Origin of the sequence: Halogeometricum sp. S1BR25-6 (assembly GCF_031624495.1) — an archaeon.
GTDB classification, from domain to species: domain Archaea; phylum Halobacteriota; class Halobacteria; order Halobacteriales; family Haloferacaceae; genus Halogeometricum; species Halogeometricum salsisoli.
The window spans coordinates 1-113,521 of record NZ_JAMQOP010000004.1 but is presented as its reverse complement, the minus strand read 5'-3'; the positions used below and the strand labels follow the sequence as shown (position 1 = coordinate 113,521).

General features: G+C 66.6%; 105 protein-coding genes and 2 pseudogenes (1 of these 107 cut by a window edge). 62 read left to right on the top strand and 45 right to left on the bottom strand.

Annotation, left to right across the window (positions count from 1 at the left end; all coding sequences use genetic code 11):
• On the top strand, nt 1–353 hold the 3' portion of the coding sequence (locus tag NDI76_RS17930) for an LUD domain-containing protein (protein WP_310925528.1). Its footprint begins 1,879 nt before the window's first position; 353 of the gene's 2,232 nt are visible here — the last part of the coding sequence; the start codon falls outside the window, past its left edge; its stop codon occupies nt 351–353.
• 26 nt (nt 354–379) lie between these two features.
• Here NDI76_RS17930 and rhcC read toward each other — a convergent pair whose 3' ends face one another.
• Nucleotides 380–1,249, bottom strand: coding sequence for an L-rhamnono-1,4-lactonase (gene rhcC, locus NDI76_RS17925; RefSeq protein ID WP_310925527.1), 870 nt, complete (start codon nt 1,247–1,249; stop codon nt 380–382).
• A 76-nt stretch (nt 1,250–1,325) separates the two neighbouring features.
• On the opposite strand from rhcC, the gene NDI76_RS17920 reads away from it, so the two are divergent.
• Nucleotides 1,326–1,628, top strand: coding sequence for an L-rhamnose mutarotase (locus NDI76_RS17920; RefSeq protein ID WP_310925525.1), 303 nt, complete (start codon nt 1,326–1,328; stop codon nt 1,626–1,628).
• An 815-nt stretch (nt 1,629–2,443) separates the two neighbouring features.
• Nucleotides 2,444–3,466: a pectinesterase family protein gene (locus NDI76_RS17915; protein WP_425498384.1), complete on the top strand. Its 1,023-nt coding sequence runs from the start codon at nt 2,444–2,446 to the stop codon at nt 3,464–3,466.
• Between the two features lie 50 nt (nt 3,467–3,516).
• Here NDI76_RS17915 and NDI76_RS17910 read toward each other — a convergent pair whose 3' ends face one another.
• A complete protein-coding gene (locus NDI76_RS17910; RefSeq protein ID WP_310925523.1) occupies nt 3,517–4,239 on the bottom strand; it encodes a ThuA domain-containing protein in 723 nt (240 codons plus the stop codon).
• A gap of 469 nt (nt 4,240–4,708) precedes the next feature.
• Between NDI76_RS17910 and NDI76_RS17905 the strand changes: the two genes are divergently transcribed.
• Entirely contained in the window at nt 4,709–5,479 is a 771-nt protein-coding gene (locus tag NDI76_RS17905; RefSeq protein ID WP_310925522.1) for an IclR family transcriptional regulator, read from the top strand.
• Between the two features lie 7 nt (nt 5,480–5,486).
• Here NDI76_RS17905 and NDI76_RS17900 read toward each other — a convergent pair whose 3' ends face one another.
• Nucleotides 5,487–7,415 (bottom strand): DUF8034 domain-containing protein, encoded by a 1,929-nt coding sequence (locus NDI76_RS17900; RefSeq protein ID WP_310925521.1) that lies wholly within the window; start codon nt 7,413–7,415, stop codon nt 5,487–5,489.
• Between the two features lie 177 nt (nt 7,416–7,592).
• Nucleotides 7,593–8,531, bottom strand: a complete 939-nt coding sequence (locus NDI76_RS17895; protein WP_310925520.1) for a dihydrodipicolinate synthase family protein — start codon at nt 8,529–8,531, stop codon at nt 7,593–7,595.
• Nucleotides 8,532–8,658: 127 nt separating this feature from the next.
• Here NDI76_RS17895 and NDI76_RS17890 point away from each other — a divergent pair, with 127 nt between their 5' ends.
• Nucleotides 8,659–9,711 (top strand): Gfo/Idh/MocA family protein, encoded by a 1,053-nt coding sequence (locus NDI76_RS17890; protein WP_310925518.1) that lies wholly within the window; start codon nt 8,659–8,661, stop codon nt 9,709–9,711.
• A gap of 108 nt (nt 9,712–9,819) precedes the next feature.
• Nucleotides 9,820–11,067 (top strand): mandelate racemase/muconate lactonizing enzyme family protein, encoded by a 1,248-nt coding sequence (locus tag NDI76_RS17885; RefSeq protein WP_310925517.1) that lies wholly within the window; start codon nt 9,820–9,822, stop codon nt 11,065–11,067.
• A 63-nt stretch (nt 11,068–11,130) separates the two neighbouring features.
• On the opposite strand, the gene NDI76_RS17880 is transcribed toward NDI76_RS17885, so the two are convergent.
• Nucleotides 11,131–12,339 (bottom strand): hypothetical protein, encoded by a 1,209-nt coding sequence (locus NDI76_RS17880; RefSeq protein ID WP_310925516.1) that lies wholly within the window; start codon nt 12,337–12,339, stop codon nt 11,131–11,133.
• Between the two features lie 215 nt (nt 12,340–12,554).
• On the opposite strand from NDI76_RS17880, the gene NDI76_RS17875 reads away from it, so the two are divergent.
• The 5 genes from NDI76_RS17875 (at nt 12,555) to NDI76_RS17855 (ending at nt 17,874) form a co-directional block, all read left to right on the top strand.
• Nucleotides 12,555–13,691 (top strand): mandelate racemase/muconate lactonizing enzyme family protein, encoded by a 1,137-nt coding sequence (locus NDI76_RS17875; RefSeq protein WP_310925515.1) that lies wholly within the window; start codon nt 12,555–12,557, stop codon nt 13,689–13,691.
• Nucleotides 13,692–13,783: 92 nt separating this feature from the next.
• A complete protein-coding gene (locus tag NDI76_RS17870) occupies nt 13,784–14,248 on the top strand; it encodes a universal stress protein (RefSeq protein ID WP_310925514.1) in 465 nt (154 codons plus the stop codon).
• Nucleotides 14,249–14,345: 97 nt separating this feature from the next.
• Nucleotides 14,346–15,185, top strand: a complete 840-nt coding sequence (locus NDI76_RS17865) for an NAD-dependent epimerase/dehydratase family protein (RefSeq protein ID WP_310925513.1) — start codon at nt 14,346–14,348, stop codon at nt 15,183–15,185.
• A 76-nt stretch (nt 15,186–15,261) separates the two neighbouring features.
• A complete protein-coding gene (locus NDI76_RS17860) occupies nt 15,262–16,695 on the top strand; it encodes a family 4 glycosyl hydrolase (protein WP_310925512.1) in 1,434 nt (477 codons plus the stop codon).
• Nucleotides 16,696–16,791: 96 nt separating this feature from the next.
• Nucleotides 16,792–17,874 carry an LLM class flavin-dependent oxidoreductase gene (locus NDI76_RS17855; protein WP_310925511.1) on the top strand — a complete coding sequence of 361 codons (1,083 nt, stop codon included), beginning with the start codon at nt 16,792–16,794 and terminating at the stop codon, nt 17,872–17,874.
• A gap of 16 nt (nt 17,875–17,890) precedes the next feature.
• Here NDI76_RS17855 and NDI76_RS17850 read toward each other — a convergent pair whose 3' ends face one another.
• The 4 genes from NDI76_RS17850 to NDI76_RS17835 form a co-directional block, all read right to left on the bottom strand.
• Entirely contained in the window at nt 17,891–18,157 is a 267-nt protein-coding gene (locus tag NDI76_RS17850) for a DUF8074 family membrane protein (RefSeq protein ID WP_310925510.1), read from the bottom strand.
• A 55-nt stretch (nt 18,158–18,212) separates the two neighbouring features.
• Entirely contained in the window at nt 18,213–18,866 is a 654-nt protein-coding gene (locus NDI76_RS17845; protein WP_310925509.1) for a ThuA domain-containing protein, read from the bottom strand.
• Nucleotides 18,867–18,947: 81 nt separating this feature from the next.
• Nucleotides 18,948–19,193 (bottom strand): hypothetical protein, encoded by a 246-nt coding sequence (locus tag NDI76_RS17840; protein ID WP_310925508.1) that lies wholly within the window; start codon nt 19,191–19,193, stop codon nt 18,948–18,950.
• A gap of 150 nt (nt 19,194–19,343) precedes the next feature.
• Nucleotides 19,344–20,027 carry a carbohydrate-binding family 9-like protein gene (locus tag NDI76_RS17835; protein ID WP_310925507.1) on the bottom strand — a complete coding sequence of 228 codons (684 nt, stop codon included), beginning with the start codon at nt 20,025–20,027 and terminating at the stop codon, nt 19,344–19,346.
• A 115-nt stretch (nt 20,028–20,142) separates the two neighbouring features.
• On the opposite strand from NDI76_RS17835, the gene NDI76_RS17830 reads away from it, so the two are divergent.
• From NDI76_RS17830 to NDI76_RS17810, 5 genes are all read left to right on the top strand, one after another.
• On the top strand, nt 20,143–21,336 hold the full coding sequence (locus tag NDI76_RS17830; protein ID WP_310925506.1) for a UxaA family hydrolase: 1,194 nt from the start codon (nt 20,143–20,145) through the stop codon (nt 21,334–21,336).
• Nucleotides 21,333–21,641 carry a UxaA family hydrolase gene (locus NDI76_RS17825; protein ID WP_310925505.1) on the top strand — a complete coding sequence of 103 codons (309 nt, stop codon included), beginning with the start codon at nt 21,333–21,335 and terminating at the stop codon, nt 21,639–21,641. Before NDI76_RS17830 ends, NDI76_RS17825 begins: the two co-directional genes overlap by 4 nt.
• The gene (locus tag NDI76_RS17820) at nt 21,638–22,774 is read left to right on the top strand and encodes a UxaA family hydrolase (protein WP_310925504.1); all 1,137 of its coding nucleotides are present in this window, start codon (nt 21,638–21,640) and stop codon (nt 22,772–22,774) included. The genes NDI76_RS17825 and NDI76_RS17820 overlap by 4 nt, the downstream gene beginning before the upstream one ends.
• 172 nt (nt 22,775–22,946) lie before the next feature.
• The gene (locus NDI76_RS17815) at nt 22,947–23,954 is read left to right on the top strand and encodes a Gfo/Idh/MocA family protein (protein WP_310925503.1); all 1,008 of its coding nucleotides are present in this window, start codon (nt 22,947–22,949) and stop codon (nt 23,952–23,954) included.
• Between the two features lie 82 nt (nt 23,955–24,036).
• Nucleotides 24,037–25,170, top strand: a complete 1,134-nt coding sequence (locus NDI76_RS17810; protein ID WP_310925502.1) for a Gfo/Idh/MocA family protein — start codon at nt 24,037–24,039, stop codon at nt 25,168–25,170.
• 15 nt (nt 25,171–25,185) lie between these two features.
• On the opposite strand, the gene NDI76_RS17805 is transcribed toward NDI76_RS17810, so the two are convergent.
• Together NDI76_RS17805 and NDI76_RS17800 are read right to left on the bottom strand one after the other, a co-directional pair.
• The gene (locus NDI76_RS17805) at nt 25,186–26,301 is read right to left on the bottom strand and encodes an ABC transporter ATP-binding protein (RefSeq protein WP_310925501.1); all 1,116 of its coding nucleotides are present in this window, start codon (nt 26,299–26,301) and stop codon (nt 25,186–25,188) included.
• Nucleotides 26,298–27,359, bottom strand: a complete 1,062-nt coding sequence (locus tag NDI76_RS17800) for an ABC transporter ATP-binding protein (RefSeq protein ID WP_310925500.1) — start codon at nt 27,357–27,359, stop codon at nt 26,298–26,300. The genes NDI76_RS17805 and NDI76_RS17800 overlap by 4 nt, the downstream gene beginning before the upstream one ends.
• A 211-nt stretch (nt 27,360–27,570) precedes the next feature.
• Here NDI76_RS17800 and NDI76_RS17795 point away from each other — a divergent pair, with 211 nt between their 5' ends.
• A complete protein-coding gene (locus NDI76_RS17795; protein ID WP_310925499.1) occupies nt 27,571–27,792 on the top strand; it encodes a hypothetical protein in 222 nt (73 codons plus the stop codon).
• A gap of 317 nt (nt 27,793–28,109) precedes the next feature.
• Here NDI76_RS17795 and NDI76_RS17790 read toward each other — a convergent pair whose 3' ends face one another.
• Nucleotides 28,110–30,224: an ABC transporter permease subunit gene (locus NDI76_RS17790; protein ID WP_310925498.1), complete on the bottom strand. Its 2,115-nt coding sequence runs from the start codon at nt 30,222–30,224 to the stop codon at nt 28,110–28,112.
• Nucleotides 30,225–30,412: 188 nt separating this feature from the next.
• A complete protein-coding gene (locus tag NDI76_RS17785) occupies nt 30,413–32,512 on the bottom strand; it encodes an ABC transporter substrate-binding protein (protein ID WP_310925497.1) in 2,100 nt (699 codons plus the stop codon).
• Between the two features lie 142 nt (nt 32,513–32,654).
• Between NDI76_RS17785 and NDI76_RS17780 the strand changes: the two genes are divergently transcribed.
• The 4 genes from NDI76_RS17780 to NDI76_RS17765 all read left to right on the top strand — a co-directional run bounded on the left by NDI76_RS17780 (nt 32,655) and on the right by NDI76_RS17765 (nt 37,738).
• Nucleotides 32,655–32,897 (top strand): hypothetical protein, encoded by a 243-nt coding sequence (locus NDI76_RS17780; protein WP_310925495.1) that lies wholly within the window; start codon nt 32,655–32,657, stop codon nt 32,895–32,897.
• Between the two features lie 499 nt (nt 32,898–33,396).
• Nucleotides 33,397–34,641 carry an MFS transporter gene (locus NDI76_RS17775; protein WP_310925494.1) on the top strand — a complete coding sequence of 415 codons (1,245 nt, stop codon included), beginning with the start codon at nt 33,397–33,399 and terminating at the stop codon, nt 34,639–34,641.
• An 86-nt stretch (nt 34,642–34,727) separates the two neighbouring features.
• Nucleotides 34,728–35,783: an alpha/beta hydrolase gene (locus tag NDI76_RS17770; protein ID WP_310925493.1), complete on the top strand. Its 1,056-nt coding sequence runs from the start codon at nt 34,728–34,730 to the stop codon at nt 35,781–35,783.
• Nucleotides 35,784–36,199: 416 nt separating this feature from the next.
• On the top strand, nt 36,200–37,738 hold the full coding sequence (locus tag NDI76_RS17765) for a glycoside hydrolase family 28 protein (RefSeq protein WP_310925492.1): 1,539 nt from the start codon (nt 36,200–36,202) through the stop codon (nt 37,736–37,738).
• Between the two features lie 4 nt (nt 37,739–37,742).
• On the opposite strand, the gene NDI76_RS17760 is transcribed toward NDI76_RS17765, so the two are convergent.
• The 4 genes from NDI76_RS17760 to NDI76_RS17745 form a co-directional block, all read right to left on the bottom strand.
• Nucleotides 37,743–38,762 carry an SGNH/GDSL hydrolase family protein gene (locus NDI76_RS17760; protein WP_310925491.1) on the bottom strand — a complete coding sequence of 340 codons (1,020 nt, stop codon included), beginning with the start codon at nt 38,760–38,762 and terminating at the stop codon, nt 37,743–37,745.
• An 81-nt stretch (nt 38,763–38,843) separates the two neighbouring features.
• Nucleotides 38,844–40,190 (bottom strand): nickel pincer cofactor-dependent isomerase, group 22, encoded by a 1,347-nt coding sequence (locus NDI76_RS17755; RefSeq protein WP_484494590.1) that lies wholly within the window; start codon nt 40,188–40,190, stop codon nt 38,844–38,846.
• A gap of 96 nt (nt 40,191–40,286) precedes the next feature.
• The gene (locus NDI76_RS17750) at nt 40,287–40,697 is read right to left on the bottom strand and encodes a PPC domain-containing DNA-binding protein (RefSeq protein ID WP_310925489.1); all 411 of its coding nucleotides are present in this window, start codon (nt 40,695–40,697) and stop codon (nt 40,287–40,289) included.
• Between the two features lie 120 nt (nt 40,698–40,817).
• On the bottom strand, nt 40,818–41,966 hold the full coding sequence (locus tag NDI76_RS17745) for a Gfo/Idh/MocA family protein (RefSeq protein WP_310925488.1): 1,149 nt from the start codon (nt 41,964–41,966) through the stop codon (nt 40,818–40,820).
• A gap of 174 nt (nt 41,967–42,140) precedes the next feature.
• On the opposite strand from NDI76_RS17745, the gene NDI76_RS17740 reads away from it, so the two are divergent.
• From NDI76_RS17740 to solA, 4 genes are all read left to right on the top strand, one after another.
• A complete protein-coding gene (locus NDI76_RS17740; protein WP_310925487.1) occupies nt 42,141–44,237 on the top strand; it encodes a pectate lyase in 2,097 nt (698 codons plus the stop codon).
• Between the two features lie 92 nt (nt 44,238–44,329).
• Nucleotides 44,330–45,436, top strand: a complete 1,107-nt coding sequence (locus NDI76_RS17735; protein ID WP_310925485.1) for a Gfo/Idh/MocA family protein — start codon at nt 44,330–44,332, stop codon at nt 45,434–45,436.
• A gap of 134 nt (nt 45,437–45,570) precedes the next feature.
• Nucleotides 45,571–46,335, top strand: coding sequence for an IclR family transcriptional regulator (locus tag NDI76_RS17730; RefSeq protein ID WP_310925484.1), 765 nt, complete (start codon nt 45,571–45,573; stop codon nt 46,333–46,335).
• A 376-nt stretch (nt 46,336–46,711) separates the two neighbouring features.
• Nucleotides 46,712–47,848 (top strand): N-methyl-L-tryptophan oxidase, encoded by a 1,137-nt coding sequence (gene solA / locus NDI76_RS17725; RefSeq protein ID WP_310925483.1) that lies wholly within the window; start codon nt 46,712–46,714, stop codon nt 47,846–47,848.
• Between the two features lie 66 nt (nt 47,849–47,914).
• On the opposite strand, the gene NDI76_RS17720 is transcribed toward solA, so the two are convergent.
• Nucleotides 47,915–48,763: a DMT family transporter gene (locus NDI76_RS17720; RefSeq protein ID WP_310925803.1), complete on the bottom strand. Its 849-nt coding sequence runs from the start codon at nt 48,761–48,763 to the stop codon at nt 47,915–47,917.
• A 512-nt stretch (nt 48,764–49,275) separates the two neighbouring features.
• Here NDI76_RS17720 and NDI76_RS17715 point away from each other — a divergent pair.
• Entirely contained in the window at nt 49,276–49,929 is a 654-nt protein-coding gene (locus NDI76_RS17715) for a ribonuclease HI family protein (protein WP_310925482.1), read from the top strand.
• A 31-nt stretch (nt 49,930–49,960) separates the two neighbouring features.
• On the opposite strand, the gene NDI76_RS17710 is transcribed toward NDI76_RS17715, so the two are convergent.
• Nucleotides 49,961–50,653, bottom strand: a complete 693-nt coding sequence (locus NDI76_RS17710) for a rhamnogalacturonan acetylesterase (RefSeq protein WP_310925481.1) — start codon at nt 50,651–50,653, stop codon at nt 49,961–49,963.
• 181 nt (nt 50,654–50,834) lie between these two features.
• On the opposite strand from NDI76_RS17710, the gene NDI76_RS17705 reads away from it, so the two are divergent.
• The 7 genes and pseudogenes from NDI76_RS17705 to NDI76_RS17675 all read left to right on the top strand — a co-directional run bounded on the left by NDI76_RS17705 (nt 50,835) and on the right by NDI76_RS17675 (nt 58,012).
• On the top strand, nt 50,835–51,071 hold the full coding sequence (locus tag NDI76_RS17705) for a hypothetical protein (RefSeq protein WP_310925480.1): 237 nt from the start codon (nt 50,835–50,837) through the stop codon (nt 51,069–51,071).
• 103 nt (nt 51,072–51,174) lie between these two features.
• A complete protein-coding gene (locus NDI76_RS17700; protein WP_310925479.1) occupies nt 51,175–52,440 on the top strand; it encodes an MFS transporter in 1,266 nt (421 codons plus the stop codon).
• 523 nt (nt 52,441–52,963) lie between these two features.
• Nucleotides 52,964–53,764 (top strand): SDR family NAD(P)-dependent oxidoreductase, encoded by an 801-nt coding sequence (locus NDI76_RS17695; RefSeq protein ID WP_310925478.1) that lies wholly within the window; start codon nt 52,964–52,966, stop codon nt 53,762–53,764.
• Between the two features lie 19 nt (nt 53,765–53,783).
• A pseudogene (locus NDI76_RS17690) lies at nt 53,784–54,817 on the top strand (ABC transporter transmembrane domain-containing protein); the annotation flags it as partial.
• Between the two features lie 33 nt (nt 54,818–54,850).
• Complete coding sequence (locus tag NDI76_RS22665; RefSeq protein WP_425498383.1) at nt 54,851–55,216, top strand: ATP-binding cassette domain-containing protein; 366 nt, start codon at nt 54,851–54,853, stop codon at nt 55,214–55,216.
• A 330-nt stretch (nt 55,217–55,546) separates the two neighbouring features.
• On the top strand, nt 55,547–56,701 hold the full coding sequence (locus NDI76_RS17680; RefSeq protein WP_310925476.1) for a cobalamin-independent methionine synthase II family protein: 1,155 nt from the start codon (nt 55,547–55,549) through the stop codon (nt 56,699–56,701).
• 210 nt (nt 56,702–56,911) lie between these two features.
• A pseudogene (locus NDI76_RS17675) lies at nt 56,912–58,012 on the top strand (CNNM domain-containing protein).
• Nucleotides 58,013–58,060: 48 nt separating this feature from the next.
• Here NDI76_RS17675 and NDI76_RS17670 read toward each other — a convergent pair.
• The 10 genes from NDI76_RS17670 to NDI76_RS17625 form a co-directional block, all read right to left on the bottom strand.
• On the bottom strand, nt 58,061–58,765 hold the full coding sequence (locus NDI76_RS17670) for an ABC transporter ATP-binding protein (protein ID WP_310925475.1): 705 nt from the start codon (nt 58,763–58,765) through the stop codon (nt 58,061–58,063).
• A gap of 52 nt (nt 58,766–58,817) precedes the next feature.
• Nucleotides 58,818–59,573, bottom strand: a complete 756-nt coding sequence (locus tag NDI76_RS17665) for an ABC transporter ATP-binding protein (RefSeq protein WP_310925473.1) — start codon at nt 59,571–59,573, stop codon at nt 58,818–58,820.
• The gene (locus NDI76_RS17660; RefSeq protein ID WP_310925472.1) at nt 59,570–60,619 is read right to left on the bottom strand and encodes a branched-chain amino acid ABC transporter permease; all 1,050 of its coding nucleotides are present in this window, start codon (nt 60,617–60,619) and stop codon (nt 59,570–59,572) included. The genes NDI76_RS17665 and NDI76_RS17660 overlap by 4 nt, the downstream gene beginning before the upstream one ends.
• The gene (locus NDI76_RS17655) at nt 60,616–61,530 is read right to left on the bottom strand and encodes a branched-chain amino acid ABC transporter permease (RefSeq protein WP_310925470.1); all 915 of its coding nucleotides are present in this window, start codon (nt 61,528–61,530) and stop codon (nt 60,616–60,618) included. Before NDI76_RS17655 ends, NDI76_RS17660 begins: the two co-directional genes overlap by 4 nt.
• Before the next feature lie 3 nt (nt 61,531–61,533).
• A complete protein-coding gene (locus NDI76_RS17650) occupies nt 61,534–62,901 on the bottom strand; it encodes an ABC transporter substrate-binding protein (RefSeq protein WP_310925469.1) in 1,368 nt (455 codons plus the stop codon).
• A gap of 459 nt (nt 62,902–63,360) precedes the next feature.
• A complete protein-coding gene (locus tag NDI76_RS17645; protein ID WP_310925468.1) occupies nt 63,361–63,723 on the bottom strand; it encodes a hypothetical protein in 363 nt (120 codons plus the stop codon).
• Nucleotides 63,724–63,828: 105 nt separating this feature from the next.
• Nucleotides 63,829–64,152: a DUF1097 domain-containing protein gene (locus tag NDI76_RS17640; protein WP_310925467.1), complete on the bottom strand. Its 324-nt coding sequence runs from the start codon at nt 64,150–64,152 to the stop codon at nt 63,829–63,831.
• A 155-nt stretch (nt 64,153–64,307) separates the two neighbouring features.
• Nucleotides 64,308–64,637 carry a DUF8026 family protein gene (locus NDI76_RS17635; RefSeq protein WP_310925466.1) on the bottom strand — a complete coding sequence of 110 codons (330 nt, stop codon included), beginning with the start codon at nt 64,635–64,637 and terminating at the stop codon, nt 64,308–64,310.
• 1 nt (nt 64,638) lies between these two features.
• Nucleotides 64,639–66,102 carry a sodium-dependent transporter gene (locus tag NDI76_RS17630; RefSeq protein WP_310925465.1) on the bottom strand — a complete coding sequence of 488 codons (1,464 nt, stop codon included), beginning with the start codon at nt 66,100–66,102 and terminating at the stop codon, nt 64,639–64,641.
• Between the two features lie 210 nt (nt 66,103–66,312).
• Complete coding sequence (locus tag NDI76_RS17625; protein WP_310925464.1) at nt 66,313–67,305, bottom strand: proline racemase family protein; 993 nt, start codon at nt 67,303–67,305, stop codon at nt 66,313–66,315.
• A 149-nt stretch (nt 67,306–67,454) separates the two neighbouring features.
• Between NDI76_RS17625 and NDI76_RS17620 the strand changes: the two genes are divergently transcribed.
• Complete coding sequence (locus NDI76_RS17620; RefSeq protein ID WP_310925463.1) at nt 67,455–68,186, top strand: helix-turn-helix domain-containing protein; 732 nt, start codon at nt 67,455–67,457, stop codon at nt 68,184–68,186.
• A gap of 916 nt (nt 68,187–69,102) precedes the next feature.
• Nucleotides 69,103–69,510 (top strand): malectin domain-containing carbohydrate-binding protein, encoded by a 408-nt coding sequence (locus NDI76_RS17615; RefSeq protein WP_343218179.1) that lies wholly within the window; start codon nt 69,103–69,105, stop codon nt 69,508–69,510.
• A gap of 324 nt (nt 69,511–69,834) precedes the next feature.
• Here the strand turns inward: NDI76_RS17615 and NDI76_RS17610 are convergent, their stop codons facing one another.
• Nucleotides 69,835–71,187, bottom strand: coding sequence for a methyl-accepting chemotaxis protein (locus NDI76_RS17610; RefSeq protein ID WP_310925461.1), 1,353 nt, complete (start codon nt 71,185–71,187; stop codon nt 69,835–69,837).
• 675 nt (nt 71,188–71,862) lie between these two features.
• Between NDI76_RS17610 and NDI76_RS17605 the strand changes: the two genes are divergently transcribed.
• Together NDI76_RS17605 and NDI76_RS17600 are read left to right on the top strand one after the other, a co-directional pair.
• Nucleotides 71,863–73,314, top strand: coding sequence for an aldehyde dehydrogenase family protein (locus NDI76_RS17605; protein WP_310925460.1), 1,452 nt, complete (start codon nt 71,863–71,865; stop codon nt 73,312–73,314).
• Nucleotides 73,315–73,390: 76 nt separating this feature from the next.
• Complete coding sequence (locus tag NDI76_RS17600; RefSeq protein WP_310925459.1) at nt 73,391–74,155, top strand: enoyl-CoA hydratase/isomerase family protein; 765 nt, start codon at nt 73,391–73,393, stop codon at nt 74,153–74,155.
• A gap of 19 nt (nt 74,156–74,174) precedes the next feature.
• On the opposite strand, the gene NDI76_RS17595 is transcribed toward NDI76_RS17600, so the two are convergent.
• The 4 genes from NDI76_RS17595 to NDI76_RS17580 form a co-directional block, all read right to left on the bottom strand.
• Complete coding sequence (locus NDI76_RS17595; RefSeq protein WP_310925458.1) at nt 74,175–74,972, bottom strand: enoyl-CoA hydratase/isomerase family protein; 798 nt, start codon at nt 74,970–74,972, stop codon at nt 74,175–74,177.
• Nucleotides 74,972–75,859 carry a 3-hydroxyacyl-CoA dehydrogenase family protein gene (locus NDI76_RS17590; protein WP_310925457.1) on the bottom strand — a complete coding sequence of 296 codons (888 nt, stop codon included), beginning with the start codon at nt 75,857–75,859 and terminating at the stop codon, nt 74,972–74,974. The genes NDI76_RS17595 and NDI76_RS17590 overlap by 1 nt, the downstream gene beginning before the upstream one ends.
• 68 nt (nt 75,860–75,927) lie before the next feature.
• Nucleotides 75,928–77,349 (bottom strand): 3-hydroxy-3-methylglutaryl CoA synthase, encoded by a 1,422-nt coding sequence (locus tag NDI76_RS17585; RefSeq protein ID WP_310925456.1) that lies wholly within the window; start codon nt 77,347–77,349, stop codon nt 75,928–75,930.
• Entirely contained in the window at nt 77,346–78,521 is a 1,176-nt protein-coding gene (locus NDI76_RS17580) for a thiolase domain-containing protein (RefSeq protein WP_310925455.1), read from the bottom strand. Before NDI76_RS17580 ends, NDI76_RS17585 begins: the two co-directional genes overlap by 4 nt.
• A gap of 140 nt (nt 78,522–78,661) precedes the next feature.
• Here NDI76_RS17580 and NDI76_RS17575 point away from each other — a divergent pair, with 140 nt between their 5' ends.
• The 3 genes from NDI76_RS17575 to NDI76_RS17565 all read left to right on the top strand — a co-directional run bounded on the left by NDI76_RS17575 (nt 78,662) and on the right by NDI76_RS17565 (nt 81,293).
• Nucleotides 78,662–79,774: an NAD(P)-dependent alcohol dehydrogenase gene (locus NDI76_RS17575; protein WP_310925454.1), complete on the top strand. Its 1,113-nt coding sequence runs from the start codon at nt 78,662–78,664 to the stop codon at nt 79,772–79,774.
• Between the two features lie 104 nt (nt 79,775–79,878).
• A complete protein-coding gene (locus tag NDI76_RS17570) occupies nt 79,879–80,604 on the top strand; it encodes an ABC transporter ATP-binding protein (protein WP_310925452.1) in 726 nt (241 codons plus the stop codon).
• Nucleotides 80,601–81,293 (top strand): ABC transporter ATP-binding protein, encoded by a 693-nt coding sequence (locus NDI76_RS17565; RefSeq protein WP_310925451.1) that lies wholly within the window; start codon nt 80,601–80,603, stop codon nt 81,291–81,293. Before NDI76_RS17570 ends, NDI76_RS17565 begins: the two co-directional genes overlap by 4 nt.
• 104 nt (nt 81,294–81,397) lie before the next feature.
• On the opposite strand, the gene NDI76_RS17560 is transcribed toward NDI76_RS17565, so the two are convergent.
• The 3 genes from NDI76_RS17560 to NDI76_RS17550 all read right to left on the bottom strand — a co-directional run bounded on the left by NDI76_RS17560 (nt 81,398) and on the right by NDI76_RS17550 (nt 84,675).
• On the bottom strand, nt 81,398–82,438 hold the full coding sequence (locus NDI76_RS17560) for a branched-chain amino acid ABC transporter permease (protein WP_310925450.1): 1,041 nt from the start codon (nt 82,436–82,438) through the stop codon (nt 81,398–81,400).
• Nucleotides 82,435–83,295, bottom strand: coding sequence for a branched-chain amino acid ABC transporter permease (locus tag NDI76_RS17555; protein ID WP_310925449.1), 861 nt, complete (start codon nt 83,293–83,295; stop codon nt 82,435–82,437). Before NDI76_RS17555 ends, NDI76_RS17560 begins: the two co-directional genes overlap by 4 nt.
• A gap of 87 nt (nt 83,296–83,382) precedes the next feature.
• On the bottom strand, nt 83,383–84,675 hold the full coding sequence (locus NDI76_RS17550) for an ABC transporter substrate-binding protein (RefSeq protein WP_310925448.1): 1,293 nt from the start codon (nt 84,673–84,675) through the stop codon (nt 83,383–83,385).
• Between the two features lie 210 nt (nt 84,676–84,885).
• On the opposite strand from NDI76_RS17550, the gene NDI76_RS17545 reads away from it, so the two are divergent.
• The 8 genes from NDI76_RS17545 (at nt 84,886) to NDI76_RS17510 (ending at nt 93,541) form a co-directional block, all read left to right on the top strand.
• Nucleotides 84,886–85,779: a CoA transferase subunit A gene (locus NDI76_RS17545; protein WP_310925447.1), complete on the top strand. Its 894-nt coding sequence runs from the start codon at nt 84,886–84,888 to the stop codon at nt 85,777–85,779.
• Nucleotides 85,769–86,575: a CoA-transferase subunit beta gene (locus NDI76_RS17540; protein WP_310925446.1), complete on the top strand. Its 807-nt coding sequence runs from the start codon at nt 85,769–85,771 to the stop codon at nt 86,573–86,575. The genes NDI76_RS17545 and NDI76_RS17540 overlap by 11 nt, the downstream gene beginning before the upstream one ends.
• An 80-nt stretch (nt 86,576–86,655) precedes the next feature.
• Complete coding sequence (locus tag NDI76_RS17535; protein ID WP_310925445.1) at nt 86,656–88,326, top strand: acetate--CoA ligase; 1,671 nt, start codon at nt 86,656–86,658, stop codon at nt 88,324–88,326.
• Nucleotides 88,327–88,460: 134 nt separating this feature from the next.
• The gene (locus NDI76_RS17530) at nt 88,461–88,922 is read left to right on the top strand and encodes a MaoC family dehydratase (protein ID WP_310925444.1); all 462 of its coding nucleotides are present in this window, start codon (nt 88,461–88,463) and stop codon (nt 88,920–88,922) included.
• Between the two features lie 174 nt (nt 88,923–89,096).
• The gene (locus tag NDI76_RS17525) at nt 89,097–89,597 is read left to right on the top strand and encodes a hypothetical protein (RefSeq protein WP_310925443.1); all 501 of its coding nucleotides are present in this window, start codon (nt 89,097–89,099) and stop codon (nt 89,595–89,597) included.
• A complete protein-coding gene (locus NDI76_RS17520) occupies nt 89,594–91,156 on the top strand; it encodes a UbiD family decarboxylase (protein ID WP_310925442.1) in 1,563 nt (520 codons plus the stop codon). The genes NDI76_RS17525 and NDI76_RS17520 overlap by 4 nt, the downstream gene beginning before the upstream one ends.
• Entirely contained in the window at nt 91,156–92,589 is a 1,434-nt protein-coding gene (locus NDI76_RS17515) for a UbiD family decarboxylase domain-containing protein (RefSeq protein WP_310925441.1), read from the top strand. The genes NDI76_RS17520 and NDI76_RS17515 overlap by 1 nt, the downstream gene beginning before the upstream one ends.
• Entirely contained in the window at nt 92,582–93,541 is a 960-nt protein-coding gene (locus NDI76_RS17510) for an MBL fold metallo-hydrolase (protein WP_310925440.1), read from the top strand. Before NDI76_RS17515 ends, NDI76_RS17510 begins: the two co-directional genes overlap by 8 nt.
• 313 nt (nt 93,542–93,854) lie before the next feature.
• Here the strand turns inward: NDI76_RS17510 and NDI76_RS17505 are convergent, their stop codons facing one another.
• Together NDI76_RS17505 and NDI76_RS17500 are read right to left on the bottom strand one after the other, a co-directional pair.
• A complete protein-coding gene (locus NDI76_RS17505; protein WP_049917116.1) occupies nt 93,855–94,139 on the bottom strand; it encodes a 2Fe-2S iron-sulfur cluster-binding protein in 285 nt (94 codons plus the stop codon).
• Nucleotides 94,139–94,621 carry a GNAT family N-acetyltransferase gene (locus tag NDI76_RS17500; RefSeq protein ID WP_310925439.1) on the bottom strand — a complete coding sequence of 161 codons (483 nt, stop codon included), beginning with the start codon at nt 94,619–94,621 and terminating at the stop codon, nt 94,139–94,141. The genes NDI76_RS17505 and NDI76_RS17500 overlap by 1 nt, the downstream gene beginning before the upstream one ends.
• A gap of 121 nt (nt 94,622–94,742) precedes the next feature.
• Here NDI76_RS17500 and NDI76_RS17495 point away from each other — a divergent pair, with 121 nt between their 5' ends.
• The 6 genes from NDI76_RS17495 (at nt 94,743) to NDI76_RS17470 (ending at nt 98,139) form a co-directional block, all read left to right on the top strand.
• The gene (locus tag NDI76_RS17495; protein WP_310925438.1) at nt 94,743–95,666 is read left to right on the top strand and encodes a Phenylacetic acid catabolic protein; all 924 of its coding nucleotides are present in this window, start codon (nt 94,743–94,745) and stop codon (nt 95,664–95,666) included.
• Nucleotides 95,663–96,046 carry a metal-sulfur cluster assembly factor gene (locus NDI76_RS17490; RefSeq protein WP_310925437.1) on the top strand — a complete coding sequence of 128 codons (384 nt, stop codon included), beginning with the start codon at nt 95,663–95,665 and terminating at the stop codon, nt 96,044–96,046. The genes NDI76_RS17495 and NDI76_RS17490 overlap by 4 nt, the downstream gene beginning before the upstream one ends.
• On the top strand, nt 96,043–96,255 hold the full coding sequence (locus NDI76_RS17485; RefSeq protein WP_310925436.1) for a phenylacetic acid degradation PaaB family protein: 213 nt from the start codon (nt 96,043–96,045) through the stop codon (nt 96,253–96,255). Before NDI76_RS17490 ends, NDI76_RS17485 begins: the two co-directional genes overlap by 4 nt.
• Nucleotides 96,252–97,022 (top strand): Phenylacetic acid catabolic protein, encoded by a 771-nt coding sequence (locus NDI76_RS17480; protein ID WP_310925435.1) that lies wholly within the window; start codon nt 96,252–96,254, stop codon nt 97,020–97,022. Before NDI76_RS17485 ends, NDI76_RS17480 begins: the two co-directional genes overlap by 4 nt.
• 2 nt (nt 97,023–97,024) lie before the next feature.
• Complete coding sequence (locus NDI76_RS17475) at nt 97,025–97,189, top strand: PaaD-like zinc ribbon domain-containing protein (RefSeq protein ID WP_008388807.1); 165 nt, start codon at nt 97,025–97,027, stop codon at nt 97,187–97,189.
• A gap of 110 nt (nt 97,190–97,299) precedes the next feature.
• On the top strand, nt 97,300–98,139 hold the full coding sequence (locus tag NDI76_RS17470) for an enoyl-CoA hydratase/isomerase family protein (RefSeq protein WP_310925434.1): 840 nt from the start codon (nt 97,300–97,302) through the stop codon (nt 98,137–98,139).
• Nucleotides 98,140–98,273: 134 nt separating this feature from the next.
• Here NDI76_RS17470 and NDI76_RS17465 read toward each other — a convergent pair whose 3' ends face one another.
• Nucleotides 98,274–99,428 (bottom strand): acyl-CoA dehydrogenase family protein, encoded by a 1,155-nt coding sequence (locus NDI76_RS17465; protein WP_310925433.1) that lies wholly within the window; start codon nt 99,426–99,428, stop codon nt 98,274–98,276.
• 191 nt (nt 99,429–99,619) lie between these two features.
• Complete coding sequence (locus NDI76_RS17460) at nt 99,620–100,102, bottom strand: ester cyclase (protein ID WP_310925432.1); 483 nt, start codon at nt 100,100–100,102, stop codon at nt 99,620–99,622.
• 217 nt (nt 100,103–100,319) lie between these two features.
• Here NDI76_RS17460 and NDI76_RS17455 point away from each other — a divergent pair, with 217 nt between their 5' ends.
• Nucleotides 100,320–102,074, top strand: a complete 1,755-nt coding sequence (locus NDI76_RS17455; RefSeq protein WP_310925431.1) for a sensor histidine kinase — start codon at nt 100,320–100,322, stop codon at nt 102,072–102,074.
• 73 nt (nt 102,075–102,147) lie between these two features.
• Here NDI76_RS17455 and NDI76_RS17450 read toward each other — a convergent pair whose 3' ends face one another.
• A complete protein-coding gene (locus NDI76_RS17450; RefSeq protein WP_310925430.1) occupies nt 102,148–102,321 on the bottom strand; it encodes a hypothetical protein in 174 nt (57 codons plus the stop codon).
• A 251-nt stretch (nt 102,322–102,572) separates the two neighbouring features.
• Here NDI76_RS17450 and NDI76_RS17445 point away from each other — a divergent pair, with 251 nt between their 5' ends.
• Nucleotides 102,573–102,788, top strand: a complete 216-nt coding sequence (locus NDI76_RS17445) for a DUF7835 family putative zinc beta-ribbon protein (RefSeq protein ID WP_310925429.1) — start codon at nt 102,573–102,575, stop codon at nt 102,786–102,788.
• 164 nt (nt 102,789–102,952) lie between these two features.
• On the opposite strand, the gene NDI76_RS17440 is transcribed toward NDI76_RS17445, so the two are convergent.
• The 3 genes from NDI76_RS17440 to NDI76_RS17430 all read right to left on the bottom strand — a co-directional run bounded on the left by NDI76_RS17440 (nt 102,953) and on the right by NDI76_RS17430 (nt 107,061).
• Nucleotides 102,953–104,476: an amidase gene (locus NDI76_RS17440; RefSeq protein ID WP_310925428.1), complete on the bottom strand. Its 1,524-nt coding sequence runs from the start codon at nt 104,474–104,476 to the stop codon at nt 102,953–102,955.
• Between the two features lie 264 nt (nt 104,477–104,740).
• The gene (locus NDI76_RS17435) at nt 104,741–105,958 is read right to left on the bottom strand and encodes a mandelate racemase/muconate lactonizing enzyme family protein (RefSeq protein ID WP_310925427.1); all 1,218 of its coding nucleotides are present in this window, start codon (nt 105,956–105,958) and stop codon (nt 104,741–104,743) included.
• Nucleotides 105,955–107,061, bottom strand: coding sequence for a mandelate racemase/muconate lactonizing enzyme family protein (locus tag NDI76_RS17430; RefSeq protein WP_310925426.1), 1,107 nt, complete (start codon nt 107,059–107,061; stop codon nt 105,955–105,957). Before NDI76_RS17430 ends, NDI76_RS17435 begins: the two co-directional genes overlap by 4 nt.
• A gap of 98 nt (nt 107,062–107,159) precedes the next feature.
• Here NDI76_RS17430 and NDI76_RS17425 point away from each other — a divergent pair, with 98 nt between their 5' ends.
• From NDI76_RS17425 to NDI76_RS17400, 6 genes are all read left to right on the top strand, one after another.
• A complete protein-coding gene (locus NDI76_RS17425) occupies nt 107,160–108,458 on the top strand; it encodes a nickel pincer cofactor-dependent isomerase, group 22 (RefSeq protein ID WP_310925801.1) in 1,299 nt (432 codons plus the stop codon).
• Between the two features lie 65 nt (nt 108,459–108,523).
• Complete coding sequence (locus NDI76_RS17420; protein WP_310925425.1) at nt 108,524–109,312, top strand: SDR family oxidoreductase; 789 nt, start codon at nt 108,524–108,526, stop codon at nt 109,310–109,312.
• Complete coding sequence (locus tag NDI76_RS17415; protein WP_310925423.1) at nt 109,309–109,656, top strand: cupin domain-containing protein; 348 nt, start codon at nt 109,309–109,311, stop codon at nt 109,654–109,656. Before NDI76_RS17420 ends, NDI76_RS17415 begins: the two co-directional genes overlap by 4 nt.
• A 4-nt stretch (nt 109,657–109,660) precedes the next feature.
• A complete protein-coding gene (locus tag NDI76_RS17410; RefSeq protein WP_310925422.1) occupies nt 109,661–110,482 on the top strand; it encodes a fumarylacetoacetate hydrolase family protein in 822 nt (273 codons plus the stop codon).
• A gap of 174 nt (nt 110,483–110,656) precedes the next feature.
• Complete coding sequence (locus NDI76_RS17405; protein ID WP_310925421.1) at nt 110,657–111,793, top strand: TAXI family TRAP transporter solute-binding subunit; 1,137 nt, start codon at nt 110,657–110,659, stop codon at nt 111,791–111,793.
• Between the two features lie 72 nt (nt 111,794–111,865).
• Nucleotides 111,866–113,521 (top strand): TRAP transporter permease (locus tag NDI76_RS17400; RefSeq protein WP_310925420.1); only part of this gene is annotated, 1,656 nt, incomplete at its 3' end.

Sequence of the window (113,521 nt, the reverse complement as noted above, 5' to 3'; positions counted from 1 at the left end):
ACGGCGCGGACCCCGGGTCGCTCTCCGCCGGAGACGGGGAGGAAATCGCCTACCACAGCCACTGTCAGCAGCGGACGCTCGGCGGCGAGACGTACACCGTCGCGGTGCTCGAATCGCTCGGGTACGACGTGGTCACCTCCGAAGCCGAGTGCTGCGGGATGGCGGGGAGTTTCGGCTACAAGTCCGACTACTACGAACTCAGCATGGACGTCGGCGACCGCCTCAGAGACGAGTTGGAGGCCGACGGGGTCCGCGATAGGCGGGTGGTCGCCAGCGGCACCTCCTGTCTGGAGCAGATCGACTCGCTCCTGACGCGAAAGCCGCGGCACCCGGTCGAACTGCTCGTCGAGTGAACTGAGACCCGGCGCGCCGAGTCGCGTCAGTCGAGTCCGACGTGCCGTCTGAACGATTTTTCCGTCAGCCACTCCCTGTCCGCCTCCGACAGCGAATCCACGTGCCGGAGCCAGTTGAACGTCTCCGCGTAGGAGGCCACGTCGCTGACGTTCGGGTAGTCCGACCCCCAGACGACGCGTTCGCGGCCGAACGTGTCGAGGAACCACCGAACGTGGTCGTGCATGTCCTCGTAGGGGAACGTCGTCTCCGACATGTGCGGAATCTCCGAGACCTTCACCGCGACGGAGTCGAACTCGGCGAGGTCGGCAAATCGCGTGAACGTTCCCTCGTCGGTCGGCGTCTCCGGCCCGGCGTGCGCGAAGTGGTCGAACAGGTACGAGAGGTCGGGGTACGTCTCGACGAGTTCGAGCGCCTGGTCCAGTTGTGCGTGGTCGCAGAGTATCTGAACCGCCGCGTCCGTCTCGACGGCCGCCTCCCAGAACTCGGTTTCCTCGACGGCGTCTCGGAGCCACGTCACGCTCGGGTCGAACGTCTCCCACATCCGGTCGGACGGGCAGGCGGCGCCGAGTCGGAAGCCGAGAACTCCTTCGGTGTCCATGCAGCGGCGCAGTTGCTCGGCCGCGTCGTCGGCGAACGGGTCGAGCATCACGATGCCGTGCAGTCGGTCGTGCTCCGCGGCGGCTTCGAGGGTGTACCAGTTGTCCGTCCACTCGCAGATGGGGTAGCCGACGACCACCGCCTCGTCGACACCGTGCCGGTCCATGTCGGAGAGCAGTCGGTCGGCCGTGAAGACGGTGTGCACGTCGAAACCGTCCAGCACGTCCAGTAACGGCCCGTTCGTCCACGGATGCGCCTCGCTCGCGTGACCCCAGGCGTGCGTATGAGAGTCGAGCATGCGAGAGACCACGGCGGTTCCGGTAGTAAATCTTCCCCGACGAAGAACTAAACCCGGCGCCCGCGAACGACCGCGCATGGAGCGAATAGCGTTCCACCTCCGAATCGAGGACGGACGGGGCGAGGAGTACCGAGAGAAGCACGAGAACGTGTCCGAGGCGTTGGAGTCGGCGTACCTCGACTCCGACGCCGGATTGGAGACGTACAGCGTGTTCGAGAAGGGCGGACACGTCTTCGGCTACATGGAGGTCGAAGACCCCGAAGCCATCCGCGAGGTGATGGCCGAGAGCGACGCGCAGGCCGACTGGGACGAGGTGATGGACGGAATCCTGATGGAGGAGGACGACCAGTGGATGGACGAAGTCTACCGGATGACGTGAGGGACGGCCGCACCCGACGCGCGCGGGGTCGCTGAACCACCCGTGGTCGCGTACGGACCGGAGTCCGCCCGCTGGAGTCGGGGTTTCCGACGAGAGCGGACATCAGTAGAGAAACGCTCACGTGTCGGAACGCAACCTCGCGCGGGGTCTCCGGAACGCTTCAGTAGACTAGCGGAGGACCGAGACCGCATCAGCGTCGTAAGTCGGAGGCAGCGAAACGCGAAAGAACGGACGACAGAACCGAAAAGCAGGAGGTGCGGACTCCGGCATTCGAAGAATCGAGGTGGGAGCGGGCTTCGAGTCGGCGTGTCGGACTCGAAGCGTACCGGAACGCGGGCCCCGATACGAATCCGCCCGTCTCTCGGACGACGAAACGACGACGCCGTACGGTGTTCCGACGATGCCGGAAGATTCGGCGAACGGGTGGTCTCCGTTCGGAACTGCGGGGCGACCACCCACGTAGCACTCCGCCGACCATTGGTTTCGGTCGACCTGCGCTAAGAACATTTCTCAGTAAAGGTGAGTATATATCGGTGCGGGCCTCGGGGACGTTCCATGACATTCCTACTATCGTTCGTGCAAACAAAGAGAGCTCTGACATCGACCGTACGGGCGGACTGGTCGCTCCCGGTCCGGAGCTGTTCAAATGTATCTCTCTCGTCTCTCATCGTCCGGTATATGGCGGTGCGACGTAGTTTAGCCGAGTTTCCGGTGATACCGGATGAGAAATCGAAGCCGGGGCGCCGCCGTCCCGAACCGTCCGTATCCCCGATAAACATATGACGCGATGGGTTCACGTCCGTCTCGTGATGGTACTGATGACACTTTTGAAACGCGCGGTCGCGCGGTTGGGTATCCTGCTCGTCGTCCTCTTGGCGGTTCCGAGGGCCGGCGGTGGAGACGACTACGACTGCGTCGTGGACGCCGGCGGGGACGGGGACTACAGACGGATTCAGGTCGCCATCGACGACGCGAAGTCGTTCCCTCGGGAGCGGGTCACGATTTTCGTCAGGGACGGCGTGTACGACGAGAAAGTGTCGGTTCACGCGTGGAACCCGAGCGTCTCGCTGGTCGGTGAGAGCAGAGAAGGAACGGTCATCACGCACGACGACCACTTCGAGCGGGTCGACCGGGGTCGGAACAGCACATTCTTCACGTACACGCTGCGGGCGCGCGGGAACGACTTTCACCTCGAGAACGTGACCGTGGAGAACGCCGCCGGTCCCGTCGGCCAAGCGGTCGCACTCCACGTCGAGAGCGACCGAGCCACGTTCGAGAACTGCCGGTTTCTGGGGAATCAGGATACCGTGTACGCCGCCGGCGAGGGGTCTCGCCAGTATTTCCGGGACTGCTACGTCGAGGGGACGACGGATTTCGTCTTCGGGGGGGCTACCGCCGTCTTCGAGGACTGTCGAATCCACTCGAAGGACGATTCCTACGTCACGGCGGCGTCGACGCCCGAACGAGTCCCCTTCGGGTTCGTCTTCTCGGACTGCGCGCTGACCGCGGACCCGGAGGTCACCGACGTGTATCTGGGACGGCCGTGGCGCGACCACGCCCGGACCGCGTTCGTCCGGTGTCACATGGGTGCGCACGTTCGTCCCGAAGGGTGGCACAACTGGTCGCGGCCGGACGTCGAGGAGACGGTGCGCTACGCCGAGTACGACAGCGGGGGGCCGGGCGGTGCGCGGGCGGACCGGGTCCCCTGGTCGACCGAACTGACCGCGGCGGAGGCCGAAGACTACGCGCCCGAGAACGTCCTCGCCGGGCGCGGCGACCGACGACCCGCGACGGCGTGGTATCGGCGCGGCCGGAACGGTTCGGCGGACGGAGTCTGACCGCGGCGAGCGGAGAGATTTCGACGACGTCCGCGCGGACGTGTCTGCGCTCACTCGTCGACCGCTTCGAGGGGGTCGGTCTCCCCCCATCGGGCCGAGGCGCCTTCATTCGGGGCGGCCCACTCGACGGCGTTGGCTATCACCCGCTTGACCTCCGCCTGGTGGAAGATGGGGTACTCCTCGTGCCCCGGTCGGAACGCGAAGATGCGGCCGCGTCCGCGACGGTAGCAGACCCCCGAACGGAACACCTCGCCCCCCTCGAACCACGAGACGAGGACGGTCCGGTCGGGTTCCGGAATGTCGTACGGTTCGCCGTACGTCTCCGTCTCCGGGATGACGAACTGCTCGTCCAGGCCGTCCGCGATAGGATGACCGGGGTCGACGACCCACACGCGTTCGCGTTCGCCGCCGTGGCGGTACTTGATGTTGCAGGTCGTCCCCATCAGTCGCGTGAACGGCTTGGAGTTCTTCCCCGAGTGGAGGGGGACGAACCCCATCCCCTCGTGGACGCGGTCCACGACGCGGTCCGCGACGTCGTCGCGCACTTCGTCGTTGGCGCAGTGGGACCACCAGACAAGCACGTCGGTGTCGGCGAGGGTCTCTTCGTCCAATCCGTGTTCGGGGTCGCCGAGCGTCGCCGTCCCCGCGTCGTACCCCTCCGCGTCGAGGTGTTCGGCGACGGCGCCGTGGATTCCGTTCGGGTACCGGTCGGCCACGTCGGGTTCCTCCCGCTCGTGAACGTTCTCGTTCCAGACGGTGACTCGAATCGACATACGGAGTAGTCACCTCGGACCGACATAAACGCTGCCGTCGCCCCGTCCTCTCTCCCGAACGACCGACGACCGGCGCGCGTTCTCGATGCGGGAACCGGGTCCGTTCCCCGCGTGTGCGGTGCCGAGAGAGACAGAGAAGTTCTCTCTACGACTTCACTCGATTACCGATGACCACCGTCTGATACGACGGCGAGTTTCCGTTACAGAACTATATCAGTAACGGACAGCCGTTCCGAACCGTCTTCCGATGGATTCTCCTGTTCGAGTCTTCGCGAGCGCCGGAAAAAATTCCCACAGGGGGAACCGATTTGTCGGGGGACAGCGTACCGATTCCTGTCACGTCTGAGGCCGACCGGACCGCCGGGGCGGCGTAGGCGTTCGACTCCGGGAGGGATGCGCCGTTTGCTAGCACGAACCTCGTTCCCGGGACGGGAACAGATTTAAGCCGGTGCGTTCCAGTGTGTGCACTATGAGCACACCGGCGGAGGAAACGGGGCGGCGGATTCGGGGCGTAAAGATAGCGTTCTCCATCGTCGACCTTCTGCAGGACGAGAACAAGCGGACGCTGACCGATATCTCCGAGGAACTCGGCCACTCGAAGAGCACGGTGCACAGCCACCTGAAGACGCTGGTCGACGAGGAGATACTGGTGTCCGAGGAGGACGGCTACCGCCTGAGTCTCCGCATCCTCGACATGGCCAAGCACGTCCGCGACCAGGTCGGTAACTACGACGTCATCGAAAAGGAGGTCGACGAACTGGCCGCGGAGACGGGCGAGATAGCCCACTTCGGCATCGAGGAGTACGGGCGCGTCTCGTACCTCTGCAAAGCGAGGGGCTCCAGGGCAGTCGAGACGGCCTCCCGCGTCGGAACCCACCAGCCCATGTACTCCACGTCGCTCGGCAAGACCATCCTCGCGCACCTCCCCGAGGAGCGACAGGCCGAGATAATCGAGCAGTCCAGCTTCGAACAGCACACGCCGAACACGCTCTCGAACCCCGAGGAACTGTACGCGGAGTTGGAGGCCACGCTCGAACGCGGGTACGGCATCGACGACGAGGAGAACATCCAGGGACTCCGCTGCGTCGCCGCGCCGGTGAAGGACGGGCAGTCGGTGCTCGGCGCCATCAGCATCTCCGGTCCCACGAGCCGGTTCACGGAGGAGCGTCTCCACGGCGAACTCTCCGAACACGTCTGCCGCGCGGCGAACGTCATCGAACTCAACACCAAGTTCTCCTAGGGCGCTCTCACTCCGCCCACGGGAACTCGTAGCTCGGGTCGTTCGCGAAGCGCTCGACTTCCGCCGTCATCGAGAGTCGACTACCGGCCGGCAGGTGAACCCGTACCGCGTTCGCCTCGCCGGGTTCGTCCCTCTCTCGGGCGTCCCCCGCCTCGTCGCCGTTCGCGTCCCCGTTCGTCTCCACGGCGTCGAATCGGTGCTCGCCGTACGCGCCCGCCTGCACGATCGCCTCCTCCGACTCGGCGCCGACGTTGACCAGCGTCAGTTCGATGCCGTCGTCCGACACCGACTCCACGAGCGCTGCGACGCCCTCGGGGAGTCCCGGGCGCTCTCTGCGGGCGTCGAAGTGACGCACCTGCGCCATCAGGAGACCGCCGTAGTACACCGGTTGCGGCGCGCCCATCGTGAGTTGCAGCAGCGCCGCGTGGAAGGCGGGGTTTCGGTCCCGGAGGTAGTCCTCGTCGACGGTCGTCGGTTCGTTCCCTTCGGCGTCGAACAGGCGCAACCGCTCTCTGACGTGCTCGCGCGTCGCGTCGAGAACGCGCTCGGGATAGTCCGGGAACTCCCCGTCGAGGTACGCGAGCCACGCGTACTCGTGGCCGTCGCCGTGCTTCGTCTTCGCGCGGGGGTCGACCCGCCTCCAATCCTGCTTCCCCCAGTCGCGAAGCCGACGAATCCGCTCTCTGTCCGCTTCGTCCATCGAGACGGACCAGAGGTGGACGGCGTACGGGTCGTCCTGGTGGGGCTTGAACTCGTACCAGCCGTCCTTCCAGAGCACCTCGCCGTCGTCTTCGGTGAGAACGCCCGAGGCGTCGTAGTGGTAGTCGCCTTCCCCGCCGTACTTGTGCGGGATGTGAAGCGTACTGTGCACGTCGTCTTCGGACACCTCGATGCCGTTCTCGACGAGGCGGTCCAACTGCGAGCGGGGGAACTCCAGATACTCCTCGTCGCCCTCTAAGAGGACGGCGTTCTCCGCGGCGACGGTGGGGCCGATACCGACGTAGTGCCACCCGCCCCACGACCAACCGTAGTACCCCCCGTACCACGAGCCGTCGGTGCACTCGCCTATCTCGCCGGACCGCCCGACGTTGTCGGGGACGATTCCGCCGTTCGCCGCCGTCCGCTCGCGCCACGCGTCGAGGTAGTCGGTGACCCACTCCCGGTATTCGTCGTCGCCCGTGTGGAGGTAGGCGTTCGTCATCAGACTCGTGATGGCGAGGTTGAGCGGGATGTCGCCCGTCGCACACCGCTCGTTCAGCACCTCGAACAGTCGCTCCTCGTTCGCCGGGTCGAGGAGGTCCGCGGCCTCGTCGAACTCCAGGTCGCGCCACGGGAGGCCGTGCCGCGCCCAGCGGTAGTCCGCGCCGTACGGATGGTGTTCGTACGCGGCGAAGTCGCAGTACTCCGGCCCCATGCTCCCGTTCATCGGGCCGCGAACCAGTCGCTTCTCGGCGTCGTAGTTGTCGACCGCCGCGTCCCCGAGGTAGAGGTCGGCGAACCGCGTCGCGCGCGCTCTGACCGTCTCGTCGTCCGGAGCGGCCAGCCCCATGTTGTAGATGTAGCGGTTGCCCTCCCCGAGGTGAAACCAGTCGCGGCACTGCTCGAACTCGTCGACGACCATCGGGTGACCGAACGGCGTCTCCGTCGCCGCGCCGCGTTCGAGCGCCGACTCGTACACACGCCGGGCGTGGTCGAGGAGTCGTTCGTCGCCGCCCATCGCGTACAGTAACGGCCAGTTGCAGACCCCCTCGACCACGTCGTCGAAACCGTCGATGCCCACGTGGTCCGCGGGCGGCCAGAACGGGTCCCCGTCCGGTCCGGTGTAGTCCTCGACGAACCGGTCGACGGCGTCGGCCGTCACGTCGAACAACGCTCGCTGCCGGCGCGCCCACGTCGGCGGATGGGCCGACTCGGTGGTCGCCTCGAATTCGCGCATGTGCTCACAGACGCGGCCTCGGTCATGAATATTCGGGTCGTTCGGGTCTCTCGCGTTCGGACAGTCGTGAAGAAGCGTCTCGCGGACCTCGTCGGCCGAACGCGTCTACGTTAGCGAGGCCGGTCTCCTCGCCGTCGGTCGGTCCCGTTCTCGCGGTCGGTCGCAGTCGGGTCGCCCTCAGTCGAGGATGCGCGCGATGTCGTCGTCGAGTTGCGCGTACAGTTCTTCGGCGCGGCGTTCGTCGGTGGGCGAGAGCGGTTGAATCGGTTCTCTGACCGGGCCGCCGTGCATGCCGGCGAGTTCGAGTCCTTTCTTGACCGCCGAGATGCTTATCGCCCCCTGCAGGGTGTTGTCCTCGCCCGACTCGTCGCGGAAGTCCTGATAGGGGAGACAGATGTTACGGATGCGGCGCGCGCGGTCCCAGTCCCCATCGGTAAGGGCGTCGAACAGTTCGAGTCCGACCTCGGGGCGGAAGTTGCTAACGCCCGCGGAGAATCCCTCGATACCCTCGTTCCAGAACGAGACGGCGAACGGTTCGGCGAGTCCGTCGACCCACACGACGTCTTCGGGGGTGGAACTGGCCGCCGCGCCGAGTTTGACCGCGTCCTCGATGGCGTACTTCACGCCGACGACGCCGTCGACGCCCGCAAGGTCGCGGAGGTAGCCGACGGACGGGTCGAACCCCTTCACGTAGGGGACCAACGGCGCCTCCGACTCGGCGTCGAGTTTCTCGTAGTACCGGATGAGACCCCGTTCGTGGATGTAGGAGTGGTCCGGGGGCATGATCATCATCGCGTCGGCGCCGACTCGGTCGTACGCTCGGACGAGTTCCTGTGCGTCGGACGTGCTCCCGCCGACGCCCGCGAGGATGCAGGCGTCCGACGGGAGGGCGTCGACCGCCGTCTCCGTCACCGCGATTCGCTCCGTCTGCGACAGCGAGTGGTACTCGCTGATGTTCGCCGCCGCGAGGAACGTTCGTATCCCCGCGTCGTAGAGCGTATTCGCGTTCTCCTCTATCTTCTCGTGCTCGATGACGAGTTCGTCGTCGAACGGAGTGAGGAGACCGGCAGCGACGCCACGCAGGTGCTCGCGCACACCGCTCTCGGAAAGTGGCATACCCGAGACTACAGGTGCTCCAGCATAAAATCTTCGGACGAACGGGTCGGACGGAACTCCGAGGAGAGTCGTCGGAGCGCCCGGCAAAACAGTTATCCCGTGGATTTCTGTATACGTAGCCGTCATCATGGAACGACAGACCGACCCGTTCCCCCTCGCCGTCGGACTCGTCGGACTCGGGAGCCTCGGCCGCCGACTCGGTCGCCAGTTCGTCGAACTCCCGCGCTCGGAACTCGTCGCCGTCTCGGACGTCGACCCGGACGGACTCGAAGACGCCGGAGAGGAACTGGACGTGCCCGAGACCGCCAGATACGAGTCCTACGAGGAGATGCTCGACGCGGAACCGCTGGACGCCGTGGCCGTCGCGACGCCCAACGGCCTCCACTACGAGCAGACCTCCGCCGCCCTCGACCGGGACCTGCACGTCCTCTGCGAGAAACCGCTCGCGACCGACGTCGAGGACGCCTACGAAATCACGGAACGGGCGGAGTCCTCCGACCGGGTCGTGATGGTCGGCTACCAGCGTCACTTCAACCCCGCCTACCGGGAGGCCCGCGAGGAGTGGGCGCTCGGGAAGCGGACGCCGCGGTTCGTCACCGGCGAGATAACGCACGACTGGCGCTCCTACTACGAGGAGATGTCCGACTGGCGGATGGACCCCGACCTGAGCGGCGGCGGTCACCTCCTGAACGTGGGGACGCACGTGATAGACGCCATTCTCTGGACGACCGACCTCACGCCGACGCACGTTAACGCCTACGTCGACTTTCACGACGACGAGGAAGTGTTCGACCGACAGTCCTCCATCATCGTCGAGACCGCCGAAGATACGGTGGTGAACGTCTCCGACACGGGCGTCGTCGCCCGGACCCGCGAGCACGTCCACGTCTGGGACGAAGAGGGCGCGGTGTACCTCGAAGGCCACGAGTGGGACGACCGGACGGGGTACGTCATTGACGGCGACGGCACCGAACACCACCCGTATCGAGGCTACGACCGACGGCTGAGCAAGGGCACCGCGTTCCTCGACGCCATCGAGACGGGCGAGGAACCGCCAGCCACCGCCCGCGACGGACTCAAGGCGGTGCTCGTGACGATGGCCGCCTACGAGTCCGGTCGCCGGAACGAACGCGTCGCGCTCTCGGACCTGTACCCCTTCGCCGACGACGTCTTCGAGTAGTCGGGCGGCGCCGGCACCGTCGCCTCCGAGGGGAGCGGACGGCCCGACCCGAGGACGGCCGGGCCGCGAGTGACGGAGTTTTATCGTGGTGGACGGTTCAGTGGAAGTATGCGAATCACGAACGTCAGCGGATACGCTCTCTCCTCGCCCATCGACCCGCCGCAGGACCGACCGTTCCACGGCGGCGTGCGCCGACTGCGCAAGCGCGACGTGGTCCTCGTCGTCGTCGAATCGAGCGACGGGCGGTACGGCGCCGCGACGGCCGGCGCGAGCAGTTCCGCGATGCGGGAGTACTTCGAGGGCGACTCGCAGGGCACCTTCGCGGACGTGGTCGACGGCGCCGTCGCGGACGCCCTCGAAGGCGAGACCGTCGAGGAGGTGTCGGACGCGCACGACCTGCTCCGGGCGACGAACCTCCCCGACAACCTGCGGTACGAGGCGCGTTCGGCCGTCGACGTGGCGCTCTACGACCTCCGCGGGAAGGAGGTGGGCGCGCCGATATACGAACTTCTCGCCGACGAGTACGGGACGGACCCGACCCGGGAGATGCCGCTGTACGCCAGCGCCGGAATGTACATGGAACCGGAGGCGTACGCCGAACAGGCGGCGACCATCCGCGACCTCGGCTTCTTCGGCTACAAGTACCGGCCGGGAATCGGCCCCGACGGGGACCGCCGGACCGTCGAACTCGTCTCCGAGGCGGCCGGCGAGATGGAAGTGATGCTCGACGTGCACACGTGGTGGAAGGTGCGCGACGGCTACGACCGCGAGACGGTCCAGGACCTCGTCGCGTTCGCCGGCGACCGGGACTGTTACTGGGTGGAAGAACCCGTCGCGCCGGACGACCGCGCGGGGTACGTCGACCTCGCGGAGACGGGGACACCGCTGGCCGGCGGGGAGAGCGAACCGACGCCCGAGGGGTTGGTCGAACTCGGCGAGACGGGCGCGGTCGACTTCCTACAGGGGGACGTGCGCCACCACTGCGGCTACACCGGGTGCCGCGACGCCGTCGAGTACTGCGCCGGTCGCGACGTGGAGTTCGTCCCGCACAACTTCGGGACGTGGGTCGGCCTCCTCGCCAACGCGCACCTCGTCGCCGCCGCGCCCGACGTGTCGCTCCTCGAATACCCCGTCTTCGAGGACGACCCGGTGCTCGACGTCGGGTCGGGAGACGACCCCGGCATGTACCCGTTCGACCTCGCGTTCGACATCGTCGAGGGCGCGCCGGACGTCGAGGACGGCGTGCTGACGCTCTCGGACGACCCCGGACTCGGATTCGAGGTGGACTTCGACGTCCTGGAGGAGTACCCGTTCGAGGAGGGTCCGTGGACCGAATTCCGCTACGACGACGAGTGACGAGAGAATAGCCGGGGCGACGGACGCTCCGACGCCGCCGTCGATTCGCCGCCGTCGACCGAATCAGTGCGAACGAGCGCCGCCCTGTTCGACGCGAATCGCGTGCGATTCGAGCCAGCGGCGCAGGCCGCCGTTCGGAACGTGCAGGTCCCGACTGTTCTCGGCGAGGTCCGGGTAGCCGCCGACCGCAGACTGGCTATCGATGAACTCGCCGTCGAAGTTTCGGACGTCGCTGACGACACGCCGGTCGTGATACGTCCGGTCGGCGGGACGCGCCCCCGCGTACGCGAGGGCGTGTCGCTCCGCGTCGGCCGCCGAGAGCGGCGAGAGCCCGTCGGGCCACAGCGGCGTGTCGTCGAGGAGCGTCACGTCGGGGCCGTACATCGGCGTCTCCGGGTCGGTAGTGTTGTTCTCGCCGTACACCTCCCCGCCGCCTTCGACGTTGTAATCCCCTTCGTCGACCCGGAGGAAGGAGTTGCCGACGAGGCTCGCCACCGTCGAGTCGTCGAGGTTGACCGCCTCGTCGTAGTGGTACATCACGTTGTTCACGACCGCGCTCCGCGTCTCGGCTTTCAATCGCGGGTTGCGGCCGATGTTGTGGGCCCAGATGTTGCCGTACAGCGCGACTTTCTCGGAGCCGTCGCCGACGAGCGACCCGTAGGAGTGAGTCCCCTTCGGGTGCGTGGCGTCGGCTAACCCCTCCGCCATGATGCAGTTCGAGTACGTCGTCCGCCGCGAGTCGTACCCCGGTGAGCCGTTCTCGTCGACCGCCCAGGTGATCGAACAGTGGTCGACGACGTTGTTTTCCGTCCCGTCGGCCGTCCGCACGCCGTCGGGAATCCACCCATCGTCCTGTCCGGCGTCACCCGGGCGTACCCGAACGTGCCTGAGCAGGCAGTCGTCGGCGTCGACCCAGAGACCGCCCCGGATGAGCGTTATTCCCGGTGACGGCGCGGTCTGCCCAGCGAGGTAGAGTTCGTCTTCGTCGACGGTGAGTCGTTCCGCGCCCAGGTCGATGGTGCCGCTGGTCTCGAACACGACGACCCGCGGTCCGCTCCGGTTGACGGCGGCCTCGAACGCCTCGCGGGTTGGTTCGGTGACCGCGTACACGGGCGTGTCGTCGTCGAGCCACGACGCTGCGTTGGCGAACCCGTCGTCGGGGTCGAAGTACGACCCGGCGGCCGAATCACCGCGCTCGGAGCGGTCCGCCGTGGCTGTCCCGCTCGCGAGGAGGGACGCGCTCCCGATACTCCCTGCACCGATCGTTCGCATGAACGTACGTCTATCGTATGACATGGTGGGCGGCGACCATCCGTTCAGAACCTCGGCAAATAAATGTTAGGTACGCACGGCCGTGTCGGAAGTTGCGCACGGGCCGAAGACGGTCCGGAAGCGCCGACCCGAACGCGGTCCGCGGAATCCCGCGACGCGATACCGACGAATCGCTCGGCGGAAGCTATATTGGAGCGCTCCGCGGTGTATCGGTCATGCAGGTCACGGACGTCGAGGTGATTCCGATATCGCACAGGCTCGCCGAGGGGCGGGGACTCGGAGACGCGCGGGGGTTCGGGCACGACCGGGCGACGACGCTCCTCCGGGTCGAGACCGACGAGGGCGAGACCGGGTGGGGGGAGGCGTTCGCACCGGGGAGCGTCGTCGCGCCCGTCGTCGACGAGTTCTTTCGCGACGCCGTCGTCGGCATGGACCCCTTCGACGTGCGGCGTCTCGCCGACGAATCGTTCACCGACCCCTACCACTTCGGCGGGAGCGTCTTCGTCCAGAGCGCGCTGAGCGGCATCGACGTGGCACTGTGGGACCTCGTCGGGAAAGCCACCGGAAAATCGATACATCGACTCCTCGGCGGACAGTCCCGCGAGACGCTCGACGCCTATGCCTCGACGATGTACTTCACCGAGGAGGACCGCGACATCGCCGAACCGATGCACGAGGCGGTCGAGGAGGGGTTCTCCGCGGCGAAAATCAAAATCGGAGCCGGCACCGACTCCGACGTCGAACGGGTGCGGACCGCCCGGAAGGTGCTCGGCGACGACGCGCGCCTGATGGTCGACATCAACGGCAACTACCGACCGCGGCAGGCGATTCGGACCGCCAAAGCCATCGAAGAGTTCGACGTGACGTGGATGGAGGAACCGGTCCCGCCGGAGAACCTCTCGGGCTACCGCGAGGTGAAGAGTCGCGTCGACGTTCCCCTCGCGGCCGGCGAGGCGCACTACGGCCGCTTCGAGTTCAAACGCCTCGTCGACGACCGGACCGTCGACGTCGTCCAACCGAACCTCGGTCGCTGCGGCGGCCTCACCGAGGCGAGCCGAATCGCGGACCTGGCGACGACGGAGAACGTCGCCGTCCGCCCGCACGTCTGGAACAGCGCGGTCGGACTGGCGGCGGCGGTGCAGTTCGCCGCGAGCGTCTCGGAGTACCCCCACACGCGGAACGTGCCCGAACCGATGATGGTCGAGTTCGACCGGAGCGAGAACCCGCTCCGGGAGGAGATTCTGGAGACCCCGTTCGACCCGACGGGCGGCGAGGTGGCCGTCCCGCAGGAACCGGGATTGGGTATCGACGTCGACGAGGACGCCGTCGAACGCTACCGCGCCGACCGCTGAGAAGCGTCCTGAGAGGAAGAACGACGGGTGACGAGCGCCGTTCGCCCCGTCCGGCGGGATAGTTTTATGGGTGGAAGTATCGTGTCACCGGTATGCAGTCGTCGCTAGTCGTAGTCGATAGTACGGACTCGCACGAACGCCTCCTCGCCGAGGCCGGGCAGATAGCCGCCGGAACGGGCACTCCGCTCGTCCTGCTCACGCGCATCACGGAGGAGGAGATAGCCGAGAACGCCGAGACGCTGCAGGCGATGAGCGAGGCGGCCAACACCCCGCTCAACTCCGATTCGGCCCGAGAAGTCGCCGACCGGTTCGCCGAGGAGGCCGCCGACGAGGCGTTCGCGGGCCTCGACGGCACCGTCGAGTACGACGTCGTCAGCGTCGTCGCCGAGGAGGACGAGTTGGCGGACGAGGTGGTCCGCGTCGCCGGCGAACGCGGGTGCGACCACGTTTACGTCGCCGGGCGGCAGCGCTCGCCCACAGGGAAGGCGCTGTTCGGCGACACCGCCCAGCGCCTCGTGCTCAACTTCGACGGTCCCGTGACGGTTCTGACGGGGTGAGCCGCGGCCGCCGGAGGCGCGCGCGAGACGTGCGCGCGTCGCCGCGGTCGCTCGAAACAGACGGAATCGTTTTACCGCTGGTCCGCGGGTAGTCGATATGGACGTCCTCTTGACCGGGGTGTACGGACGCTGCGGCACCGCGCTCATTGACCACCTGCACGACCGACCGGAGTACGATTTCACCTACTACAACCGCTCGGACCGCCCCGACGACCATCCGTACGGCGGCTACGAGACGGTGGTCGGGAACGTCACGGACCGCGAGAAACTGGCCGAGACGGCCGCGGGGCACGACGCGCTCGTCCACCTCGCGGCGTATCCGAGCGCCGAGGGGTCGTGGGCGGACGTCTTCGAACCGAACATCGTCGGGATGTACAACGCGCTCGAAGCCGCGCGCGAGAACGAGGTGGAGACGTTCGTCTTCGGGTCGACGAACCACGTGATGGGCGAGTACGAGGAGGAGTTCGCACCCGAACTGTACACCGGCGAGACGGACCTGCTCCTGCGGCACGACGACCCCGTCCGTCCGGACTCCTACTACGGCGCCTCGAAGAGTTTCGGCGAGGACCTCGGCCGCTACTACGTCGAGAACCACGAGTACCCGAAGCGGTTCTACGCGCTCCGCATCTGCACCGTCAACGACGCCGAGTACGACCACCCCTACGGCGATGCCGAGCAGAAGGCCGAGGAGGGGGAAATCGAGCGCGACAGCGAGGAGTACGAGCGCTGGGCGGCCCGGATGAAGGCGATGTGGCAGTCGCGCCGCGACTTCGCGCATATGGTCGAATGCTGCCTCGACGACGACGACGTCGAGTTCGACATCTTCCACGGCGTCAGCGACAACCGAAACCGCTGGTTCGACATCGAACGCGCCCGCAACCGCATCGGGTACCGCCCGCGCGACGACGGCGACGAGTGGGACGGACCGCCGGCCTAGCTCGGCGTTCCGAACGGGACGGACGGTCTCCGAGAACGACAGTTATTTGCGTGCTCGTCGCGCCACCTGTTATCGTATGTATCAGCTCTCGGAGCGCGGAGAGCGCGCACCGTCGGGCCCGGCCCGGAATCTGAAGATCGGTTACGTCGGCGGCGGGAGTCGGGGGTGGGCGCACACGCTCATCAACGACCTCGCGCAGTGCCCCGACCTCGCCGGAACCGTCGCGCTGTACGACGTGAACTACGAGATGGCGGAGCAGAACGCCGAACTCGCGAACCAGGTGATGCGGCGCGAGGAGGCCGTCGGCGACTGGACGTTCGAGGCGACGCGGGAGATGGGCGACGCCCTCGACGGCGCCGACTTCGTCGTCTGCTCGATACAGGACGACCCCGAGGAGACGTTCGTCCACGACATCGACGTGCCGCAGGAGTACGGCGTCTACCAGACGGTCGCCGACACCGTCGGCCCCGGCGGCGCGGTGCGCGCCCTGCGGGCGATTCCGCAGTACCGCGAAATAGCCGCGACGGTCCGCGAGCGCTGTCCGGACGCGTGGGTCATCAACTACACCAACCCGATGACGGTCTGCACGCGGGCGTTGTACGAGGAGTTCCCCGACATCAAGGCCATCGGACTCTGTCACGAGGTGTTCAAGACTCAAGAACTGTTCGCGGAGATGGCCGAGCGGTACGTCGAGGAGGCCGAGGACGTGAGCCGCGACGAGGTTCGAGTCAACGTGAAGGGAATCAACCACTTCACGTGGGTGGACGAGGCGACGTGGCGCGACCACGACCTCTTTCAATACCTCGATGAGGAACTCGAACGGCGGAAGCCGCTGTTCGACCGCGAACCGGGCGCGTTGGACGGCGAATCCTACTGGGTGAACAACGAGGAGGTCGCGTTCGACCTGTACAACCGCTTCGGCGTCCTCGGCGCGGCGGGCGACCGCCACCTCGCGGAGTTCGTCCCCTGGTATCTGAGCATCGACGAACCCGAGGAGGTGCAGCGGTTCGGCATCCGCCTCACGCCGAGTTCGGCCCGCGTCGACGACTCCGACGGCCCCGACGAGATGGAGCAGTACCTCGCCGGCGACGCGGCCTTCGAGTTCCGGGAATCGGGAGAGGAAGCGGTCGACATCATGCGGGCGCTCGTCGGCGAGAAACCGTTCGTAACGCACCTCAACTACCCCAACGAGGGGCAGGTCGACGGCCTTCCGGAGGGCGCCGTCGTGGAGACGAACGCCCTGCTCTCGGGCGACGACGTGTCGCCGCTCTGCGCGGGCGGCCTGCCGACCGAAGTGGAGAGCATGGTGGCGCGCCACGTCGCCAATCAGGAGACGCTGATCGAGGCCGGGTTCGCCGGCGACCTCGACCTCGCCTTCCAGGCGTTCCTCAACGAACCGCTGGTCACCGTTTCGAGAGAAGAGGCGCGCGACCTGTTCGCCGAACTCGTAGAGCGAGAGCGGGAGTACTTCGAGGCCTACGACCTCGACGCGTCGGTGCTCCGCGGGTAGCGGCCGCTCTCGGCGGGACGCGAGGCGGCCGGACGGCGCCGCCCTCGCTTCCCCCGACGACCAGTTATTTACCGCGTCACGGAGAGTATACGGCCGATGTCGACCTCACCAGCGAGCGAACTCGCGTTCGGCTGTCAGGTAGTGAGCTACGGCGACCCGGGGCGGGCCGTCGAACGGGCGGCCCGCGTCGAGGACGCCGGATTCGACGCCGTCACGGTTCCCGACCACCTCTTCCATCCGACCGGCTCCGAGGAGTACCTCGTCGACCCGCCGTGGGAGGCGTTCTCCGTGCTCGGCGCGATGGCGCAACGAACCGAGGACGTGACGCTGATGCCCGGCGTCTCCGACTCCGTGCGCCGTCACCCGACGGAACTCGCGCACGTCACCGCGACGCTGGACCGGATGACGGACGGCCGCGCTGGCCTCGGCATCGGGGCGGGCGAGGCGTTCAACTTCGCCCCCATCGAGGACATCGACTGGGAGGACCCCTACACGCGGTTCAGGGAGTGCGTCAAGATCGTCGACGGCCTCTGGACGTCGACGGTCGAGGAACCGCTCTCCTTCTCGGGAGAGTACTTCGAGTTGGACGAGGCGCACCTGGGGTTGAAACCGGTACAGAAGCCGCGACCGCCGCTCTGGATCGGGGGCTACGGCGAGAGCATGCGCGGACTGACGGGCGCCGTCGCCGACGGCTGGTTCCCGTGGGTGTACGCCCCCGACCAGTACGAGGCCGACCTGCGGAAGGTGCTCGACGTCGCCGAGTCGCGCGGCCGCGACCGCGGCGACATCTCGCGCGCAGTCATGGTTCCGACGGCCGTCGCCGAAGACGGCGAGGCGGCCCGCGAGGCCGGCGTCGAGCGCAACCGAGTGAACCTCGCGCTCCGCCCGCCCCTCCTCGAAGACATGGGGTACGAGGACATCGCCGCGGAGACGCCCATCATGTGGCAGATGGCGTTCGACGAAGAGCAGGAACGGCAACTGGCCGCGGCGGCCGAGCGCATCCCCGACGAGGCCGTCGACGAGATCTGCGTCGCCGGGAGCCCCGAACGCGCCATCGAACGCATCGAAGCGTTCCGAGACGCCGGGGTCGACAACCTCGTCCTCATCCCCGTGGGTGACTTCGAGGAGACGATGCACCACTACGAAACGGAGATCATCCCGTACTTCCGCGAGGAGTAGACGCCGCGCGCCGCCGTCAGGCGTCTTCGCCGGTCTGCGTCTTCGCGGCGGTCGACGGTCCGGCGTCCTCACCGTCGTGTTCGTCGCCATCCCGCTTGTTCGTCTCGATGCGAGGACCGATCGAGAACCGATAGTAGAGCGTCCATCCAGCGGCCACGACGGCCACGACGGTGAGTATCAGCGGCGACCAGTCCGTTCCGAGCTGCTGAGCCAGCCACATCCCCGAGAGCAGCACCCCGAGGACGTACACGTACACGGTTATGTCTGTTTTCCGTATTCCCATACCCGCAGCGTTCGTGGTCGACCGGGATAAGCGCTCAGGTGCTCGGGCCGGGGGTTCAGTCGCGGACGAGCCACCCGACGGCGTTTCGGAGGAGCCGTCGATACGCCTCGTTCTCGAACGCCTCCGCCGTGTGACCGAGCGAGGCGTAGCAGACCCGGCCGTCGCCGTACTCGCGGACCCAGACGACGGGATAGGATTCGAGGTCCGGGTGGTCCATTCGGGCGAGGACGGTCACGTCGTCGTCGGCCTCCACCTGATAGGGTTCGTCGAACACCCGGAAGTCCTCGACGCCGTCGACGACGGGGTGCTCGGCGACGACGTCGACGCCGAACTCCGACTGTTCGGGGTGCGTGAGAAAGTGCCCGCCGACGAGTTCGCGGAGTTCGGGGAACGGCTCCTCGCGGTGTTCTAGTTCGCCGCCGCCCGCGTGCACGCTCGTGAGGTCGGCGGCGCAGTGGAGGCCGAGGTAGCCGCCGCCGTCGCGGACGAACCCGAGAAGCCCCGCCAGTTGGTCGTCGGTCAACTCGCTGTCGGTCAGGTAGTCGACGACCAGGTCGTACTCCGAGAGGTCGAGCAGGTCGTCTCTGTCGGTCGAACGAGTCGCGTCGGCCGCGTCGCCGAGGGCCGACTCGACGTGCGGGCCCATCTCCGCGAGGTCGTGAAACGGGAACGTCGTCTCCCCGAGTACCAGCGCAGTCGGTGTCTCCATGGCGCTCGGTTCGCCACCCGCCGAAAAAGTCGTTTCGATGCCGCGAACCGCGACTCCGGCGGCCGCCCGCCGGTCCGCACCTCACCACTTCTGCTTGAGTCGGAGGTAGTCCGCGGTGTTGCTGTCGACCTGGTCGCGCCGAATCTCGTTCGGACCGTCGTCGTCGCTCCAGCCGAGTTTGTCGAGAAGCTTCTCCGAGAGGCTCTCGTCGGCTTCGACGGTCGCGCTATCGCCGTCGCCGTCGACGTCGCGAACGCGTCCGACTCGGTCGCCCTCTGACGTGACGACGTCTTTGTCCCTGTCGTCGTCGCTGAACGGTCGTTCCATCGCGGGCGTGTGGTTCGGTGACGACGGACAAATAGCCGTCGGCCGTCCCGCCGCTCCGCTGTCGGCCGTCCCGCCGCTCCGCTGTCGGCCGTCCCGCCGCTCCGCTGTCGGCCGTCCCGCCATCCCCCGTTCTCACCTCGCGTTCGCCGTTCAGGCGAACTCGACCCGGCCGAAGAACTCGGGAGAGTGGTACGCCGGGTCGGGCAGGTCGATGCGGTTCCACGTCCCCTTCTCCTCGTCGGGAACGCCGCTCCGGTAGAAGTTCCCGCGCCAGACCGTTCCCGGGTCGAGCGCCAACGGGAGGCCGGTCAGCGAACGGAGCGTCGAGAGCGGAAGCCGTGCGGCGAGCCACCAAGATTCGTCGTCCGGGTCGGCCGTCTTCGTCGGGCCGGGGACGGACGTCTCCACGTCGACGGCCGCCGCGTCCGCGGGGGAGACGAGCGTCCGTCCGACGCCGCGTTCGCGCCACCCCGGTTCCTGCCACGCGAGTTTGAACGTCCCGCAGCAGTTCGCCTCGAAGTTGAAGTACGACGTCGGCGCCCCGTCCGCCCGCCGTTCGGGCGAGGCGAAGAACTCGACGGAACTGTCCTCGAACGTCGGCCCGTTCAGGTCGGTCACAGCGGCGGTTATCTCCCTATCCTCGGCGTGGAACTGGAGGTAGAGCGCCTCGCCGTCGGAGAGCGCACGGACCGTCGTCGCCGGGCCGGAGCCGTCGCCCCACTGAAACCGGTCGAGTTCGGCCGCCTCGGCCCGGCGCCAGACGGCGTCGTCGGCGTCGCCGGTCAAGGGGACGTCGACCGCACTCTCGACGCGTCGAACGGTGTAGGTTCGCATCGGTCGCGGGTACGCGAGAGCGTCGTATGAGCGTTCCGACCGCGGACGGCGGAGAGGTCGGACGTCTCTTCGACCGACGAAACGACTTTGGGAGTCGCTCCCGAACCGCGAGTCGATGGAGACCGAGTTCACGGGCTATCGACGCGAAAACGGCCGAATCGGCGTGCGGAATCACGTCGCCGTCCTGCCGACGTCCGTCGCGGCGTCGAGCGTCGCCCGCGGCGTGGCGGACGAGGCCGGGACGTGGGCGCGCGCGACGCCGCACCAGATGGGGACGACGCAACCGCCGGAGGCGAGCGCCCAGACCGAACGGGTGCTGGCCGGCGTCGGCCGCAACCCGAACGTCGGCGCGGCGCTGGTCGTCGAGTTCGGGACGGAGGACGTGCGCGCGGACGACGTCGCGGACCGCATCGCGCGGACGGGAAAGCCGGTCGAGACGCTGTCGGTCCGAGCGGTCGGCGGGACGCGACCGGCGCTCGAACGAGGGGCGGCGACCGCAGAGGCGCTGAACGAGGCGGCCGCGGAGGCGCGCCGCGAGACGGCCGACGCGAGCGAACTCGTCGTCGGCGTCGAGTGCGGCGGCAGCGACGCCACCTCGGGCATCGCGGCCAATCCTGCCGTCGGCGAGGCGTGCGACCGCCTCGTCGCCGCCGGCGGCACCGCCTCGTTCAGCGAGACGCCGGAGTTCATCGGCGCCGAACACGTCCTCGCGGAGCGGTGCGTCGACGCGGAGACGAAGGAGCGCCTGCTCGAACGCGTCGAGCGTCGCGAGGCGACGGCCGACCTGATGGGCGTCGACCTCAGGGGCGCCCAACCCTCCCCCGGCAACCAGGAGGGCGGACTGACGACCATCGAGGAGAAGAGCCTCGGCGCCATCTCGAAGGGCGGGACGACGCCGGTGCGCGGAATCGTCGACTACGCCGAGCAACTCCCCGTCGGCGGCGGCCTCGTCCTGATGGACACGCCGGGGTACGACGTGGAGAGCGTCGTCGGGAAGGTGGCCGGCGGCGCGCAGGTAATCGTCTTCACCACCGGGCGCGGCAGCACCACGGGGAATCCGGTCGCACCCGTCCTGAAGGTGACCGGCAATCCGCGGACGTGGGAGCGCATGAGCGCGAACATGGACGTCAACGCCGGAACGGTCGTCGAGGGTGAGGAGGCGGTCGAAGCCGTCGGCGAACGCGTCTTTCGGAGCGTGCTCGACGCGGCCGACGGGAAGCGGACCGCCGCCGAGACCCGCCGGATGGAGGAGTTCGCCATCACCGAGGTGCAACCGAGCGAACTCGGCGAGGAGGTGCGTCGCGCGTGAAGGGAACGCTCATCGACGGCGTCGCCCTCGTTCTGCACGAGGATGACACCGTGGCGACGGCCCTCGAAGACCTCGCCGCCGGACGCGACGTCGACGGCGAGGGGCGGATGGTGACGGTGGCCGACGACGTGCCGTTCGGTCACACCTTCGCGCTCGACTCCCTCTCGTCCGGCGAGACGGTGCGCAAGTACGGCGAGGTCATCGGTCGGACGACGCGCGACGTGGCGGCCGGCGAATGGGTCCACACCCACAACATCGAGAGCACGCGGGGCCGCGGCGACGTCGCGACGGAGGCGGAGCGATGAGCCGAGAAACCGCGCGGCCCGAACGATGCCGAGACGGCTTCGAGGGGTTCCGCCGGCCGGACGGTCGCCTCGGCGTCCGCAACCGCGTGCTCGTCCTCCCCTCGGTCATCTGTTCGCACGTGGTCGGCGAGGAGATAGCGGCCCGAAACCCCCGCGCGGTCGCCGCCCCGCACGACCACGGGTGCGGACAACTCGGCGCCGACGCGGAGCAGACCGAGCGAACGCTCGTCGCCCTCGCCGGGAACCCGAACGTCGCCGGAACGCTCGTCGTCGGTCTCGGCTGCGAGACGGTCCGCAGCGACGTCGTCGCCGCCGCCGTCGAGGAGCGCGGGGTTCCGGTGCGCGAACTCGCGATTCAGGCGGCGGGCGGGACGGACGCCTGCGTCGAACAGGGGGCCGATGCGGTCGCCGAACTCGGCGACCGGGCCGCGGAGGCGACGGACGCGGCCGCGACGCTCGGCGACCTCACCGTCGGCGTCGTCGTCGACGACCTCTCGGCGGCGACGCGGACGCACGCCTACCCCCTCGTCGGCGAACTCGTCGCGCGGGTGACGGCGGCCGGCGGTCGGGTCGTCGTCGCCGGCAACGAGCGGTTCGCCGCCCATCCCGAGGAGACGCAGGCGCTCCTTCGCGATGGGGACGGCGACGCCGACGTCGAAGCCCTCGACGGACTGCTCGGCGCGGCCGACCGGCCGGCGCGGGCCGCACGCGTCGGGAGCGAGGCGGCGGAACGCGGATTCGAGGCGGCGACCGGCTTCCTCGGCGACGCTCCCGTGGTTGACGTCGCGGCGTACGGCGCGGCGGCCGACGTCAACGGCGGCGTGACGCTGCTCGACGCCCCCTCACGCGTCGCGGAGGCGACGACCGGTCTCGCGGCCGCGGGCGCGCACGTCGTGGTCCACGTCACCGGACACGGAACGCCCGCCGGCCACCCGCTCGTCCCGGTGGTGAAGCTCTCGGGCGACGCCGACACCCTCGCGGCCGTTCCCGGCGACATCGACGTCGACGCCCGCGAGACGGGCGCCGCGGAACTCGAAGCGCGCCTGCGGTCCGTCGCCGACGGGGAACGGACGTGCGCCGAGCGGCACGGACTGACCGAGTTCGCCATCGCGCGCGCCGGTCCGTCCACCTGAGTCGAACCGAGTCGACTCGACCCGAACCGCGCCGGACGCCTTCTCCCGCATCTCTCCCCCGCGAACGCTTATGCTCCTCCCAGCAGAGATTCGAGTCGATGACGAGACAGAGCGACGACGCCGTCCCGCGGAGACCGAGCGCCGAATCGACCCCCGCCGGAGGCGTGCGCCGATGACCGACGCACCCATCCGGTTCGGCATCGTGGGCTGTGCGAGCATGGGTGCGACGCACGCCGACGCAATCGAGGCCGTCGAGGGCGCGGAACTCCGCGCCTGCGCCGACCACACCCCCGCGACGGCGCGGGCGTTCGGGTCGGCGCGCAACTGCGCCGCGTACGGGGGCCACGCCGAGATGTTCGCGGACGCCTCGCTCGACGCCGTCTGCGTCTGCACGCCGAACGGCGCCCATCGGGAGGTGGTCGTCGACGCCGCGGCCGCGGGGCTGGACGTGTTCTGCGAGAAACCGCTGGAGGTCACGCCCGAACGCGTCGCCGAGATGGAGGCGGCGTGCCGCGAAGCGGGCGTCACCCTCGCGTGCGTGCTCCAGCGTCGCCTGCTCCCGTCGATGCAGTTCGCCCGCGAGGCGGTCCGCGACGGCCGACTCGGACGCCTCGTCTCCGCCGACGCGCGGATGAAGTGGCACCGCGACCCATCCTACTACGGCGAGTCGTCGTGGCACGGCAGCGAGACGCTCGACGGGGGCGTCCTGTTCACGCAGGCGCTCCACGGTATCGACCTGTTGCAGTGGGTCGCCGGCGGCGTCGAACGCGTCGCCGGCGCGACCGAGACCCGTTCGCACGACATCGAGGTCCCCGACACGGCCGCGCTCTCGGTTCGGTTCGCCGACGGCGCGGTCGGAACCGTCTCCGCGACGACGGCGACGCGCCCCCAACAGCCAATCTCGCTGGAGTTCAACGGTACCGAGGGCACCCTTCGGGTCACGGAGTCGGGAGTCGACGCCTTCGAGACTGCGGTGGGTCGAACGGAGGTCGACCTCCCGGACCCGCCGGCCGACGGTCTCCACGCGACGCAGATGCGCGACTTCGTCGACGCGGTCACCGAGGGTCGGCCGCCGATGGTCACGGCGAAGGACGCGCGGGAGGCGCTGAGCGTCGTGTTCGCCGCCGAGCGTTCGGAACGCAGGGGCGAGTGGGTGCCGACGTCGGCGTTCGAGGGGTGAGTCCGGGGACGCCGAGATAGGAGTCGACGGAAGCGCGTCGCCGCGGGCAAAGCTACTTGGCGCTCACTTTCGACTCTCCCGCATGGAACCAGTCTCTCTCGGTATCATCGGGTGTGGAGCGATAAGCGATGTCTACTTCGAGGCGGCCGACCGGTTCGACGCCCTCGACGCCGTCGCGTGCGCCGACCTCGACGAGGACCGCGCTAAATCGAAGGCGGACGAGTACGGCGTTCCCCAAGTCCTCCCGACGGACGAACTGCTCGCGGACCCCGACGTCGACGTCGCCGTCGTCCTCACGCCGCCGGCGTCGCACGGCGACCTGCTGTTGGCGGCGCTCCGAGCGGGGAAGCACGCCTACACGGAGAAGCCGCTGGCGGCGACGCGCGAGCAGGGTGCGGCAGTCGTCGAGGCGGCGGCGGAGCGGGGGTTGACCGTCGGCGTCGCGCCGGACACCGTGCTCGGGACGGGCATCCAGACCTGTCGGGACGTCCTCGACGACGGCGTCATCGGCGACCCGGTCGGCGCAGTGGCGTTCTGGGCGAGCCACGGTCACGAGCGCTGGCACCCGAACCCCGACGGCTTCTATCGGGAGGGCGGCGGCCCGCTGTTCGACATGGGGCCGTACTATCTCACCTCGCTCGTGACGCTGCTCGGACCGATTCAGTCCGTCGCGGGCGCCTCGCAGACGCCGTTTCCCGAACGGGAGATAACGAGCGAACCGCGGCGCGGGGAGCGCATCCCCGTCGAGGTGCCGACGCACGAGACGGCCGTGCTGACCTTCGAGAACGGCGCGACCGGAACGCTCCTCACGAGTTTCGACGTGTGGGGGTCCGAGCTTCCGGGGTTCGAGATACACGGCACCGAGGGCACGCTGAGCGTGACGGACCCGAACCGCTTCGACGGAGCGCCGCGCGTCCACCTGCGCGACGACGAGGAGGGCGAGTGGCGCGAGGTGCCCGTCGAGCGCAGCCACCCCGGCCAGCAGCGCGGACTGGGCCTCGTCGACCTCGCGCGCTCGCTGTCGTCCGACCGGAACTGGGAGCACCGGACGAGCGGCGAGGTGGGATACCACGTGCTGGAGGCGATGGCTGGCATCCGCGACTCGGCCGGCGAGGGGGAGTACGTCGAACTGTCGGCGGGATGTGACAGACCGGCGTCCGTCCCGGACGGGTTCCCGGCGGCCGACGTCGACGCGGAACCGGGCGGCGAGAAGTAGCGGCGACGGTCGGTGTCAGTCGGCGTCGGCGGGTCGTCCGGTCGCGTCGACGTCCTCGGGGTCGTCGGGAAGCGGCGCGCTGTTGCGGTACTCGACGCGTTCGTGTGCCTCGAAGCAGGCCGTCTCGTGTCTGTCGCTCGAACCGGTCATCCCTTCGAGTTGGGGGTCGTTCCCCGTGCAGAACTCGCGCGCCTCGGGACAGCGCGTGTGGAACCGACAGCCGCTGGGCGGGTTCTCCGGGTCCGGGATGTCTATCTTCCTGACCGGCGGCGACTCGATGGGGTCGTTTATCTCCGAGAGACCGGAGGTGGCCCACAGGAGGCTCTTCGTATAGGGGTGCTGGGGGTTCTTTATTATCTCGTCCGCGGGACCGATTTCGACGATGCGCCCGAGGTACATCACGGCGATGCGACCGTCGGCGCGGCCGGCGAGATAGCGGGCGTTCGCCATGTTGTGCGAGATGAAGACGAACGACGTGCTGAACATCTCCTGCAGTTCCAAGAGCAGGTCCATCAGGTTCACGCGCAGTGAGACGTCGAGCGCCGAAACGGCCTCGTCGGCCAGGATGAGGTCCGGTTCGAGGAGCATCGACCGGACGATGACGGTGCGCTGGGCCTCCCCGCCGGAGAGTTGGTGCGGGTAGCGCGAGGCGTAGTCGTCGGCGGGCGTGAGACCGACCGTATCGAGCATCTGATGGACGAGTTCCCGGCGCTCGACGAGGTTGAGTTCCGGGCGCCACTTCTTCAGCGCGGGGTTGAGGTTCTTGAATATCGTGCGGTTGGGGTCCAGCGAATTGCCGGCGTCCTGATGGACCATCTGGAGGGACTTGCGGATGTCCTTGTAGGGGATGTCGCCCGGTTCGAGGTCGGACTTCCAGATGTCCTGCCCGCGGAAGCGGACGGCGCCCGAAGTGGGGCGCTGGAGGCCGATCATCGTCTTGCCGAGCGTCGTCTTCCCGCACCCCGACTCGCCGACGAGTGCGACCACGTCGTTCTCGCCGATGTCGAGGGAGACGCCGTCGACGGCGCGAACGACGCCCTTGTTGTCGCCGAGGAAGCGGTCGAGTATCCCGCTGTCGCCGCCGAAGTGGACGCTCAGGTCGTCCACCTCCAAGAGCGGGCGGGAGCTCATTTCGTCACCTCCTTTTTCAGCGGAATGGTCTCGCGCGCCTCGTCGGAGTAGAAGCACGCGGCGCTGTGGTCCCCCGACACCTCGAAGAGGTCGGGATTGGTTTCGCGGCACTGCTCGTCGGCGAGCGGACACCGCGGGTGGTACGAACAGCCCTTCGGGACGTTCAGGGGGTCGGGACTGGTTCCCTCGATGGACGCCATCTCGTCTAAATCGGCGTCGATGTCGGGAATCGAGTTGAGAAGCTCCCTCGTGTAGGGGTGCGAGGGGTTCGCCACGATGTCCCCCACCGGACCGAGTTCGAGAATCTCGAAGGCGTACATCACGGCCAGTCGGTCCGAGATGCGGGCGACGTGGCTCAGGTCGTGGGTGACGATGACGATGGTGAGGTCGTACTCCTCTTTCAGCTCCGAGAGGAGCTTCAGAATCGACTGCTGCATCAGCAGGTCCAGCGCCGCGGTGGGTTCGTCCATCACCAGCACGTCCGGGTCGAGAAGAAGACTCAGCGCGATGAGGGCGCGCTGGGTCATCCCGCCGCTCAGTTCGTACGGGTAGGCGTCGAGGATGCGGTCCGGTTCGAGGTGGACGTCCGAGATGAGTTGTCGCGCTCGCTCCATCCCCTCGGCTACGTCGTAGTCGTGCGCGCGGAGCGTCTCGACGAAGTGGTCGCCGATGCTGAGCGTCGGGTTGAACGAGTCGAGCGCCCCCTGGACGACCATCGACACCCGCTCCCAGCGGAACTGGCGCAGTTCCTCCTTGCTCAGTTGATTGACCGCTATCGGGTCGCCCCCTTCGGGCGGATGGAACGTAACGTCGCCGGTGAGCGTCCCGGGCGAGTCGATGGCGTCGAGCATCGAGTCCGCCAGCATCGACTTCCCCGACCCCGACTCGCCGACGACGCCGAGCACCTCTCCCTGCCGGACGTTTATCGAGACATCGTCGAGAACGCGGGCATCCCCCCGCTCCATCGCGAACGCGACGCTCGCGTTCGATATCTCGAGCACGTTGTGTGCCGACCGGCCGTCGTCCTTGCTCTCGCGTCTGGTGTACTGAGTCGACATTGTCAATCCGTCTCGTCGGTGTGTGAGCCGTTCGACCGGGCCAGTCCGTGATGCGCGTGAATACCCAACATAATGGCTGCGATACGAAACTATCACGGTCAATCCCACTTAACACTTTCCCGACCTGGCACGCGGTGCGACGGTCGCGACGACCGAACGGTGGGCGACCCACCGGCAAGCTATAAGTTCTACCAAATTAAACGTCGGAGATATGGCGCAAGCGAGAACGCGACAGAACGGACTACGGTCGGTGCGCTCGAAACTCGGCGGCCCGGTCACCTCGTCCGTGATCGTCGTCGGAGCACTGTTGATACTGGCGGGCGCGATGCTTCAGACGGGCGTCTGGGCCGGGATGCTCGGAATAATCGGCGGGTTGCTGATCACCGTCGCCGTCGTATCGAGGGGCCTCCTCTGGGCGTACCACCAGTTCTGATCACATCATGGTGAATCCGTAGTACACCCCGACGAGCAGGATAACGAGTAGTATCAGGCCGATCATATACCGCGTGGTGTTCCCTTCTTTCTCCACTTTCATTGGTGTTAGACCCGTTCGAAGGGTCCGCGTCGCCTAAGTTAATCTTTTCGCCGAGTACGGCGGACGCGCCGGGAGACTGGCGGAACGACCGACAGCGGGTCGGCGAAGGGACGGCGCTCGGCGTTCGAAGAGACGAAACCGAGGAGAGCGTTCGAGAACACGAGGCTGAACGGACGAAGAAGCGCGACGGAGAGAGAAGAGGGGAACGAAGGGATTCAGTCGGCCGCGGAGGCGGACGACCCGCCGCGGCCTTCCTCCTCCGTCTCGTCGGTCGAGACGGTCGCCGCGTGCCGCGCGCGGAGGCGGGGGTTGAACAGGCGGTCGGTCCCCTGCGCGAACAGTTGGAGCCCGTACGTCATCGTGACGATGAACAGGATGGGCGCGAGGAGCCAGTGGAACCGGTCCACGCCCGAGAGCGCGCCGCCGTTGCGGGCGATGTTGAGCACGATGCCCCAGTTGTTCGTCGTGAAGGGGAGGATGCCCAGGAAGTACAGGCCGACCGACTCCATGAGGATGTTCCGCATCGAGCCGACCGTCCCCATCGTCAGCATCGGCATGAGCCGGGACATGACGTTCTTCGAGAGGATGCTCTTGGTCGGCAGGCCGAGGACGCGGGAGGCCTCGACGTGCGCCTCGCCGCGGATGGTGAGCACCTGCGAACGGAGCTGTCGCGCCAGCCGCGGCCAGTTGTCGACGGCGAGGATGACCCCGACGAACACCGGACTCTTCGGCGAGAGGATGACGGCGAGGACGATGACCAGCGCCAAGCCGGGGATGTTCATCATCACGTCCGTGATGGTCATCAGCACCTTGTCGATGAGGCCGCCGAGGTAGCCTGCGGTGACGCCGAGGAGGATGGCGAGACCGAGCGTCACCGCCGCGCCCGACAGCATCATGATGAGCATCGGACGCGTCGCCCGCACCTGCTGGGCGAAGAGGTCGCGGCCGATGTCGTCGGTGCCGAGCGGGTAGGCCAGGTTCTCCAGCGGTTGCAGAAGAATCGGCCCCTGCATCGGGTCGACGGGCCGAACGAGGTACGGTCCGAACAGCCCCATGAACCCGAATATTGCGAGGATGATCGCGCCGACGCGGGCCCGCGGCGACGTCCAGATAATGCGGAACGGCGTCAGGAGGCTTTGGTCGATGCGCTCGCGAACGTAGTCGCCGCGCGAGAAGTCCGACTGCTCGACGTCGAAGCTCATCGCGCCGCTCTTCGAGACGCGACTGTCCTGAATGCGGTCGTCGATGGTCTCGCTCTCCTCGCCGCGACCGTTCCGGAGGCGGTTGACGAACCGCTGGAACTGTTCGCGGTACGAACGCGAGTAGGACTCCCGTTGGCTGTGGCCGGCGCGGGGGTCGATGAAGCCGTAGGTGAAGTCGGCGATGAGGAGGCCGATGACGGTGACGACGGTGAAGAGGATGACCGCCGCCATCACCGTCGTGTAATCCCGCGCCATCGTGGCCTCGTAGAAGTAAAAGCCCATGCCGCGGTAGCGGAATATCTGCTCCATGATGACCGACCCGCCGAAGAGGCTGGCGAGGCCGGCCATGAGGCCCGTGTACATCGGGAGCATCGAGTTCCAGCCGATGTACCGCAGTTGGATCCTGCTGTCGGGGAGTCCCCGGAGTTCGGCCACGTCCACATAGTCCTCGCCGATGATCCGCGTACAGTGCGCGCGGAACTCAAGGCCGCCCCACGAGGTGAGCGCGAAGGACATGATGGGCAACGCGGCGTGTCTGAGTACGCTGGCCATGAACTCGATGTTGAATCCGGGCGTCAGGGAGTTGTCGTAGCGCCCCCCGTTGGGGAAGAACTCCGTCCCGAATCCGAACACGAACAGGAGCACGAGTCCGACGACGTAGTAGGGTACCGCGTCGGAGAAGATGACGAAGTAGCTCCCGACGACGTCCCAGGTGTCGCCCTCGTGGACGGCGAGGAAGCCGCCGATGAGGAACACCATCACCGTCCCGATGACGAGCGCGAACAGCGAGACGAACATCGTCCACGGAATCGCCGGGCCGAGCACGTCCCAGACCGGGTCGGCGTAGAATATCGACCGGCCGAAGTCCAGTTGCGCCACCGAGACGATGTAATCGACGTACGCCTCCCACATCGGCTTCGAGGGATTAACGTTCGAGTACATCTCGACCATCTGGTTGAGGCGCGCCGTCGAAACCGATCCGCCGGAGCGCTGCCGTATCTGTGCGGCGATGTAGTCCATCGGCCCACCGGGGATGAGACGTATCGTCACGAACGAGAACGTGATCGCCGCCAATACAGTCACTAAAGACTGTACTATCCGCCTGACGTAGTAGTTCTTCTCTACCATCCTGTTATCTGTTAGCAGTCATCTGCACACTTAATAATTACTGATACGGTCGCACCGAGGAACAATCACGACACATTACACTTTCGTCCGCAACGCGGAGAGAGCGGTATCAAGGCTCCCGAAGCGGCGCGGGTCGGTAGCGGAACAGTGGCGGACGAGGGGAGGTCAGGCGTACGTCTCGCGCCGTCTCACTGTCCCCCTTCTGCGGGTCCGAAGTATTCGGTTCCCGTCTTCGCCATGTACTGGCAGTACGAGTACTGCCCGACCTCGACGATTTCGTAGCGGTACGCCGGGTTCCGGTTGTTGTTCGGGGGTTGGGTCTGCCACTTGCTGTGGTCCAGCCAGTAGCCGCCGGTTCCGCCTTCCTCGTTCACCAGCATCATCGGCAGCGACTGGTTGAATATCCACGCCATCTCGCCGATCGTCTGTCGGCGCTTCTCGTCGGACATCCGCGTCTGGAGTCGGTTGAGTTTGTCGATGACGTCGACCTCCTGGAGGTCGCCCGTCGGGTCGCCTATCGGATACGGCACCTCAACCTTCCTGTTCATCGCCCAGTTGTCGTTCGTTCCGATCGGCTGTCCGGAGAGCGTCTGCTGGAGTTGGAACGTCGTCGAGAAGTCGAGGAACGCTGGGCCGGACTTCGCGCCGCCCCAGGTGTCGAACAGCATCTCCCAGTTGCCGGATTCGAGCGTCTTCCCGGCGCGGATAGTAGCCTCCTGCGCCGTGACCTCCGTCTGGAGGCCGAAGTTGTCCAGGTAGGACTTCGCTATCTGCGCGAAGCGCAGGGCCATGGGTTCCTCGCCGGACGTCGCCGTGTAGAACCGGAGCGTGATGTTGTTCCCGTCGGAGTCCTGCCAGCGACCACCCGACTTGGAGAATCCGGCGGCTTCGAGCAGTTGCGTGGCCCGTTCCTTGTCGACGTCGTCTTTCGTGTGGGCGTACCGCTCTAAATCCGTGAGCGCTCCGTTCGGCCAGTTCGAGTTCCCGCCGTACCAGGGAACCTCCTTGTCCTGACCCATGCCGGAGGGGATCCGGTCTTCCACCCAGTAGGACTCGTAATCGGGAACCCACGCGACCAGCGGTTTCCGCGGGACGATGTGGTGAATCGCCTTGCGGACGCGCGGGTCGCCAGTGATGTCGCTCTGGCAGTTGAACAGCGTGCACATCGATCCGCTCCGCATCGAGGGAGTGATCTGATCCGTCGAGAGGTCGTCGGCGGGGCCCCAGCCCTTCTCTCGGATGCCCTCCCGAGCGGACTCGGAGTCCGGCGGATAACTGACGTCGATGGTGCCCTGCTTCATCGCCTGCGTTCGCTGTTGCTGGTTCGGGTAGCGGTGCCACCGGAGGTTGTAGTCGATCATGTCCCCGGTGATGTCGCCGTCCGCCCATTCGGCGTCGCTGAACGGGCTGTAGTAGTCGTCGTAGGGCTCGAAGTACGCGATGTTCTCCTCGCCACTGACGAACTCCCAGACGGAGTTTCCGGGGACGTTCGAGTTGTCCCACACCTCCTTTTGCACCGCCTGCATCATCTCCTGCTGGGCGGAGGTCCGCGCGTCCTCCGTCGTGGCGTCGTCGAACATCTCGGCGTACTTGCCCCAGATGTCCCGGTGAGCCCAGAGCCACGCGCGGCGCTTCATGTGCCCGAACTCGAATATCTCGCGGCTGATGTCCGCCTCCTTCAGGTCGAACGTGAGCTCGTACTTTCCGGTCGTCTCGACGTTCTCGTAGAGCGGTTGGGCGCCGTACCCCTTGTGGACCGTCTGCATCAGCTGTCCGATCTTCAGCTGCGTGGCCACGTCCTCCGCCGTCAGGTCGTCGCCGTTGTGCCACGTGTACGAATCGCGGACGTTCCACGTGACCTGCCCGTTGTCGGCGTAATTCCAGTCCTCGATGACCATCCCTTTCGTCTTGTTCGCCACCTTGTCGTGGACCGCGAGCTGGTCGAACATGGCCCAGTACCACCGGAACGACCAGTTCGTCGCGTTGCCGTAGGGGTTGAACCGGGCGTTCGTCGGCGCGAGCGAGATGATGTGGTCGAGCGTCTTCCCGGACGAACCCCCGTCCGCGGTCCCCGAGTCAGTCGACGTCCCTCCGCCGCCGTCACCCTCGTTCTGGAGCGGTGTCGGCGTCGATTGGTCGTCCTCTCCACTACACCCCGCGAGTGCGGCGACGCCCGCCGTCGCCCCGAAAGCGTTCCTGAGCAGACGACGGCGCGTCTGCGGAGACACGTCCTCCCACTCGTCGTCGCTGATCCACTCGTCGGACTCACCACTAGTTTGCGAATCCATTACACACTGCCAATTACCATACTCGTATATACATCTATCGATAATGGAGATTATTAAAACAGAACGTTGGGTCGTCTGGACGGAATCTGCCGGAGTTCCCGGTCCCAAAGGACTATTGTTCCGTTTCACGAACGCTGCGGTCATGGGAAACTCAGAACGGGCGTACTTCAAAAACTGGATCTGCCGCCGAAAGATGCTCTGGACCGGTATTCTCTCGTTCACCCTCCTGGCCCTCGTGCTCGGTCTGTTGGCCCTGACGAGCGTCGAACGGGGTACCGCGTCGTACGTCGTACTCATGATGGACTTCGCCGTCGCCGGCGTACTCCTTCTCATCGTGAGCGTCGTCTTCTGGCAGTGTGACTACCTGGGCGACACGTTCGAATAACCGCCCACCGCACTCCCTGGAGGTCGAAATCCGAATTCTCGGGGCGGCGTCGAACCGCCGGACCGCAACCGCTCCCGTCGCTCGCTGCGCTTCTGTTCCCGATAGGAGAACTTGTGCGTTACAGTATTAGAATCGTAACGAACTGGAGTGCCGAGAACACTATCAGCGGCCCCGGACGAAAAGGTGAGACACGCACACACACCCGGCCGTGACTGTTTGAGCCGGTCGTTTTGGGCGCATTCGGACGAAATCGCTCACCGCTCTCGTCACTCTGAGACCGACCGAAATCCGTTCGCGTGGGGGGAACAGCAATCACGTCTTCGATGGAAAGCGACCGACGTTTTTGCCGTGCACCGGCGCCCGTCCTCTTCGTCTCTCTCATCAGACCATCTCACGTCCCTCCCCACCACGTCGTTCCCTCAAAGGGAACATGCCCGAGTAATTGGCGTCTTCCGCATCGCTAATCTTTATTCGCAAGGGGTGACACCGCCCGACAGTAGTGTCGAACGTGAGGGCGGTCACGCGGTTGCTTCGCGGACAGCGGAGTGCCATCGCTCTCATCGGTATCTCCCGCGTCGCCTGCGGGTCGCTGTTCGGGACGGCGGTGGCCGTCTACATCGGTCGGCGCGGGTCGCCGTTCGCGGTGAGTCTCGCCTACGCGGCGTTCTCCTTCGGTCTGTTCGCGTTCGCGCCCGTCTGGGGTGCGGTCGCCGATATTACGGGACGTCGGCGCGCGATACTCGTCGGAACCGCCGTCCTCTCGACGCTCGCGGTGGTCCCGTTGACGGTACGCGTTTCGGTCCCGCTCGAAATCCTCTGTCGGGGTCTCTTCGCCGTGTTCACCGCCGGCTTCCAGTCGGTGATTCTCACCATCGTGAGCGAGACCGGCGGCGAGACCGGACGCGGACGCTCCGTCGGGTTCTACAGCAGCGCTCGCTCGACCGGAGCCATCAGCGGTCGCCTGTTCGTCGGCTACCTCGTCGGAGTGTTGGTGCCGACGGGGCTCTACCTCCTCGTCGTCGTCCTCGGTCTTGTCGCGGCGGTGTGCACGCTCCGCATCCGCGACCCGACGCCGTCGTCGGGGGCGACGCTCACACCGCGTCGACTGCTGAGCGAGGTCCGCGGGCGACTCGTCCCGACCGGCGCGAAGCGAACGCTGTTCCGGCGGACCGGACTCGGTTGGCTCTACGTCGGCATCGTGCTCCGCAACATGACGGAGAAGGGCTTCATCGCGGTCGTTCCGGTGTTTCTCGTCTCCGACGTCGGCCTCTCGAACGTGGCGATGGGCGCCGTGCTCGCAGTCAGTCCGGCGGTCCGGATGGTGTCGATGTACGGGTTCGGTCGCCTGAGCGACGCCGTCGGGCGGAAGAAACTCATCGTCGGCGGACTCGCCGGGAGCGGCGTCCAAGCGCTGGTCGTCGTCCTCGCGCTCGTTCCCGAGGGGAACCTCCTCCGCATCGGCGTCAGCAGCGCCGCGTTCGTCGTCCACGCCGTCACCTTCTCGATGCTGACCGTCGGTACGATCGCCTTCGTCGGGGACGTCGCGCCCGTCGACCGCGAGTCCGAACTGATGGGTCTCCGCTCGACGGCGCGCGGCCTCGGCGGCGTGCTCGGACCCCTCGTCGTCGGCGTCCTCGCCACCCGCTTCGACTACGCGACGGCGTTCGTCTGCATCAGCCTCCTCGCGTTCGTCGCCGCCGGCCTCGTCGCGCGGACGCTCGTCGAGACAATCTCCGGTCGGTGAGCGGACGGTGACGACGGACGGAACGAGCGGAATCCGAGCGTCGACACGCACTTATCGGTGGCCCGCGTCGTCACTCGGGAACACGCATGGGAGACGACGGATTCGACTACGACGGCTGGTTCGACGGCGTCCTCCGGAACACGGAGCGACGGTACGCGTACGACGGCGAGACCGGGGCGGCGTTCGAAGCGTGGCAGGCGTCGTTCCGCGAGGAACTGCGCGGCGTGCTCGGCTTCCCGGCGATACGCGAGGTGGGCGTTCCCGACATCGGGCCCGAACGGCGCGAGGGGGCGACAGAAGACGACGGTTACGAGCGGCAGACGTGGACGGTCACCACCGAACGGGGGTTCCGCGTGCCGTTCCACCTCCTCCTCCCGGCGTCCACGGAACCCCCGTACCCCGTCGTGCTTACGCTCCACGGTCACACGAAGCACGGGAAGGACCTCGCCACGGGCGTCGCGGACGGGGAAACCGCCCGTCGAGGCATCGTCGAGGAGCGGCGCGATATCGCCAGACAGGCCGCCGAACGAGGGTACGCGGCGCTCGCACCCGACCTGCGCGCGTTCGGCGAACTCGCGAGACGCCCTCCGGGGGAAGCGTCCGAATCGGGGGGAGACGGTCGTCCGTGCACTCGGTGGCGGAAGCGGGCGCACCTCGTCGGGCGGACGCTGGTCGGCGAACGCGTCTGGGACGCGCTCCGTCTGCTCGAATTCATCGAGCGTCACCCACCATTGGACGCCAATCGACTGGCCGTCTGCGGTCACTCCGGCGGCGGAACCGTCGCCCTCCTCGCCGCCGCCCTCGACGAGCGAATCGGGGCCGCCGTCGTCTGCGCGTCCGTCTGTCCGTTCGAGGACGCACTCGTCCCGATAGACCACTGCCCCTGCAACTACACTCCCGGCGTACGGCGACTCGGCGAGGTGTGGGATTTCGCGGGTCTCGTGGCGCCTCGACCCCTGAGTATCGTCGCCGGCGACGAGGACGCACTCTTCCCTGTCGCGGGAACGCGGCGCGCGTACGACCGCGTCGAGGAGATATACCGCGGCGCGGAGGCCGGTGACGCGTGCCGTCTGTTCGTCGGGGAGGGCGGCCACCGGTTCTACGAGGCGGGCGCGTGGCCGTTCGTGAGCGAACACCTCTGACGCCGGCGTCGCCCGCACGGTGCGGTCCGTCTCGACGACTCCCGGATAGAAGGCCATCGTTCGGCGGGCTTGACCGTAAGTATCGAACGGTAGGTCCGGACGGCGAGAACAGGTCGAGCCGCGTCGCGGCACGAGTGGACGCCGCCGGCAGCGAGCGGTGGCGGTGGCAGTGACAGCGCGACGGCGGCGTCCAGCGGTCGCCGAAAGCGACCGGTGACGGGGCGCGTCGTCTTCGGAAGCGAGCGGGCGAGGCACGTTTCGAAGTCCGGCGCGTCTCGTCGTCGAATGGCTGATGCGTCTGGCTTGTGACGCAATCGGAGCGAAGACCCGTGACATTATAAACCATTCGGAATCGAGGTCGTCCGCGCTCCGGTCTCGACAGAACGTTTATGAAGGTCGTCGGGGATGCTTCGAGCGTGACTCCCGATCAGCGGAACGTGCGCGAGTACGGCATCGAGAACGATGATTCGCTCGACACCGAGGCCATCCAGACGGCGCTCGACGACTGCGCCGGCGAGGGGGGTGAGGTGTATATCCCCCCCGGGACGTACCGAAGCGCCCCCCTGCGCGTCGGCGACGACACAACGCTGCGCGTGGCGAACGGCGCCGAACTCCGGTTCGTCGGCGACTTTCGCGAGTTCCCCACGGTAGAGAGCCGCTGGGAGGGGTGGGACCAGGACGGCTTCCACCCCTGCCTGTACGTCGCGGACGCCGCGAACGTGACCGTCACGGGCGAGGGCGTGATAGACGGCGGCGGGTCCTACTGGTGGGACTTCGTCGGGACGCCGGAATCGGAGTTCCCGGAGGGCCTCCAAGAGCGACTGGCGGAGATTCGAAGCGGACACCGACAGGACGAGGTGAGCACTTTCACCGTTCGACCGCCGCTCCTCCAGATAGACGGATGCGAGAACGTCACCGTTTCGGGCGTGACGCTTCGAAACTCCCCGTTCTGGAACACGCACGTCGTCTACTCCGAGGACGTGACGATACACGACGTGTCGATTCGCAACCCGCCGGACGCGCCCAACGGCGACGGCATCGACATCGACTCCTCGCGGTTCGTCCGCGTCAGCGACACGCACATCGACGCCGGCGACGACGCCATCTGTCTGAAGTCCGGAAAGGACGAGGAGGGCCGAGCGGTGGGTCGACCGACAGAGAACGTGGTCGTCACCAACTGCACGGTCGAACACGGGCACGGCGGCGTCGTCGTCGGGAGCGAGACGGCCGGCGACGTGCGGCACGTCACCGTCACGAACTGCACGTTCACCGACACCGACAGGGGTATCCGAATCAAATCGAAGCGCGGCCGCGGGGGGACCGTGGAGGACCTCCGGTTCGACACCATCGTGATGCGGCGCGTCGCGTGCCCGTTCGTCCTCAACGGCTACTACCAGACGGACATCGACAGCGACCCGAAACCGGTGGACGAGGCGACGCCGAACGTCCGAAACGTGAACTTCCACCACATCACCGCCGAGGAAGTCGAGTCGGCCGCCTTCCTCGCCGGCCTCCCCGAACAGCGGTTCGAGGGAATCTCGTTCACCGACGTGGACATCGACGCCACGCGACCGTTCGACGCGACGGACCTCTCGCCGGCGATGGCGGCGGGGTACGAGCAGCGACACGGTATCTTCTGCAAGTCGCTCGGCAGCGTCTCGTTCCGAGACGTCCGCGTGACGGTTCCCGACGGGACCCCGCTGACCGTCGAGGAGAGTTCGTCCGTCCTCTTGGAGGGGTTCGAGGCGATGACTGAGAAGGAAGACGAAACTGACGCCGCACCGGTCGTCGAGGCGGGCGGGGTCGACCGACTCCGCGTTGCCGGGTGCACGGCGCCGTCGGACGGCGGCCCGTTCGTCCGCCTCCGCGACGGCGACGCCTCGTCGGTCCTCCTCGGCGGCAACTACGGACCGATGGCCGACGCCGTCGTCTCGGCGGCGGACGCCGAACGGTAAGCGACTACCCCTCCAGGAGCGGTTCGAGTCTCCCTGCCAGCGCCTCGCCGATTCGAATCATCGCGTCGTCGCCGGGGTGGACGAGGTCCGTCGTCATCCCCGCGGCCGTCGGGAGCAGGTCCGGTCCCTCGACGAGGTGGACGTTTCCGTGGCCGCAGTCGGCGACCGCCTCCCGAAGCGCCTCGCGGAACTCTGCGGCCAGCGCCGCCTCCTCGTCGCCGGTGAGGTAGTCCCGCGCGTGCGGGAACAGCGTGATGCAGGCGACGGGCGTCTCGGGGTGCGCGCCGGCGACGGTATCTATCATCGACGCGGCGCGTTCTCGGAACTCGTCGACGGAGAACCGGCCGACCATGTTCACCGACAGCGAGAGCGTCGCCACGTCCCAGTCGTCGCGGGCGGCGATGTGCTCGGCCATCGCCGGGTCGCAGTACGCCGTCCCGCAGGAGCCGAGATTCACCGCGTCGGCGCCGAGGCGGCGCGCGGTCTGGTTGACGTACGTGAGCATCTCGGCCGACGGCGCCTCCCCCTCGGTGATGGACGTCCCGTACGCGAGGTATCGGCGACTCGGCACCTCCTCGGCCGTCGGCGGTCGCACGTCGCCATCGACGCCGTGGAACCGGACGTGACCGCCGCGGTGGTCGCCGGGGAGGACGAGTCGGCAGACCCGCGGCGCGAATCGGAGGTCGTCCTCGACCGACGGTCGGAGCGTCGAGAGCTTCTCGGGTGGAGACAAGGTCACGGTTTGCGGGTCTTCCCCTATCACAGCCTCCTCGACCGCCGCCCGGAAGTCTCCCCAGAACGGGCGGACGAGACTGTCCCGGACGTCCGAGGAGAGCGTCACTTCGACCGGACCCTCGGGGACGAATCGGAGTTCCGCGCCCGCCGGGTGACGCATCCGCGTCTGCGCGCCCTCGTTCAGTTCCGTTCGGACCGACTCGGGGACCCGTTGAAGCCGGCGACCGCCGTCGGAGTCGACTCGTTCCAGCGCTTCCACGTTGTGAAACCGGATGCCGTCTGCGTCCATGCGCGTCGACGTTCCGCGTCGGGGTACTTAGCGGTGCCTCCGGACCGGTCGGGGGAGAGGCGGAGAGTTCGGGGGTGGAGGTTACTCGCGGAGCGACGGCGCCGCGAACTGCCCCTCGTCGAACTCGACGGGCGAGGGCTCCTCGACGACGCGCAGGTCCTCGCGCTCTTTCGCCGCCTCGACGAGCGCCGTCGAGGCGTACATCCGGTGGAGGTGCATCGTGTCGGCCGCGCGGACCACGCGGACCGTCTCGGGGTCGACGACGCCGATGGTCGACAGCGACGCCACCAGACCCGCGCGGTCCGTCGCGACGACCGGCGGGAGCCGCACGCCCCGAATCGTCGAGGCGGTGAGCGCGTTGATGAGCGTCGTCTGCGCGTCCAGTTCCGCGGCGATGTCCTCGTGAATCACGTCCGCCGATCCGACGCCCATGGCGTTCCCGTGCGTCTTCTCGGTCAGCCCGCGCGTGTAGATGCGCTTGATGTCCGGGCTCTCCGGTTCGGGTTCGTTGATGGCGAAGGGGCGCCGTCCGATGACGTTCGTGTCCATCCCCTGCCCGCTTATCTCCTTGCCCTGCCGGTCGAACACCACGACGTCGAGTTCGTCGAACGGCAGTTTCGGCATGAGGTCGTAGGCGAGTTCCAGCAGTTCCCGCTCGCGGTCGAGAAAGCCGGACGGGGGGACGCCCTCTATCAGCGTGGTGTCGTCGTGTTGGTCCTCGACGACGGCGACGCCGCCGACGATGGGCAGCGAATCGAGGAGTTGCTCGGTTATCTCCGGAATCATGTTCCGGAGCGACCAGTCGACGGCCCACTTGTGGGCAATCTGCGCGCCGCGCTGTTTGCCCATGCCGATGACGAGCATCTTCGAGAGACCGCTCTCCACCTCGCCGTCGAAGTCCGTGTGGGGTTTGACCCGATTGATAGGAATAATGGCGTCCGCGTCGGCGGCGTTGGCGTCGGCGACGACCGGCACGTCGCGGTCCGGTGTGCGACCGACCTCCACCACGTCCATGCTGGAGCGAATCTCGCAGCCGATTCGCTCTTCGGTCACGCCCAGTTCGTTCAGCATCCCCCGCTGTCCCTCGCCGGTCGCGCCGCCGTGGCTCCCCATCGCGGGGAAGACGAACGGCTCGTACCCGGCGTCGGCGACCGCCTCGACGACGCCAGCGACGATTTCCGGGAGGTTCGCGATGCCGCGACTGCCGGCGCCGAGAGCGACTTCGCCGCCCTCGAGGACGTCCGCGAACGAGAGCGATTCGACGGCGGCCGCGGCCGCCGCGGCGACCTCGTCGGACGGAATCGGGTCTGTCTCCCACTGCTGTTCGATGACTCCCATCTCGGGAAGTGGCGGGTCGCCGCACGCCTCGACGATGACGTCCTCCGGAACCGACAGCCACTCGCTCGGGTTCGCGCCGTCTGTGTCCATACTAAGCGCGACGGCCGAGTTCGACATAAAAACTGCGGGAGGGGCACGAGACGGACGCGAGCGGAATCGTCCGCGGGCCGCACCGCGCAGAGACGGTCAGTCGAGGTCGAACACGTCGAGACCGGTCCGCTCGTCCAACTGGTGCGTCAGCGGCATCTCGCCTCGCGTAAGCACCATCTCGAACGTCCCCGAGACGCGCGCACCCGAGCAGTGGCCGCCGAACGACTCGAAGTCGCGGTCGGCGACTTGGATGTGCGTGTGAATCTTGTCCGGGCCGACGTTGCCGAGGAAACTCGTCACCTCGAACTGCCCGGTGAACTCCTCTTCGGCGTACTCCTGTTCGTCCACGTCGTAGTGGCCGAGCGTGACCGTATCGACGGCGCCGATGCCGGTCAGAAAGGCGTTCTCGATGTCGAGTTCCTCGCGGACCGTCGCCAGCGAGTCGAGCACCTGTTCGCCCGGGTCGAGTCGCACGACGACGCGGTCACCTTCTTCGACGTAGTCCATATTTCGGCGTCGTCGGGGGGCACATAAAATGTTTCGCCGACGACGAGTCACCGGACCCGCCGCGCTTTCGACCGTTTGGGGCGGTTCGTTCGGATATTTCGAACGGTGGTGAACCGAAGTTCAGCCCTCGAACTCGTCGAGGACGACGCGCCGACCCTCTTCGGAGGAACGGTACGCGGCCTCGGTCAACTGCACGCCGCGCGCGCCGGCGGAGAAGTCGCGGTCGAACGGTTCGTCCGCGACGACGTGGCGGATGAACTTCTCCCACTGGACCTTGAACGCGTTCTCGAACTCCTGGTTGTTCGGCACGCCCGTCCAGTCGTCGTAGAAGTCGTGCTCCTTCGGGGTATCGGGGTTCCACTCGGGTTTCGGCGTGTTCGAGCGGTGCTGCGTCTTGCAGTCTCGGAGGCCGGCGACGGCGCTGCCTTCCGTCCCGTCGACCTGTATCTCCAGGAGGTCGTCGCGGTTGACGCGCACCGTCCACGAGGAGTTGAGTTGCGCGACGACGTCGTCCTCCAACTCCATGATGGCGTACGCGGCGTCGTCGGCCGTCGCCTCGTAGGCGTCCCCGGACTCGTCGATGCGTTCGTCGATGTGCGTCTTCTGGAGGCAGCGGACCGTCTCGATGCCGCCGAAGAGGCTCTCGAGGACGTAGCTCCAGTGAGAGAACATGTCGTCGACGATGCCGCCGCCGTCCTCCGCGCGGTAGTTCCACGAGGGTCGCTGTGCGGTCTGTACTTGCCCCGGGAACACCCAGTACCCGAACTCGACGCGGACAGAGAGGATGTCGCCGAAGAAGTCCTGGTCGATGAGACGCTGAAGTTTCATCAGACCCGGGAGCCACAGTTTGTCCTGCACGATGCCGTGTTTCACGCCGTGCTCCTCGGCCGCCCGCGCGAGTTCGAGCGCGGTGTCCAAGTCGCTCGCGAGGGGTTTCTCGCAGTAGACGTCCTTGCCGGCTTCCATCGCCTTCAGGAGACCGTCCGGGCGCCGAGGGGTGATTTGCGAGTCGAAGTATATCTCGTCGTCGCCGTCGAGACACGTCTCCAAGTCCGGGTCCGCGGCCCACCGTTCGACGCCGTGTTCCTCGCTCAGTTCGCGGAGTTTCCGCTCGTTCCGGCCGACCAGAAGCGGGTCGGGCACGACCCGTTCGCCGCTGGGAAGTTCTACGCCACCCTCCTCTCGCAACGCCAGGATGGAGCGGATGAGGTGCTGATTCGTCCCCATCCGGCCGGTCACGCCGTTCATGATGATGCCTATCTCTTGCATGGGCGGATACGTTGCTCAGAGATTCCGTCTCTGATGTAATAATCTTTCGGTCGGCGAAGGGTGCCATCCATCGGTCCCGGGGACGTCCGGTCGAGACCGAATGTGGGCGAAAGCGACGGTATGCGTAAACCTTAATAATAGTTCGGTAATGTGTTGCGACGGAGTGACGCATCCATGACGCCAAACAGGCGCGCGTTCCTGCGCGCACTCGGAGCCGGAAGTGTCGGAGTAACGACAGCAAGTCTCGTCGGCGGAAGCGCCGCGGCGGCGACAGTAATCACGATGGAGGGGGGCGGCGACGACATCTGGGGGACCGCCGACGCGTTCCACTACTACTACGCGGCGGTGAGCGGCGACTTCGACGTCGCCGTCCAGAACACGGGAATCGAGAGTATCGAAAGCTGGACCAAAACGGGACCGATGGTCCGCGAGTCGCTCGACCCCAACTCGAAGAACGTGATGGTCCGCCGACGGCCCAACGGCGAATCCTCGATGCAGTACCGTCCCGAGGACGGAGCCGACACGGAGAGCAGCGGCGGCACGGCCGCCGACTGGCTTCGTCTCAAACGAAGCGGTGACACGGTCAAGACCTATCACTCGACGGACGGCGAGAGCTGGACGCCCATCAAAACGCTCGACGCGTCAGACATCACCCTGAGCGACGACGTCTACGTCGGACTGGCAGTGACGAGCCATCTGAAGGGAACGCTGGCGACGGCGACGTTCCAGAACCTCTCGGGCGTCTCGCCGGAGAAGAGCCAGGATATCGGCGACGTGGCAGTCGCGGGCGGCGTCGACACTGCGACGGGCGTCCCCCTCGTTTCGACCGGCGAGGCAACCGACGTGGGGGGCGGTTCGGCCACGTTCAACGGCGAACTGACCGACCTCGGGGGCGCGGAGTCGGCCGAGTGCCACTTCGAGTACCGAAAGGTGCCGACCGAGTCTTGGGAGACCACGGAGTCGACGACGCTCACCTCGCCCGGGTCGTTCGGCGTCGACGTCGAAGGACTGACCGCGAGACGCTACTACGAGGTTCGGGCGGTGACGGACACGAGCGACGGCGACACGGCGCGGGGGGCGACCGAGGTGTTCAGCACGCCGAACCCCTCGAACGCGAAGACGCCCGCGCACGCCGGTCCGGACAGCGCGTCCCGCTTCGACCCCGGCGACGGATTCGCCGACGCGGCGCCGTGGCTCGACGACGACACGCCCGTCATCAAGATTACCGAACCGACGCGCCGCCAACTGGAGAAGGCGGTCAACGTCGACGGCGAGCGTCTGGTCGTCTTCGAGACCAGCGGCACCGTCGACCTCGGCGTGCGCGACCTCCCGGTCGCGTACGACAAGTGCTACATCGCGGGACAGACCGCCCCGTCGCCGGGAATCACGCTCATCAAGGGCCGCGTGAACGTCGTGGCGGACGACTGCGTCCTCCACCACGTCCGCGTGCGCCTCGGCGACGCCGGGTTCGAAGGGGATAACGAAAACTGGGCGCTCGACGCGGTCAACACTGCCGACGGGACGGAGAACAACGTCATCGACCACGTCTCCGTGTCGTGGAGCGTCGACGAGTGTCTCTCAGTCGGGTACGAGACGTCGGAGACGACCGTCTCGAACTGCCTCATCGCGGAGGCGCTGAACGACTCCGTTCACCCGAAAGGCGAGCACGGCTACGGGTCGCTGATAGGCAACGACGCGAAGAACGTCGCCCTGCTGGGGAACGTCTGGGCGTTCAACACCGACCGACACCCCCGACTCAAGGAGGGAACCGAGAGCGTCGTCGCCAACAATGTGATATACGACTTCGAGGACGGAACGTGGATGGACCCCGACACGGAGGCGAGCGTCGTCGGGAACGCCTACCTCGCACCTAACACCGACGAGGCGAACGTCTTCGCCGAGGACGGCGTCGAGACCGCCGTCGCGTACGTCAAGGACAATATCACGGACGGCGACGTGCCGATGGTCGACGACGACGTAACGCGGGTCGACGAACGACCGCTGTGGCCCGACGACTTGGAGACGATGCCGCCGGAGGAGACGCTCAACCACAACCTTGCGAACGTCGGCGCCCGTCCGGCCGACCGGACGGCGACCGACGAGCGCATCCTGGAGAACATCGAAGCGGGCGAGCGCTACCTCGTCGACAGTCAAACGGAGGTCGGCGGGTACCCCGACCTGCCGGTCGAGTCGCGCGAACTCAGCGTTCCTAACGGCGGCACCCGGCCGTGGCTGCGGTCGATGACCCGGCAGGTGGAAACCGACCGGTAACGCGTCAGACGCGGGCGGCCGGAACGGGACGATAGCGAGACGCGACCCGCACGAACAACACATTTATATATTGTATTCTGTGAACACCGTGTATGGGCGTGAACATCGGATACGTCGGTATCGACCACCACCACCGCGACCCCTACTTCGCCGTCGCGAGTCAACTCGACGCCACCGTCACCGCGGTATGCGAACCGGGACGCACCGTCGACGTGGCGAACATCGCGGCGATGGACGACCGGCCGGACGAGGTGACGACCGAGGGGCAGGACGCCTCCGAACTCGTCGCCGGCGCGTCGGTGTACGAGGACCCGCATGAACTCGTCGCCGACGGGACGGTCGACGTGGTCTGGATCACCTACCGAAGCGACGAGACGCCGGCAATCATCGACAGCGCCGTCGAGAACGGTGTGCACGTCATCAGCGAAAAGCCCATCGCACGGACCGCGGACGACCTGGCGGACGTCGCCGAACGGGCCAACGAGGCCGGCGTGACCGTCTCGCCGACGATGTACTACCGACGAAATCCCGTCGCGATGGAACTGCGCGACCGGGTGTCCGAGGGGTTCTTCGGCGACGTGTGGACCGTCGACGGGCGGTTCAACGCCAGTCAACTCTCCTTCCGGGACACCGACCACTACATCTACGACCGCGAGACGAGTCGCGGCGGGGCGCTCCAGTGGATCGGTCCCCACTGGGTCGACATGATGCCGTGGATCCTCGACGACCCCATCGCTCGGGTGAACGCCCGATTCCACGAGGCTGAGGAGGCCGACGTCGAAGCGGGCGCCGTCCTGCAGTTCGAGACGGAGAGTGGTACGCTCGGCACCTACCACACCGGCTACTACCTGAGCGACCGGGGGAAGGACACGCATCTCGGCCTCTACGGGACCGAAGGGCAGGCGCTGACGCCGCTTCACCACGACTCTCTGCAGCACGAACCGACGGTCCCCCTCGACATCACGTCCGAACACCCCGACTGGACGGCGGCGCCGAAGCGAACCGTCGAGTTCGAGTTCACCTACGACCGGTTCCCGGCGTGGGGTGACTTCGTGCAGGACTACTTCGAGGATTACTTCGCGGGCTACGAGACGGGCGACGTGCCCGCGACGGTAGACGACGCCCTCCAACTCCTCCGCGTCCTCGACGCGGCCTACGAGTCCGGCGAGCAGGGCGGTTGGGTCGACGTCGGCAACTGAACCCTCAGTCCCGACCGGTTTTTCTCGCGACCGTCCTCCAGAGCGGCGAACACCGGCAGGACGGGGCGATTCGACCCGCCAGCTAGCCGTTCGAATATCCCGAATTTTATATTGGTCGACGTCAATGGGTACGTATGACAGACGACGAGCCGGCGGGGCTGAAGACGACGGCCACGTCGATAGCGGTGCTCGAACTGCTCGAAGAGCACGAGGGGGCCAGAGTCTCCGAACTCGCCGAGCTAATGGGAAAACCCAAGAGCACGATTCACGGCCATCTCGCGACTCTGAAGCGAAAGCAGTTCGTGGTCCAGGAGGGCGATTTCTACTCTCTCGGCCCGGAACTCCTCCGACTGGGGAGCAAGGTTCGAACGCGCGACACCGGATACGTGCTGGCTCGCACGTTCACCGAACGCCTGTTCGAGGAGACCGGTCTCCGCTCCATCTTCGCGGTGGAGATGGGGGGGCGGGCCGTCTTTCTCCACACCGTCTCCGGGGAAAAGATAGGGTGGGCGCACGAGCAACTCGGCAACCGCCTGTACCTCCACAACACCGCCGTGGGCAAAGCGATACTCGCCGAACTCCCCGACCGGCGGGTCGAACAGGTCGTCGAACGGTGGGGCCTCCCGGGCGAGACGGAGAACTCCATCACCGACCGCGAAGCGTTGGCCGCCGAACTGTCGGAGATACGCGACCGGGGGTACGCCGTCAACCGGGCGGAGAACTTCGACGAACTCTACGGCATCGGCGTCGCGGCGACCCGAAGTCCGGGCGACGTCGTCGGCGGATTCAGCGTCACCGGTCCGGCGCACGCGGTGACCGACTCGGACCGAGAGATAGAGCTAGCGCGTACCGTCACCGACGCCGTCGCGGAGTTCGAGTTGGAGCTTTCGCTCGCGTAGACGCTCACTGCCCGCTCCCCCGTCCCTCGGGTTCGAGCATCTCGAATTTCGGTCGACCCTCGTCGCAGTCACGTTCTTGAAGCCGTGGTGATTCGGCGAAGTCCGACGTCCGAGAGAAACGAGCGGAGAGCGCCGTTCGACATTGCCAAACTATATAAACTCAAGAATGCTCCGCAGTGGGAGAGCCTCCAACAACCGGGACGGGTCGACACCGCCCACAGCCGATAGAGATTACAATACTACGGGTGTAATTATCATCATGTGGCGGGTGCGGGCGCGTCAGTCGCATTCCCACCAGCGTACTGCTCCGCCGGTTTGCACGCCGCGTGAGTATTACCCCCACACCATTATACTACTGGCGGGCGACCGTAGGGATATGACGGGAGAAACGAGTCCGGAATTCGACGCAATCGTCGTCGGCGTCGGGGGAATCGGAAGCGCGACGGTCTACGAACTCGCGAGGAGAGGAAAGACGGTACTCGGACTCGAACGCTACGGAATCCCGCATTCGCGGGGGTCTTCGCACGGTCACACGCGGATGATTCGGCGGGCCTACCACGAACACCCCCAGTACACGGCGATGATCGACCGAGCGTACGACTACTGGAAGCGACTCGGGGACGAGTGCGGCGAGCAACTGCTGTTCAAGACCGGGTCGGTCGCCGCCGGCCCCGCCGCGAGCGACGTGGTGTCGGGCGCGCGGCGGACCTGCGAGGTACACTCGATTCCGCACGAACGAATCGGCGGTGCGGAGGCCTCCGAGCGGTTCCCCGGGTTCACGCTCCCCGAGGAGTACGAGGTCGTCTACCAGGCCGACGGAGGGTTCGTACGGCCCGAGGCGGCCACCGTCGCGCACGTCGAACTGGCGCGGGAACTCGGCGCGACCGTCGAAACCGAAACGAGAGTCACCGACTGGCGGTCGACGCGGAACGGCGTGAAGGTAACCACGGAGACCGGGCGGTACGAGGCGGACCGCCTCGTCGTCGCGGCCGGTCCGTGGCTCGGAAAGGTCGTCGACTCGCTGGCGTCGACCGTCAGTCCGGAGCGGCAGGTCCTCAGTTGGTTCCGACCAAGGCGGGCCGAGGAGTTCGCCCCGGAAGTTCACCCCGTATTCCTCGTCTCCGACGGGGAGGATGTCCACTACGGCTTTCCGACCTACGGTAGACCCGGCGTGAAGTTCGGTCGCCACTACCACCTCCGCGAGCGAATCGACCCCGACGAGATGGAACGGGAGGCCACCGAACGCGACGGGGAGATACTCGCCGAAGCCGCGGGTCGGTATCTCGCCGTTGACGCCGACGAACCGCTGGGCTTCGAGACGTGTATCTACACGAACACCGTCGACCGAAACTTCATCGTCGACACGCTCCCGAACCACTCGGAGGTCGTCGTCTTGGGCGGGTTCTCCGGTCACGGCTACAAGTTCGCCGGCGTCCTCGGCGAACTCGGCGCGGACCTCGCGAGCGGCGAGGAGCCCTCGCTCGACATCGGTCCGTTCGCCATCGGTCGGTGAGCGACGGGTGAGCGATTCGGTCGTCGGCAGGCGCGGGTCGGGTCGTATGCGGAGTCGGGTTTGGAGTCACGTCCCGGAGGTGAGGGCGATACCGACGAGAACGACCACGCCGCCGGCGACGGTGAGTTCCGTCGGCACCTCCCCGAGTAGGACGAACGCCAAGGCGGTGCTTCCGATGGGCTCCGCGAGGAGCGAGACGCTGACCACGCTGGAGTCGACGTGGGCCAGCGCCCAGTTCAGGACGGTGTGGCCGAAGACGCCGGGGCCGACGGCCATCGCGAGGAAGAGCAGCCATTCATGCGGCGGGTAGTCGACGAGGGGAGTACCGGTGGCGGTAACGAGAGCGAGCAGCACGACCACGCAGACGGAGTAGACCAAGACGACGTACGGGAGGAGGGGAACGCGCTGGCGGAGCGAACGCCCGGCGAGGAGGTAGCCGGCCATGCAGACGGCGGCGGCCAGCGCCAGGGCGTTGCCGTAGAGCGGCGCCCGCCCCGTGACGGCCACGCCGGTGACCGCGTCCCCCAGCGACATCACCGCGATGCCGCAGAGCGCGAAGACGACGCCGAGGACGGTCCCCCGCGTGACGCGTTCGGAGAGGAAGACCGCCGCTCCGGCGGCGACGAAGAGGACCTGCGCCTGGACGATGGTGACCGAAGCGGCGACGCTGGTCCACGCCAGACTCTCGAACCACGAGGCGAAGTGGAGGGCGAGGGCGACACCGGCAGCGCTCGCGGCGACCCAGTCCGGGCCCGAAAGTCGTCGAAAGGCGCCTCGATGCCGCCGGACCGCGAACGGAATCAGCAGAACGGTAGTGAATAGAACTCGGTAGAGCGCGACGACGAGGCTCGGTGCCGAACTGTACCGTACCAGAATCGCGCTGGTGCTGACCGCGAGAACCGCGAGCGCGATCATCGGAATCGGCGGGAGCCTGTGTTTGAGTCCGGAGACGGCGCCAGTGGGCACGGATGCAGAAACGACGACCCGGTGGATAAGGGTGTGGGTCCCGCCCGACGCTCTCGACCCAAGGGGGTTCGAGACGGCAGCGCCGTTTACCGCTCCTCCGTTCGCCGAGCAGAGCCGGATCAGGGGGTCGGTCGAAATGCGAACTCGTATTCCGATATTTACATCTATCTTTGCCACTTGCGGTTTCAGATACGGAGGATACGGTTACAGACCCCTCAGGAGATGTCTCGCAGAGCGGTACTATCGCTCCGACTGCCGTACTCCGCGGTGCCGTCTCCGGGACCCCTTCGAGTTTGAGCGGTCGATTCGACGCTGGGGTCGGAGGACGAACTCGACGAAGCCGTCGAAAGAGATTATGTCGCTCGGCCACCGAGAGCCGCTATGCAGCGGCACCAGCCGCGGACGGAATCGCTCCGAGCGGAGAGGGAGACGGCTCGGAACGCGCAAGAGGGGCGGGCATCGTGACCGACGAGGGACTTCCGGCCGAATACCTCTCGCCGCTCGCCGCGGGCGTCGACGACGTTCTCGCGGACGTCGGGTACGAGATGACGGCCGCCACCGAGGTCATCGACGATGCCGTCCCCGGCCACGGCGGCCTCTTCGACCCGGCGACCGAACGGACCGAGTTGCGAGGAGCGCTCGAAGAACTGTCGGCGTCGGACCTCGCTCGACCGCCCGCAGTCGAACCGGCGAGCGACGCCTTCGTGCTCTACGTCGACGGCAGTTCGCGCGGGAACCCCGGCCCCGCGGGGGCGGGGGCCGTCATCGTGGACTCCCAGGAGACGCAACTCGCACGCCTCGGCCGCCCCGCCGGTTCTCGGACGGGGAACAACGTCGCCGAGTACGTCGCCCTCCAACTCGGGCTTTCGGAGCTGCTGACCCGCTACGAGCCGCGCAGTCTGGAGGTTCGCATCGACTCGATGACGGTCATCCGGGACGTCTGGGGCGGCGACGACCCGACGGAACCGGGCGTGGAGACGTACAGCGAGGCCATCGCCGCGGCGCTGTCGAACGTCCCGGACCACCGCTACACGCACTTGGCGGACAGCGACCCGAACCCGGCGGACGCGCTGGCGACGGTGGGCGCCGACATCGCCGCGTTCGGACCGGGATAGTCCGGTTTTTGCACGCGTCGAGACGGGGCGATTATCCGGAATCCCGGTCGAGGCGGGTCGCCAACCCGAGGTCCAGCGCTTCGACGCCGTCGAGAATCAGGTCGGCCATCCGGCGGGCGCCGGCCTCGCTGAAGTGCGTGTCGTCGGTCACGCCGTCCGGGTAGTTCGGGTGCTCGCCCGGCGAGAGATGGTTGTAGAGGGATTCCGACTCCTCGGGACCCAACTCGCGCAGGAGAGACCGGCTTCGCTCGTCCGCGTCGACGAGGGGTACGTCGTGCAGTCGCGCGACGTCCCTGGTGAGTTCCGAGTAGGCTCGGTGCGTGTCCTCCGGTATCCCCTCTTCGCCGAAGTGACGGCGTGCGAGAGGCGTGAGTAGCACCACTTCCGCCCCTCGTTCGCGCGTCTCGGCGACGAACCGTTCGAGGTTGGCCTCGAACTCCGCTTCCGGCGTGTACTGCTCTTTCGAGGGAACCTCGTCGTTGTGGCCGAACTGGACGAACACGTAGTCGCCCGCCTCCAAGGCGGTCACGACGGGATGCCAGCGCCCCTCTTCCAGAAAGGTGCGAGTGCTGCGCCCGTTGCGGGCGTGGTTCTCGACCGTCACCGAGTCGTCGACGCGTTCGGCGAACGGCGTTCCCCAGCCCGTTTCGGGACGCTCGCTCGCCGCCTTCTCCGCCGCGGTGGAGTCTCCGATCAGGTGAACGGTTATCGGGTCGGACGCCATTTCGGTAGCGATGCTCGGGACGGAACATAGAGGCACCGGTGCCCCGCGCGGGGCCGAGGCCCGTTTCGACCGGCCGCCCTCGAATCGGGGCTCGACCGACCGTACCCGACTAGCCCCGGTCTCACAGGGGTACTATACTCCTAGATAGTGTTCTTACGCCATCTCTACCGAATCCGGGAGTATGTCCGTACTCCACGCGATACTCCTAATGGCGCTTCTCAGCGTCACCCCGGCCGTCCTGTTCCTCGGCCTCCTCGCCGGCCTTCGACGACGGCAGCGAACGTCGATGATGGCGGTCTGCGGCTCGCAGGCCGGCGTCGAGATACGAGAGGTCACGCTCGGAGACGCCGTTCGAGGGTCGCTCGGTCTGCAGGCGGATTACACCGAACGACCGTCCGAGGACGGCTACCGGTTCTGAACCGTCGCAGTCGGGGCCGCGGGGCGCTCTTTGCGAAACGACGGCCACCGCCGCCGGTTCAGTCAACTCCATGTACGTGGGGCCGCGGTATCTTCGTATCCGAATGACCGACGACGGCGACGTCTCGACCGAATCCTACGTGCTACTCGCGTTCGCCACGCTCGGCTACTTCCTGTACACGTTCTCGTGGTTCTCCCTCGCCGCATACCTCGTGCCCATCATCGACGCGCTCGGCCTATCGGGAACGGAGGCCGGCGTCGTCACCGGCGCCGTACAACTCAGCTACATCCCGCTGGCGCTCGTCTCCGGTCTCGTCATCGACCGCCTCGGGTCACGGGTCTCGCTCGGCGTCGGACTGCTCGTGGTCGGCGTCGCCCACGTTCTCAGGGGGTCCGCCACCGGGTTCACAACGGTCGTCGCGCCGACGCTCCTCCTCGGCGTCGGGGGAACAGCCGTCACGTTCGGGCTTCCCAAACTCGTCTCCGAACTGTTCCCCGCCGAGCGCGCCGGCGCGATGTCCTCGGTGTACACCGTCGGGTCGACGCTTGGAAGCGCGACCGTATTCGCCGTCGCACAACCGCTCGTCGACCCGCTGGTGACCGGGTGGCGGCAGTTCTTCACCTACACCGGCGTCTTCGTCGTCGCCTTCGCCCTGCTCTGGTTCGCCGTCTCGTGGGGACTCTGGGACCGCGTCGAGCGATTCGGCGACGACGACGGGCGGACGTTCGCGCTGGCCTCCGTCACCGACGACCTCGCGCGCGTGCTGACCCACCGCGGTCTGTTGCTGCTCGTCGTCGTGGGGACGGTGCAACTGTTCATCAGCCACGGACTGTCGAACTGGCTCGTCGCGATACTCCGAGCGCGCGGGATGGCGCCGGCGCTGGCGGGGACGCTGGCGAGCCTGTTCGTCTTCGTCCGAATCATCGGAATCGTCGGCGTCCCCGCGCTCTCCGACCACTTCTCGACCCGTCGGCTCCCGATCATCGCGTGCGGTATCGCCGGCGCGGTCGGAACGGTCGGACTGCTCGCGAGCGGGTCCGTCTGGACGCTGTTGGTCTCGCTCGCGCTGGTCGGCGTGTTCGCCGTCGGCGGACTCGCGCCGCTCGTCCGCGCGATTCCCATCGAGATGGAGGGTATCGGCCCCGGTCTCACCGCCGTCGCGACGGGTCTCATCTTCACCGTCGGCGAAGTCGGCGGCTTCCTCGGTCCGTTCACCATCGGTGTCGTCTACGACCGCACGGGGACGTTCGGCCCGGCGCTGGTCGCGCTGGCGGCCGCGAGCCTCCTCACGGCGGTCGCCGGGTACGTCATGGAGGAACCGGCGCGGGCGGACACGACCGGTGCGGCCCGCAAATCGTCGAACGAGTGACCGGGTGAGCGCCGTCGCAGGGTCGAGCGAGGAGGTACGAAGGGGAGAGAACGGAGGAACAGAGGCAAGTTCGGGGAGTTCGGCACCCGTTTCCCGGTATTCAGATGCGCTTTCCGGCGATTCGGAGAGAGAAGGACCGAACGCGCGCTCGGTCGAGTGCGCCGTTCGATACCGGGAAGAGGGCGGAGGCTGCTACGCCCAGACGGCGACTCGGCACCGGGTGGAATCCTCCGGCCGGTCCCGTGTAGCCGGCTGGGAATCCGACATCCTTCGAGTTCGACGGTCCGACGTCGTCGGATGGTGGCGGTCGCGTCCGAGCTGTAATCGAGAGGAGTTCACGAGTGTTACACGCGTACTGCTGTAACGGCGGGTTGCCGATTCCGGCGTCCGGTTCACGCGGTCCGGAGTCACCGGACGGTCTCCATTCCGGCAATCTGCACTAACGCCGGCCGACCCGCGACGGAGCGGAATGTCGGAGATGGCTGTGCAGTACATACAAGTGCTACTCGCGCTCAGAGACCCTATGGGCAGAGCGAACTACTCGTTCGACGGCGAAACCGTCGTCGTTACCGGCGGCAGTTCGGGAATCGGACGGGCGGTCGCACGGCGGTTCGGCGGCGCCGGGGCGAACGTCGTCGTCGCGGACGTCAGAGAGGCCCCCAAAGCGGCGAGCGGCGAGGACGAACGGGCGCCGACGCACGCTCGAATCCGTCAGGACGGCGGGACGGCGTCGTTCGTCGAGACCGACGTCTCCGACCCCCGACAACTCGAATCGGTCGTCGAGGCCGCCCGCGAGTTCGGCGGCGTGGACGTGATGGTCAACAACGCGGGCATCTTCCGGGGTGCACCGCTTCTTCAGACGGAGAGCGAGACCCTCGACGAACTGTACGGGGTCAACGTTCGAAGCGTGCTCGTGGGGACGCGGGCGGCCGCACAGGACATGCTGGACCGGGGCGCGGAGGGGACGATACTCAACACCGCGTCGATCAGTTCGGAGTTCGGACAGGCGAACCACGCGGCGTACGACGCGACCAAGGGCGCGGTGATGATGCTCACTCGGGTCGCCGCGCTCGAACTGGCGCAGAGCGGCGTCCGGGTCAACGCCGTCGCGCCGGGAAGCATCGACACGCGAATCGGGTCCTCGCATTCGAACCGGTCGGAACCCCCCGAATCCGGGTGGCAGAAACTCCGGAAGGACATTCCGATGGGACGGTCGGCCGACCCCGAAGAGATCGCCGGGAACTATCTGTTCCTCGCCAGCGAAGACGCGTCGTACGTCACGGGACACCTTCTCTACGCCGACGGCGGGTACGCGGCGCTGTAGACCGTCGGCACTCGCTTCGATGAGGAAGTACGCCCGAAAGCGGCCTCAGACCGGTGTATTTCGTAGTCGAAAGCGGGTGAAGACGCCGAGAAGACAACTACTTTATCTGTTTGTCTCATCGACAGGGCAGATGTCCGAAGAGCGTCACACGTTCGAGTGGTACCGAAACGGCGTCGAACGCCCGCTGTGGCGACTCTTCTCCGCATTCGGGAGAGGGCGGCTGCCGTGGTTCGTCGTCGGTCTGGTCGCGGGGTTGTTCGAACGGTTGGCCTCTCTCGTTCCGTCGTTCGTCCTGGGAGTCGCCATCAACGCCGTGTTCAACCAGCAGACAGGGTACCGACTTCCGCTCGTTCCGGACGCGTGGATTCCGACGGCGCGGGTATCACAACTGTGGCTCTCGTTCGGACTCACCAGCGGGTCGTTCGTCGTCGCCGCCGCCCTCTCGACCGTTCGGATGCTCACGGTCGACTACTACAGCCACCACCTCATGCACACGGTCCGGACGAACACGTACGACAAACTCCAGCGGATGGGGATGCAGTTCTTCGACCACCAACAGAAGGGAGAACTGATGAGCGTCCTCAACAACGACATCTCCAACTTCGAGCGGTTCTTCGACGACGCGCTCACGAGGGCGGTGCGAATCGTCACGGTCATCATCGGCATCACCGGCTTTCTCCTCTATCTCAACTGGCAGTTGGCGATCATCACGCTGCTCGCGGTACCGCTGCTCGTGGCGCTCACCGCGTGTTCATGCGCCGGGTCGAACCCATCTACGACGACATCCGGGTCGCCGTCGGTACGCTGAACACGCGCCTCAAGAACAACCTCGGAGGGATACACCTCATCAAGAGCATGACGACCGAACCGTACGAGTCGGCGCGCGTCTCCGACGCCTCCTACGCCTACTTCGAGACCAACTGGGACCGAATTAAACTCGCGACCGTCTACCACCCCGGAAGCAGTTTCATCACGAACGCCTCCTTCGGCGTGACGTTCCTCGTCGGCGGATACTGGGTCGTCGTCGGACCGCCGCCGCTGCTCTCGGGGACGCTCACCGTCGGAGCGCTCGTCACGTTCCTGTTCATGAGTCAGCGGTTCACGGGTCCGCTCAAGCAGATCGCGTTCGTCATCGAGCAGTACGAGAACGCGCGAGCGTCCGGGAAGCGAGCGGTGGGGCTCCAAGATATGCCCGAACGGATTCGCGACGCTCCGGACGCCGTCGACTCCGAGGGGCGGGCGGGCCGCGTGGAGTACGACGACGTGACGTTCTCGTACGACGCGTCCGGAGCCTCGGTACTCGACGGAATCAGTTTCGCGGTCGACCGCGGCGAAACGGTCGCGCTCGTCGGACCCACCGGCGCGGGGAAATCGACGGTGTTGCAGCTTCTTCCTCGGATGTACGAGGTGAACGGCGGGAGTATCGAGATAGACCGTCGAATCGAACCGTAGAGACACGAAAGCGAGAGTGGGGTTCGGTTGCTCGAATATAAGTCCAAATTTTGATTTTGAAGTCTTCTGACACGTTATTAGGTTCTAGTAGCGAGCATCTGTACGTGCTAAGCTGCCTTTCTCGTATAAAGCCGAGTACAGAGGAATATAGAAACGTATGTCTACAAACTACATATCTGTCTCCACCTGCTTGGATTTGTCTACTCCGAAATTAACGTCCGATGTTCGAATCGAAGCGTCGCTCAGGTCACCTCCGCTCCGCCGACCGACCGGCGCTCCAATACCACAGGTTATATTGTCCGATCTAACTATTACCGAGACGAGTACTCAATGACAGCGAACGACGACCGCATCCGCACGACGCACATCGGAAGCCTCCCGCGCCCGCCGGAACTGCTCGACCTCCTGAAGAAGCGACAGGACGACGAGGACGTCGACGCCGACGAGTGGGACGAAACCGTCGCGGACGCCACGCGCCGCGTCGTCGAGCGACAGGCCGACGTCGGCATCGACGTCGCCAACAACGGCGAGCAGTCCCGCGTCTCGTTCAACTGGTACGTCGAGGACCGACTCAGCGGCATCGAGGGCAAACGCGAACAGGAACTCTGGGCGGACCTGCAGGAGTTCCCCGACTACGCCGAGGAGACGTTCAAAACGGACGTCATAGACCTCTCGATGCACCCCGTCGTGGCCGACGCCGTCGAGTACACGGGCCACGACGACGCCGAGGCCGAACTCGTAGCGTTCGACGACGCCCTCGACGCCGTCGGGGCCGACTTCGAGGACACGTTCGTCACGTCGGCGTCCCCCAGCGTCGTCACCGCCACCCACGTCAACGACTACTACGACTCCTACGAGGAGTTCCTCTTCGCCGTCGCCGACGCGATGGCCGAGGAGTACGAACTCGTCGCCGACACCGGGATGACCCTTCAGATAGACGCCCCCGAACTCCTCACTATCGGCCAGACGGCGGCGTACGCCGACGAATCCCTCGAAGACATCAAGGGCGCCACGCGCCTTCACGTCGAGGCGCTCAACGAGGCGCTGTCGGGCGTCCCCGAAGAGCAGGTCCGCCTCCACACCTGCTGGGGGAGCTACGAGGGTCCCGGCCACCTCGACACCGACTTGGTCGAGATGCTCCCGGAGATATACGAGGCCGACATCAGCGGACTCAGCGTCGAGCAAGCCAACCACCGCCACCAGCACGAGTACCGCGCGTTCGCCGAGCATCCAGTCCCGGACGGGTGGACGCTCATCCCGGGCGTCGTCGACGTGAAGACGAACATCATCGACCATCCGGAGACCATCGCGGACCGCTTGGAGCGAGTCGCCGACGCCGTCGACGACGGAACGCCGCTCGTGGCCGCGCCGGACTGCGGGTTCGGCACGCAGGCCGGCATCGGGATGGTCGACCCCGAGATAGCGTGGGCGAAACTGGAAGCACTCGTCGAGGGCGCCGACATCGCGACCGAACGGGTGTACTGACGGACCCGAGAGTCGGCGAGTAGAACTATCCGACGGTCGTTTGTACCGTGCCGTGCGAGGGGGTTATCTGCCTGTCCCGGTTCGCCTCGCACCCCCTCGCTCTGCTCGAATCCGCGCGAATTTCCCGCCTCGCCGTCGTGTGATTTGTACTCGAACACCGGCTCGGCGGCAACAATATTTACCCATCGGTGGCGGTTTGGAGAAAAGAGAATGGCTACGGTCGCGACAATCGGACAGTTAGTTGCCGGCCTGGCACTCCTGTTGGGCAACGGGTACTTCGTCACGGTCGAATTCGCCATGACCCGCGTTCGGCAGTTCGACGAGGCGGAGTTCCAGGGCTCCCGGGGGCTCGAGCGCGCCTAGGAGATGACAGAACGACTGGAGATATTTCTCTCCGGCTGTCAGCTCGGTATTACCATCTGCAGCGTCGGGCTCGGCGTCGTCGCCGAACCCGCGCTCGCGGCGTTACTCGACCCGGTGCTCGCGGCGCTGGGAATCGGGGGACTGCTCGGACCGGGTAGCGGCGGTCACACCGCGCTCGCGGCGCTGACGGCGCTCGCCATCATCAACCTCCTCCACCTGACGGTGGGCGAACAGGCGCCGACGTACCTCGGCATCGAGCGGTCCAAACAGATCGCGAAGTACGGCGCTCCCATTCTCTACTGGTGGACGCGCATCTTCTCGCCGGTCATCCGGCTGGCCGACTGGATGGCGAAGGCCATCCTCTCGGCGTTCGGCATCGAGATGACCCGGTCGTGGGCCGAAGAGGAACGCGAAGACGGGGACGTAGAGGCGACTTCGCGGGGCGAACTCATGAACCAGATGGGCAGCGTTCTCGGGAACCTCGACGTTTCCGAGGAGCGACGCGAGGAGATCATCAACGCCATCGCCATCGACCGAATCCAGACATCCGACGTCATGGTCGACCGCGAGGACATCGTCCCGCTGTCGACCGAGCGGTCAGTCGCCGAGAACGTCGAGACAATCCGGTCGAGCCCGCTGACCCGTTTCCCGCTCGTCGGGGCGAGCCTCGACGACGTCGTCGGCGTGGTCTACCTCCCGGCGTTCGTCCGCTCGCAGGACGACCTCGAATCGGGAGACGCCGACTTCGCCGATATCTCCTCGCCCGCGCTGACCGTCGCGCCGGACCTCCCTATCAGCGACCTGATCGACGAGTTCCAAGAGACCGACCAAGAACTGGCCGTCGTCGTCGAAGACGGGCGGACGGTCGGTCTCATCACCGCGACGGACGCGTTCGAGGCCATCACGGGTCAGTTGGAGGACCCACAGGACCGAGAAGCCGAGTCGTAGTTCCGACCGGAAGGTCCCCGACGGAGCCGAGCGGTACTCGCTCGCGGCTCACCCGCCGAGGAACTGCCGGCGCACCTCCTCGTCGTCGAGTAAGTCGTCGCCCGACCCCTCGTAGCGGTTCTCGCCGTTGGCGAGGACGTAGCCGCGGTCGCAGCGTCTGAGCGCCTCCTTGGCGTTCTGTTCGACCATGAGGACGGCGGTTCCGGCCTCGTTGACGGCGTCGACGCGGTCGAACATCTCGGTGACGAGGTCCGGCGAGAGGCCGGCGGACGGTTCGTCCAACAGGAGCAGGTCCGGGTCGAGCATCAGCGCACACCCCATCGCGAGCATCTGCTGTTGGCCGCCCGAGAGCGTCCCCGCGTTGGCGTCGAGTTTGTCCCGGAGGACGGGGAAGCGCTCGAAGACGGCCTCGCGGCGCGCCTCGGGTTGCTCGTCGAGAATGTACGCCCCGAGCCGCAGGTTCTCCGCGACGGTCAGCGAGGGGAACACGTTGTCCACCTGCGGAACGTAGCTCAGCCCCTCGCGGATGACGGACTCCGGCGGGTGGTCCGTGATGTCCGTCCCGTCGAAGGTGATGGCGCCGCCCTGCCTGTCGGCGAGGCCGAAGACGGCCTTCATCGCCGTCGACTTACCCGCGCCGTTCGGGCCGACGATGGCGACGTACTCGCCGGGGTCGACGTGCAGGTCGACGTTCGAGAGCACCCGCAGGTCGCCGTAGCCGGCGTCCAGCGCGGAGACGTTCAGGAGGCTCACGCGCTCGCCTCCGAGTGTCCGCGTTCGCCGTGGTGTAGTGTTCGTATCACGGTCATTCTCCCAAGTAGGCCTCGATGACGCGTTCGTCCGACAGGACGGTCTCCGGGTCGCCCTCGACGAGCAGCGACCCCTGCTGGAGGACGACCAGTCGGTCGACCAGTTCGGTCAGCGTCTCCAGTTCGTGCTCGATGACGACGACGGTCATTCCCTCGTCGTTGAGCGCGCGGATGCGCCCGGCTATCTCCCGCGTGAGCGTCGGATTGACGCCCGCGAACGGTTCGTCCAAGAGGAGCAGATTCGGGTCCAACATCAGCACGCGGGCGAGTTCGAGCAGTTTGCGCTGCCCGCCGGAGAGGCTCCCGCTGTACTCGTCGGCGAGGTGGTCGAGTTCGAACGTCTCGACGAGTCCGTCGGCGCGCTCGCGGACCTCCTGCTCTCGGTCGCGCATCGACTCCGTTCGAAAGAGCGCGGGGAGCGTGCGCTCGCCGGGTTGGTCCGACGCCGCCAGACGCACGTTGTCGCGGACGGTCATCGTCTCTAACTCTCTCGTGTGCTGGAACGTCCGGACCATGCCGGTTCGGGCCAGCGACTCCGGCGAGTCGCCGGTCACGTCCGCGCCGTCGAGCAGGACGCGACCCCCGTCGGGACTCACGACGCCGCTGACGCAGTTGAAGAACGTGGACTTGCCGGCGCCGTTCGGTCCCATCACGCCGACCAGTTCGCCGCGGTCGACCGAGACGGAGAGGCCGTCCAGCGCGCGGAGACCGCCGAACGTCTTCACGAGGTTCTCGACGGCGAGGAGGCTCACGTGTCCACCCCCAACTCCTCGGCGTCGCCCCAGATGCCCGCCGGTCGGTAGCGGATGACGGCGACCAGTACCAGGCCGACGACGACGAGGCGGACCGACGCGAACGCGTCGGCGGATATCGGCGTCACGCCGAGTGCGAACCGCGAGAGCAGTCGCAGCCCCATGATGACGGCGAGGCCGGCCAGCACCCCGCGGTGGTTCGCCGCGCCGCCGAGCAGCATTCCGATCCACACCGTCACCGTCACCTGGATGGTGAAGTAGCCCGGCGCGACCGCGCCCGTGTAGAGGGCGAACAGCCCCCCGGCCAGCCCCGCGAGGGCGGCCCCGTACACGAACGACTGCATCTTGTAGGTGATCACCGACTTGCCGACCGACCGGGTGACGAGTTCGTCCGCCCGAATCGCCCGCAGGACGCGTCCGTAGGGCGCCTCGGTCAGTCGCGTCACCGCCGCGAGGGTGAGGAGCATCACGCCCCCGAACAGGAGGATGGTCGCCAGCATCGCGGTGTCGGCGTCGCCCGCGAGGTCCGAGACGGGTTGGGGGATGCTCCCGATACCGACGTTGCCGCCGAAGATGCCCTCGAAGCTGACGAACAGCGAGTGGACGATTTCGGCGGTCGCCAGCGTGGCGACGGCGAGGAAGTCGTCGCGGAGCCGAATCGAGGTGGCGCCGACGGCGGCGCCGAGCAGAGCCGCGGCGACGATACCGCCGATGAGGGCGACGGGCCACGGAAGACCGAGGCTGATGCCGGCGAAACTGTCCCGCGCGGACAGCATCGCGACGGCGTACGCGCCGACGGCGAAGAACGCGACGTGCCCGAAGTTCACGAGGCCGGTGTGGCCGTACTGGAGGTCCAGTCCGAGCACCAATACGCCGTAGAGGGCGAAGAGGATACCCACCTCGAAGAACACGTACAGCGACCCCGGAAGCGAGACGACGAGCGGCGTCAACGCGAACACCGCCGCGAGGAGCACGCAGAGGCCGCCGAGGAGCAGCGCACCGTTCCCCGCGGCGTCCCCGAGCGGGAGTCTGTCGGCGACGCTCACGCCTCGCGCACCTCCTGCGCGGCGAGTCCGCTCGGCTTCACGAGGAGGACGACGATGAGGATGAGAAACGCCATCGCCGAGGAGAGTTCGGTCATCCCGCCGGGGAGGAAGGCCGTCGAGAGCGACAGCACCAGTCCGATGATGTACGACCCCGCGATGGCGCCGTAGGGGCTCCCGGCGCCGCCGAGGATGGCGGCCGCGAGAATCTGCAGGATGTGGCTGTAGCCCGTCCCGGCGCTGACGTTCGTCTGAATCGCGATGAGCACGCCCGCCAGTCCGGCGAGGACGCCGGCCAGCACCCAGACGCTGTCGCGAATCCACTGCGTGTCGACGCCGCGGACGCGCGCGAGGTCCTCGTCGTCGCCCATCGCCCGCATGGCGATGCCCACGTCAGTCCGGGTCAGGAGACCGTGGAGGAGGAAAAAGACGGCCACCGCACAGCCGACGACGACGAGGTGCTCGGAGGTGACGAAGAAGTCGCCGAGCAGGTCGAACGGCCCCACCGGGACGTCGGGGACGCCGGAGAGTCGAAACGTCGCTGTCTCCGTGTCGAAGTAGCGGGCGTTCCGTCCGGCCGCGAGCCGGATGAGGTTTCGGAGCGCGATACCCAACCCGATAGAGGTGAGAAGCATCGGCACCGGACCGGTGTGGTTGATGGGCGTGAAGAACAGTCGCGCGAGCACGAGACTGGCGACGCCGCCGCCGACCATCGCCACCAACACCGCGACGGGGAGCGGCAAGGGGAGCGTCACCGCGGTGAGCAACCCGACGAACGCGCCGATAGTGAGGTACTCGCCGTACGCGAAGTTGATCATGTTCACGATGCCGTAGATGAGCGTGAACCCGATAGCGGCGATAGCGATGTACGACCCCGTGACGAGGCCGAAGATGACGTTCTGGAGGAGTCCCATCGCTCAGTACTCACCCTCCTCGACGAACCCGCGAACCTCCTCGGCCGGGATGACCTCCGCCTCGGTGAACTCGCCGTTCTCGGCGACGCTGATGGTCACCGAACCGAAGACGTTGCCGTGCTGCGTGAAGTTCGTCGGGGTCGCCGCGCCCTCGAAGTTGACCTCCTCCCCGTTCGCCAAGGCCTCCTTCCCTTCCGCGAACGTCGATACCGTCATCCCCTCGCCACCGCTGACCGGTCCGAGATTCCGCTCGATGGCCTCCGGCGTCGCCTCGCCGGCGCGTTCGACGGCGAGAGCGACGACGTGCATCGCGTCCCAGGCCGGCGGCGACCACGCGTTGACCTCCGCGTCGCCCGCGTTCTGAAACGCCTGCTCGAAGGTGTCGTAGTTCGGTCCCGACTGTCCGGGCGAGGCCGCCCACGCGCCGTTCAATGCGTCGCCCACCTGGTCGATGACCGCCTGCGTGCCCAGCGTGTCCGAGAGGACGGGTTGGCCGCCGTAGCCGCCGTCGGCCCAGTCGCTCAGCATCGTGATGGCCGACTCCTGCGGGAGGCTGACGAGGAACGCGTCGAAGTCGGCGCCGAACAGGCGTTCGAGCGCGGACTGGTAGCTGGACTCCCCGAGACCGACCTCCACTCGCTGTGCGACGCTGCCGCCCTCGGCCTCGTACGGCGCGAGGAATCCCTCGACGTAACTCCGCTCCCCTTCGGTGTTGCCGTTGATGACGCCGATGGTCTCGAAGCCTTCGTCGAGCGTCCGCTTCGCGTTCCCGGCCGTGTGGACGGTGTCGCCGACGACGGTCCGCCACACCCACTCGTCGTCGTCGAGGTTCTCGGGCGTCCCCTTGTCGCCGCCGCGGGTGTCGAGGAACGTCGACCCCGGCCACGGGGTGACGACGGGCGTCCGCTGCTCCTGCAGGAAGTCCCACAGCGGGTTTATCTCGCTGGAGAACAGCCCCAGAATCGCCGACGCGCCGTCGTTCTCTATCAGTTGCGTGACGACGGTGCGGGCCTCCTGCGGGTTGACGCCGGTGTCGCGGCGCACGAGTTCGACTTCGGTCCCCAGCGGACCCCCAGCGTCGTTGATGTTCTGAAGCGCGGCGTCGGTCGCCTGCGAGACGCCGGGTTGCAGGAAGTCCCACTGGCCCGTCTGCGCGGCGGGTTGCCCGAACACGATGCTGTCCGGCGAACTTCCGCCACCCGCCGTGCCGCCGTCCGTTCCGGTGCTCCCGCCGCCGTTCCCCTCGGTTCCGCCGTCGCCACCCTCGTCGCCGCCTTCGACGCCGAGACAGCCCGCCACCCCGACGAGACCGCCCGCGCCCACACCTTTGAGAACTGCTCTCCGCGTCGCCGTGCCGTTGTCGCTCACCATGCGTGATAATCACACATCATCAGGGGGTCGTATAACCCTCCCCGACCATGGACGCTCAGATGTCACAGTGTCGAACGTTCGTCAGATATTAGTATCGTTTCCGGTTGATACGGTCACTAATATGTCATAGGTAGCCCATACGTTCGGAAATTTTCGCGTGCGATTCGGTCGCCATCTTCAGCGATATTCGAGGACGACCGACGACGGATGGAGACGGTTCGAGCGGCTTTCGCCAACTACGCTGTTAACCATGTGAGCATATGCTACGACCACAAGTCCCCCTACCTCTCGTTCGTTATTTATCTGATCTAATGTTTCTATACTATCCGTTTATATCTCTATTATGGGTATTGTAGATTCTTATTGAGGCGATGCGTTTTCTGACCTGGGCGAGGAGGGAAGGGTTTGAGAAATATAGTAGTACTTCTGGATCCGGCGGTTCGGCCCGATCGCTCGTCGTCACCGTCCGCTCGGCCGGACCCGCGCGCTACGCCGTCTGAAGCCTCGATTTCCTGATCGCCTGCCCGCCGAAGGCCAAGATGAGGGCGCCGATACCGGCCACGATAGCGAGGAACTGGGTCGGCGTGCGTCGAGCACGCTAAACCACGGGTGATAGAGCACCCACAGCAGGGCGCAGAGGCCGACGGTCGCACCGATGCCGGCCCACTCCCAGGGTTTCACGTCCACCGGTTCGCCGTCCACTTCGGGGAACGTGATGAAGATGTTGAACCACCCCAAGAACCCTCCGAAGATTCCCGCGAGGCTGATCCAGCCCCAGCGAATCCAGGGGTTGACGAGCCACGCGAGGTCGCCGGAGATCAACGGACCGCCGCCGGTGCCGGGCCCGCCGACGATGCCGGCGAAGTAGAGGACCAGGAATCGACAGCCCGTTGAAGTACGCGAGGCTCTTGTCCATCCCGTTCGGAATCAGCGTGAGCAGGTACGTCGCCGCGGCGACCATGACGAACAGCAGCACCGCGGACGAGGCGACGTGGTTGACCCCATCACGTCCACGACGTAGTTGTTGACGGTCCCGAAGACCGCCATCGTGAACGCCCCCAGCGGGAACAGCCCGTAGATCCACTTCAACTGCCCCGGAGAGGAACCGAACGTGAAGTACTCGGCCCACGCGATGAACGAGGCCCAGACCGGGATGCTGTACACCCCGAGGAGCGTCCCGAACGGGACCGAGACGAACGCGGTGATCGCGACCGCAAGCCAGAGCGGGACGCGGGGCGTCTCCTCAGGCATCGGACTCACCCCCCGCGGCGGCGTCGGAGTCGCTTCCGCCGACGAACTGCTCGACCCGTTCGGCCATCGCCACGGCGAACGCCTCGTCACTGATGTCCGCGTCCATCTCGACGAGGTCGACACGAGACGCAGCGGATTCGAGGGCGGTCCCGCGCCTAGCTCTCTCGTTCGATGGTCTCCAGTTCCGCTATCTGCTCTGCGGACCAGTCGTAGTACGGTTCTTCGATCTCTCGTAGCGTCCGTACGCACTCGTTGTGCCGTTCTCGTGCGTCGGTCGTGTAGGGGTCGTTCGGGTGCGTCCGAATCCACTCTCGGAGGTCCGCCAGCGCGCGCGGGGAGTAGCTGTCGACGCTCCCCTGTTCTCTGAGCAGTTCGAGTTTCCGCTCTTCGGTCCGAAGCGACCTGACGAGGGCGACGCTCGCGACGCCGGGGAGCACGAGCAACGAGAGGAGCATCGTCACCCAAGCGAGAGTCGAGAGCGCCATCTCAGTCACCCCCCTTGGACGCGGGGTCCGGAGAATCGCCCATCCCGTCCGTGACGCCCATCACGGCCATGCTCACGGCGACGAGAGCGACCATGAGCGCGACGCCCAGTATCATCAGCGTCTGGTTCTCCGTCCCGATGCTCCCGACGACGCCGTAACCGACGATGAATACCATCACGATGGGGATAACGTATTTGACGACCGGATTCCACCACTGACCGATGTAGATTCCGGCGTTGCGATTGAGGTCGATGACGCGAGCGCGCTCCGGACCGAACTTCCACGCGACGAGCGCGATGATGGATAGCGTCGCCAGCGGGAGTCCGAAACTCCCGATGATGAAGTCCATCTGACCGAGGAACGACGACGAGTAGGCGCTCGGAAGCCCGAACAACCAGATGGCCCCGCAGACCGCGAGCACCGACCCGGTGCGGGAGAGACGCGTCTCTTCGGAGACGGAGGTCACGCCGACTTCGGTGATGCCGAGGCCGGAGGTGAACGTCGCGAAGAAGAAGGAGACGAAGAACACGACGGCCCACAGCGCACCGCCGAGCAGTTCAGGGAACACGCGAGCCAGCGAGATGAACAGCAGATTGGACCCTGCACTCGGTTCGAGTCCGAACGCGAAGACGACGGGGAACGTCGCGAACACCGCGAGGAGCCCGATACTCGTATTCCCGATGGCGGTGAACAGACCCCCGCCGAGCGGAACGTCGTCGTACCGACCGAGGTAGCTCCCGTAGGTGAGCGCGATACCCCATCCCAGCCCCGTCGAGAACAGCGCCTGACTGAGCGCCGCGATCCAGGTGCTCCCGCGGGTGAGGTACGTCCAGTCGGGCGTGAACACGAACGCCAGTCCGTCCATCCCACCGGGAAGGGTGACGCCGCGCACCGCCACCGCGAGCAGGGCGACGACGAGCAGCGGAATCATCCACTTCACCACCCGCTCGATGCCGCGGCGGATGCCGAAGACGAGAACGCCGGCGAGTCCGGCCATGGTCACCGTGTGCATCCCGATGACCAGCGCCGGGTTGGAGATGAAGCCGTCCCAGAACGCCTGCGGTTGGAAACCGGGTTGGGTGAACGTCGCGAGCAGCGAGTGCCCCGCGTAGTAGAGCGCCCACCCGATGATCGGCGCGTAGTACGACATCAGCGCGATGTTGACGACGAGGACGACGAGACCGAGTCCCCGTGCACGCTTGCTCTTGGTGAGCCGTTTGAACGCCCCGATGACCCCGTGGTTCGTGTACCGGCCCACCATCGTCTCGGCCATGAGACCGGGGACCGCGATGACGTACAACAGGAGGATGTAAGCGATGAGGAACGCCCCACCGCCGTTCTGTCCCGTGGTGAACGGCATCCGCCAGATGTTCCCGGCCCCCACCATCGCCCCGAGCATCGCCATGAGGAAGCCGAACCGACTCCCCCACTCCTCTCTCGCCGTTCTCGCCTCTGAGTCTGCCATGATATCTCTACCCATGCTATTCTGAAGACGGCGGTTATATCAGCGCCCTCCCATGGGAGGGAACTCACAGGTTCCAGACACTATCTCCACGGACAACGTATTCGTCGCCTCCCTCTCGGAGAGGCTGTAGTCGGCGGACTCCGGCGCATCTCCCCGTCAAAAGACGGTCGCGGAGACAATGTACCGCGGACGGTTGATACGCATCCCGGATTATCCGGACCCGAGGTGGAAACTGCCGAGGTCGTCCTCCGGGTCGCGGACGAACTGGTGTGTCCCGGTGACGTACGCCGACCCCCTCACGACCGGGTGGACGACCGCGCCGTCCTCCCCGTCCTCTACGTCTCGAACGGTCCCGACGAATTCCCGACCGAGGACGCTCTGGTACCGGTAGGGCGTTCCGACGGCGAGTTCGCCCTCCTCGTAGAGTAGCGTCATCTTCGCGCACGTCCCCGTGCCGCAGGGGGACCGGTCGATCGAGCCGTTCCCGAAGACGACCACATTCCGGTCGACGTCGGAACGGCGCTCGTAGAACTCCACCACCGAGACCGGTGCGGGAAGCGAGTCGTCGGTCGGCGCCGCGTCGTTGGCGTTGAGTCGTCGCTTCAACGTGCGACCGCACTCTCGAATCCGGTCGAGATTCGATTCTTCGAGCGCGAAGTCGAACTGGGCTGCGTCCACGAGTGCGACGACGTTGCCGGAGTAGACGAGGTCGACGTCGACCGGTCCTGTTCCGGGAAGGTCGACCCTCGTCCCGCCGGTCATGTAGGAGGGGATGTTGTCTATCTCGACCGACCGGACCCGACCGTCCTCGACCGTCGGCTCCGCCGTCACCGTTCCCGCGGGGGTCGCTATCTCGTACGACGACCGCTCGGGTAGTCGCCCCGTCTCTATCAGCGCCGTGACGACGCCGATGGTCCCGTGGCCGCACATGTCGAGATACCCGCCGTTGTCGAAGAAGAACAGACCGAAGTCCGCGGCGTCGTCCACCTCGAACACGGGAATCGCCCCGAACATGTGCTCGTGCCCGCGGGGTTCGCGGACCAAGAGTCGTCGGAGCCAGTCGTACCGCTCGGCGAACGAATCGCGACTGGCTTCGGCGCTCCGTCGGTCCAGTTCGCTCGCGTCGAACCCGCCAGTGAGTATCCGAGTCGGTTCGCCCGCGGTGTGGGTGTCGACGCACTCGGCGAAGGGGTCTGATTCCATCGGTACCGACGAGAGAGCCGTCCGAGCGGTATCACTCGGTCCGCTCCCATGGGAGGGTGCGAACCGACCGGCTTCCGGAGGCGCCCGCTCGACGGCGGCCTTCCATGGACGGGGGTTGGTTTTTAGTGGCTGTTTCGTATACACATGACATGGCAATCGTCGGCAACGAGCTGGAAAAACAGGACGCGACGCGCTTGACGTTGGATATCCGGCATCCGAACTGCTGGACGCTGAAAGCGACCGAGCGGACGGACTGCGGGCTGGTCGCCCACACGGTCTACAACGCCTCGGGAGACGCCGTCAAGGGCCACTTCACCGCCTACGCCGACGAGACCGAGGACGTCGAGGAACTGGTCGAGGTGGCCCGGGACCTCGACCTCACGGAGTCGGTCGTGGGGATGAACAAGCGGCACGACTTCTCCGAGCGCGATTCCCGTCTCGGCAACACCTCGCGCGAACTGTTCGTGGAGTACGACCCCCAGAACAGCATGAGCGACGCGCTTCTGTCGATGGGATTCATACACGACGCCCCCGTGCGCGTCCACGATGGGCACGAGTACTGGCCAGTGTTCGTGAGCGCCGACCGCGAGTCCATCAACCGTCGTCTCGACTTCCTGCGCGAGGAGAAAGACGCCGAGATAGCGGTCACCCGAATCGTGTCCGACCCCGAGTTCGGGACGGCGGACCCGACCGCCTCGGAGGGGCTCTCGAAGCGCCAGCGGGAGGCGTTCCTGCTCGCCTGCGAGATGGGGTACTACTCGTGGCCCCGGGAGACGACGACACGCGAGATGGCCGCCGAACTGGACATCACGAAGACGACGTTCCTCGAACACCTCCGAAAGGCCGAAGCCGAACTCCTCTCGCCCGAGCGTGTGCAGTGACGCGCGAACGCAGGCGACGCGCGCGGCGCGCGACGTCGCCGCTCTGCTGCCGCGGCGGTCACCGCCTGTGGCAGCGTCGAAGCGTGTCGACGACGCGCCGTCGGTGATCGGCCTCGCGTACGTCGATACGGTAGTTCGTCGGACGGGGAATCGGAACCGAAAGCGAACGGCGTCGTCGTCGGACCCGACCCCGAGGACCCCGCGCCACGGGACGAACCGCTCTCCGAACAGGCCGCCGGAGTCAAGGACCAACCCGGAGTCCAGCGCGGTCAATCGGACTGTTCGAGGGGTCGAGAACGCGAATCCGACGACGGCACCGATGAGAGTGCCGACGGCGGTCCAGACGGACAGCGGTTCGCCGCTGACGACCGCCGCGAGGAGGAGTCCGCCGAGCACCGCCACAGCGTCGAAGACGAGACGGTGGGCGAGCGACTCCGTCGCGGGCCTCGCAAGGTGAGTTGTCTCGCGTTCGAGATACACCCGAGTCGTACTCGACCTCCCGGTCGTCCGCGTAAGTCCACCCACTAGAATCAACCCGAATGAGGCGAGTACGTCGGAACCGAGACCGGTCGGCGCACCGGTAACTATCCGGTGGGCACCGAGCAGGACCGCCGGCAGCATCGTGACGGCGGCGAGGACGACGTGGACGCCTCGGAGCACTAGTTCATCCACCCGAATCGGCGCCTGTTCGACGGCCGTCCAGACCACCAGGCCGAGCAGTATCGAACCGCTCATCAGCGATTCGGCGGGGACGCCGAGTGAGAGGCGGGGCAGACAGAACATCGACAGCGCCGTCAGAGCGAGGCCGACGGAGAGGCTGAACCCGTCGTCGGAGGGGAAGCGGGGACGCACAGCCCGGAAGTGACTACACGGCAACACGAATTTGCCGGACGCGCGCCACCACGCGGACGACCGGATGTGGATCGGGAACGGGAGAAGTGATGTCCTGTACCGGGACGGCACGGTCCCCTCCACCACCCCCGACGCGGTGTTCGACTGCGAGCGCTACGGCACGATGACGTGGGAGTTCCCGGTGGATGTCGGCCAGCAGGTCGACGTCCGCCTCTTCGTGGGTAACTCCTACCCGGGGACGAGTGAGCCGAAAGAGCGAGAGTTCAACGTCTCTGTCGAAGGGTCACAGGTACTCTCGAACTACGACCCGGTCGCGGACGTCGGACACACTACTGGGACGACGAAGACGTTCACCGCGACCGACGACGGCGACGGTACCGTCACCGTGACCTTCGAGCAGGGGGCGGTCGACAATCCCTTGGTCAACGCTATCGAGGTAGTCGACACGAACGAAACGGCTACGAGCGGATAGGCGCTCTCGGGCGAGCGGTCCGGAAACCGGACGAAACGGGGCATTCCTCCGAGTCCCCTCTCGACGGTTCCGGAGCTATCTTTTCGGTGTTCCGTCTCGCGGGCGTGGAAGCGGACGACGTCGAACGTGAGGGGCTGTCTTCGACCACGTATCGGAGAGCGCGAGACGGCAGTTCGACAGTTGCGAGAAGCGCAGCGAACTCGGGTGACAGACACCGAAGTTAGCTCGCCCGCGGAAGCCGAGACGAAGTAGTCGAAACCGGACGGGGAGTGACGGACGAGGGCGGTATCACGTGCGTTCGGGGAGGAGCGAACGCGAGCGTCGTCACCGGTCGATGCTCGTCCCGAGTTCGCGCACCGCGTCCCGGATGCCCACGACCTGCGTAGCCAGTTCCTCGTTGTCTCCGGTGAGCGCCCGCACCTCGTCGACGACGACGTCGACGCCATCGACCGTCGCGTTGAGCGTGCTGACGACTTCCTCGGCGCTGTTGGCCTGCTCGTCGGTCGCGCGCGCTATCTCGTCGACGCTCGTTGAGGCCACTCGAACCGTCTCTCTGATGTCGCTCTGGTCGTCGCTCAACGACTCGACGCGGTCGACGGCCCGTTCGACGCGGTCGGTCGTCTCCGCGACGCTCTCGGTCGTCCCGGCGGTGTTCTGAGTCACGCGAGCGACGACGGTCTCTACCCCCTTCACCTCCGTCTTCGACTGGTCGGCGAGCCGTTTTATCTCGTCGGCGACGACGGCGAAACCGTTCCCCTCGACGTCGGCACGGGCGGCCTCGATAGAGGCGTTGAGCGCCAGTAGGTTGATCTGACCGACGATGGAGTCGATGACGTCGACGATGGAGTCGATGTCGTCCACCCACGACCGGAGTTCCTCGTGGTCGTCGCTCAATGCGCGACTCGCCGCGGCCACCTCGTGCATCAGCACTAACACCTCCGCGGCGGCGTCCTCGGACGCCTCGGCGCGTTCACCGGCGGTCTGAACCCGGCGACTGACCTCGTCGGCGCTGGAGGCTATCTCCTCGACCGTCGCGCTGAGCGATTCGACCTTAGCCTGCACCGAACTCAGGTGTTCGGCCTGCTCGTCGCCGGCGGCGTCTATCTCCCGGCTTCGGTCGGCGACGCGGCGGGAGGTCGAGAGCAGTTCCTCGACGCTGCCTTCGACTTCCTCTTCGATACGCCTCCCGACCCGTTCGACCTCCTCGCGTTGCTCGACCAGCGTCGTCACGTGGCTGACGAACTCGAACGCGCCGACGACGGTGCCGTCTGTCGCCGTCAGGGGCTGTCCCGCGGCCCTGACGTGCCACGGCGTACCGTCGGCGTCGGTTCCCGAGCGGACCTCGTCCTCGCGGATGACCTTGCCCGTCCGAACGATAGTCTCGGCCAGTATCTCCTCGATGCCGTCGGTGCCGATGACCTCGCGGGACGGCTTCCCGACGACGTCCGCCGCCGACCGTCCGATGAGGTCGGCCATCGGGTCGTTCCAGTGGGTGAGGTCGCCGCGACCGTCGACGACCATAGCGGGTTCGGGGAAGCGGTCGACGAGTTGCTCGAACTGGTGGCGCCAGAAGTCCCGTTCGTGGCGGAGTCGCTCGCCCTCCGTCGCGCCGGCGGGCGGCGTGTATAGCGCGTCGGCGTCGGCCGGCCGACCGTCTCTCGTTGCCGTCTTGCTCATACCCACCGAGCGAACGATTCCCATATGAAGGTACGGACTTTATTATCAATATTAGAAATGAGATTTTTCCGGGCACCGCGACCGACTCGAAGTGTCACTTAACCCAAAGTAACCAAAAATAGGCGATAGAATCGTCCTGAAAAGTCATATCTTCGTTTTAATCTCCGGTTCGGATCAAAATAGCGACAGCTAAACCGGGAGGGAGAGGATAGTCGGAATTCAACTACGCTTCTAATAATTGATAACGATTCAGTCCGTTTTCATTCAGGCTCGGAGTCCGTAACAAACCTAAATCTGTAACGTAGGAAGGACTGTACGGTTGAACACAGATATGTATACGAGCCGAATCGGAGCGCGGTTCCGTATCGTCCACTTTTAAACGTCGTATCGGAGTTCCTCCGCCGCGGCGAGTCGAGGCGAGCGAACTCGTGAGGGGGGACGTCCTGCGAAGCGGCGAGACGGGGAACGGACACGACATCGGTCGGACGCGCAGTTCGTATACGGAATCGTAAACGGGAACTGGTAGAGTAGAGCGACCTCTCCGCCACGGGAATACCCGGGCAGTCGGCGCGCACGTCAAGGCACGTCAAGGCGAGAAACGCGCGTGCGTCGTCTCCGTCGGCGCCGCCGCGGAACACGAATCATTAATAATTCGGGCTACGTGGAGGACACCGAATGGAACACAGCGGCCCCACACAGTTGTACGTAGACGGACAGTGGACGGACGCGGCGTCCGGCGAGACGATTCGAACGCTCGATCCGGCGACCGAGACGGAGTACGCCACCGTATCGATGGCTGACGCCGACGACGTGAACCGCGCCGTCGACGCCGCCCACGAGGCGGCGGCGCGGGGGAGCGAGTGGCGCGAGATGGACCCCGGCGACCGGGGGGCGGCCCTGCGACGGATGGCCGACGCCATCGAAGAGCGGAAAGACGAGATATCGCTCGTCGAGTCGCACGACAACGGCAAGACGCCGTTCGAGGCGGGCATCGAGGTGCAGATGGTCATCGACACGTTCCGGTACTTCGCCGGATGGACCGACAAACTGACCGGTGAACACAACCCCGTCCCCGGCGAACGGTTGAACTACACCTCGCGCGAACCCCTCGGCGTGACGGCGCACATCGTCCCGTGGAACTACCCGTTCCAACTCGCCGGACGCTCGCTCGCCCCCGCACTCGCGTGCGGTAACACGGCCGTGATGAAGCCGTCGAGCGAGACGCCGCTCTCTGCGCTGTACTACGGCGTCGCAGCCGAGGAGGCCGGACTTCCCGACGGCGTCGTGAACGTCCTCCCCGGGTCCGGGTCGGGCGCGGGCGCGACGCTCGCCCAGCACCCCGATGTGGCGCACATCGCCTTCACTGGCAGCACGGAGATAGGCAAAGGCGTCATGGCCGACGCGGCGCAGAACGTCACAGGCGTGACGCTCGAACTCGGCGGAAAGGGCCCACAACTCGTCTTCCCCGACGCGGACCTCGACGCCGCCGCTAAGGGTGTCCACTACGGCATCTTCATGAACGCCGGTCAGATGTGCTGGGCCGGGTCGCGCCTCCTCGTTCACGAGGACGTCGCCGACGAGGTGGTCGAACGCGTCGTGCAGGGCGCCGAGTCCACGCCGCTCGGGTCCGGTATCGACGACGACGGCCGCATGGGACCGATGGTCAGCGAGGACCAGCGAGAGACGGTACTCGACTACATCGAAACCGGGAAGAAGGAGGGCGCCACCGTCGCCTGCGGCGGCGGCGCCCCCGAGGACAAGGAGACGGGCTACTTCGTCGAACCGACCGTTCTCACCGACGTGACGAACGACATGACCGTCGCCCGCGAAGAGATATTCGGCCCCGTCCTCGTCGTCATCGAGTTCGCCGACGAAGAGGAGGCGCTCGAAATCGCCAACGACTCCCCGTACGGGCTGCTGTCGGGCATCTGGACGAACGACCTCTCGCGGGCACACCGCGTCGCCGACCTGCTCGACTACGGGATGGTCAGCGTCAACGAGTACCCCGTGACGTTCCCGCAGACGCCGTTCGGCGGGACGAAAGAGAGCGGACACGGCCGCGAACAGGGGCTCGAAGCCGTCGGCGAGTACACGCAGACGAAGAACGTCAACGTCAAACTCGAATAGCGGGCGACCGAGTCGCCCGCCCGACGCCGACCGTGTTCCGGCCAACGTTTTGTACTGCCCCGCCCTACTCGATGCCATGCGAATCGAAGACGCGGACGGCGTGCGCCGTCTCACGTTCGACCGTCCGGAAGTGAAGAACGCGCTCACCGCCGACGCCGCCCGCGAACTCGCCGCGGCCGTCGAGGAACTGGACTCGAAGACGCACGACGCCGCGGTGCTGACGGGCGCCGGCGACGCGTTCTGCGCCGGTGGTGACATCGAGGCGATGGCTGAACGCGACGAGACGGCTCACGAGGCGTACGAACGGGTCCGCGAGACGTTGGGCCGCGTGGCCGAGGCCCTCCTCACCGCGCCGGTGCCCGTCGTCGCGCGCGTGAACGGCGACGCCACCGGCGCGGGACTGTCGCTCGTCGCCGCCTGCGATTTCGCCTACGCTACCGGAGAGGCCCGGTTCGCCGCGTCGTTCGTCAACGTCGGCCTCGTACCCGACTTAGGAGGCACGGTGACGCTCTCGCGACTCGTCGGTCTCCGCGCCGCGAAGGAACTCGCGTTTACCGGGAAACTGATACCGGCCGCCGAGGCGGACGAACTCGGTCTGCTCAACGGCGTCGTCCCCGCCGACGAACTCGACGCGGCCGTCGACGAGACGGTCGAGACGCTCTCGAAGCGCCCGACGGAGAGCATCGGCTTGGCGAAGGAGGTCATCCACGCGAACCTCGGCCGGTCGTGGCGCGACGGCCTCGAACGCGAGGCGCAAGCGCAGACGCTCGCCTACGACACGGACGCCCACGAAGAGGGGGTGAACGCCTTTCTGGAGAGTCGTCGGCCCGAGTTCGAGTGAGGGCCGTCGACGCGACCGCCTACCGCCCGCGCCACTCGGGGTCGCGCTCCTCGAAGAAGGCGTCGATGCCTTCGTCTTTGTCCGCGGACGAGAACAGTTGGACAAACAGGTTCGCCTCGTAGTCGAGACCGTCGTCGATTCCGAGGCGACCGCTCACCTTGACGGCCTCTTTCCCGAGTTCGAGCGCCAGCGGCGACTTCGCGGCGATAGACGCGGCGAGTTCGTCCACCCGGTCGTCGAACTCCTCGTCCGAACAGACGATGTCGACGAGGCCGATGTCGGCGGCCTCGTGCGCGTCGACGAGTTCACCGGTGAGAATCAGGCGCATCGCCTGCCCCTCGCCAACGAGGCGCGGGAGTCGCTGGGTGCCGCCGCCGCCCGGGATGAGACCCAGATTTATCTCCGGCTGGCCGAGTTTCGCGCGCTCGTGGGCGACGCGGATATCACAGGCGAGGGCGAGTTCGCACCCGCCGCCGAGGGCGTGGCCGTTGATTCGAGCGACGACCGGTTGGGGGAGGTCCGCGACGGCCTCGTACACCCGGGGACGACGGCTCGCCTCCCGCTGTTCGAACGTGTCTCGTTCCCTGAGTTCGGAGACGTCCGCGCCCGCGACGAACGCCTTCGCCTCGTCGGACCCCGTAAGAACGACGACGCGGGCGTCGCTGTCGTCGATTCGCTCGACCACTCGCTTCAACTCGGTTCTGACCTGCGCGTTCAGCGCGTTTCGCGCGTCCGGTCTGTCGATGGTGACGGTGACGACGTGATCCGTCGTCGAAACGCGGACCGACTCGCAGTCGTCGGCGTGCGGCGCCGTCATCACTCGTCCCCCTCGGGAGCGTCGGCGGGCCGGACCGCCTCGCCGTTCTCCCAGACGTAGAAGCCCTCGCCGCTCTTCTTCCCGAGGTTGCCCGCATGCACCTTCCGCTTGAGCACCTGCGGCGGCCGGAACCGCTCACCCAACTCCTCGCGGAGATATTCGAGGATATCGAGGCGGACGTCGAGTCCGACGACGTCGGTCAGTTCGAGCGGTCCCATCGGGTGCCGGTAACCGAGTTCCATCGCCGCGTCGATGTCTTCTGCCGACGCCACACCAGTCTCGACCATCCGCATCGCTTCGCATCCGAGCGCCACGCCCAGTCGAGAGGAGGCGAACCCGGGCGAGTCGGTCACCTCGACGGCCGTCTTGTCGATGTCGGCGACGAACTCGCGGGCGAACTCGCGCGTCGCTTCGTCGGTCCGCTCGGCGACGACGATTTCGACCAGACCCATGATGTGAACCGGGTTGAAAAAGTGCAGTCCGACCGCCCGCGAGGGGTCCGAGAGGACGCTCGCTATCTCCGTCACCGACAGCGACGACGTGTTCGAGGCGACGACCGTATCTTCTCCGGTGTGCGCCTCCACGTCCCGAAACGTCTCCTGTTTGATGTCGATGTCCTCGGGGACGGCCTCTATCACGAGGTCCGCGCCCGACACCGCCTCGGCGAGGTCGGTGTGTCCCTGGATTCGGTCGAACGCCGCGTCAGCGTCCTTAGCAGTCAGTTTGTCCCGTTCGACGCCGCCGTCGAGGTTCGACCGAATCGCGTCGAGTCCGTCGTCGACGAACTCTCGTTCGACGTCCCGGAGGCGGACGTCGTGCCCCGCCGTCGCCGTCACCTGCGCGATGCCGTGACCCATGGTCCCGGCGCCGAGTACGCATACGTTCATCGTCTTTCGATACGGTCGGACAACCGTAAAAAACCTACTTCTCGGCCAACCCGAGGGTACCTCCCCGACTACTCGACCGGCGCGAACTTCGCGCCGTACCGCGGGACGCCCTCCTGCACGTAGATGCGCCGGACCGTCCGCCGGACCGCGTCACCGACTTCGACTTCCTCGGGGTCGCAGTCGGTCAACTGCGCCGGCATGAGCGCCGACCCGTCCCCGTCGGCGGCGTCGACGCGGACGAGGACGGCGCCGTACGCCCCCTCGCGCTCCTGAAGTTCGACGAACTCCGGTGGCGCGCCGCCCTGCCCGATGATGGTCCGCGCTGCGACAGTGCCGTCGGGGGAGAGGGGAACTCGTTCGAATTCGACCCGCTCGAAACAGTCGTCGCACGCCCCCTCGCCGGGGAACGACAGCGAACCGCACTCGGGACACCGGCCCGCGGTCAGCGCGTAGCGGCTGTCGAGCGTCCGCCGCCACGTCGGCAGCGAGACGTTCGCGCCGCCGCCGGCCACGTCGCCGTCTACGACGCGCCCCCGCTTGCGGAGCGACTCGACGTAGCTCACCGCTTCGCCGCCGTCGACCGCCGCCGCCTCGGCGGTGTCGAGTCGCCCGGAGAGGGCGAAGGCGACGCCGCTCCCGCCGCTCCCGAAGAACGCGGCGAGGACCGAGCCGTCGGTATCGGACTCCAGCGCGGCGACCAGTCCGATGGGGACGGTCGCCGCTCCGGCGTCGCCGATTCGGTCGACCACGACGCCCTCGGCGACGGCCTCGTTCGAGACGACGCCCTCGCCGGCGACGCGGTACGGCATCGACCCGTTCGGCTGAGGGAGCGACGCGGCCCCGATATCGTCGGCGTCGAGTCCGAGTCCCGCAATCGCACTCCGCGTCGTCTCGCGAACGGCCGCCCGTTCGTAGCCCGTGATGTCGAGGGAGGTCACCTCGTCGCTGTCGGCCTCGCGGAAGCGGACGCCCGGCGACTCGTCCGTCGCCGCCGCGACACCCTCGAACGAGACGGACGCGCCGTCGTCGACGAGGAACGCCGCGGCGCCCGCGCCGAGGGCGTGGTCGTCGCCGGCGAGGTCACCGGTCGGCGCGTCGGCGGCGACGGCCAGTACGGTTCCCTCGGCGTTCAGCGCCGTCTCCAAGGCGTCCGCGCCGGCGGCCGTACTCTGTCCGTGATGCCACGCGCGCGTCTTCCGGGGGAGCCTGAGGGCGCGGACGAGTCGGGGGACGAGTTCCTCTTCCGCCAACGGGGGCGTGGTCGTGGCGAGGGCGACGGCGTCGACCGACGCGGGGTCCGCGTCGGCGTTGTCGAGAGCGCGCCGCGCGGCGGCGACAGCCATCGTCACCGCGTCCTCGTCGCCCGCAGGGACGGCCGTCGAATCGATTCCTCGGCCGTCGAACGTCCCCCACGCCTCGGCCACCTCGTCGGCGCTCACGCGGCCGCGCGGGACGGAGACGCCCGCCGCGGCGATGCCGCGGTCGCTCACGGCTCCACCTCCGAACTCCGCTCGAACACGTGGACGGTGACGCCGCCGCCCGACCCGCCGACGTTGTGGGTCAGCCCGCGGACGGGGTCGTCCGTCTGCACCGACGCCTTCCCGCGGAGTTGCTTGAACGCCTCGACGACCTGTCCGGTGCCCGTCGCGCCGATGGGGTGACCCTTCGACTTCAACCCGCCCGAGGTGTTCACGGGCAGGTCGCCGTCGGAGTCGGTCCGCCCCTCGCGGAGGAGCCGACCGGCCTCTCCGGGGTCGCAGAATCCCAAATCCTCGTAGGCGAGCAGTTCCGCGATGGCGAAGCAGTCGTGCACCTCCGCGAAGTCGAGGTCTTCGGGGCCGACGCCCGCCATCTCGTAGGCTCGCTCGGCGGCCGTCTGCGTCGCCGGGATGGAGGTGAGCGAGGGTCGCTGGAAGAGGCCGACGCGACCGCTCGCGGCGCCGACGCCAGCGACTCGAATCGGGTCGTCCGTCAGGTCGAAGGCGACGTCCTCGCTCGCCACGAGGACCGCACTCGCGCCGTCGGTCGTCGGACAGCAGTGATACAGGTTGAGGGGGTCCGCCACCTCGGGGGCGTTCACCGCGTCTTCGAGCGAGCACTCGAAGCCGAGGTGCGCGTCGGGGTTCTGCGCGCCGTTCGCGTGGTTCTTCACGGCGACGCGCGAGAGGTCCTCGACCGTCGTGCCGTGTTCGTCCATGTGGGCCGACGCCATCTGCGCGTAGACGCCCGCGAACGTCGTCCCCGAGAGCCGCTCCCACTCCGTCTCGCCGCTGACGCCGAGCCACCACTTCGTGTTGTCCGAACTCGTGTCGGTCATCACCTCGTAGCCGCCCGCGAGGACGACGTCGGCCATCCCCGCGCGGACCGTTGCGACAGCGTTTCTGAGCGCGTAACCGCTTGACGCGCAGGCGTTCTCGACGCGCGTCGTCGGGATGCCGTGCAGTCCCACGTGTTCGGTGACGGCCGGTCCGCTCAATCCGATCTGTCGGCCGCCGACGCCGAGCGTTCCGAGGAACGCCTCCTCGATGTCCGCCGCGTCAACGCCGCCGTCGACGCTCGAAAGCGTCCGGTCGAACGCAGTGTCGAACAGCGAACGGTACGTCTCCTCCGGAAAGGACCCGAACGGCGACTGCCCGGCCCCGACGATGTACGCCTCACTCATCGTTACTCGTCTGTCGATGCCCCCGTAGAAAAGGATGCGGGACGCGAGAGGACGGGTCGGCGAGTCGAACTGAACGGGACCCGAGTCACCGTACCGGAAGGTATACGTGTAATCTCACGAATTAATCGTGTGGTATTCCGATGAATATACAGGCCGCGGTAACACACGAGGAGGGCGGCGCGTTCGAGATAGAGGAAGTGAGCCTCGAAGACCCCCAGTCGGACGAGGTCCTCGTCCGCGTCGTCGGAGCGGGCGTCTGTCACACAGATATGATCGTCCGCGACCAGATGTATCCGACGCCGCTGCCAGCGGTACTCGGCCACGAGGGGTCGGGCGTCGTCGAAGCGGTCGGATCGGACGTGACGCGAGTCGAACCAGGCGACCGCGTCGTCATGAGCTTCGACTACGACACGACCTGTCCGAGTTGCCGGGACGGACATCCGGCGTTCTGTTCGGACTTCTTCGCACACAACTTCGGCGGCTCTCGGCCGCACGACGAGACATCGCCCATCTCGCAGGACGGCGAGCGAATCAGCGGTCGCTTCTTCGGGCAGTCCTCGTTCGCGACGCACGCGATAGCGACCGAACGGAACGTCGTCCCCGTTGAGGACGACGTACCGCTGGAACTGCTCGGACCGCTCGGCTGCGGCGTCCAGACGGGTGCGGGCGGCGTCATCAACACCCTGAACCCGCAGGCGGGGTCGTCGATAGCCGTCTTCGGCGCCGGCTCCGTCGGACTGTCGGCCGTTATGGCGGCCGGAATCAAGAGCTGCACGGAAATTATTTCCATTGACCTCAAACCGAACCGGCTGGAGAAGGCGGCGGAATTCGGCGCGACGGCGACGGTGAATCCCGAGGAGGTGGACGACGTGGTCGAGGCAATCCGAGAGGCGACCGGGGGCGGCGTCGACTACGCTCTGGAGACGACGGGCGTTCCCGCGGTCGCAGAGCAGGCCACAGAGACCCTCACACAGCGGGGGACGCTCGGCATCATCGGCGCACCGGCGCTCGGAACGGAGGCCAGTTACGACGTGAACAATCTCATCCTCGGCGGCCGCAGTATCACCGGCATCGTGGAGGGCGACTCGGACCCTCAGCAGTTCATCCCCGACCTCATCGAACTCTACAGACAGGGGAAGTTCCCGTTCGACGAACTCGTCACCTACTACGACTTCGAGGACATAGAGCAGGCGGTCGAGGATTCCGAGAGCGGCGACACCATCAAACCGGTTCTCCGGATGAGCGACGCCTGAGCGCTCCGGTCCGGGCCGGTCCGCGTCGAACCGCACCGCGAATCGCTTCTGTGACGACGCGCGCACGAGAAAACATTATAAGAGTGGACAGTCGTTAACGAACTATGTTAGCAGTCTCCGACCTCCGGAAGGAGTTCGGCGGGTTGGTCGCCGTCGACGACGTGACGTTCGAGATAGGCGAGGGCGAGATAGTGGGGCTCATCGGGCCGAACGGTGCCGGAAAGACCACCCTGTTCAACAGCATCACCGGCGTCCTCACGCCCGAGGACGGGAGCGGCGTCGAGTTCGACGGTACCGACATCGTCGCCTTAGAGACGCACGATATCGCCCGGAGAGGACTCGTCCGGACGTTCCAAATCGTCCGCGTGTTCGACGAGATGACCGTCTTCGAGAACGTGCTGACGGGCGCGCTGTTCGGCACCGACGAGGACCTCTCCCGGGGGGAGGCCGAAGAGCGCGCTCACGACGCGCTGGCGTTCATCGGCCTCGCCGACAGGGCCGACCTGTCGACGGGGAGTCTTCCCATCGCGCAGAAAAAACAGCTCGAGCTGGCGCGGGCGCTGGCGTCCCGGCCTCGGTTGCTCTTGTTGGACGAGATAGCGAGCGGGCTCACGCCGGGAGAGATAGACGACCTCACCGACACGATTCGCCGCCTTCGGGACGACCGCGGCATCTCCGTCTTCTGGATCGAACACATCATGGACGCCGTGATGAGCGTCGCCGACCGCGTCATCGTGCTGAACAGCGGCCGAAAGCTCGCCGAGGGGACGCCCGAGGAGATACGCAACGACGAGTCGGTCGTCGAGGCCTACCTGGGGGACGAAGCGTGATCGAAGTCGAGGAGATAGACGTCTCCTACGGCTCCATCCAGGTGCTGTGGGACCTCTCCTTTCACGTCTCCGAGGAGGACCGCGTCGTCTCCATCGTCGGTCCGAACGGCGCCGGGAAGTCGACGCTCCTGCGCGTCATATCCGGACTCCACCCCGTCGACGACGGCACCGTGACCGCGTGGGGCGCCGACGTGGCGGGACTCGACCCCTCCGAAGTCGTCAAACGCGGGTTCGTCCACGTCTCCGAGGAGCGGAACCTCTTCGGCAACATGACCGTCCGAGAGAACCTGGAGATGGGCGCGTACACCCGTCGGGACACCCTCGACGAGACGATGGAGGAGGTGTTCGAACTCTTCCCCATCCTCGAAGAGCGCGAAGACCAGCGCGCCGAGTCGATGAGCGGCGGGCAACAGCAGATGCTCGCCATCGGCCGCGGACTGATGGCCAGACCGAAGATTCTCGCCCTCGACGAACCCTCGGAGGGGCTGGCCCCGCAGATAACGAATCGGGTGTTCGAGAAGATAGACGAGATAAGCGAGGAGGTGACCGTGCTGCTCGTCGAACAGCACGTCCACAAGGCACTCCGACTGGCCGACCGGGCCTACCTCTTGGAGAACGGCGAGTTCGTCACGGAGGACACCGGCCCGGCGCTGTTGGAGTCCGAGCACGTGAAAGACGCGTATCTCTGAGCGCGGGTCGTCCGCGCGCGCGTTTCGGGTATCTCCGTCGGTAGAAAAGAGCGAAGAGCGGAGCAGCCGTCGCGGCCGCCGACACCGGCCTACGATTGCCGACGTCAGCGGCCGCCGTCGGCGTCGGTCCCCCCTCCCCCGCCACCGCCCTCCCGTTCGCCGACGAGGCCGGCGTCGTCGAGAGCGTCCCGCACCGAGCGCACCACGCCCCGACGGAAGTAGAGGAACAGCACGATGAGGAGCGCGCCGAAGATGGCCGACTGCCACGACTGGAGGCTCTGTGCGGAACTCAGGAACTCCTCGATGCCGACGACGATGATCGCGCCGACGATGGGACCGAGCGTGGTTCGCAGGCCGCCGACGACGAGGACGATGAGGACGACGACGTCGACGGCGAGGAACGTGAACCCGCCGGGGAGGATGTAGCCGGACTCCCGGGCGAAGAACGCGCCGACGAGGCCGATGAGGAACGCGGCGACGAACCCCGCGATGGTCTTGTAGCGGACGACGTCGATGCCGATGGACTCGGCGGCGATTTCGTCCTCGCGGATGGCGTCGAAGGCGACGCCGTACTTCGAGTGCACCAGCCTGAGGTAGACGCCGAGCGTCGCCACCAAGAGGAGCAACACGAGGTAGTAGAGGACGAGTTTCTCCCCGACGCCGAGGGCGTCGGCGACGACGCCGAGTTCGAAGTACTCGTAGGGGAAGCCGGTCGACCCGCCCGTGAGGTCGCGGGCGCCGACGAACACCTCGCTGAACACGAGTTGCAGGTTCAGCGTGAGGATGGAGATGAGTACGACGGTGAACTTGCGCTTGGCGGCGACGTAGCTGACGAGGAGGCCGATGAGCCCGCAGACGAGCGCCGCGACGGGGAGCGTCACCCACGCCGAGACGGACAGCGCGTCCGCCAAGAGCGCCGTCCCGTACGCGCCGACGCCCGCCAGTCCGCCGACGAACAGGAACAGTTGGTCGGTGTGGCCGAACACGATGTTCAGGGCGACGGCGAGCAGCGCGATGAGGAGCAGGTGCGCGAGCACGCTCTCGTAGTAACTGCTGCCGAGTACCGCGAGGGGGGCGAGCGCGAACAGCACCGCCACGACGGCGACGTTGCGCGCCTCCGTCCCGAGTGACGGCCGGGCGCTCATGATATCGCCTCCGGTCGCGCGAGGAGTACGACGATGGCCGTCACGAACAGGATGATGGTCGCGATATACGACCCGACGAAAAAGTTGGCGAATTGGTTGACGAGGCCGAGGAGGACGCCGGCGGTGACGGCGCCGACGAGGCTCCTGACGCCGCCCACGATGGAGATGATGAGCGCGAACGTCGTGAACTGGAAACCGTTCGCCACGGCGACGGCCGACCCGGCAGCGAACACCAGACCGCCGAGGCCCGCGACGGCGGCCGAGAGGACGAAGATGAGCGTCCGGATGCGCCGCGGGTTGACGCCGACGAGGCGCGCGCCGCGTTCGTCTTGGAACACCGTGCGGGTGGCCTTCCCGAGGAACGTCCCGCGGAGGAACCCGAACAGAATCGCGAGGACGACGGCCCCGACGGTGATGATGATGAGCGACCCGCCGGTGAGCGTCGCGCCGCCGACCGAGACGGTCCCGACATTTAACGGGAGCGTGTACCGCGACGGGAAGTAGTTGATGAGGACGCCGTCGAGGAACACCGTCAGTCCGAGCGTCGTGAAGATGCCGAGGAGGATGCGCTCTTCGCCCTCCGAGCGGTAGACGAGCGAGAGGATGGTCCGGTCGACGACCAATCCGAACGCAGCGACGGCGACCAGCGCGGCCACCCCCGCGACGACGAGCCCCATCCCGCTCTCGACAACCACCGTCGCTACGAGCACCGCCATCACGGCGAACGTGCCGATGGCGAGGTTGAGTACCTCTCCCAGTCCGAAGACGAGCGTGATGCCGACGCCGAGAAGCGCGAGGAACACGCCGAAGGCGAGGCCGTCGACGGCAACGCCGAGGAGCGTGCTAGCTGCCACCATGCGTGTCACCTACGGCGTCGAGCGGACGGTCGACTCCACGGGAGGAATCGAGCGGTGCGTCGACGGTTTCCCACGTGAGACGCGCGGTCACTGGTCTGCGGGGAGTGCGGGCAGCGCGTCGGTTCGGAACTGCTCTTCGAAGCCGAACTTCCCATCCGGGTAGTACGACGGCGCCTCCGGCGTCAGCTGGCTGTATATCTGTACCTGGTTCTTCAGTTCGCCGTTCTCCGTGTACTGGATAGGGTTGGCGAACAGCGTGTCGAACTCGATGCTGCGGACGGCGTCGGCGATGGCCGTCGGGTCGGCGGAGCCGGCGTTCTCGATGGCCTGCGCCAGCATCTTCCCGGAGACGTAGCCGTAGGCGCTGTGTGTGTCGAACTGCTCACCGCGCGCCTCGCCGAACCGCTGGGCGACCTCCGCGAATTCGTCGCTGTAGACGTCCGTGTTGTGGACGTGAGTGAACCCGCCCTCGAAGGCCAACTCGCCGAGGGCGCCCGCGATGACGCCCGGGGGAAAGCTCGGACCGGTGATGACTTCCGGCGAGTAGTCGAGTTCGTTCAGCTGATTGGCGATGGTGAGAGAGCCCGGCGGATGACCCGTCGCGACCATCATCTCCAAGTCCTGCGGGTACTTTCTGATGAACGACTTGAAGTCGCTGGCGCCGACCGGCGCAGCCTGCACGTTCACCTCCACATCGAAGTGCTCCTGAATCCCCGCCTCGACGGACCGACCCCACGCGTAGTCGCCGATGATGGCGCCGACCTTCGAGTAGCCCGCGTCGGCGACGAGGTTCGCCTGCGCCTGCATCGTCGTGGCCGCCGGGAGCAGACCCACCCGGAACGTGTACGTCGTGTCGGACGTGATAGCCTTGTTCGTCCCCGACATGTGCAGCAGCATCGGTACTTCGAGCTCCTGTGCGGTGCGGGCGGTGCGGATGCCCACGTCGGAGGAGACGGGACCGACCGTCGCCACCGCGTTCTCCTGTTCGACGAACCGCCGGAAGATGGAGTCGGCCTGTCCGGCGTCGCTCTTCGTGTCCGCTTCCACGATTTCGAGCTGTCGGCCGCCGAGAACGCCGCCGTCGTCGTTCACTTCTTGGACGGCGAACGCCAGTCCGGCGCGGTGGGCGTTCCCCCACGGAGTGAACGACCCCGAGAGCGGCTGGAGCGAACCGATAACGACCGAGTCGCCCGAGCTTCCGCCGGAGCCGCCGTCCCCGCTCTGACTCGTCCCGCCGTCGGTGCCGCCGCTACCCTCGCTGGTCTCCGACCCGCCGTCGGAACCCGACCCGCCACCCGCACACCCCGCGAGGAGTCCGACACCCGCGACACCGCCCGCTTTCAGGAAACTTCGTCGTCGGAATCGTCTTCGTTCAACCATGAGTGTCACAATTATTCACGGAGTATAAATAGCTTTGTAGTGTATTCTCATCTGTGAACATCAGTCGGTAGTGGGGGCAGGGTGGGTAAAACCGACTCGCCCGTCGTGGCCCGTGTGGTGCGTCCGGGTTCCGACTCCGATTCGACCGCGGATTCGGCAGTGGTGGGAGAGAGGCGTGGATTTATGACCGGTGCCGGAGGTGTCTGTCGTATGCCAGCGGACAAGACGACTAGCATGGCCGAGGCAATCAGCCGAATCGAACCCGGAAGCACCGTCGCGGCGGGGTTGGCGTTGGAACACGCCATCCCGTTCGCGGCCGGTCACGAACTCGCGAGACAGGGGACAGACGATCTGACGCTCGTCGGCCCCATCAGCGACGTGCTGTTCGACCAACTCGTGGGCGCGGGGTTGGTCTCTCACGTTCGGGCGGCGTGGACCGGGAACGTCAGCGCCGGGAGCGGCTACAACTTCCGGCGGGCCGTCGAGGCGGGCGACCTCTCGGTGGAGAACCACTCGAACTTCTCGGTCGCCCTCTCGTTGCACGCGGCGGCACTGGGCGTCCCCTACCTGCCGACCCGGTCGCTCCTCGGCAGCGACATCGCCGAGGAACCGCAGTTCCGAATCGCGGAGGACCCCTTCGAGGGCGAACGCGTCGTACAGGTTCCCGCCATCGCCCCCGACTGGGCGTTCGTCCACGTCCAACGCGCCGCGCCGACCGGTGACGCGCACCTCTGGGGCAACACCGGCGTCACATACGAGGCCGTCCGGGCCGCCGAACACGTCCTCGTCACGGCCGAGGAAGTAGTCGACCTCGAAGTCATCAAGAGCGACCCGAGCAGAACACGAATCACTCGCGAACAGGTCGACGCCGTCGTCGAAGCGCCGTTCGGCGCGCATCCCTCGCCGGTGGCTGGCCGGTACAACCGCGACAACGAGTACTTCCTCAAGTACGCCGACGCGACCCGCGACGCCGACGGGTTCGACGCGTGGGCCGACGAGTGGGTGTACGGCGTCGACGGCCGGGAAGAGTACCGCGAGAAGGTGGAGCGTGACCTCTCCGTGCAGGAACCGACGGCGGCCGCGGAGGTGACCTATGGTCAGTGACGACGGAGCGGACGGGACGGGCGGCGCAGACGGCTACACCGCCCGTGAGATGATGGTGAGCGCGGCCGCCCGCGAAATCGAAGACGGCGACGTGGCGTTCGTCGGGATGCGTCTCCCCCTCATCGCCTTTCAGGTGGCAGTCAGCACCCACGCGCCGAACGCAATGTCGGTGTTCGAGAGCGGCGTCGTCCGCGACGACCCCGCGGACGGCTTCCTGCACACGATGTGCGACCTGCCGAACCTCGACCGAGCCGTCTCGACGACGGGGATGCTCGACGTAATGGGGCGGCTCGCCCGCGGCGACATCGACGTTGGCTTTCTCGGCGGCGCGGAGATAGACCGCTACGGCAACCTCAACACGACGCGCGTACACGCCGGTGAGAGAGAGATTCGCCTGCCGGGCAGCGGCGGCGCCTGCGACATCGCCTGCATGTCCGACCGGACGGTAATTCTCATGGCGCACGAACCGCGCCGGTTCGTCGAACGCGTCGAGTACGTCACCAGTCCCGGCCACGGGGACGGCGGCGACTGGCGCGAGGAACAGTCGGTGCCGGGCGGCGGTCCGTCGGCGCTCGTCACCTCGAAGGCGACGTTCGGGTTCGACGGGGGCGAACTCTACTTACGGACCGTCCACCCCGGCGAGGACGCCGACGCCGTCGCCGCGGACTTCCCGTGGGACCTGCGGACGCGCGAGGACGTGACGGGCGACCCGATGGGCGAGACGCCCGAACCGACCGACGAGGTGCTGTCGCTCGTCCGGGAGTTCGACCCCGACGGGTTCTGGACGGGGGAGTGAGCGGAGCGTCGGAGGAACGACAATAACACGAAGAATCAGTAGGAACTACTATATCCCCCGCTCACGCAATTCGTCATGAGATGCAAACACGCGTCCCAGCGGAGAAGCTTCCAGACTCGGGTACGGGGCCGGAACTGATCCACGCGGTTCCCGAAGCGCACTACCCCGAGACGGTGAACGTCGTCAGCGAACTGGTCGACAGGCACGTCGAAGACGGGCACGGGGGCGACCCGGCCATCCGGTTCACCGGATACGACGACAATCCCGACATCAGCTTCGAGAAGGGTGCGATTTCGTACGCGGACCTGCAGACGCGGGTGAACCGGTTCGGAAACGCACTCTCCGACATCGGCGTCGAACCCGGGAGTCGGGTCGTCGTCCGCTTCCCGAACCGACCAGAGGCCATCGTCGCCTGTCTAGCCGCACAGAAGATAGGCGCCGTCGCGCTCCCGTCGATGAAGCTCCTCCGGGCGGCCGAACTGAAGAAAATCGTCAACGACGCCGGCGCGACCCACTGCGTAGTCTACGACGACCTGTTCGAGGAAGTGGAGAAGGCGCTGCCCGAGTTGGAGACGCTCGAGGAAGTCGTCGTCGCCGACCGGGGGGCGGGCGTCGAACACGACCACCACGACTACGACGACCTGCTGGAGGGTGCCGACGACGAACTCGACGCCTACGAGACCGAGCGCGACGACCTGGCGCTGATGCTGTACACGAGCGGTACCACGGGCGAACCGAAGGGCGCCATCCACACGCACCGACAAGTGCTCGCGACCGCGGACACGTACGCTCGCTACTGTCTCGAACCCAGCCGCGAGGACGTGTTCGGCGGCAACCCACCGCTCCCGTTCGCGTACGGCTACGGTGACCTCGTCACCTTCCCGCTCCGGTTCGGCGCGACGACGAGCCTCGTCGAGGACGCAACGCCCGCGGACCTCCTGCAGGCGGTCGAAGACCACGGTATCACCGTCCTCTGCACGGTCCCGACGGCGTTCAACCAGATTCTGTCGGCGCACCCGAACGCGGCCGAGGAGTACGACCTCTCGTCGCTCCGCGCGGGCATGAGCGCTGGCGAACCGCTGGCCCCGAGCACGTTCGACGAGTTCAAAGAGGAGTTCGGCGTGACTATCCTCGACGGCATCGGGACGACGGAGATGCTCCACATCTTCATCAGCCACCGATACACCGACGACATCGACCCCTCGGCGACCGGGTTCCCGGTGCCGGGCTACGAGTGCAAGGTTATCGACCCCGACACCGAGGAGGAGTTGCCGCGCGGGGAAGCGGGGCTGTTAGCCGTGCGCGGGCCGACCGGCATCTCCTATTGGGGGCGGCAGGACAAACAGGAGGAGGCCGTCGTCGACGGCTGGAGCCTTCCCGGCGATATCTACGTCCACCGGACGGACGGCCGTCTGGAGTACAAATCGAGGCACGACGACCTCATCATCTCCTCGGGGTACAACATCCCCGGCCCGGAGGTCGAGAACGTCCTCCAAGAACTGGAGGCCGTCTCGGAAGTGGCCGTTATCGGCGCGCCGGACGAAGAACGCGGGCAGATAGTGAAGGCCTACGTCGTCCTCGAAGCGGGCCACGAACCGAGCGACGACCTCGTCGAGCAGTTCCAGACGCACGTGAAGAACACGCTCGCACCCTACAAGTACCCGCGTGCCGTCGAGTTCGTCGAGAACCTCCCGCGCACGGAAACTGGGAAGATACAGCGTATCAAACTCCGCGAACGAGAACAGAACTGACCAATCGGACCGCCATCCAGACCAACGATATCGCCCGCATCCGCTGCGTTACCGCCTCTTCCTCTACCGTCGTTACCATCTCCGAACCGCCCGAGACGCGAGCGTTTATCAGTCGGTCGCGAGACGTACCGTTCGTGACACGCTACTACGAGGACATTGACGCCGACGAAACGCACGACCTCGGCTCCTACACGGCCGACCGGACGGAACTCCTGTCGTTCGCCGAGCGGTACGACCCCCAACCCATCCACGTCGACCCGGACGCGGCGGCGGAGACGATGTACGGCGAAGTCATCGCCAGCGGATGGCACACCGCGAGTTCCTGCATGCGACTGCTGGTCGACGGCTTCCTCGCGGAGACGGCGACGCTCGGGTCGTTCGGCCCCGAAGAACTCCGCTGGCGGAACCCGGTGTATCCGGGTGACACCGTGCGCGTCGAGGCGCGCATCCTCGGAAAGACCGAATCGACCAGCCGAGACGACCGCGGGTACGTCGAGTCGGAGGTCGAGGGAACGAACGGCGACGGCGACGAAGTCGTCTACTGGCGCGCGACGAACATCTTCCTGCGGAAACCGGACAGCGGCGCTCGTTCGTGAACCGGTAGCCGCGATTCGTGCAGATATTCTCGGATTAACCTCTCGAATCGGCCGTCACAAACCGGAATCGATTACAGAGGTGTAAACTCACTTCAACCGCGGATTCGCTGTCCATTTTCCAAATTCTGTGCGAACATTTATGCGGTATGGGCAGAGACCGTCGTTCGAACGCTCATGGCACGCACGTACACCACGTCCGAAGAATACCTCCCCGAGGACACGGAGGGGGAGGTCACCCTGCAGGTGACGGACACGGAGTCCCGCGAGATATTCCGGACGCGGGCACGCGTCTCGCGCGACCCAGACGACCTCTCGGAGGCGGTGCCGCTGACGGTCGTCAAGGGACCGCACGAGAACAGACAGGAGCAGTGGTACATCGACTTCATCGAGACGGACGTGGGCGAGGGAGACGTCGACGAGGACCTCCTTCGAGAGTGTCTCCGGGAGGCGCGGGAGGGCTCCGACCTGATGAACGCGCGTTCGGAGGAACTGCGAGCGATGCTCCAGTATCTCGTCCGCACCGGTGAGTACGACTCGCTCTCCGATGCGGTTCGGTCGCTGCTGTCGGCGCAGCTCTCGCGGGAGTACCCGGAGTTGGTCGAGGAGTACGTCGACCTCCGGACTGCGCTGGAGCGGGAGTCCGTCGAAGCCACGTTCCGCGGGGAGGAGCGGTGAGCGAATCCGACCGCCGGGTCGTCTCCGAACCCAGCCTGCGGTCGTACCTCGACGCGCTCGACGACCGGGGGGACCTCGTGCGCGTGACCGAGGAGCTATCGTGGGACCTCGAAGCGAGCGCCGTCGCCATGCGCGCCGGCGACCGGGACGGACCGATTCCGTTGTTCGAACACGTGCGAGGAAGCGACGTGCCCGGCGCGCGGTTGGTCGGCGACCCGTACCGCGGGTCGCAGCGCAGGCCGTGGGACCGTATCGCGACGGCGCTGGGCCTCCCGGCCGACGCGGACAGCGCGGCGTACTACGACGCGATGCTGGAGCGGTTGACCGACCCCGTCGACCCCGTCCTCGTTGACGCCGACCCCGAGGACGCGCCGTGCAAGGAGGTGGTTCGGACGGGCGAGGAGGCGCGACTGCTGTCGCTGCCGTGGCCGTACATCCACTCGGGCGACGGCGGGCGCTACTCGAACCTCCACACGCTCGTCGTCCCGGACCCCGATTCCGAGTGGGTCGACTGGTCGACCCATCGGATGATGATACACGACGACCGGCAGGGCAGCGTCCTGCTGCTGGCGGGTGAACAGACGCCGAACCTCTACTACTACAAGTACGAGCGACGGGACGAACCGATGCCCGCCGCCGTCGTCGTCGGCGCCGAGCCAGCGGTCCAATGCACGTCGGTGATGTGGATTCCGACCGGAAGCGACGAGGCGCGGTACGCGGGCGGCCTCCGCGGCGCGCCGGTCGAACTCGTCGAGTGCGAGACGAACGACCTGCGCGTTCCGGCCAACGCGGAACTCGTCGTCGAGGGGCACCTTCTCCCCGAGGAGCGACTCGACGAGGGGCCGTTCGGCGACTACTTCGGCTACATGCACGGTCCCAGACGGTCGATGCCCGCGTTCAGAGTCGACGCCATCACGCACCGCGAATCGCCCATCATCCCGTTCTGCGTCGAGGGGATGGGCGTCGGCTACACCGAGAACACGACGAGTTCGATGGAGGTCGGGTGCGTCGGCCCGGACGCGACGCTCGGCCTGCGCGCGGCGGGGTTCGACGTGGTCCGCTGCGTCCCGTGGCAGTTCACGCCGCGGACGGCGTACGTGGTGGCGACGGCGACAGACGACCCGGGGACGCTCCACGAACTGGCGAACTTCATCTTCACGACGTGGGGGATGCTCCACATCGACTTCTTCATCTTCGTCGACGCCTGCGTCGACCCGCTGGACACGAGGGCGGTGTTCGAGGCCATCGCCCTGCACGCCGACCCCGACGCCGACTTTCACCAGTTCGGCGTGGAGACGATGCCGAAGGTGCCGCTGAACATCTACCAGACGCCGGACGAGAAGGGGGACGCGCAGACCGGTACCTCGAAGGCGAAGACCGCGAAGGCGTACATCGACGCGACCGGGTCGGAGGAGGCGCGACCGGCGGTCGTCTCCGAGTCGAGTCGGGCGCGCGCGCGGGAACTGCTCTCGACGGCCGGCGTCGTGGCGGCGCCCCGAGGCGGGACGGAGCGCGTAGACCTCGCGAGTGACGCCTCGGCGTCGGGAGGCGAGCGCTGATGGAGTTTCGGGAAACCGTCGACGCGTTGGCGGGGAACGGTGACCTCCTGACGGTCGACGAACCGGTCGCGGACCCCGACCTCGCGTTCGCGCTCGCCGCCGAGAGCGCGCGGTCGAACGGCCCCGCCGTGCTGCTGACGGACGTGCCCGGCGTCGGCCGATTGGCCTGCGGCGTCCGGGGCGGGCCCGACCGGATGGTCCGGCGGCGACGGCTGCCGTGGAGCCGACTCGCGGTGGGGATGGGCCTGCCGGCCGACGCGACGTACGAGACGATGCTCGACGTGCTGTCGACCGCCCCCGCGGAGCGTCCGCCGCTGCAGCGTCGGGCGGCCGCGGCGAGCGGACACGAGCGGGACGCCTCGGCGCTCTGCCTGCCGACGGTGTCGTCGAGCGACCGACCGCTCGTATCCGAGGGGCTGCTTGCCGTCGAAATCGACGGGCGGCAGTTCTGGGCGCCCGTCCGCGGCGACCTCCGGGGGCGGACGACGCTCCGCCTCCACGTCCCCGCCACCGTCGCGGACCGCCTCGAACCGGGGTCGGCAACGGTGGCACTGGGCGTGCCGACGGCGGCGCTGATGGCCGCTCACCTCTCGTGCGCCCGGACGCATCCGTGGCGGGCGTGGACCGCCCCGGAGATAGCCGCGGCGCTGGACGACGTGCCCGTCGCGCCGCACGCCGGCGGCCTCGTCCCGGCCAGCGCGGAGATCGTCCTCGACGGGACGGTCGCTCCGGCCGACGATCCGGCCGCCGGACCCCGAGCGGCGTGGGAGAGCATCGCGGACGCCACGTCGGTGACCGTCTCGGTCGACCGGGTCGCCACTCGGTCAGACCCGCTCGTCCCCCTCGCCCCGGTCGGCGAACCGCTCGGTGACGACATTCACCAGACGAGCCTCGTAGAAGGCGCACGCCTTCAGGCCCGCGTGAACGGCTACTGGGGCGTCTCGCCGGTCAGTTGGATCGGTTTACCGGTCGAGGCGCAACTCGGCGTCTGCTTCGTCGCCAGCGAGATACTGTACGCCGGGTTCGAGTGGCAGCTGGCGAACACGCTGTTCTCGTTCGCCACGTCGTTCGACAAGGTGGTTGTCCTCGACGCTGACGCGGCGTTCGAGGACCTCGCGCGGGCGCTTGACGACATCTGGGTGAAGGCGCATCCCTCACATGACTGGGTGTTCAGCGAGGCGGCCGCTCCCGCGGCGGCCGCACCGGCCTACCGGCGGGACGGACAGACGGGGTCGAGACTGTTCGTCAACGCCGCGTGGGACCCCCGCTGGGACGAGGAGTTCATCGCGCCCGAGGTGAACTTCGAACAGATGTACCCCCCGGAGGTGCGGCGGACGGTCGAAGAGCGGTGGACGGAACTGGGGTTCGACGGCGGGAACGACGCGGTCGATGCGGACGACGCGGCGGAGGGAGGCGAGAGCGGCGGTGAGTGAGCCGCATCGAATCGCCGTCAACGAAGGTTCGCCCGAGGGGTCGAACAGCGCCTACGTGCTCCCGGACCGCGGTGTGGTAGTCGACCCCGGACCGCCCGGCAACGACGACTTCGAGCGAGTGCGGGCGGGTATCGAGGCCGCCGGTCTCGCCATGACTGACGTGGAACACGTCGTCCTCACGCACTGGCACGTCGACCACGTGGGCCTCGCGCCGCGACTCGCCGACGCCGCGGACGCGACGATTCATATGCACCGGCGGGACGCGCCGTTGCTCGCCGAGTACCGCGAGGCGCGCCGTCGGCGGGTGCGACGGGATGCGTCGGTACTCGCCGGGTGGGGCGCCCCCAAGGGACGCATCGAGGAGGTTCGAGAGCGGGACGCCCCCTCGCCGCTCCCCGACCAGACCCCGGTCGTCGCCCACGAGGACGGCGAACGGGTCGCCGACGGCGAACTCCTGCACACGCCGGGTCACACCGAGGGACACCTCGCGTTTCGATGCGACGACGTCCTGTTCGTCGGCGACACCGTCCTGCCGACGTACACGCCGAACGTCGGCGGAAGCGACACCCGAGCGAAGAATCCCTTACCGGACTACCTCCGAACCCTCCGTCGACTACTGCGGCACGACGGTGAGTGCTACCCGGGTCACGGCGACGGTCTGTCGCTCCCCGAGCGCGTCGGTGCGATTCGGTCCCACCACCGACAGCGAGCCGAGCGAGTGGCCGAACGCCTCGGCGCGCGCGGCGAAGCGACGCCGTGGCAGGTGGCGGTGGACCTGTTCGGCGAGATGCGGGGCGTTCACGTCAAGTTCGGTGCCGGAGAGGCGGCGGCACACCTCCGAGCGCTGGCCGCCGAGGCAGAGGCCCCCGTCTCGCGCGTCGGGTCCGACCCCGAACGCTACGTTCTCGACGGCGCTCCGGCGGGGGCAGTTCCGTCCTCGCTCTTCGAGTGACCGCGACCTCTCGTTCGCCGGTCGGCTCGTCCGATGAATCCCAGTTACTGCGCCGTCGTGTGTTTACGATCCTGTCAACGCCAGCGCCCTCGGTGCGGCGAGAACATCCTACGACGGTTTTCATTACACTGCTAAAATCGTTCGCCTATCGCTGCGTTCACCGTCGGGCCGCTCCTCACCCACGGTGCCGAGCGTCGGTCAATCTTCACCGTCGAGTTCGCAGATTCCGTAAGCAGATTTGTAAACAAGAGACCGAAACACCTCTCGTTCGGGGTCGAAGACCGGCGGAAACGAGGAGGGCTGCAGAGAGGAGTTACGGACCGGAATTCGATTCGAGTTTCAGGTCCGACCGCGCTCGGGCGACGCACGTGAGGACGTATCCCTCCTCCTTCTCGCTCCCGGAGAGGAACATCCCCTCGGTCTGTTCGACATCGCCGTCCACGACGCGGATGGCGCTGCAGACGCCGCAGACGCCCATCCGGCACTGGTAGGGGAGGTCGAGTCCCGCCTCCTCGGCCGCTTCGAGGATAGGCTGGTCCGCGGGCACCTCGATAGTGCGACCCTCGTTTACGAATTCGACCTCGTACGTTTCTGTCATCAGTCCACCTGTCGCTCGTACACGTGTTCGACCGGAGAAAAGCCCATCCGCTCGTACGCCTCGCGCCCTTGGTCGTCGCCCTCGATGACGTCGACGCGACAGAAGGAAACGTCGCGGTCGGACTCCGAGAACCACTCGACGGCCGCCTCCACCAGCGCATCTCCGACGCCCTGGTCGCGATGCGATTCGGCGACGTAGTGGCCGTTGATGTAACCGTGGTCGGAGAGGCGGAAGATGGGGTGGTCGCCCGTGAGTCGGGCCTCGATGACGCCGACGATGTCGTCCTCGGCGACGGCGATGAACACGGCGCCGTACTTCGAGTCGACGAGTTGGTTCTCGAAGTACTGGAGCCACCGGTCGTCGGCGTCCTCCTTGTGCTGGTAGCGCTCGTCGTACTCGGAGAGGTGTTCGGTGAACCCGTGCCAGAGGTCGAGTAAGGCCGGTCCGTCCTCCGTGGTCGCCCGCCGGATTTCAACGTCCATGTCAATCCATGCGGACCCCCGAGCAAAAAGGTGTATCGGAGGGTGAGGGCCGTCGTTCGGCGTTCGAATCTCGCACAATGCAAACAATTAATAGGTGTGGACGGCAACGAGAGACACGAGCATGGTGACCGACAAGAAGCTAAAGCAGCAGCTGCAAGACGGGAAGATGATAGAGTCCGAGGAGCAGATGACGGAGGGCTACAAGAAGGCGCTGACGCAGACGCTCCTCGTCTCCGGCGACACCGAACTGATGAGCGCCCCCGCATACTACGGGCCCTCGCTGAACGCGCCGAGCGTCAACGCGCGCGCTTCCTGTATCAGTGTCATCCAAGACGAACTCGGTCACGGCCACATCGCGTACCGACTGCTCGAGGACTTGGGGTACGACCGCGAGTACCTCATCCACGGGCGTGAGCCGCACGAGTTCCGCAACACGTACGGCTTCGATCAGCACCTCGACAACTTCGCGGAACTGGTGACCGCACACGGTCTGTGGGACCGCGCGGGCATCGCGCTGCTGTCGGACATCCACGAGAACACCTCCTACGCCCCGTGGAAGCGGGCGCTGACGAAAGTCGGAAAGGAAGAGCAGTTCCACCTCCGCCACGGAGAGACGTGGATGCGTCGCCTCTCCAACAAGAACGACAAGACGAAGCAGAAGGTGCAGGACGCCGTCGACTGGATGTTCCCCATCGCCTTAGAGTGGTTCGGACTGCCGGACGACAAGAAGAAGCACGACGACCAACTCGCCTACCAGATAAAGGGCCTGAGCAACGACGAACTCCGCCAGAAGTGGATGGACAGCGCCGTCCCCGTCTGCAACCAGATGGGCATCGACGTCCCCGCCCACTACGACGAGGAGGCCGACGAGTACGTCGTCGAGTACGAAATGCCGGCGCACTTCGACGCCGAGACGAAGACCTGGCACTTCGACGAGAACACCACGTGGGACGACGTCATCGACCGCTGGCGCTCCCGCGGTCCGGCCAACGAAAAGTACGTCGACCTCCTGCAGTCCAGCCAGATGGACCCCGTCTCAGCATGAGCATCCAACAACAGACCGAATCGGACGCAGCACCGCTCGGACCGACCGAGGACGCCACCGCCTTCGAGGAGGAGATTTGGGCGAACCTCGACGAGATTCCGGACCCGCACATCCCGGTGAGCCTCGTGGAGATGGCGATGATATACGACGTACACGTCGAGCAGAACGCCGACGGGGCGGACGTGCTCGTCGAGATGACGTTTCCCTGCATGGGATGTCCGGCCTACGACATGATACTCGACGATATCCGCGCGTGCCTGCGGACGATGGCGGGCGTCGACGACGTCGAGGTGGACGTGGTGTGGACCCCCCTCTGGGAGAAGAGCATGCTGACGCAGGACGTCCGAGAGAAGATGCGGGAGTCCGGTATCGCGCTATGAAGTACGAGGTGTTCGCTCGCATCAACGCCGGAGACGAGCTCATCAACGTCGGCAACGTCGACGCGGAGAACGACCGACTCGCCAAAGTGTACGCCTACCGGACGTTCGACGAGGAGGACTGGGACCGACTCGTCGTCGTCCGGCGCGAGCACATGGTCGAGGCCACCAACGTCGGCACCATGCCGGACACGCCGGGTGATGCCGCGTGAGCAAGTGGTCCGACGAGGCGGTCAACTACGTGCAGGCCATCGCCGACACGAAACTCGTGCTGTCGCAGCGGTACGCCGAGTGGATGTTCTCGGGCCCGGTACTCGAAGACGACATCGCGGGCGCGAGCGCCGCGCAGGACGAACTCGGACACGTTCGCCAACTGTTCCGACTGCTCGGACAGCAGGGACGCGCGGACGACTGGCTCGAAGGCGACCGGACCGCCGCCGAGTTCTCGAACGCGGCGACCATCGACGAACGGCCCGGGTCGTGGGTGGAGTTCGTCGTGCGCATCGGACTGACCGAACGCGCGGCGTGGTACCTCATCGACGCCATCGATCATGAGGACTTCGAGGGTCTCGGCACCCGCATCGGGCAGGACGAGTACTTCCACTTGGAGTTCCTCGACGGTCGACTGGAGACGATGGGAGACGAACGGACCGACCAGGTGACCGCCGCGCTCGAATCGGCGCTCCCCGACGTACTCGCTTTCCTCGGGCCCGCCGCGTACGACGATGAGACGGACCCGCTCGTCGCGTCCGGCTTTACCGACCGGTCGGCGTCGGCCCTGCGCGCGGCGTTCGTCGACCGCCTCGAAGAGATATTCGGGGGAACGGCCGTCGACGTCGACGCTCTCGACGTGAACTGGGACGCTCCCGACGTCGAGGAGTGGGACGAGCGCCGCCGTCGGACGGGCGACGGCACCATCTCGGAGGGTGACGTCGAATCGCTCAGCGGCGTCCAGAACGCCGAGTTCAGGATGGAGTGACGATGTCGGCGACGCACCCCGAGTGCCCGTTCTGCGGGTCGACGGACACCGAACGGCACTCGCAGTTCGGCTCCGAGGTCTCGAAGAGCCAGTACTACTGCAACGGCTGTCACACCGTCTTCGAGCGCATCAAATACGACGGCGAAGTCGCGGACTCGGGCCGATAGTCGGCGACCTTCGGAATGAGGAATGTGGCGTTGTTAGCGGCTGTACTAGCCGTATTCTCGGTTTTACGTGTCGATAACTATTTATACTGTCCTATGGATGTAGGAGTCGTATGGAGACCTTCGCAGAACTCGAGCTAGAGAACTTCGAGACGGAACAGGACGGCCACGTCGGCATCGTCCGGTTGAACAAGCCGCCCGCGAACGCCCACGACGCGGACATGGTATTGGAGTTCCAGAAGATGGTGGAGACCATCCGCTTCGACGAGACGGTCCGCGCCGCCGTCCTCAGCAGCACCAGTGACAAGTTCTTCTCCTCCGGATACGACATCCAGGCGCTGCAGGACGAGAGCCCCGAGCACATCGGCTACGCGAGTCAGACCAGCAAGGAGTCCATCCTGAAGATGCGCTCGACGGACACCATCTTCATCGCCGCCGTCGACGGCCACTGCATGGGTGGCGGTCTGGAGTTCGCGCTCGCGACGGACATCCGGTACTGCGGCGACGACGACGGCTACAACCTCGGCGTCCCCGAGGTGAAACTCGGTCTCATCCCCGGCGAGGCCGGCACCCAACTGCTCCCCCGCTACGTCGGCCGGTCGAAGGCGCTCAAGATGATGCTCAACGACGAGCGCCTCACGCCGAAGGAAGCGGCCGACGCCGGCATCATCGACGAACTGGTCGAACCCGGTACCTGCGAGGAGGAAGCCATCGCGTTCGCGAAACAGGTCGCGAGCCTTCCCAACAAGGCCGTCGGACACATCAAAGTCGCCATCAACGAGGGCATGGAGATGTCGCTGTACGACGCGCTGGCGCACGAGCGCGAACTGCAGAACCAACTGTTCGACACCGAGGGTGCCAAAGAGGGAATCAGCGCGTTCCTCGAGAAGCGCGACCCGGACTTCATCAAGGCCGAACTCGGCGATGACGCCGTCACGACCGACGACGACTGAGCAGGCGGGAGTCCCACGAGCGAAACGGGCGGAAAGCTATCGGGATGCGCGGGCCTGACCGTCGACCGCCCATCCCGGGTCGAGTTCTTTTTCGCGGAGAGAACGACCGTCGCCGCAAGCGGAGTGCCGGCGTCTCAGAGGTCGAGCGTCTCGCGGGCGATTGTCGTCCGCTGTATCTCCGAAGTGCCGCCGATGAGACTGAGAATGCGCGCATCACGGTAGTAGCGTTCGAGCGGCAGGTCCGTTCGGTAGCCTTTCCCCCCGTACACCTGCATCGCGTTGCGGGTGACGAACTCGGCCGCCTCGCTTCCGGCGAGTTTGGCTGCGCTCGACAGTCGGGTCTCGCCGTCGTCCTCGGAAATAGCGAGCGCGGAGGAGTAGACGGAGTGACGGGCGGCCGAGAGCTGTTGGTACATGTCGGCGACGAGCACTTGGACCGCTTGGTACTCGCCGATTGCTTTGCCTCCCTGCTCCCGGTCGCCCGCGTAGTCGACGGCGGCGTCGAACGCGCCGCGCGCGATGCCGGTGCCAATGGCGCCGATGCCGGTTCGCGCCATGTCGATCGTGCCCATCGCGATGCGGAAGCCCTGCCCGACGCTCCCGAGGAGGTCGTCCGCGGGGACGACTACGCCGTCGAACGTCGAGTCGCCGGTGACGTGGCCGCGCATGCCCATGTACTCGACGCGGTCGAACGCGAAACCCGCCGTCTCGTCCGCGCCGGGGACGAGGAAGACGCTGACGCCGTGGGAGTCGTCGGGTTGCGGACGCTTGCGGGCGACGACAAGGTGAACGTCCGCGACGCCGGCGTTGGTCCCGAACGCCTTCTCGCCGGAGAGTCGGTAGCCGTCGTCAGTCGCCTCGGCGACGGTCTCCAACTCGGAGGGAGAACTCCCCGCGCCGGGTTCGGTCAGAAGCATCGCCCCGACCGCCTCTCCGCGAGCCATCGGTTCGAGGTAGCGCTCCTTCTGTTCGTCCGTTCCGAACCGAGCGACGGGAAGGGCGGCGAACGTGTGGCCCTGAATCGTCTCCGCGACGGCGCCACTCTCGGCCGCGATTCGCTCGACCGCCAGACAGTAGCCGAGGAAATCCGAGGAGAGGTCGCCGTACCCGTCGGGTAAGAGCAGTCCGAGCAGGCCGCGCTCACCCGCCGCTTCGACGACGTCGCGCGGGAACTCGTCGGTCTCTTCTATCTCCTCCGCGCGCGGCGCGACGACCTCTTCGGCGAACGCGTCCGCTCGGTCACGGACGGTCCGATGGCTCTCCGACAGTGCGGACTCGATGAGATGCATACGACAGCGAGTCGGCGTGCGCCCTCATAAACGTACGTGCCGGCTGTGTGCTTTGCTCGAAAAGAGTGTGAATTGATTCGACCAAAAGGGAGCCGGGTTCTACACCATACTTACCGCATTCGTATTCATAGCGACTATATTTGGGAGCGAAAACTCGGAATAGTATTCGTCTACTTCGGGGCGCACCTATGTTAGATACCTTCGAGCGTAGAAAGTCGAAAAACGGTCGGTAGCCGCGATATCGTTTCGTGAACAGACCGGGAGTACGACCGTCCGACCTGCTTTGCGACCGAGAGCCAGTCGGTCTCGACCCACACTTCCACCACTTTTCCGCCCCGGTGCCGGTGCCGTCCGGTGCCGCGGAACGACACCGGCGACGCGTTCGGACCGAATCCGGGTATCGCGGGGGTGCCGGAGAACACCCACGAGGCGTACACGAACTCGCTGTCCGCGCGCATCTCTTCGAGTTCGATCCGGCAGTCGGGGAACACCCGTTGGAACAGTTCGACCGTCCGGCGGTACTGCGACCGCGTGACCGTTCGGTTGCCCGGGAAGCCGTGGCCGCGGAAGTCGAGCGAGTAGATGTCGCGAATCGCATCCATATCTCGCTGCTTCCACACCCGCGTGAAGTCCTGCCGACTGATCTGCATCCGTTCGCGTTTGGAGGGACCCATACGGAGTAATATCGAATCGATATCATAACTACTCGCCCTATTCGCAGGTCCTGACTGTCGAACCGCTTTCGGTGGAAACGCCGTTTCACGGGCGCGACCGGAGGGCGCAAAGACGGCCGACGGAGACGAGAAGAGAGCGAACGCAACAGATGGCTGATGAGTCGGACGAATGCTTTATGTTCTAGCCACTGAGACAGTCACCGGTTGGATGAGTTCGATGAGTTGGCAACAGACACTTTACGCGTATCCGGCTCTGTTCGCGGCGCTGCTCTCGGTCTTTCTCGGGGTTTACGCTCTTTCGTACGCGAACCGGAACGGTCGAACTCCGGTCCTGACAGCGTTCATCTGCGCGAGCGTCGCGCTCTCGCTCTGGTCGGGGTTCTCGGCCGTCAAACTTCTCAGCACAGACCCCGCGGTGAAACTACTCGCCTACCGCCTGCTCTACGTGGGCGCGGCGCCCATCGGCGCGTTCAGCCTGCTATTCGCCCTGTCGTACACCGACCGCGACGAGTGGTTGCGACCGCCCGTCGTCGCGGCGCTGCTGAGCGTCCCGGCGCTCTACGTGGCCCTCGTGTTCGCGAACCCCGCCGGTCTCGCCATCGAGAGCACGCGCCTCGTCGAACGGGGCGGACTCCTCGTCCTCCGGGTCGACGTGGGCCCCGCGCACCTGCTGTTGCAACTCCTCTACAACGCGGCGCTCTCGCTCGCCGCCCTCGCCATCGTCGCCGTCGAGGCGTTCCGACTCGGCCGCGAGTACGTCCCGCAGGCGTTGCTTCTCGGCGTCGGAATCGGCGCCCCGCTCTTGGTCGTGGGCGCGACGTACGCGGGAATCCCGCCGTTCACGGCCGACCACGTCAACCTCGTCCCGGCGTCCACCGCGGTGACGGCCGCGGCGCTCGGCGTCGCGCTGTTTCGCTATCGACTGTTGGACCTCCCGCCCATCGCCTACACGACGGCGCTCGAAGCGTCGCCCGACGGCGTTCTCGTCGTCGACAGAACCGGGCGAGTCGTCCACGCGAACGGACCCGGCGAGCGGTTCTTCGCCGCGGGCGGAGCGGGAGTCGGCGACGCTTTCGAGGCGGGCTTCCCGGACGTCGACCTCGCGAAACCCGAAACGGACACCGTCCGCGTCGACGGAAAAGATGGCGGGGGAGCGGACGAGCGGTTCCTGAGCGTCCGGACGCAGACGCTCGACCGGCGCGGGCAACACGTCGGCTGGGTCGTCGTCCTGCGCGACGTGACCACCCTCCAAGAGCGAAAGCGCGCTATCGAAGAGCAGAACGAACGGCTCACGCTCCTCAATCAGATCGTCCGGCACGACATCCGGAACGACATGTCGGTCGTCCTCGGCAACGCGCACCTCCTCGAATCGCTCGTCGACGGCGAGGAGGCTGAGACCCGACTCGAGACCATCGTCCGGAACGGCGAACATGCCGTCGAACTCACCGAGACGATGCGCGGCCTGATGCAGACGATGCTCAACGACGCGTCGGACCTCGAAGCGGTGTCGCTCCGGGAGGTTCTGACGCACGAGGTCGACTCCGTGCGAGCGGGCGACGACGAGTGCACGCTTCGCATCTCCGAGGACGTTCCGGACGTGTGTGTCCTCGCCGACGATGCGCTGGGGACCGTGTTCCGAAACCTCCTCACGAACGGGATTCGACACAGGGATACCGAAACGCCGACCGTGACGGTGTCTGCGACCGACGAGAGCGACGCCGTCGTCGTCGCCGTCGCGGACGACGGACCCGGGGTCCCTCCCGAGCGACGCGAGGAGATATTCGGCCGCGGCAACAAGGGACTCGAGAGCCCGGGAACGGGCATCGGGCTCTACCTCGTCGAAACGCTGGTGAGCGGGTACGGCGGCGACGTCTGGGTCGAGGACAACGACCCTCGCGGGTCGGTCTTCTTCGTCCGCCTTCCGAAGGCGCCGTCCGAGCAGAACCCGACAGCGGAGCCACAGACGCCCTGACGAGAGCCCATCGGTTCGATTTGCTCCGAACGACCGACACTCGATGGCGGCGACGGAGGGCGGGACGACGTCGTTACCGACCGACGGCGATTCGGACGAGGCTTCCCCCGACGGCCGCGAACACCCCGACCTGGAGCAACCCGATCAGGAGCGCGTCCGCGGAACCCGGTGACCGTCCGTACGCGACCGTTCCGATGAGCGCGCACGCGGTTATCAGTCCGAGCACCCCGTCCACCTGGTCAGACATACCAGACACTCTCTGAGCCGTTACTTATACCTTTGTGTGAGTTTGTCTATCTCTAATCGAGTACTCATAGAGCGTGACAGATTCAACACGTGTGTTCGGAAGCGAGTTTTCGGCACGGAGCACTCGTCATCACTTCGCACTGGTTCGAGAAGGAGTGAGCCTCTCCGTCACGAGTGCGTGTTGTGTCGCTCCTGAGACTCATCAACTCGGCAAAAAGTTGTATAAACAACCACAGAATAGGGGCGGTGCACATGGCAGTCAAAGACCCCACCGGAGACGTCCCCGACTGGCGGATCAGAGCGTGTCCCGACTGCGGCGGCGAACGCGAGCATGAGGTGACGGTCCGGTTCCGAACGGAGGCGACTCGGGAGGCGGTACAGCCGAAGAACGAGATGTTCGCGCGCCAGCCGTATCGGCTGTTGAAGTGTTACTACTGCGGGGCGTCGCGGAGCGAGCAGGTCGTCTGAGGGGCGCGGTGAGCGGGTGAGAGGGAGCGAGGTGTGAACCGGGAAAGGCAGAATTCCCTCTCGTTTACGCCGGTTGGTCCGACGAGGTATGATTCTGCTCGCTATGTGAATACGGGCGGGGGACGTGAGAACCCTCCCGCCTCGCGGGTCGAACGGATACCGGATTACGCGTCGAGTTCCCCGAATCGCTCCGGGGGGCGGCGGTGGCCCGAAACGCGTTCGAACCCGTATCCGAGTTCGAGCAAGCGCGGTTCGGCGAACCGCCGTCCGAGCAGTTCGACACCCACGGGGAGGCCGTCGTCCGTGAATCCGGCTGGGAGGACGATAGCGGGCAACCCGGTGTGCGCCGAGAGTTCGCAGTTCATCTCGGAGAACGGTTGGTGCTCGGGTATCTCGACCGGGGGGACCGTCGACGGCGGGTAGAGGAGGGCGTCGAAGTCGTCCTCCACCATCCGCGCGAGGACGGTCTCCGCGAGTCGGTCGCGGCGTCGAAGTCGACGGAGGTAGTCGACGTTCCTCTCCAGCGAGTCGGCGTCGACGTCGAGGATTCCGGCTCCCTCGAAGCGCGACTCGATGGAGGGCGCTATCTCGCCCGTCTCGTACACCTCTGCCAGCGACCCGTGCGGCGCCGCGTCGCCGAGGCGCGCGAGGTAACGGTCGAAGTCGCGGGCGAACTCGTACTGGAGCACGCGGGCACTTTTGAGCAGGTCGACGTCGACGACGTCGACTGGGTCGAGCACCGTCGCGCCGGCCGCTTCCATCTCCTCGATGGCTCCCTCGACGGCGCCGGTCACGGCCGCGGCGTCCGCCTCGTCGACGGGGAGGTCTTCGGAATCCCCCTGCAGGCCGAAGAACTGGCGGGCGACGCCGATGCGCGCGCCGTCGAGTCCGTCGGGGTCGAGGTGGGAGACGTAGCCGTCGTCGGGAACGGCGTCGGCGCCGGCGGCCGTCACGGGGTCCTCGGGGTCGTAGCCGGCCATCGCGTCGAGCAGTCGGGCCGCGTCGGCGACGGTTCTGGTGATGGGACCCGCGGTGTCCTGCGTCTCGCTCAGGGGGACGATGCCCGTCCGACTGACCAGTCCCCGCGTCGGGCGGACGCCGACGAGGTTGTTGAACGCGGGCGGGGACCGGACTGACGAGCAGGTGTCCGAACCCGTGCCGACGGTCGCCAAGTTCGCGGCGACGGCCGCCGCGGTGCCACCGCTGGACCCTGAGGGCCGCCGGTTCAGGTCGTAGGCGTTTCGGGTCGCGCCGCCGAGTGAGCTTATCGTATCCACCCCGAACGACAGTTCCTGGAGGTTGGTCTTCCCGACGACGACGGCGCCGGCGTCCCGGAGTCGCTCGACGACGAAGGCGTCCCGCGGCGGGACGGAGTCGGCGAGGGCGACGGACCCGGCCGTCGTCGGCATATCGTGTGTATCGTGGTTGTCCTTCAGGAGCATCGGAACGCCGTGAAGCGGTCCGACGAAACCCTCCTCCTCGTACCGGGCGTCGAGTCGCCGGGCACGTTCGCGCGCCCCGTCGTTCAGCGTGAGAACCGCGTTCAGGTCGTCGTCGTACGCGTCGATGCGCGCCAGATAGCGGTCGAGAAGCGTCTCGACGGTGACGCGCCCGTCCGCGATGGCGGCGCGGACGTCGGCGATGGTGGTCTCCGGGAGGTCGAAGGCGTCGGCGGGTGGCGTGGACATCGTCTCGGGTCTCTCCTGTCGAACGATTCCGGACCACGAGCGTAAGTTTTCGCCTTCCCGAAGTTCCTCTCTCGGCGGTCGTATCGAGTGGTTGCGTCGTCAATCTCGAGGAAGTAGTCGTATACTGTGAGTTAAGTAGCCTATCCGAGTTCAGATTGCGTAATACAGATTCTAAATATGGTTTTTGTTTACATATACGAGTGTATGTAACTCAGTCCGTTTTTTCTGGCCCCAAAACGCGCATTTCGAGGGCGGAGGAACCTATCAGAATCCGGTCGTCCCGTCAAGCAGGTGTTCTTCGACGACCGACTCGTCGAGTTCGATACCGAGTCCCGGTTCCTCGGGGACTTCGATGTGACCGTCCTGAATCAGCGGTTCCTCGCGCGCGAGCATGTCATCCCACCAGTCGACTTCGAGGGCGTGGTACTCCAAGAGGTCGAAGTTCGGCGTCGCCGCGCCGAGGTGGACGCAGGCCATCGTCCCGACGGGGCTACAGACGTTGTGCGGCGACATCGGCATGTAGTTCTCCTCGGCCCGGTCCGCGACGCGCATCGTCTCGGCGAGACCACCCACCGTCGTCGGGTCGGGGGTGATGACGTCGACCCCGTGTTCGTAGACGAGTTCGGAGAGTTCGAACACGCGGAAGCGGTTTTCGCCGGTCGCGACGGGCGTCCGCGTGGCCTTCGTCACCTCCTTCTGGGCGTCCATGTTCTCCGGCGGGACGAGGTCTTCGAGCCACATCAACTTGTACTCCTCAAGTTCGTGCGCGAGGCGTTTCGCGCTCTCGACGGAGTAGTCCCAGTGGCAGTCGAACGCGAGGTCGACGTCGTAGCCGATTTCGTCCCGCACCGCCTCGACGATTTCGCGTTTCTCCCGGATGGCCCGGTTGGAGAGGCGGCCGTTGTACGGGTCGGGGTCGTTGTCCGCGGGCAAATCGAGGTCGAACTTCAGGGCGGTGAACCCCATGTCGGTGACGCGGGCGGCCTCGGCGGCGTACGCCTCGGGCGAGTACGCTTCGGCGTCGGCGTAGGCCGTCGCGCCGTCCTCGACGGCGTAGGCCTCCCCGGCGTGGCAGTCGCAGTAGAGGCGAATCTCGTCGCGGTACTTCGACCCCAACAGTTGGTAGACCGGGAGGTCGAGAATTTTCCCGGCGACGTCCCAGAGGGCGACTTCGATGCCCGAGGCGGCCGTGACGACCTTGCCGGTCGTCCCACCGTGCCCTGACATCTCCTGGAAGATGTACCGGACGAGACGTTCCACGTCGAGAGGGTTCTCCCCGAGCAGGAACCGCTTCGTGTACTCGACGAGTTCCGGGACGCCGCCGCCGCGGTAGGACTCGCCGATGCCGGTGACACCGGCGTCCGTCTCGACTTTGATGAGGTTCCACTCGAAGTTTCCTTCCACCACGCAGGTCTTGATGTCGGTTATCTCTACGTCGCGGTCCGGGTCGCGGGTCGCTATCTGGTCGGAGTAGTCTCTCATTGTCTGAATTCTTCGAGCGCGTCTTTATCGAGCGGTACGCCGTGACCGGGCCTGTCGGGGAGCGGAATCCTGCCGTCGTCGTCCGGTTCGAGGGGGTCCGCAACCACGTCGTCGAACACCTTCACGTCCATGTCGCGGTAGAAATACTCCACCCAGAGGCCGTTCTCGATGGCGCCCAAGAGCGACGCGTGGAGGTTCCAGTTGTAGTGCGGGGCGATGGGCACGTCGTACGCCGCCGCGTAGTTGGCGATGCGGAGCCACTCCGTGATGCCGCCGCACACCGTCGCGTCGGGTTGGAGGATACCCGCTGCGCCCGTATCGCGGAGACGAGCGAAGTTCTGCCGCGTGCCTTCGAGTTCGCCGGTGGCGACGGGGTAGTCGATGGCGTCGTTCACCGCCGCCATCGTCTCCACCTTCTCGACCATCGCCGGTTCCTCCATGAAGTAGGGGTCGTAGGGTTCGAAGGCGCGGCACGCCCGAATCGCCTCCGGCGGCGAGGACCAGACGCCGTTGGCGTCCAAGAGGAGCGTCCGGTCCGGCCCGATTTCGTCGCGGACGGCCGCCACGCGGTCGACCTCCTCGCTCACCGTCCGGCGACCCACCTTCATCTTGACGACGTCGTGGCCCTCGTCGAGGTACCGTCGCATCTCCTCGCGCAGGCCCTCGTGGCCCTTGTCGTCGCGGTAGTAGCCCCCGCTGGCGTACGAGGGGACGCTGTCGGCGTACCCGCCCAGCAGTTTGTACAGCGGTTCGCCGGCCGCCTTCGCCTTCAGGTCCCAGAGCGCGATGTCGACCGTCGAGATGGCGCGGAGCAGCAGGCCCGCCCGCCCGATCTGGACCGTCCCCTCGTACATCTCGTGCCACAGTCGTTCGGTGTCGCGCGGGTCCTCGCCGACGAGCATCGGTTCGAGGAGCGACTCGACCGCCTCCGCGATGAGTCCGGCGCCCTCGTAGCCCAGCGAGTAGCCGACGCCCTCGCGCCCGTCCGCCGTCCGGACGTACGTTATCGCGTGGTCGCGGAACGTGAGCGTCCGGTTGGAGAACGACACCGGCGAGGAGAGCGGTATCTCTATCGGAAACGACTCCACTGCTTCGATTTCCATACGACAGCGCCGCGGCACACGGAGTAATAATCCCCCGTCTCGACAATACTTACCACAGGATTATTCGTGCACCTCCGCCAAGCACCGCCCGGATGAACATCAACGTCCCCGCACGGAGCGACGTCGACCACCTGATAGACCCGCAACCGCTCCCGCCGTTCGCGCGGGTCCGGTACGAGCCGTCGGTCGAAACCGTCGCCGACCCCGCCGACGCGGCGCGGGCGGAACTCGACGGCCTGCCCCTCGACGGACTGGGCGAGGGAGCGACCGTCGCCGTCGCCGTCGGGAGCCGCGGGATTCACGCTATCGACGACGTCGCGGCGTCGGTGGTCGCTACACTCCGAGAGCGCGGGTTCGACCCCGTCATCGTGCCCGCGATGGGGAGCCACGGCGGGGCAACGGCGGAGGGACAGCGGGAGGTGCTGGAGTCGCTGGGTGTCACCGAGGACCGGACGGGCGCGCCGATAGACGCGCGGATGGACGCCGAGGAACTCGACGCGGTGACGGTCGGCGACACGAAGATGCCGGTGTACTTCTCGGTCGCGGCGCTGGCGGCCGACGCGGTCCTCGTCCTCAACCGCGTCAAGGCCCACACGAACTTCTCGGGACCGATAGAGAGCGGGCTCACGAAGATGAGCGTCGTCGGACTGGGCAAACAGCGCGGCGCGAAATCGTTCCACTCGACGGCCATCGCGGAGGGCTACGTCGAGACGCTCCGGGCCGCCCTGTCGGTCATCGAGTCGGAGACGCCGCTCGTGGGAGGAATCGCGCTCGTGGAGAACTTCGAGGAGCGAATCGCCCGCGTCGAGTCGATTCCGACCGGGTCGTTCCTCGACCGCGAACCCGACCTACTGGCACTTGCCGACGAGGAGATGCCGACGCTGCCGGTCGAGGAGGTGGACCTGCTCGTCGTCGACGAACTCGGTAAGGAGATATCCGGCGCCGGGATGGACACCAACGTCATCGGCCGCTACCGCGTGCTCAACCGGGACGAACCCGAGACGCCGGACGTGAAGCTCGTTTACGCCCGCGGCCTCACCGAGGCGACGAAGGGGAACGGGAACGGCATCGGCCTCGCGGACCTCACCCGACGGGCCGCGCTCGACCGACTGGACCTCCGGAAGACGTACGCGAACGCGCTCACCAGCGGGTCGCTCGCGAAGGCGAAACTCCCGGTTGTCGCGCCGGACGACGAGTTCGCCCTGCGGACGGCGCTGGCCGCCCTCGGCGGCTACGACCCCGAGACCGTGCGCATCCTCTGGATACGGAACACGCAGGACCTCGGGGAGATGTGGGTCTCCGACGCCGTCGTCTCGGACCTCCCGGACGCCGCGACGGTGCTCGGTGATGGGTCGCTCGCCTTCGAGGACGGGACGGCCGTCTTCTCCGAGTCGTGAGCCGTCGGTCCTCCGGGGCGCCGGGACGGAAACCGTTTTGCCGATGGACTTTGATGCGGTATCACATGGACCTACAGATAGACGGTAACGCGGCGCTCGTGACGGCGTCGTCCAGCGGACTCGGCAAGGCGTCGGCGAAAGCGCTCGCCCGCGAGGGCGTCGACGTCGTCGTCAACGGCCGCGACGAGGACCGACTCGACGACGCGCGCGAAGAGATAGCCGAGGTGGCCGAGGGCGAAGTGGTCGCCCAACCCGGCGACCTGACCGACGCCGACGACGTGACGAACCTCGTGGAGACGACCGTCGAGGAGTTCGGCCGCCTCGACCACCTCGTGACCAGCGCCGGCGGCCCGCCGTCCGGCGGCTTCCTCGACACGGACGACGAGGACTGGCAGGAGGCGTACGACCTCCTCGTGATGAGCGTCGTCAGACTCGCCCGCGAGGCCGAACCGCACCTCCGCGAGGGCGACGGCGGCACCATCGTCACCATCACCTCCCGGAGCGTCAAGGAGGCGCTGGACAACCTCGTGCTCTCGAACTCGGTTCGAATGGGCGTCATCGGTCTGGAGAAGACGCTCTCGAAGGAGTTCGCGCCGGAGATACGGGCCAACGCCGTCCTCCCGGGTCCCCACGAGACGTCCCGAATTCAGGACCTCGTGAACGCCGCCGTCGACCGCGGCGAGTACGACTCCTACGAGGAGGGACTGGAGGGGTGGGCCGGCAACCCCTTGGAGCGCATCGGCGACCCGATGGAACTGGGGAACACTGTCGCCTTCCTCTCCTCCCCGAAGTCCGGGTTCGTCAACGGCACCGCCCTGCCCATCGACGGCGGGTCCACGGGAGCGAACCTGTGAAGCCCGTCCCGTTCGACGACGCCGAGACGTACGAACCGGAGGAGGGTTGGCGGCGCGTCTCGATGGCGGGCAGCGACCGCTTCTCCTTCGAGTGGTTCGAGAAGCCGGCGGGTCACAGTTCGCCGATGCACGACCACGAGAACGAGCAGGTGTGTCTCTGCCTCGAGGGCGAACTCACCGTCGTCACCGAGGACGACGAGGTGACTCTCGAACCGAATGACTCGGTGCTGCTCGAATCGGACGAGGCCCACCGAGTCGAGAACACCGGCGACGAGACGGCGGTCGGACTGGACGTGTTCGCACCGGGTCGCTCGTTCGACTTCTGGACGGACCGCGAGGAGTAGAGCGATGAAGTACCTCGCACGCACGGCGAGCGGTCGACCGCTCCTCGGCGACGACGGGGGGTTCGTTCCGCTCGAATCGGTCGAACCGGACCTCGAAAGCGTCCGCGAGGCGCTCCCGCGGGCCGCGGCGGGAACGCTCGGCGACGTCGACGACGCGCCAGCGACGCGAGTTCCGGCCGCCGACCACGCCTTCGGCCCGCCGCTGGAACGGTTCGGAAAGCTCTGGGGAATCGGACTGAACTACGAGGAACACGCGGGCGACTTGGACGAACAGCGCCCGGAGGAGCCGGCGAGTTTCATGAAGCCCTCGACGGCGCTCGTCGGTCCCGGCGGCCCCATCCGCCTGCCGCCCACTTCCCAGAGCGAACGCGTGACGGCGGAAGCCGAACTGGCCGTCGTGATGGGTCGGGAGTGCCGGGACGTCGACGAGTCGGACGTCCACGACGTCGTCGCCGGCTACCTCCCGGTCATCGATATGACGGCCGAGGACGTCCTCCAGCGCAACCCCCGGTTCCTCACCCGGGCGAAGAGCTACGACACGTTTCTCGTCGTCGGTCCGATGCTCGCCGTCCCCGAGGAGCCTCCGGACCTCGACGGCGTGACCGTCCGAACGGAGGTCAACGGAACCGTCGAGTCGGAAAACGAGATACGGAACATGCTGTTCCCGCCCGCGGAACTCGTCTCCTTCCACTCGGAGGTGATGACGCTCGAACCGGGCGACCTGTTCAGCACCGGAACGCCGGGCGCGGCGACCATCGAACCCGGCGACAGCGTCCGGACGACCGTCGAATCCGTCGGGTCCGTCGAGGCCCCGGTGACGCGGTAGCGCCGTCGACGTCCGAACCACGACGGCGCGACCCGTCGCTCACTCGACTCGCCGTCGAAGGTTCTCCGCCCCGGCGCCGCGGTGTCGCCTCCGAGAGAGGGTATTAATATAACGATTGTCTGTGCTCTAAATGGATAGATTGTTAAGCACGCACGGTTTTTGTCATCAATGGACATGCGCGAAGAGAGTATGCAGCGGCGCAAGTTCTTGTATGGTGCGGCAACGGCGGGTCTCGCGGGCCTCGCCGGGTGTAGTGGTGGCGGCGGTGGCGGTAATGGCGGCGGCGGAGGAGGCGGTAGTGGTGACGGAGGCGACGGAACCGGCGGTGGCGGGAGTGGCGGTGGCGGTGGCGGTGGCGGCGGCAGCGGAGACATGACGCTTCGGGTCGGAACCTCCGCCGGCGGGACGCAGGACGTCGGACTCGCCGTCGAGCGTGCTGTCAGCCAGGAGAGCGATACCCTCGACTACTCGACCATCGAGAGCCCCGGCTACATCGGGACCATCTACCGGATGGCCCAGAGCCAGTTCAACGCCGGCATCACCGACAACAACTCCCTGAACAAGGCGCTCGACGACCGCGGTCGGTTCTCCGAGCAGTCGGTATCCCGCATCCCCCAGTACGGGTTCGGCGCGTTCCCGTACAGCATCTACATCGTCGCCCGCGACGGCACGGACATCGAGACGTTCGCCGACCTCGCGGGGAAGAACGTCTACCCCGCCGAACCGGGCTACTCGACGCGCGCGACGACGCTCGACGTCTGGTCGCAGGACCCGACCGCGGACGTCCACGACCAGATGAACATCCAGAACATGGGCGTCGGTGACGCGCCCGGTGCGATGGAGGAAGGCAGCATCGACGCGTCCATCGCGTACGGGTCGCCGGGCGTCCGGTACACCGGCTTCGTTCAGGAGATGGCTTCTCGTGTCGACCTCCACTACGTCGAACCGACGGACGCGCTCATCGAGTCCGCGGAGTCGTACTCCGGCGCTGGGACCACCCGGACGCCCTACAGCGAGTGGCCGATCGCGAACGCCGACATCGGTACCGACGAGGTGTTCACCTGGGACCTCGAGGTCAACTACACGTTCAACCCCGAGGCCAACCCCGACGCCGTCTACGAACTCTGTCGCGTCGTCCACGAGCACAACGACGTCGTCAACAACGGCGAAGAGCAGTTCAACGACTACGACGCCGCCAAGGAGATGCTCGGGTACGCGCAGGAGCGCATCCCGGTCCACCCGGGCGCGGTGCAGTACTACAAGGAGAACGACGCCTGGGACGACAGCCTGCAAGAGGGCGACACCGCGTAATCCCTCCGCGGCGCCGTCCCGGTTCGCGAAGAAGCCAACCAAGATTCTATTACACACAACCCACACCAACACATGGACACACAATCCGAACGAGAAACCGGTCCCACGGGGTGGCTACGGGGCCTCGATATCAGCGTCACGCTCGTAGCCGGCCTGTTCTGGTGCGTCGTCCTCTGGTGGGCCTACACCCAGACCTGGTCGACGGTCAGATACGCCGTCCTGTTCGTCGGCGGCATCATGACGGTGTACGCCCTCAACGAGACGCGCGAATCGCTCGAAGAAGGCAGCTGGATAGACGCGCTCGTGTTGCTGCCGTCGGCCGGCGTGCTCATCACGGCGTCGTTTTACTTCTTCTTGAACTTCGAGACGGTGTACCTCCTGCGGCAGGGGTTCGCCACCGAGCACGAGTACATGCTCGCGCGACTCATCATCATCTCGCTCCTGTACCTCACGTGGCGCGAGTTCGGGAACCTGTTCCTCGGACTCGTCATCGGCGTGATGCTGTACGCGATGTTCGGCGACGCCGTCCCCGGCGTCCTCGGGCACGCGGGGATGTCTCAGCTGACGCTCCTACAGGCGACGGTCACGGACCTGTACGGGTTCTACGGTTCGCTCACGCAACTGACCGCGTCGTGGATCGCGCCGTTCCTCCTGTACGCGGGGCTCCTGTTCGCGTACGGCGCGTTCGACCTGATTCTCCGGCTCGCCATCGTCGCGGCCGGGCGCATCCGCTCGGGCGTGGCGCAGACTGCCGTTCTCTCCTCAGCCGTCATCGGCTCCATCAACGGCTCGTACACGGCGAACGCCGCCATGACGGGGTCGTTCACGATTCCGACGATGAAGGAGAGCGGGATGTCCGGCCACCGCGCGGCCGGCATCGAAGCCGTCGCCTCGACCGCGGGGCAGGTGCTCCCGCCGGTGATGGGCGCCTCCGCGTTCGTGATGGCGTCGTACCTCGGCGTCGCGTACCTCAACATCGTCGTCGCGGGGTTGCTCCCCGCGGCGATTTTGGTCGCGTCCATCGCCATCGCGGTCCACTACACCGCGATTAGCGACGCCAGCGACCAGGACATGGAGTTCTCGAATTTCTTCGACGACCCGCTCTCGCGCAACGAGAAGATCGCCGAGGCGCTTCGGTTCGGCATCCCGTTCGGCGTCCTGATTTACTACCTCGGCTTCGCCCAGTTTACCGTGATGACGTCCGCGATGTACACCGTGTTCGCGATGATTCTCACGGGCGTCCTGATGCCGCCGCTCCAGCGGCTCGTCGACTCCTCCGACGCCTCGCCGGCCTCGGAGTTCGTCACGCAGGTCAGAAACACGATTCACGGCTTCCGCCGGGGTGCCATCATCCTCGCACCCATCGCCATCATCCTCGTGGTCATCAGCGGCGTCGTGAACCTGTTCTCGACGACCGGCGTCCCCGCGAAAATCGCACTACTGATGATCAACCTCTCCGGCGGCATCCTGCTGTTCGCGGTGCTGCTCGGCATGGCCGTCGCCATCGTGATGGGCGTCGGGATGCCGACGGTGGCCGCCTACGTCATCGTGGCCATCCTCATCGTGCCGACGTTCGTCTCCGAGTTCGGCATCGCGGAGATTACGGCCCACTACACGATGTTCTACGCCGCTATCTTGGCGGGCATCACACCACCGGTAGCGACGGCGGCCGTCGTCGCTGCCGGCATCGCGGAGGCGAACTTCTGGCGGACCTGCGGCGCGGCGCTG

What these genes read in the sequence shown, in the direction of transcription:
- rhcC (WP_310925527.1), bottom strand. Translation starts at nt 1,249, where the DNA reads ATGCTCGACTCTCATACGCACGCCTGGGGTCACGCGAGCGAGGCGCAT.
- NDI76_RS17920 (WP_310925525.1), top strand. Translation starts at nt 1,326, where the DNA reads ATGGAGCGAATAGCGTTCCACCTCCGAATCGAGGACGGACGGGGCGAG.
- NDI76_RS17910 (WP_310925523.1), bottom strand. Translation starts at nt 4,239, where the DNA reads ATGTCGATTCGAGTCACCGTCTGGAACGAGAACGTTCACGAGCGGGAG.
- NDI76_RS17905 (WP_310925522.1), top strand. Translation starts at nt 4,709, where the DNA reads ATGAGCACACCGGCGGAGGAAACGGGGCGGCGGATTCGGGGCGTAAAG.
- NDI76_RS17900 (WP_310925521.1), bottom strand. Translation starts at nt 7,415, where the DNA reads ATGCGCGAATTCGAGGCGACCACCGAGTCGGCCCATCCGCCGACGTGG.
- NDI76_RS17895 (WP_310925520.1), bottom strand. Translation starts at nt 8,531, where the DNA reads ATGCCACTTTCCGAGAGCGGTGTGCGCGAGCACCTGCGTGGCGTCGCT.
- NDI76_RS17890 (WP_310925518.1), top strand. Translation starts at nt 8,659, where the DNA reads ATGGAACGACAGACCGACCCGTTCCCCCTCGCCGTCGGACTCGTCGGA.
- NDI76_RS17885 (WP_310925517.1), top strand. Translation starts at nt 9,820, where the DNA reads ATGCGAATCACGAACGTCAGCGGATACGCTCTCTCCTCGCCCATCGAC.
- NDI76_RS17880 (WP_310925516.1), bottom strand. Translation starts at nt 12,339, where the DNA reads ATGCGAACGATCGGTGCAGGGAGTATCGGGAGCGCGTCCCTCCTCGCG.
- NDI76_RS17875 (WP_310925515.1), top strand. Translation starts at nt 12,555, where the DNA reads ATGCAGGTCACGGACGTCGAGGTGATTCCGATATCGCACAGGCTCGCC.
- NDI76_RS17870 (WP_310925514.1), top strand. Translation starts at nt 13,784, where the DNA reads ATGCAGTCGTCGCTAGTCGTAGTCGATAGTACGGACTCGCACGAACGC.
- NDI76_RS17865 (WP_310925513.1), top strand. Translation starts at nt 14,346, where the DNA reads ATGGACGTCCTCTTGACCGGGGTGTACGGACGCTGCGGCACCGCGCTC.
- NDI76_RS17860 (WP_310925512.1), top strand. Translation starts at nt 15,262, where the DNA reads ATGTATCAGCTCTCGGAGCGCGGAGAGCGCGCACCGTCGGGCCCGGCC.
- NDI76_RS17855 (WP_310925511.1), top strand. Translation starts at nt 16,792, where the DNA reads ATGTCGACCTCACCAGCGAGCGAACTCGCGTTCGGCTGTCAGGTAGTG.
- NDI76_RS17850 (WP_310925510.1), bottom strand. Translation starts at nt 18,157, where the DNA reads ATGGGAATACGGAAAACAGACATAACCGTGTACGTGTACGTCCTCGGG.
- NDI76_RS17845 (WP_310925509.1), bottom strand. Translation starts at nt 18,866, where the DNA reads ATGGAGACACCGACTGCGCTGGTACTCGGGGAGACGACGTTCCCGTTT.
- NDI76_RS17840 (WP_310925508.1), bottom strand. Translation starts at nt 19,193, where the DNA reads ATGGAACGACCGTTCAGCGACGACGACAGGGACAAAGACGTCGTCACG.
- NDI76_RS17835 (WP_310925507.1), bottom strand. Translation starts at nt 20,027, where the DNA reads ATGCGAACCTACACCGTTCGACGCGTCGAGAGTGCGGTCGACGTCCCC.
- NDI76_RS17830 (WP_310925506.1), top strand. Translation starts at nt 20,143, where the DNA reads ATGGAGACCGAGTTCACGGGCTATCGACGCGAAAACGGCCGAATCGGC.
- NDI76_RS17820 (WP_310925504.1), top strand. Translation starts at nt 21,638, where the DNA reads ATGAGCCGAGAAACCGCGCGGCCCGAACGATGCCGAGACGGCTTCGAG.
- NDI76_RS17815 (WP_310925503.1), top strand. Translation starts at nt 22,947, where the DNA reads ATGACCGACGCACCCATCCGGTTCGGCATCGTGGGCTGTGCGAGCATG.
- NDI76_RS17810 (WP_310925502.1), top strand. Translation starts at nt 24,037, where the DNA reads ATGGAACCAGTCTCTCTCGGTATCATCGGGTGTGGAGCGATAAGCGAT.
- NDI76_RS17805 (WP_310925501.1), bottom strand. Translation starts at nt 26,301, where the DNA reads ATGAGCTCCCGCCCGCTCTTGGAGGTGGACGACCTGAGCGTCCACTTC.
- NDI76_RS17800 (WP_310925500.1), bottom strand. Translation starts at nt 27,359, where the DNA reads ATGTCGACTCAGTACACCAGACGCGAGAGCAAGGACGACGGCCGGTCG.
- NDI76_RS17795 (WP_310925499.1), top strand. Translation starts at nt 27,571, where the DNA reads ATGGCGCAAGCGAGAACGCGACAGAACGGACTACGGTCGGTGCGCTCG.
- NDI76_RS17790 (WP_310925498.1), bottom strand. Translation starts at nt 30,224, where the DNA reads ATGGTAGAGAAGAACTACTACGTCAGGCGGATAGTACAGTCTTTAGTG.
- NDI76_RS17785 (WP_310925497.1), bottom strand. Translation starts at nt 32,512, where the DNA reads ATGGATTCGCAAACTAGTGGTGAGTCCGACGAGTGGATCAGCGACGAC.
- NDI76_RS17780 (WP_310925495.1), top strand. Translation starts at nt 32,655, where the DNA reads ATGGGAAACTCAGAACGGGCGTACTTCAAAAACTGGATCTGCCGCCGA.
- NDI76_RS17770 (WP_310925493.1), top strand. Translation starts at nt 34,728, where the DNA reads ATGGGAGACGACGGATTCGACTACGACGGCTGGTTCGACGGCGTCCTC.
- NDI76_RS17760 (WP_310925491.1), bottom strand. Translation starts at nt 38,762, where the DNA reads ATGGACGCAGACGGCATCCGGTTTCACAACGTGGAAGCGCTGGAACGA.
- NDI76_RS17755 (WP_484494590.1), bottom strand. Translation starts at nt 40,190, where the DNA reads ATGGACACAGACGGCGCGAACCCGAGCGAGTGGCTGTCGGTTCCGGAG.
- NDI76_RS17750 (WP_310925489.1), bottom strand. Translation starts at nt 40,697, where the DNA reads ATGGACTACGTCGAAGAAGGTGACCGCGTCGTCGTGCGACTCGACCCG.
- NDI76_RS17745 (WP_310925488.1), bottom strand. Translation starts at nt 41,966, where the DNA reads ATGCAAGAGATAGGCATCATCATGAACGGCGTGACCGGCCGGATGGGG.
- NDI76_RS17740 (WP_310925487.1), top strand. Translation starts at nt 42,141, where the DNA reads ATGACGCCAAACAGGCGCGCGTTCCTGCGCGCACTCGGAGCCGGAAGT.
- NDI76_RS17735 (WP_310925485.1), top strand. Translation starts at nt 44,330, where the DNA reads ATGGGCGTGAACATCGGATACGTCGGTATCGACCACCACCACCGCGAC.
- NDI76_RS17730 (WP_310925484.1), top strand. Translation starts at nt 45,571, where the DNA reads ATGACAGACGACGAGCCGGCGGGGCTGAAGACGACGGCCACGTCGATA.
- solA (WP_310925483.1), top strand. Translation starts at nt 46,712, where the DNA reads ATGACGGGAGAAACGAGTCCGGAATTCGACGCAATCGTCGTCGGCGTC.
- NDI76_RS17720 (WP_310925803.1), bottom strand. Translation starts at nt 48,763, where the DNA reads ATGATCGCGCTCGCGGTTCTCGCGGTCAGCACCAGCGCGATTCTGGTA.
- NDI76_RS17710 (WP_310925481.1), bottom strand. Translation starts at nt 50,653, where the DNA reads ATGGCGTCCGACCCGATAACCGTTCACCTGATCGGAGACTCCACCGCG.
- NDI76_RS17705 (WP_310925480.1), top strand. Translation starts at nt 50,835, where the DNA reads ATGTCCGTACTCCACGCGATACTCCTAATGGCGCTTCTCAGCGTCACC.
- NDI76_RS17700 (WP_310925479.1), top strand. Translation starts at nt 51,175, where the DNA reads ATGACCGACGACGGCGACGTCTCGACCGAATCCTACGTGCTACTCGCG.
- NDI76_RS17695 (WP_310925478.1), top strand. Translation starts at nt 52,964, where the DNA reads ATGGGCAGAGCGAACTACTCGTTCGACGGCGAAACCGTCGTCGTTACC.
- NDI76_RS22665 (WP_425498383.1), top strand. Translation starts at nt 54,851, where the DNA reads ATGAGTCAGCGGTTCACGGGTCCGCTCAAGCAGATCGCGTTCGTCATC.
- NDI76_RS17680 (WP_310925476.1), top strand. Translation starts at nt 55,547, where the DNA reads ATGACAGCGAACGACGACCGCATCCGCACGACGCACATCGGAAGCCTC.
- NDI76_RS17655 (WP_310925470.1), bottom strand. Translation starts at nt 61,530, where the DNA reads ATGGGACTCCTCCAGAACGTCATCTTCGGCCTCGTCACGGGGTCGTAC.
- NDI76_RS17650 (WP_310925469.1), bottom strand. Translation starts at nt 62,901, where the DNA reads ATGGTGAGCGACAACGGCACGGCGACGCGGAGAGCAGTTCTCAAAGGT.
- NDI76_RS17640 (WP_310925467.1), bottom strand. Translation starts at nt 64,152, where the DNA reads ATGCCTGAGGAGACGCCCCGCGTCCCGCTCTGGCTTGCGGTCGCGATC.
- NDI76_RS17635 (WP_310925466.1), bottom strand. Translation starts at nt 64,637, where the DNA reads ATGGCGCTCTCGACTCTCGCTTGGGTGACGATGCTCCTCTCGTTGCTC.
- NDI76_RS17630 (WP_310925465.1), bottom strand. Translation starts at nt 66,102, where the DNA reads ATGGCAGACTCAGAGGCGAGAACGGCGAGAGAGGAGTGGGGGAGTCGG.
- NDI76_RS17625 (WP_310925464.1), bottom strand. Translation starts at nt 67,305, where the DNA reads ATGGAATCAGACCCCTTCGCCGAGTGCGTCGACACCCACACCGCGGGC.
- NDI76_RS17620 (WP_310925463.1), top strand. Translation starts at nt 67,455, where the DNA reads ATGGCAATCGTCGGCAACGAGCTGGAAAAACAGGACGCGACGCGCTTG.
- NDI76_RS17615 (WP_343218179.1), top strand. Translation starts at nt 69,103, where the DNA reads ATGTGGATCGGGAACGGGAGAAGTGATGTCCTGTACCGGGACGGCACG.
- NDI76_RS17610 (WP_310925461.1), bottom strand. Translation starts at nt 71,187, where the DNA reads ATGAGCAAGACGGCAACGAGAGACGGTCGGCCGGCCGACGCCGACGCG.
- NDI76_RS17605 (WP_310925460.1), top strand. Translation starts at nt 71,863, where the DNA reads ATGGAACACAGCGGCCCCACACAGTTGTACGTAGACGGACAGTGGACG.
- NDI76_RS17600 (WP_310925459.1), top strand. Translation starts at nt 73,391, where the DNA reads ATGCGAATCGAAGACGCGGACGGCGTGCGCCGTCTCACGTTCGACCGT.
- NDI76_RS17595 (WP_310925458.1), bottom strand. Translation starts at nt 74,972, where the DNA reads ATGACGGCGCCGCACGCCGACGACTGCGAGTCGGTCCGCGTTTCGACG.
- NDI76_RS17590 (WP_310925457.1), bottom strand. Translation starts at nt 75,859, where the DNA reads ATGAACGTATGCGTACTCGGCGCCGGGACCATGGGTCACGGCATCGCG.
- NDI76_RS17580 (WP_310925455.1), bottom strand. Translation starts at nt 78,521, where the DNA reads ATGAGTGAGGCGTACATCGTCGGGGCCGGGCAGTCGCCGTTCGGGTCC.
- NDI76_RS17575 (WP_310925454.1), top strand. Translation starts at nt 78,662, where the DNA reads ATGAATATACAGGCCGCGGTAACACACGAGGAGGGCGGCGCGTTCGAG.
- NDI76_RS17570 (WP_310925452.1), top strand. Translation starts at nt 79,879, where the DNA reads ATGTTAGCAGTCTCCGACCTCCGGAAGGAGTTCGGCGGGTTGGTCGCC.
- NDI76_RS17560 (WP_310925450.1), bottom strand. Translation starts at nt 82,438, where the DNA reads ATGAGCGCCCGGCCGTCACTCGGGACGGAGGCGCGCAACGTCGCCGTC.
- NDI76_RS17555 (WP_310925449.1), bottom strand. Translation starts at nt 83,295, where the DNA reads ATGGTGGCAGCTAGCACGCTCCTCGGCGTTGCCGTCGACGGCCTCGCC.
- NDI76_RS17550 (WP_310925448.1), bottom strand. Translation starts at nt 84,675, where the DNA reads ATGGTTGAACGAAGACGATTCCGACGACGAAGTTTCCTGAAAGCGGGC.
- NDI76_RS17545 (WP_310925447.1), top strand. Translation starts at nt 84,886, where the DNA reads ATGCCAGCGGACAAGACGACTAGCATGGCCGAGGCAATCAGCCGAATC.
- NDI76_RS17540 (WP_310925446.1), top strand. Translation starts at nt 85,769, where the DNA reads ATGGTCAGTGACGACGGAGCGGACGGGACGGGCGGCGCAGACGGCTAC.
- NDI76_RS17535 (WP_310925445.1), top strand. Translation starts at nt 86,656, where the DNA reads ATGCAAACACGCGTCCCAGCGGAGAAGCTTCCAGACTCGGGTACGGGG.
- NDI76_RS17525 (WP_310925443.1), top strand. Translation starts at nt 89,097, where the DNA reads ATGGCACGCACGTACACCACGTCCGAAGAATACCTCCCCGAGGACACG.
- NDI76_RS17515 (WP_310925441.1), top strand. Translation starts at nt 91,156, where the DNA reads ATGGAGTTTCGGGAAACCGTCGACGCGTTGGCGGGGAACGGTGACCTC.
- NDI76_RS17505 (WP_049917116.1), bottom strand. Translation starts at nt 94,139, where the DNA reads ATGACAGAAACGTACGAGGTCGAATTCGTAAACGAGGGTCGCACTATC.
- NDI76_RS17500 (WP_310925439.1), bottom strand. Translation starts at nt 94,621, where the DNA reads ATGGACGTTGAAATCCGGCGGGCGACCACGGAGGACGGACCGGCCTTA.
- NDI76_RS17495 (WP_310925438.1), top strand. Translation starts at nt 94,743, where the DNA reads ATGGTGACCGACAAGAAGCTAAAGCAGCAGCTGCAAGACGGGAAGATG.
- NDI76_RS17490 (WP_310925437.1), top strand. Translation starts at nt 95,663, where the DNA reads ATGAGCATCCAACAACAGACCGAATCGGACGCAGCACCGCTCGGACCG.
- NDI76_RS17485 (WP_310925436.1), top strand. Translation starts at nt 96,043, where the DNA reads ATGAAGTACGAGGTGTTCGCTCGCATCAACGCCGGAGACGAGCTCATC.
- NDI76_RS17475 (WP_008388807.1), top strand. Translation starts at nt 97,025, where the DNA reads ATGTCGGCGACGCACCCCGAGTGCCCGTTCTGCGGGTCGACGGACACC.
- NDI76_RS17470 (WP_310925434.1), top strand. Translation starts at nt 97,300, where the DNA reads ATGGAGACCTTCGCAGAACTCGAGCTAGAGAACTTCGAGACGGAACAG.
- NDI76_RS17465 (WP_310925433.1), bottom strand. Translation starts at nt 99,428, where the DNA reads ATGCATCTCATCGAGTCCGCACTGTCGGAGAGCCATCGGACCGTCCGT.
- NDI76_RS17460 (WP_310925432.1), bottom strand. Translation starts at nt 100,102, where the DNA reads ATGGGTCCCTCCAAACGCGAACGGATGCAGATCAGTCGGCAGGACTTC.
- NDI76_RS17455 (WP_310925431.1), top strand. Translation starts at nt 100,320, where the DNA reads ATGAGTTGGCAACAGACACTTTACGCGTATCCGGCTCTGTTCGCGGCG.
- NDI76_RS17450 (WP_310925430.1), bottom strand. Translation starts at nt 102,321, where the DNA reads ATGTCTGACCAGGTGGACGGGGTGCTCGGACTGATAACCGCGTGCGCG.
- NDI76_RS17445 (WP_310925429.1), top strand. Translation starts at nt 102,573, where the DNA reads ATGGCAGTCAAAGACCCCACCGGAGACGTCCCCGACTGGCGGATCAGA.
- NDI76_RS17440 (WP_310925428.1), bottom strand. Translation starts at nt 104,476, where the DNA reads ATGTCCACGCCACCCGCCGACGCCTTCGACCTCCCGGAGACCACCATC.
- NDI76_RS17435 (WP_310925427.1), bottom strand. Translation starts at nt 105,958, where the DNA reads ATGAGAGACTACTCCGACCAGATAGCGACCCGCGACCCGGACCGCGAC.
- NDI76_RS17430 (WP_310925426.1), bottom strand. Translation starts at nt 107,061, where the DNA reads ATGGAAATCGAAGCAGTGGAGTCGTTTCCGATAGAGATACCGCTCTCC.
- NDI76_RS17420 (WP_310925425.1), top strand. Translation starts at nt 108,524, where the DNA reads ATGGACCTACAGATAGACGGTAACGCGGCGCTCGTGACGGCGTCGTCC.
- NDI76_RS17410 (WP_310925422.1), top strand. Translation starts at nt 109,661, where the DNA reads ATGAAGTACCTCGCACGCACGGCGAGCGGTCGACCGCTCCTCGGCGAC.
- NDI76_RS17405 (WP_310925421.1), top strand. Translation starts at nt 110,657, where the DNA reads ATGCGCGAAGAGAGTATGCAGCGGCGCAAGTTCTTGTATGGTGCGGCA.